This is a genomic window from Amycolatopsis sp. cmx-4-83, from assembly GCF_046548815.1.
GTDB lineage: Bacteria > Actinomycetota > Actinomycetes > Mycobacteriales > Pseudonocardiaceae > Amycolatopsis > Amycolatopsis pretoriensis_A.
The window spans coordinates 1-110,310 of sequence record NZ_JAEBEF010000012.1; the positions used below are offsets into that span (position 1 = coordinate 1).

Annotated in this window: 107 protein-coding genes, 2 tRNA genes and 1 pseudogene (1 of these 110 only partly in view); 42 read left to right on the forward strand and 68 right to left on the reverse strand. The window is 71.2% G+C overall.

What is annotated here, in order from left to right; genetic code table 11:
* A pseudogene (locus ACLJQM_RS34205) lies at positions 1-124 on the forward strand (IS481 family transposase); the annotation flags it as partial.
* Here the strand turns inward: ACLJQM_RS34205 and ACLJQM_RS34210 are convergent.
* Both ACLJQM_RS34210 and ACLJQM_RS34215 read right to left on the reverse strand, forming a co-directional pair.
* Positions 121-762, reverse strand: coding sequence for an IclR family transcriptional regulator (locus tag ACLJQM_RS34210; protein WP_410634507.1), 642 nt, complete (start codon positions 760-762; stop codon positions 121-123). The pseudogene ACLJQM_RS34205 and the gene ACLJQM_RS34210 sit on opposite strands and share 4 nt — an antisense overlap.
* Entirely contained in the window at positions 759-1,613 is an 855-nt protein-coding gene (locus ACLJQM_RS34215; RefSeq protein ID WP_281506343.1) for a hypothetical protein, read from the reverse strand. The genes ACLJQM_RS34210 and ACLJQM_RS34215 overlap by 4 nt, the downstream gene beginning before the upstream one ends.
* Before the next feature lie 85 nt (positions 1,614-1,698).
* On the opposite strand from ACLJQM_RS34215, the gene ACLJQM_RS34220 reads away from it, so the two are divergent.
* The 3 genes from ACLJQM_RS34220 (at position 1,699) to ACLJQM_RS34230 (ending at position 5,511) form a co-directional block, all read left to right on the forward strand.
* Positions 1,699-2,871, forward strand: coding sequence for a homogentisate 1,2-dioxygenase (locus tag ACLJQM_RS34220; RefSeq protein WP_410634508.1), 1,173 nt, complete (start codon positions 1,699-1,701; stop codon positions 2,869-2,871).
* 80 nt (positions 2,872-2,951) lie between these two features.
* Positions 2,952-4,760 carry a substrate-binding and VWA domain-containing protein gene (locus tag ACLJQM_RS34225; RefSeq protein ID WP_410634509.1) on the forward strand — a complete coding sequence of 603 codons (1,809 nt, stop codon included), beginning with the start codon at positions 2,952-2,954 and terminating at the stop codon, positions 4,758-4,760.
* 13 nt (positions 4,761-4,773) lie between these two features.
* Entirely contained in the window at positions 4,774-5,511 is a 738-nt protein-coding gene (locus ACLJQM_RS34230) for a hypothetical protein (protein ID WP_247015974.1), read from the forward strand.
* Here the strand turns inward: ACLJQM_RS34230 and ACLJQM_RS34235 are convergent.
* Positions 5,508-6,719 (reverse strand): MFS transporter, encoded by a 1,212-nt coding sequence (locus ACLJQM_RS34235; protein ID WP_410634510.1) that lies wholly within the window; start codon positions 6,717-6,719, stop codon positions 5,508-5,510. The two genes, ACLJQM_RS34230 and ACLJQM_RS34235, sit on opposite strands and share 4 nt — an antisense overlap.
* A gap of 92 nt (positions 6,720-6,811) precedes the next feature.
* Between ACLJQM_RS34235 and ACLJQM_RS34240 the strand changes: the two genes are divergently transcribed.
* Positions 6,812-7,729 (forward strand): LysR family transcriptional regulator, encoded by a 918-nt coding sequence (locus tag ACLJQM_RS34240; RefSeq protein WP_410634512.1) that lies wholly within the window; start codon positions 6,812-6,814, stop codon positions 7,727-7,729.
* Here the strand turns inward: ACLJQM_RS34240 and ACLJQM_RS34245 are convergent.
* Complete coding sequence (locus ACLJQM_RS34245) at positions 7,696-8,724, reverse strand: hypothetical protein (protein ID WP_410634513.1); 1,029 nt, start codon at positions 8,722-8,724, stop codon at positions 7,696-7,698. The two genes, ACLJQM_RS34240 and ACLJQM_RS34245, sit on opposite strands and share 34 nt — an antisense overlap.
* Positions 8,725-8,880: 156 nt before the next feature.
* Here ACLJQM_RS34245 and ACLJQM_RS34250 point away from each other — a divergent pair, with 156 nt between their 5' ends.
* Positions 8,881-9,741 (forward strand): DUF2470 domain-containing protein, encoded by an 861-nt coding sequence (locus ACLJQM_RS34250; RefSeq protein ID WP_410634514.1) that lies wholly within the window; start codon positions 8,881-8,883, stop codon positions 9,739-9,741.
* Here ACLJQM_RS34250 and ACLJQM_RS34255 read toward each other — a convergent pair.
* Complete coding sequence (locus tag ACLJQM_RS34255) at positions 9,733-10,194, reverse strand: PPOX class F420-dependent oxidoreductase (RefSeq protein ID WP_410634516.1); 462 nt, start codon at positions 10,192-10,194, stop codon at positions 9,733-9,735. The two genes, ACLJQM_RS34250 and ACLJQM_RS34255, sit on opposite strands and share 9 nt — an antisense overlap.
* Before the next feature lie 22 nt (positions 10,195-10,216).
* On the opposite strand from ACLJQM_RS34255, the gene ACLJQM_RS34260 reads away from it, so the two are divergent.
* The 3 genes from ACLJQM_RS34260 (at position 10,217) to ACLJQM_RS34270 (ending at position 12,961) form a co-directional block, all read left to right on the forward strand.
* The gene (locus ACLJQM_RS34260) at positions 10,217-11,029 is read left to right on the forward strand and encodes a CPBP family intramembrane glutamic endopeptidase (protein ID WP_410634518.1); all 813 of its coding nucleotides are present in this window, start codon (positions 10,217-10,219) and stop codon (positions 11,027-11,029) included.
* A gap of 40 nt (positions 11,030-11,069) precedes the next feature.
* Positions 11,070-12,257, forward strand: coding sequence for an arginine deiminase (locus tag ACLJQM_RS34265; protein ID WP_247025419.1), 1,188 nt, complete (start codon positions 11,070-11,072; stop codon positions 12,255-12,257).
* 149 nt (positions 12,258-12,406) lie between these two features.
* Positions 12,407-12,961, forward strand: a complete 555-nt coding sequence (locus ACLJQM_RS34270; protein WP_247015986.1) for a ferritin — start codon at positions 12,407-12,409, stop codon at positions 12,959-12,961.
* 134 nt (positions 12,962-13,095) lie between these two features.
* Here the strand turns inward: ACLJQM_RS34270 and ACLJQM_RS34275 are convergent, their stop codons facing one another.
* The 4 genes from ACLJQM_RS34275 to ACLJQM_RS34290 all read right to left on the reverse strand — a co-directional run bounded on the left by ACLJQM_RS34275 (position 13,096) and on the right by ACLJQM_RS34290 (position 15,966).
* On the reverse strand, positions 13,096-13,920 hold the full coding sequence (locus ACLJQM_RS34275; RefSeq protein ID WP_410634519.1) for a hypothetical protein: 825 nt from the start codon (positions 13,918-13,920) through the stop codon (positions 13,096-13,098).
* The gene (locus tag ACLJQM_RS34280; protein ID WP_360775467.1) at positions 13,917-14,429 is read right to left on the reverse strand and encodes a SigE family RNA polymerase sigma factor; all 513 of its coding nucleotides are present in this window, start codon (positions 14,427-14,429) and stop codon (positions 13,917-13,919) included. The genes ACLJQM_RS34275 and ACLJQM_RS34280 overlap by 4 nt, the downstream gene beginning before the upstream one ends.
* Positions 14,430-14,627: 198 nt before the next feature.
* Positions 14,628-14,981, reverse strand: a complete 354-nt coding sequence (locus ACLJQM_RS34285) for a DUF952 domain-containing protein (protein ID WP_410634521.1) — start codon at positions 14,979-14,981, stop codon at positions 14,628-14,630.
* A 103-nt stretch (positions 14,982-15,084) separates the two neighbouring features.
* Positions 15,085-15,966, reverse strand: a complete 882-nt coding sequence (locus ACLJQM_RS34290) for a DUF5926 family protein (protein ID WP_360775090.1) — start codon at positions 15,964-15,966, stop codon at positions 15,085-15,087.
* A gap of 53 nt (positions 15,967-16,019) precedes the next feature.
* On the opposite strand from ACLJQM_RS34290, the gene ACLJQM_RS34295 reads away from it, so the two are divergent.
* Complete coding sequence (locus ACLJQM_RS34295; protein ID WP_410634523.1) at positions 16,020-17,186, forward strand: cytochrome P450; 1,167 nt, start codon at positions 16,020-16,022, stop codon at positions 17,184-17,186.
* A gap of 851 nt (positions 17,187-18,037) precedes the next feature.
* Here the strand turns inward: ACLJQM_RS34295 and mca are convergent.
* Together mca and ACLJQM_RS34305 are read right to left on the reverse strand one after the other, a co-directional pair.
* On the reverse strand, positions 18,038-18,883 hold the full coding sequence (gene mca / locus ACLJQM_RS34300; protein ID WP_410634525.1) for a mycothiol conjugate amidase Mca: 846 nt from the start codon (positions 18,881-18,883) through the stop codon (positions 18,038-18,040).
* Positions 18,880-20,226, reverse strand: a complete 1,347-nt coding sequence (locus ACLJQM_RS34305) for a DHA2 family efflux MFS transporter permease subunit (protein WP_410634526.1) — start codon at positions 20,224-20,226, stop codon at positions 18,880-18,882. The genes mca and ACLJQM_RS34305 overlap by 4 nt, the downstream gene beginning before the upstream one ends.
* A 97-nt stretch (positions 20,227-20,323) precedes the next feature.
* Here ACLJQM_RS34305 and ACLJQM_RS34310 point away from each other — a divergent pair, with 97 nt between their 5' ends.
* Positions 20,324-20,914 (forward strand): TetR/AcrR family transcriptional regulator, encoded by a 591-nt coding sequence (locus tag ACLJQM_RS34310; protein ID WP_360775104.1) that lies wholly within the window; start codon positions 20,324-20,326, stop codon positions 20,912-20,914.
* Here ACLJQM_RS34310 and ACLJQM_RS34315 read toward each other — a convergent pair.
* The 14 genes from ACLJQM_RS34315 to ACLJQM_RS34380 all read right to left on the reverse strand — a co-directional run bounded on the left by ACLJQM_RS34315 (position 20,911) and on the right by ACLJQM_RS34380 (position 35,060).
* Positions 20,911-21,933 carry a DUF4328 domain-containing protein gene (locus ACLJQM_RS34315; protein ID WP_410634528.1) on the reverse strand — a complete coding sequence of 341 codons (1,023 nt, stop codon included), beginning with the start codon at positions 21,931-21,933 and terminating at the stop codon, positions 20,911-20,913. The two genes, ACLJQM_RS34310 and ACLJQM_RS34315, sit on opposite strands and share 4 nt — an antisense overlap.
* 2 nt (positions 21,934-21,935) lie before the next feature.
* Positions 21,936-22,295, reverse strand: coding sequence for a rhodanese-like domain-containing protein (locus ACLJQM_RS34320; protein ID WP_286000623.1), 360 nt, complete (start codon positions 22,293-22,295; stop codon positions 21,936-21,938).
* Between the two features lie 52 nt (positions 22,296-22,347).
* Positions 22,348-23,976 (reverse strand): cation acetate symporter, encoded by a 1,629-nt coding sequence (locus ACLJQM_RS34325; RefSeq protein WP_410634530.1) that lies wholly within the window; start codon positions 23,974-23,976, stop codon positions 22,348-22,350.
* The gene (locus ACLJQM_RS34330; RefSeq protein ID WP_410634532.1) at positions 23,973-24,323 is read right to left on the reverse strand and encodes a DUF485 domain-containing protein; all 351 of its coding nucleotides are present in this window, start codon (positions 24,321-24,323) and stop codon (positions 23,973-23,975) included. The genes ACLJQM_RS34325 and ACLJQM_RS34330 overlap by 4 nt, the downstream gene beginning before the upstream one ends.
* Positions 24,324-24,439: 116 nt before the next feature.
* The gene (locus tag ACLJQM_RS34335; protein WP_360775117.1) at positions 24,440-26,230 is read right to left on the reverse strand and encodes a cation acetate symporter; all 1,791 of its coding nucleotides are present in this window, start codon (positions 26,228-26,230) and stop codon (positions 24,440-24,442) included.
* Positions 26,231-26,260: 30 nt separating this feature from the next.
* Positions 26,261-26,791 carry a hypothetical protein gene (locus ACLJQM_RS34340; protein WP_410634534.1) on the reverse strand — a complete coding sequence of 177 codons (531 nt, stop codon included), beginning with the start codon at positions 26,789-26,791 and terminating at the stop codon, positions 26,261-26,263.
* A 13-nt stretch (positions 26,792-26,804) separates the two neighbouring features.
* Entirely contained in the window at positions 26,805-27,638 is an 834-nt protein-coding gene (locus ACLJQM_RS34345; protein WP_033261013.1) for a LytR/AlgR family response regulator transcription factor, read from the reverse strand.
* A gap of 94 nt (positions 27,639-27,732) precedes the next feature.
* Entirely contained in the window at positions 27,733-29,124 is a 1,392-nt protein-coding gene (locus tag ACLJQM_RS34350) for a carbohydrate-binding protein (RefSeq protein WP_360775123.1), read from the reverse strand.
* A 139-nt stretch (positions 29,125-29,263) separates the two neighbouring features.
* A complete protein-coding gene (locus tag ACLJQM_RS34355) occupies positions 29,264-29,566 on the reverse strand; it encodes a hypothetical protein (protein WP_410634535.1) in 303 nt (100 codons plus the stop codon).
* Positions 29,567-29,647: 81 nt separating this feature from the next.
* Positions 29,648-30,493 carry a S49 family peptidase gene (locus ACLJQM_RS34360; RefSeq protein WP_360775126.1) on the reverse strand — a complete coding sequence of 282 codons (846 nt, stop codon included), beginning with the start codon at positions 30,491-30,493 and terminating at the stop codon, positions 29,648-29,650.
* Between the two features lie 20 nt (positions 30,494-30,513).
* A complete protein-coding gene (locus ACLJQM_RS34365; protein WP_360775129.1) occupies positions 30,514-31,839 on the reverse strand; it encodes a histidine kinase in 1,326 nt (441 codons plus the stop codon).
* 247 nt (positions 31,840-32,086) lie between these two features.
* Entirely contained in the window at positions 32,087-32,947 is an 861-nt protein-coding gene (locus ACLJQM_RS34370) for an Fpg/Nei family DNA glycosylase (RefSeq protein ID WP_086858117.1), read from the reverse strand.
* A gap of 39 nt (positions 32,948-32,986) precedes the next feature.
* Positions 32,987-33,427: a DUF983 domain-containing protein gene (locus ACLJQM_RS34375; protein WP_086858118.1), complete on the reverse strand. Its 441-nt coding sequence runs from the start codon at positions 33,425-33,427 to the stop codon at positions 32,987-32,989.
* Positions 33,428-33,530: 103 nt separating this feature from the next.
* A complete protein-coding gene (locus tag ACLJQM_RS34380) occupies positions 33,531-35,060 on the reverse strand; it encodes a sigma-70 family RNA polymerase sigma factor (protein ID WP_247016024.1) in 1,530 nt (509 codons plus the stop codon).
* Between the two features lie 187 nt (positions 35,061-35,247).
* On the opposite strand from ACLJQM_RS34380, the gene ACLJQM_RS34385 reads away from it, so the two are divergent.
* A tRNA-Gly gene (locus ACLJQM_RS34385) sits at positions 35,248-35,320 on the forward strand.
* Between the two features lie 94 nt (positions 35,321-35,414).
* On the opposite strand, the gene ACLJQM_RS34390 is transcribed toward ACLJQM_RS34385, so the two are convergent.
* The 3 genes from ACLJQM_RS34390 to ACLJQM_RS34400 form a co-directional block, all read right to left on the reverse strand.
* Positions 35,415-35,708 carry a YiaA/YiaB family inner membrane protein gene (locus ACLJQM_RS34390; protein WP_247016026.1) on the reverse strand — a complete coding sequence of 98 codons (294 nt, stop codon included), beginning with the start codon at positions 35,706-35,708 and terminating at the stop codon, positions 35,415-35,417.
* Between the two features lie 69 nt (positions 35,709-35,777).
* Positions 35,778-36,179 (reverse strand): immunity 7 family protein, encoded by a 402-nt coding sequence (locus ACLJQM_RS34395; protein ID WP_360775133.1) that lies wholly within the window; start codon positions 36,177-36,179, stop codon positions 35,778-35,780.
* Positions 36,180-36,212: 33 nt separating this feature from the next.
* Positions 36,213-36,752, reverse strand: coding sequence for a DUF2716 domain-containing protein (locus tag ACLJQM_RS34400; protein ID WP_410634538.1), 540 nt, complete (start codon positions 36,750-36,752; stop codon positions 36,213-36,215).
* A 134-nt stretch (positions 36,753-36,886) separates the two neighbouring features.
* On the opposite strand from ACLJQM_RS34400, the gene ACLJQM_RS34405 reads away from it, so the two are divergent.
* The gene (locus tag ACLJQM_RS34405; protein ID WP_410634539.1) at positions 36,887-37,558 is read left to right on the forward strand and encodes an alpha/beta fold hydrolase; all 672 of its coding nucleotides are present in this window, start codon (positions 36,887-36,889) and stop codon (positions 37,556-37,558) included.
* Here the strand turns inward: ACLJQM_RS34405 and ACLJQM_RS34410 are convergent.
* The gene (locus ACLJQM_RS34410; RefSeq protein WP_410634541.1) at positions 37,543-39,057 is read right to left on the reverse strand and encodes a serine/threonine-protein kinase; all 1,515 of its coding nucleotides are present in this window, start codon (positions 39,055-39,057) and stop codon (positions 37,543-37,545) included. The genes ACLJQM_RS34405 and ACLJQM_RS34410 overlap by 16 nt on opposite strands.
* A 70-nt stretch (positions 39,058-39,127) precedes the next feature.
* Positions 39,128-39,733, reverse strand: a complete 606-nt coding sequence (locus ACLJQM_RS34415; protein ID WP_360775469.1) for a hypothetical protein — start codon at positions 39,731-39,733, stop codon at positions 39,128-39,130.
* Between the two features lie 232 nt (positions 39,734-39,965).
* On the opposite strand from ACLJQM_RS34415, the gene ACLJQM_RS34420 reads away from it, so the two are divergent.
* On the forward strand, positions 39,966-41,102 hold the full coding sequence (locus tag ACLJQM_RS34420; protein ID WP_410634543.1) for a hypothetical protein: 1,137 nt from the start codon (positions 39,966-39,968) through the stop codon (positions 41,100-41,102).
* On the opposite strand, the gene ACLJQM_RS34425 is transcribed toward ACLJQM_RS34420, so the two are convergent.
* Together ACLJQM_RS34425 and ACLJQM_RS34430 are read right to left on the reverse strand one after the other, a co-directional pair.
* Positions 41,103-44,282: a glycosyltransferase gene (locus ACLJQM_RS34425; protein WP_410634545.1), complete on the reverse strand. Its 3,180-nt coding sequence runs from the start codon at positions 44,280-44,282 to the stop codon at positions 41,103-41,105.
* A 10-nt stretch (positions 44,283-44,292) separates the two neighbouring features.
* Positions 44,293-45,699 (reverse strand): SAM-dependent methyltransferase, encoded by a 1,407-nt coding sequence (locus tag ACLJQM_RS34430; protein WP_410634547.1) that lies wholly within the window; start codon positions 45,697-45,699, stop codon positions 44,293-44,295.
* A gap of 66 nt (positions 45,700-45,765) precedes the next feature.
* Here ACLJQM_RS34430 and ACLJQM_RS34435 point away from each other — a divergent pair, with 66 nt between their 5' ends.
* Together ACLJQM_RS34435 and ACLJQM_RS34440 are read left to right on the forward strand one after the other, a co-directional pair.
* The gene (locus tag ACLJQM_RS34435; protein WP_410634549.1) at positions 45,766-47,082 is read left to right on the forward strand and encodes an alginate O-acetyltransferase AlgX-related protein; all 1,317 of its coding nucleotides are present in this window, start codon (positions 45,766-45,768) and stop codon (positions 47,080-47,082) included.
* Between the two features lie 124 nt (positions 47,083-47,206).
* Complete coding sequence (locus tag ACLJQM_RS34440) at positions 47,207-48,445, forward strand: DUF1707 domain-containing protein (protein ID WP_410634551.1); 1,239 nt, start codon at positions 47,207-47,209, stop codon at positions 48,443-48,445.
* A gap of 155 nt (positions 48,446-48,600) precedes the next feature.
* Here the strand turns inward: ACLJQM_RS34440 and ACLJQM_RS34445 are convergent, their stop codons facing one another.
* The 3 genes from ACLJQM_RS34445 to ACLJQM_RS34455 all read right to left on the reverse strand — a co-directional run bounded on the left by ACLJQM_RS34445 (position 48,601) and on the right by ACLJQM_RS34455 (position 51,282).
* Positions 48,601-49,269: a response regulator gene (locus ACLJQM_RS34445; protein WP_247016046.1), complete on the reverse strand. Its 669-nt coding sequence runs from the start codon at positions 49,267-49,269 to the stop codon at positions 48,601-48,603.
* Positions 49,266-50,372, reverse strand: a complete 1,107-nt coding sequence (locus ACLJQM_RS34450) for a sensor histidine kinase (protein WP_410634553.1) — start codon at positions 50,370-50,372, stop codon at positions 49,266-49,268. The genes ACLJQM_RS34445 and ACLJQM_RS34450 overlap by 4 nt, the downstream gene beginning before the upstream one ends.
* A gap of 76 nt (positions 50,373-50,448) precedes the next feature.
* Positions 50,449-51,282 carry a helix-turn-helix transcriptional regulator gene (locus tag ACLJQM_RS34455; RefSeq protein ID WP_360775160.1) on the reverse strand — a complete coding sequence of 278 codons (834 nt, stop codon included), beginning with the start codon at positions 51,280-51,282 and terminating at the stop codon, positions 50,449-50,451.
* A gap of 101 nt (positions 51,283-51,383) precedes the next feature.
* Here ACLJQM_RS34455 and ACLJQM_RS34460 point away from each other — a divergent pair, with 101 nt between their 5' ends.
* Genes ACLJQM_RS34460 through ACLJQM_RS34470 form a run of 3 tightly spaced genes read left to right on the forward strand, consistent with a single transcriptional unit; the run spans position 51,384 to position 54,253 of the window.
* Positions 51,384-52,808 carry an MFS transporter gene (locus ACLJQM_RS34460; RefSeq protein ID WP_410634554.1) on the forward strand — a complete coding sequence of 475 codons (1,425 nt, stop codon included), beginning with the start codon at positions 51,384-51,386 and terminating at the stop codon, positions 52,806-52,808.
* A 52-nt stretch (positions 52,809-52,860) separates the two neighbouring features.
* Positions 52,861-53,385 (forward strand): RNA polymerase sigma factor, encoded by a 525-nt coding sequence (locus ACLJQM_RS34465; RefSeq protein ID WP_247016054.1) that lies wholly within the window; start codon positions 52,861-52,863, stop codon positions 53,383-53,385.
* Entirely contained in the window at positions 53,378-54,253 is an 876-nt protein-coding gene (locus ACLJQM_RS34470; RefSeq protein ID WP_360775165.1) for a VOC family protein, read from the forward strand. The genes ACLJQM_RS34465 and ACLJQM_RS34470 overlap by 8 nt, the downstream gene beginning before the upstream one ends.
* 200 nt (positions 54,254-54,453) lie before the next feature.
* On the opposite strand, the gene ACLJQM_RS34475 is transcribed toward ACLJQM_RS34470, so the two are convergent.
* The 3 genes from ACLJQM_RS34475 to ACLJQM_RS34485 all read right to left on the reverse strand — a co-directional run bounded on the left by ACLJQM_RS34475 (position 54,454) and on the right by ACLJQM_RS34485 (position 58,064).
* Positions 54,454-56,220: a gamma-glutamyltransferase family protein gene (locus ACLJQM_RS34475; protein ID WP_410634556.1), complete on the reverse strand. Its 1,767-nt coding sequence runs from the start codon at positions 56,218-56,220 to the stop codon at positions 54,454-54,456.
* A gap of 28 nt (positions 56,221-56,248) precedes the next feature.
* Positions 56,249-56,641, reverse strand: a complete 393-nt coding sequence (locus tag ACLJQM_RS34480; RefSeq protein WP_315863237.1) for a VOC family protein — start codon at positions 56,639-56,641, stop codon at positions 56,249-56,251.
* Positions 56,642-56,759: 118 nt separating this feature from the next.
* Positions 56,760-58,064 carry a UDP-glucose dehydrogenase family protein gene (locus ACLJQM_RS34485; protein WP_410634558.1) on the reverse strand — a complete coding sequence of 435 codons (1,305 nt, stop codon included), beginning with the start codon at positions 58,062-58,064 and terminating at the stop codon, positions 56,760-56,762.
* A gap of 145 nt (positions 58,065-58,209) precedes the next feature.
* Here ACLJQM_RS34485 and ACLJQM_RS34490 point away from each other — a divergent pair, with 145 nt between their 5' ends.
* The gene (locus tag ACLJQM_RS34490; protein ID WP_247016064.1) at positions 58,210-58,968 is read left to right on the forward strand and encodes an SDR family NAD(P)-dependent oxidoreductase; all 759 of its coding nucleotides are present in this window, start codon (positions 58,210-58,212) and stop codon (positions 58,966-58,968) included.
* A gap of 62 nt (positions 58,969-59,030) precedes the next feature.
* On the opposite strand, the gene ACLJQM_RS34495 is transcribed toward ACLJQM_RS34490, so the two are convergent.
* From ACLJQM_RS34495 to ACLJQM_RS34505, 3 genes are all read right to left on the reverse strand, one after another.
* Entirely contained in the window at positions 59,031-59,687 is a 657-nt protein-coding gene (locus ACLJQM_RS34495; RefSeq protein WP_410634560.1) for a class I SAM-dependent methyltransferase, read from the reverse strand.
* Positions 59,688-59,816: 129 nt separating this feature from the next.
* Complete coding sequence (locus ACLJQM_RS34500) at positions 59,817-60,449, reverse strand: helix-turn-helix transcriptional regulator (RefSeq protein WP_410634562.1); 633 nt, start codon at positions 60,447-60,449, stop codon at positions 59,817-59,819.
* A gap of 82 nt (positions 60,450-60,531) precedes the next feature.
* Positions 60,532-62,172, reverse strand: a complete 1,641-nt coding sequence (locus ACLJQM_RS34505; protein ID WP_410634563.1) for a TM0106 family RecB-like putative nuclease — start codon at positions 62,170-62,172, stop codon at positions 60,532-60,534.
* Positions 62,173-62,263: 91 nt separating this feature from the next.
* Here ACLJQM_RS34505 and ACLJQM_RS34510 point away from each other — a divergent pair, with 91 nt between their 5' ends.
* Complete coding sequence (locus tag ACLJQM_RS34510; protein WP_410634564.1) at positions 62,264-62,725, forward strand: DUF6474 family protein; 462 nt, start codon at positions 62,264-62,266, stop codon at positions 62,723-62,725.
* 74 nt (positions 62,726-62,799) lie between these two features.
* Here ACLJQM_RS34510 and ACLJQM_RS34515 read toward each other — a convergent pair whose 3' ends face one another.
* From ACLJQM_RS34515 to ACLJQM_RS34530, 4 genes are read right to left on the reverse strand one after another with little or no spacing between them, the layout of a single operon-like run.
* Positions 62,800-63,768 (reverse strand): glycine betaine ABC transporter substrate-binding protein, encoded by a 969-nt coding sequence (locus ACLJQM_RS34515; RefSeq protein ID WP_410634565.1) that lies wholly within the window; start codon positions 63,766-63,768, stop codon positions 62,800-62,802.
* Positions 63,765-64,544 (reverse strand): ABC transporter permease, encoded by a 780-nt coding sequence (locus ACLJQM_RS34520; RefSeq protein WP_360775191.1) that lies wholly within the window; start codon positions 64,542-64,544, stop codon positions 63,765-63,767. Before ACLJQM_RS34520 ends, ACLJQM_RS34515 begins: the two co-directional genes overlap by 4 nt.
* The gene (locus ACLJQM_RS34525; RefSeq protein ID WP_410634566.1) at positions 64,541-65,713 is read right to left on the reverse strand and encodes an ABC transporter ATP-binding protein; all 1,173 of its coding nucleotides are present in this window, start codon (positions 65,711-65,713) and stop codon (positions 64,541-64,543) included. Before ACLJQM_RS34525 ends, ACLJQM_RS34520 begins: the two co-directional genes overlap by 4 nt.
* Entirely contained in the window at positions 65,700-66,347 is a 648-nt protein-coding gene (locus ACLJQM_RS34530; protein ID WP_247016080.1) for an ABC transporter permease, read from the reverse strand. The genes ACLJQM_RS34525 and ACLJQM_RS34530 overlap by 14 nt, the downstream gene beginning before the upstream one ends.
* 304 nt (positions 66,348-66,651) lie before the next feature.
* Between ACLJQM_RS34530 and ACLJQM_RS34535 the strand changes: the two genes are divergently transcribed.
* The 4 genes from ACLJQM_RS34535 to ACLJQM_RS34550 all read left to right on the forward strand — a co-directional run bounded on the left by ACLJQM_RS34535 (position 66,652) and on the right by ACLJQM_RS34550 (position 69,556).
* Positions 66,652-67,146, forward strand: a complete 495-nt coding sequence (locus tag ACLJQM_RS34535) for a hypothetical protein (protein WP_410634822.1) — start codon at positions 66,652-66,654, stop codon at positions 67,144-67,146.
* Between the two features lie 71 nt (positions 67,147-67,217).
* The gene (locus ACLJQM_RS34540) at positions 67,218-67,976 is read left to right on the forward strand and encodes a YcnI family protein (RefSeq protein WP_360775197.1); all 759 of its coding nucleotides are present in this window, start codon (positions 67,218-67,220) and stop codon (positions 67,974-67,976) included.
* Positions 67,977-68,528, forward strand: coding sequence for a copper resistance protein CopC (locus tag ACLJQM_RS34545; protein ID WP_360775200.1), 552 nt, complete (start codon positions 67,977-67,979; stop codon positions 68,526-68,528).
* Positions 68,528-69,556 (forward strand): copper resistance D family protein, encoded by a 1,029-nt coding sequence (locus ACLJQM_RS34550; RefSeq protein ID WP_410634569.1) that lies wholly within the window; start codon positions 68,528-68,530, stop codon positions 69,554-69,556. The genes ACLJQM_RS34545 and ACLJQM_RS34550 overlap by 1 nt, the downstream gene beginning before the upstream one ends.
* 211 nt (positions 69,557-69,767) lie before the next feature.
* On the opposite strand, the gene ACLJQM_RS34555 is transcribed toward ACLJQM_RS34550, so the two are convergent.
* Complete coding sequence (locus ACLJQM_RS34555) at positions 69,768-70,655, reverse strand: phosphotransferase family protein (RefSeq protein ID WP_360775475.1); 888 nt, start codon at positions 70,653-70,655, stop codon at positions 69,768-69,770.
* Between the two features lie 31 nt (positions 70,656-70,686).
* Entirely contained in the window at positions 70,687-72,072 is a 1,386-nt protein-coding gene (locus ACLJQM_RS34560) for a helix-turn-helix transcriptional regulator (RefSeq protein ID WP_247016091.1), read from the reverse strand.
* A 306-nt stretch (positions 72,073-72,378) separates the two neighbouring features.
* On the opposite strand from ACLJQM_RS34560, the gene ACLJQM_RS34565 reads away from it, so the two are divergent.
* Both ACLJQM_RS34565 and ACLJQM_RS34570 read left to right on the forward strand, forming a co-directional pair.
* Positions 72,379-72,723: a hypothetical protein gene (locus ACLJQM_RS34565; protein ID WP_247016093.1), complete on the forward strand. Its 345-nt coding sequence runs from the start codon at positions 72,379-72,381 to the stop codon at positions 72,721-72,723.
* A 12-nt stretch (positions 72,724-72,735) separates the two neighbouring features.
* The gene (locus ACLJQM_RS34570; protein ID WP_247016095.1) at positions 72,736-73,140 is read left to right on the forward strand and encodes a hypothetical protein; all 405 of its coding nucleotides are present in this window, start codon (positions 72,736-72,738) and stop codon (positions 73,138-73,140) included.
* A 412-nt stretch (positions 73,141-73,552) separates the two neighbouring features.
* Here ACLJQM_RS34570 and ACLJQM_RS34575 read toward each other — a convergent pair whose 3' ends face one another.
* Complete coding sequence (locus ACLJQM_RS34575) at positions 73,553-74,812, reverse strand: MFS transporter (RefSeq protein ID WP_410634571.1); 1,260 nt, start codon at positions 74,810-74,812, stop codon at positions 73,553-73,555.
* Positions 74,805-76,130 (reverse strand): GH1 family beta-glucosidase, encoded by a 1,326-nt coding sequence (locus ACLJQM_RS34580; protein WP_410634573.1) that lies wholly within the window; start codon positions 76,128-76,130, stop codon positions 74,805-74,807. The genes ACLJQM_RS34575 and ACLJQM_RS34580 overlap by 8 nt, the downstream gene beginning before the upstream one ends.
* 129 nt (positions 76,131-76,259) lie before the next feature.
* Between ACLJQM_RS34580 and ACLJQM_RS34585 the strand changes: the two genes are divergently transcribed.
* Positions 76,260-76,907 (forward strand): TetR/AcrR family transcriptional regulator, encoded by a 648-nt coding sequence (locus ACLJQM_RS34585; RefSeq protein ID WP_247016100.1) that lies wholly within the window; start codon positions 76,260-76,262, stop codon positions 76,905-76,907.
* Positions 76,908-77,278: 371 nt separating this feature from the next.
* Here ACLJQM_RS34585 and ACLJQM_RS34590 read toward each other — a convergent pair whose 3' ends face one another.
* Positions 77,279-78,463: an amino acid deaminase/aldolase gene (locus ACLJQM_RS34590; protein ID WP_410634574.1), complete on the reverse strand. Its 1,185-nt coding sequence runs from the start codon at positions 78,461-78,463 to the stop codon at positions 77,279-77,281.
* A gap of 85 nt (positions 78,464-78,548) precedes the next feature.
* Here ACLJQM_RS34590 and ACLJQM_RS34595 point away from each other — a divergent pair, with 85 nt between their 5' ends.
* The gene (locus ACLJQM_RS34595) at positions 78,549-79,844 is read left to right on the forward strand and encodes a D-arabinono-1,4-lactone oxidase (protein WP_410634576.1); all 1,296 of its coding nucleotides are present in this window, start codon (positions 78,549-78,551) and stop codon (positions 79,842-79,844) included.
* Here the strand turns inward: ACLJQM_RS34595 and ACLJQM_RS34600 are convergent.
* Genes ACLJQM_RS34600 through ACLJQM_RS34610 form a run of 3 tightly spaced genes read right to left on the reverse strand, consistent with a single transcriptional unit; the run spans position 79,841 to position 82,099 of the window.
* Positions 79,841-80,791 carry a ribose-phosphate diphosphokinase gene (locus tag ACLJQM_RS34600; protein WP_247016106.1) on the reverse strand — a complete coding sequence of 317 codons (951 nt, stop codon included), beginning with the start codon at positions 80,789-80,791 and terminating at the stop codon, positions 79,841-79,843. The genes ACLJQM_RS34595 and ACLJQM_RS34600 overlap by 4 nt on opposite strands.
* Positions 80,788-81,438, reverse strand: coding sequence for an NAD(P)H-binding protein (locus ACLJQM_RS34605; RefSeq protein WP_410634577.1), 651 nt, complete (start codon positions 81,436-81,438; stop codon positions 80,788-80,790). Before ACLJQM_RS34605 ends, ACLJQM_RS34600 begins: the two co-directional genes overlap by 4 nt.
* A 10-nt stretch (positions 81,439-81,448) precedes the next feature.
* Entirely contained in the window at positions 81,449-82,099 is a 651-nt protein-coding gene (locus ACLJQM_RS34610; protein ID WP_360775224.1) for a hypothetical protein, read from the reverse strand.
* A 399-nt stretch (positions 82,100-82,498) separates the two neighbouring features.
* Here ACLJQM_RS34610 and ACLJQM_RS34615 point away from each other — a divergent pair, with 399 nt between their 5' ends.
* A complete protein-coding gene (locus ACLJQM_RS34615) occupies positions 82,499-83,569 on the forward strand; it encodes an HpcH/HpaI aldolase/citrate lyase family protein (RefSeq protein WP_410634579.1) in 1,071 nt (356 codons plus the stop codon).
* Positions 83,566-84,417, forward strand: a complete 852-nt coding sequence (locus ACLJQM_RS34620; protein WP_410634580.1) for an HpcH/HpaI aldolase/citrate lyase family protein — start codon at positions 83,566-83,568, stop codon at positions 84,415-84,417. The genes ACLJQM_RS34615 and ACLJQM_RS34620 overlap by 4 nt, the downstream gene beginning before the upstream one ends.
* An 18-nt stretch (positions 84,418-84,435) precedes the next feature.
* On the opposite strand, the gene ACLJQM_RS34625 is transcribed toward ACLJQM_RS34620, so the two are convergent.
* The 10 genes from ACLJQM_RS34625 to ACLJQM_RS34670 form a co-directional block, all read right to left on the reverse strand.
* Positions 84,436-85,269: a hypothetical protein gene (locus ACLJQM_RS34625; protein WP_410634582.1), complete on the reverse strand. Its 834-nt coding sequence runs from the start codon at positions 85,267-85,269 to the stop codon at positions 84,436-84,438.
* Positions 85,262-85,777, reverse strand: coding sequence for an RNA polymerase sigma factor (locus ACLJQM_RS34630; RefSeq protein ID WP_410634583.1), 516 nt, complete (start codon positions 85,775-85,777; stop codon positions 85,262-85,264). Before ACLJQM_RS34630 ends, ACLJQM_RS34625 begins: the two co-directional genes overlap by 8 nt.
* Before the next feature lie 62 nt (positions 85,778-85,839).
* Positions 85,840-87,225, reverse strand: a complete 1,386-nt coding sequence (locus ACLJQM_RS34635; RefSeq protein WP_410634584.1) for an amidase — start codon at positions 87,223-87,225, stop codon at positions 85,840-85,842.
* 9 nt (positions 87,226-87,234) lie between these two features.
* Complete coding sequence (locus ACLJQM_RS34640) at positions 87,235-87,990, reverse strand: SDR family NAD(P)-dependent oxidoreductase (RefSeq protein ID WP_360775246.1); 756 nt, start codon at positions 87,988-87,990, stop codon at positions 87,235-87,237.
* Entirely contained in the window at positions 87,987-89,399 is a 1,413-nt protein-coding gene (locus ACLJQM_RS34645) for an aldehyde dehydrogenase family protein (protein ID WP_410634585.1), read from the reverse strand. Before ACLJQM_RS34645 ends, ACLJQM_RS34640 begins: the two co-directional genes overlap by 4 nt.
* Positions 89,392-90,165: an ABC transporter ATP-binding protein gene (locus ACLJQM_RS34650; RefSeq protein WP_410634586.1), complete on the reverse strand. Its 774-nt coding sequence runs from the start codon at positions 90,163-90,165 to the stop codon at positions 89,392-89,394. Before ACLJQM_RS34650 ends, ACLJQM_RS34645 begins: the two co-directional genes overlap by 8 nt.
* Positions 90,162-90,893 (reverse strand): ABC transporter ATP-binding protein, encoded by a 732-nt coding sequence (locus ACLJQM_RS34655; RefSeq protein ID WP_360775255.1) that lies wholly within the window; start codon positions 90,891-90,893, stop codon positions 90,162-90,164. Before ACLJQM_RS34655 ends, ACLJQM_RS34650 begins: the two co-directional genes overlap by 4 nt.
* A complete protein-coding gene (locus tag ACLJQM_RS34660; protein ID WP_360775258.1) occupies positions 90,890-91,696 on the reverse strand; it encodes an ABC transporter permease in 807 nt (268 codons plus the stop codon). Before ACLJQM_RS34660 ends, ACLJQM_RS34655 begins: the two co-directional genes overlap by 4 nt.
* Complete coding sequence (locus ACLJQM_RS34665) at positions 91,696-92,640, reverse strand: ABC transporter permease (protein WP_360775261.1); 945 nt, start codon at positions 92,638-92,640, stop codon at positions 91,696-91,698. Before ACLJQM_RS34665 ends, ACLJQM_RS34660 begins: the two co-directional genes overlap by 1 nt.
* A complete protein-coding gene (locus ACLJQM_RS34670; RefSeq protein WP_410634588.1) occupies positions 92,637-94,127 on the reverse strand; it encodes an ABC transporter substrate-binding protein in 1,491 nt (496 codons plus the stop codon). The genes ACLJQM_RS34665 and ACLJQM_RS34670 overlap by 4 nt, the downstream gene beginning before the upstream one ends.
* Positions 94,128-94,257: 130 nt before the next feature.
* Here ACLJQM_RS34670 and ACLJQM_RS34675 point away from each other — a divergent pair, with 130 nt between their 5' ends.
* Together ACLJQM_RS34675 and ACLJQM_RS34680 are read left to right on the forward strand one after the other, a co-directional pair.
* Positions 94,258-95,004, forward strand: coding sequence for a FadR/GntR family transcriptional regulator (locus ACLJQM_RS34675; protein ID WP_410634590.1), 747 nt, complete (start codon positions 94,258-94,260; stop codon positions 95,002-95,004).
* 10 nt (positions 95,005-95,014) lie between these two features.
* On the forward strand, positions 95,015-96,055 hold the full coding sequence (locus ACLJQM_RS34680) for a patatin-like phospholipase family protein (protein WP_410634591.1): 1,041 nt from the start codon (positions 95,015-95,017) through the stop codon (positions 96,053-96,055).
* Here the strand turns inward: ACLJQM_RS34680 and ACLJQM_RS34685 are convergent.
* From ACLJQM_RS34685 to ACLJQM_RS34700, 4 genes are all read right to left on the reverse strand, one after another.
* Positions 96,041-96,619 (reverse strand): class F sortase, encoded by a 579-nt coding sequence (locus ACLJQM_RS34685; RefSeq protein ID WP_360775271.1) that lies wholly within the window; start codon positions 96,617-96,619, stop codon positions 96,041-96,043. The genes ACLJQM_RS34680 and ACLJQM_RS34685 overlap by 15 nt on opposite strands.
* Entirely contained in the window at positions 96,616-97,362 is a 747-nt protein-coding gene (locus ACLJQM_RS34690) for a hypothetical protein (RefSeq protein ID WP_410634592.1), read from the reverse strand. Before ACLJQM_RS34690 ends, ACLJQM_RS34685 begins: the two co-directional genes overlap by 4 nt.
* 59 nt (positions 97,363-97,421) lie before the next feature.
* Positions 97,422-98,462 carry a trans-sulfuration enzyme family protein gene (locus ACLJQM_RS34695; protein WP_410634593.1) on the reverse strand — a complete coding sequence of 347 codons (1,041 nt, stop codon included), beginning with the start codon at positions 98,460-98,462 and terminating at the stop codon, positions 97,422-97,424.
* A gap of 73 nt (positions 98,463-98,535) precedes the next feature.
* Positions 98,536-101,754 (reverse strand): penicillin acylase family protein, encoded by a 3,219-nt coding sequence (locus tag ACLJQM_RS34700; protein ID WP_410634594.1) that lies wholly within the window; start codon positions 101,752-101,754, stop codon positions 98,536-98,538.
* 140 nt (positions 101,755-101,894) lie between these two features.
* Here ACLJQM_RS34700 and ACLJQM_RS34705 point away from each other — a divergent pair, with 140 nt between their 5' ends.
* The 4 genes from ACLJQM_RS34705 to ACLJQM_RS34720 all read left to right on the forward strand — a co-directional run bounded on the left by ACLJQM_RS34705 (position 101,895) and on the right by ACLJQM_RS34720 (position 104,770).
* Positions 101,895-102,269, forward strand: a complete 375-nt coding sequence (locus ACLJQM_RS34705; protein WP_360775282.1) for an FKBP-type peptidyl-prolyl cis-trans isomerase — start codon at positions 101,895-101,897, stop codon at positions 102,267-102,269.
* 56 nt (positions 102,270-102,325) lie between these two features.
* The gene (locus tag ACLJQM_RS34710; protein ID WP_410634597.1) at positions 102,326-103,081 is read left to right on the forward strand and encodes a S1 family peptidase; all 756 of its coding nucleotides are present in this window, start codon (positions 102,326-102,328) and stop codon (positions 103,079-103,081) included.
* Positions 103,082-103,170: 89 nt separating this feature from the next.
* Positions 103,171-103,923, forward strand: a complete 753-nt coding sequence (locus ACLJQM_RS34715; RefSeq protein ID WP_360775288.1) for a S1 family peptidase — start codon at positions 103,171-103,173, stop codon at positions 103,921-103,923.
* A 115-nt stretch (positions 103,924-104,038) separates the two neighbouring features.
* Positions 104,039-104,770: a S1 family peptidase gene (locus ACLJQM_RS34720; RefSeq protein ID WP_410634600.1), complete on the forward strand. Its 732-nt coding sequence runs from the start codon at positions 104,039-104,041 to the stop codon at positions 104,768-104,770.
* 166 nt (positions 104,771-104,936) lie between these two features.
* Here ACLJQM_RS34720 and ACLJQM_RS34725 read toward each other — a convergent pair.
* Positions 104,937-105,019: transfer RNA gene (locus ACLJQM_RS34725), tRNA-Leu, on the reverse strand.
* Positions 105,020-105,148: 129 nt separating this feature from the next.
* On the opposite strand from ACLJQM_RS34725, the gene ACLJQM_RS34730 reads away from it, so the two are divergent.
* The 5 genes from ACLJQM_RS34730 to ACLJQM_RS34750 all read left to right on the forward strand — a co-directional run.
* Complete coding sequence (locus ACLJQM_RS34730; protein ID WP_360775292.1) at positions 105,149-106,387, forward strand: DUF3662 and FHA domain-containing protein; 1,239 nt, start codon at positions 105,149-105,151, stop codon at positions 106,385-106,387.
* Positions 106,388-106,487: 100 nt separating this feature from the next.
* Complete coding sequence (locus tag ACLJQM_RS34735) at positions 106,488-106,949, forward strand: FHA domain-containing protein FhaB (RefSeq protein ID WP_003079002.1); 462 nt, start codon at positions 106,488-106,490, stop codon at positions 106,947-106,949.
* Positions 106,946-108,343, forward strand: coding sequence for a PP2C family protein-serine/threonine phosphatase (locus ACLJQM_RS34740; protein ID WP_247016158.1), 1,398 nt, complete (start codon positions 106,946-106,948; stop codon positions 108,341-108,343). Before ACLJQM_RS34735 ends, ACLJQM_RS34740 begins: the two co-directional genes overlap by 4 nt.
* Entirely contained in the window at positions 108,343-109,830 is a 1,488-nt protein-coding gene (locus ACLJQM_RS34745; protein WP_247016160.1) for an FtsW/RodA/SpoVE family cell cycle protein, read from the forward strand. Before ACLJQM_RS34740 ends, ACLJQM_RS34745 begins: the two co-directional genes overlap by 1 nt.
* Positions 109,827-110,310, forward strand: partial view of a peptidoglycan D,D-transpeptidase FtsI family protein gene (locus ACLJQM_RS34750; RefSeq protein WP_360775296.1) — the 5' end (the start) only. 986 nt of this gene lie beyond the right edge of the window; the window shows 484 of its 1,470 coding nt (coding positions 1-484); it begins with the start codon at positions 109,827-109,829; its stop codon lies off the right edge, out of view. Before ACLJQM_RS34745 ends, ACLJQM_RS34750 begins: the two co-directional genes overlap by 4 nt.

Genomic DNA, 110,310 nt, shown 5'->3' on the forward strand with positions numbered 1-110,310 from the left:
AACCCAGCGCCGCGAAGCCCTCCCAGGCTGGCTACACACCTACAATCACCACCGCGGCCACACCGCACTCGCCGGCAAACCCCCCGCCAGCCGCGTCCCCAACCTCACAGGGCAATACAGCTAGCCGTCGGTCTTCAGGATGTCGGCCAGCCGGAGGGCGGCCGCGACGACCTGCGGGCCCACCTCGGCGGCCTTCAACGGCTCCATCGAGACGACGCCGACGCTCGCCTTCAGCCCCGGCACCCCGCGGACCGGGGCCGCTACCCCGGACGCCCCTGCTTCGAGCTCACCCGCCGACGTCACCCAGCCGTCGCCGCCCGGCCGCAGCGACATCGCCTTGCCCGCCGCGCCGGCGGTCAGCGAGTGCCGGCTCCCGACGCGGTAGGCGACGTGGAAGTTCGTCCACGACGGCTCGACGACGGCCACCGCAAGCGCTTGCGTCCCCTGCGCGACCGACAGGTGGGCGGTCGCGCCGACCTTTTCGGCCAGCTCGCGCAGCACCGGCCCGGCCGCGTCCCGCAGCTGCGGGAGGACCTGGCCGGCCAGCCGGAGCAGGCCGACGCCGAGCCGGACCTTGGTGCCGTCGCGCCAGACCAGCCCGCGCTCCGACAGCGGCACGAGCAGCCGGTAGACGGCCGCGCGGCTGGCCCCGATGGTGACCGCCAGCTCGGAGATGGTCGCCGCGTCGCCGCCGGCGTCGGCCACTGCCTGCAGCAGCGCCAACCCCCGGTCGAGCGTCAGCGACCCCTCCCGGCTGGTCACAGCAAGCCGAGTTCGCCCAGGTCGGCGACCGGCTCATCGAACGACGCGGCCGCGTACGACGCGAAGAGCGCCCGCACGGCCTTCGCGGCCGGCTCGGACAGCGCCCGGGCCTCGTCGGCCAGCGCCTGGGCGTCGGTCGACTCCAGCGCCGCCCGGACGTCGCCGCCGGCGAGGCTGCGCGCGGAGGCCACGAGCAGGTTGAGGAAGCCGTGGTGCACGAAGCCGGTGTCCGGGTCCGTGTGCCGCACCGCGCGGTGCAGGCTGTTCGTCGCCTTGAACGACGCCCCGCTCGATCCGGAGACCACGGCGAGGAAGTCCGCGACCTCGTCGACGTTGGGGAAGTTCTCCCCCGCCTTGCCGCCGCAGCGGATCTTCGGCCAGCTGCCGTGCTCGATCACCTTGCGCACGCCGTCCAGCCAGCCGACGCCGCGCCGCGGCTCGACCACCCGGATGACGTCCTCGGGGACGAACTCCGAGACGCGCTCCAGCCACACCTCGTCGACGTCCGACGGCGCGGGCATCTCGACCATCCGCAGCGCCAGCAGCTCACTGCGCGACTCGACGATCGAGATGGCCTTCGGGACGCCGCCGAGGCCGGTGTCGATGATCAGTGAAAGCGGCAGGGGCTGCTTCGGCTTGATCTTGATCAGCTCGGTGATCAGCTCCGGCAACCGCGAGGCCTGGCAGAGAAAAACCCCCAGGACACCGGCGTGTTCGGACTCCCGGCTCGCGAAATGCGCGCGCAGGGCTTCGGGCATGGCCGCATCGCCCGGAGGGAACAGCGCCGAGTCGTCGACGAGCCTCGCGAACAGGGGAGGAATCCCACGGGGGCCGGGGGGCGTGAGTTCCACAGCGCTTGACACGACTGACACGCTAGTAGCGTACGGCATGAGGACAAAATCGTCCGCACAGCGGACACGTCTGGAGGGCACGGCGATGCCTTACTACCGGCAAGTAGGCGAGATCTCGCACAAGCGGCACACCGCGTTCCGCAAGCCGGACGGCGGCCTCTACGCCGAGGAGCTGATGGGCGTCGAGGGCTTCTCGGCCGACTCCGCCCTGCTCTACCACCGCGGCCTGCCGACGGCGATCGTCGACGCCGTTGCGGTCGAGGAGGACCGCGGCTCGCTGACGCCGAACCTGCCGCTCAAGCCGCGGGCCTTCAAGACGCAGGAGCTCAAGTTCGGCGGCGAGACCGACGCCGTGACCGACCGGCGCCGGCTGTTCGGCAACAACGACGTCACCATCGGCTTCGTCACCGCGACCGCGCCGAGCCCGCTGTACCGCAACGCGGCCGGCGACGAGCTCTTCTACGTCCACGGCGGCTCCGCGACGGTCGAGACGATCTACGGCAGCATCGACATCGGCGACGGCGACTACCTCGTGCTCCCGACGTCGTGCACCTACCGCGTCGTCCCCCACGGCGAGGTCAACCTCTTCACGCTCGAGGCGCGCGGCCACATCGGGCCGCCGAAGCGGTACCTGTCGGCGAAGGGCCAGTTCCTGGAGCACGCGCCGTACTGCGAGCGCGACATCCGCGGGCCGTCGTCGCCGCTCGTGGTGGACGGCGAGGACGTCGAGGTGCTCGTGCGGCACCGCGCGGGCCTCACGCGCTACACGTACGCGACGCACCCCTTCGACGTCGTCGGCTGGGACGGCTGCCTCTACCCGTGGGCGTTCAACATCGACGACTTCGAGCCGATCACCGGCCGCGTGCACCAGCCGCCGCCCGTGCACCAGACGTTCGAGGGCCCGAACTTCGTCGTCTGCTCGTTCTGCCCGCGGAAGGTCGACTACCACAAGGACTCGATCCCGGTGCCGTACAACCACGCGAACGTCGACTCCGACGAGCTGATGTTCTACGTGCGCGGCAACTACGAGGCCCGCAAGGGCTCGGGCATCGGCGTCGGCTCGCTGTCGCTGCACCCCTCCGGGTTCACGCACGGCCCGCAGCCGGGCGCGGCGGAGGCGTCGATCGGCGCGGAGTTCTTCGACGAGACCGCGGTCATGGTCGACACGTTCGCGCCGCTGGACCTCGGCGAGGCCGCCGACGCGTCCGAGGATCCCGGGTACGCGTGGACGTGGTCGCGCCGCGGACCCAAGGGATAGTCAAGTTTCCCGAATTACCGTCCCGTTCCCGTTCCGCTGCCGGATAATGAGATTTCCGGTGGCGGAACGGGGAGGGTTCGATGATCAATTCCCAACCAGCACGGCGAAAGAGAAAGATTCTCCCGTTCCTGGCCGCGATCGTGGTCGCCGCCGGGCTGATCATCGGGATCCGCGCCTGGACCAGCGACTCGGGTGACGAGGCCGAGGCGCCGAAGTGCACCGGTTCGGACGCCGTCGCGCTGAACGTCGCTTCGTCACCGGAAAAGGCCGGCATCGTCCAGGAAGCCGCGAAGGCCTACTCCGGCCGGACCGTGGCCGGCCATTGCGTCGACGTCGTCGTGAAATCGAAGTCGTCGGGCATCGCGATGCAGGCACTGGCGAACGGCTGGAACGAGGCCACCGACGGCCCGCGCCCGGACGTCTGGACGCCGGCCGCGAGCGGCTGGGTCAACCTGCTGCGCGTCAACGCCAAGGGCGACACCGGGTCGATCGTGCCGGACGGCGACCCGCAGTCGGTCGCGAACTCGCCGCTGACCGTCGCCATGCCGAAGCCGATGGCCGAGGCACTGGGCTGGCCGGCCAAGCCGATCGGCTGGAAGGACCTCGCCACGCTCGCCACCGACCCGGCGGGCTGGGCGAAGTACGGCCACCCGGAGTGGGGCAGGTTCCGGCTCGGCAAGACGAACCCGAACATCTCGACCGCGGGCCTGAACGCCACCATCGGCGCGTACTACGCGGCCACCGGCACGTCGTCCGACCTCACCGCGGCCGCGCTCGAGAAGCCCGAGGCCCGGCAGTTCGTCACGAACATCGAGCAGGCGATCGTGCACTACGGCGACAACACGCTCACCTTCCTGACGAACCTGCAGAAGGCCGACGACCGCGGCGCGGCGCTGTCCTACATCTCGGCGGTGACCGTCGAGGAGAACTCGCTGATCGGCTACAACCTGGGCAACCCGACCAACGACCCGGCCAAGGTCGGCCAGCACGCGCCGCCGAAGGTGCCGCTGGTCGCGCTGTACCCGGCCGACGGCACGCTCAACTCCGACCACCCGTTCGTCACGCTGAACTGGGCCGACCCGACGCGCAAGCAGATCGCCGCCGACTTCCTCGGCTACCTGCGCGGCCCGGAGACGCAGCAGCGCTTCGCCGCGCTCGGCTTCCGGTCGTTCGAGGGCAAGCCGGGGCCGCAGGTGACGACCCAGAACGGTGTCCAGCCGGATGCGAAGATCAACTTCATCCGGCCACCGTCCCCGACGGTGCTGTCGAAGCTGCTGGCGTCGTGGACCGAGCTGCGCAAGAAGGCGAACGTGCTGCTGGTCGTGGACGTCTCGGGCTCGATGGGTGACGAGGTGAAGGGCACCGGCAAGAGCAAGATCGACCTGGCCAAGCAGGCCGCGATCGACGCGCTCGGCCAGTTCGTGCCGCGGGACCAGGTCGGGCTCTGGCAGTTCTCCACCCATCTCGACGGCGACAAGGACTACCAGGAGCTGGTCCCGCTGCAGGCGCTGGGAAACAGCGGCAAGGAGACGCTCGCGATGCGGCTGAGCGGGCTGACGCCGCAGGCGGGCACCGGGCTCTACGACTCGTCGCAGGCCGCGTACGAGTACCTGAAGGCGCACCTCGACCCGGCGGCGATCAACGCGGTCGTGGTGCTGACCGACGGCCGCAACGAGGATCCCGGCGGCGTCGACCTCGACCACCTGCTGCCGCAGCTGCGGCCGGAGGGCAACGCGGAGACGGTCCGGCTGTTCACCATCGCCTACGGCTCGGACGCCGACCAGGACGTGCTGAAGCGGATCGCGGAAGCGACCGAAGGATCGGAGTACGACTCGTCCAAACCGGACTCGATCAACCAGGTCTTCACCTCCGTGATCTCGAACTTCTGAGATCCTGCCGGTCATGAAGTTCGCCCGTGAGCTCGCCGAACCGTGGGGGCTGCTGTTCGCCGTCACGTCGGCCGGGGTGGCCTGGGCCGTGCAGCTGCCGGTCGTCGCCGCCGTCGGGGTCGGGGTGGCGGTGCTCGCCGCGCGGGCGGGCGTCGCCGTCGCGACCCGCGAGAAGGAGCCGGAACAGCGTGCGGCGCGCGTGCTCGACGTCGCGCCCGGGTCGGCCGAGGAGAACTGGCTGCGCCGGGCCGAAAGCGCGGCTGAAGGCTTCGGCTCGCTCAGCGACTCGCTCGATTCGGGTCCGCTCGCCGACCGCGTCGCGGACATGGAACCGGTGGTCCAGGAGACGCTGGTGACGCTGCGGCGGCTGGCCGGCCGCGCGTCGGCGACCGGGAAGGCGCTGTCCCGGGTGGACCTCGACGCCGTCGGGAAGGAGCGGCGCCGGCTGGACCGCGAACTGCGCTCGGCGAGCGCGGAAGTGCGCGGCGACCTCGAACAGGCGCTGGCGGCGGTGCAGGCCCAGGCCGACGTGCACGCGCGGCTCTCCGGCGCGCGCGACAAGCTGCTGGCGCAGCTGCAGTCCGGCGCGCTCGGCCTGGACAGCCTGGTGGCGCGGGTCGCCGAGCTGACGGCCGCGACGACGGACTTCGCCGTGGACACCGGCGCCGTGCGGGAGCTGAGCGACCAGCTGGAAGGCATCCGCCAAGGCGTGCTGGAGACCGAGCAGGCGACGCGGAAGTCGCTGGGTTAGACGGCGACCGGCGTCCGGTCGCGCCGCGGCAGCAGCACCGGCGTCGCGAGGATGACGACGCCGGCGATCCCGATCGCGACCCGCGGACCCGTGACGCCGGCGAGCACGCCCCACACCGCGGTCAGCGCGGCGATGGCCGCCTTCGTGCTGACCGACCACGCCGAGAGCGTGCGGCCGGCGCGGTCCGGCGGCAGCTGTTCGAGCCGGTAGGTGGCCAGCACGGGGTTGAACACGCTGCAGCTGACGATCAGGCCCAGTTCGACGACCATGATGAAGACCAGCCCGCCCGTGCCGTGGGGCAGGAAGGCGAGCGCGAGGAGCCAGCAGGCCCGGACCGCGCCCGACGTCAGCAGCACGGGGTGCCGGCCGAAGCGCGCGACGAGCCGCGGGGTCAGCCGCGAGCCGGCGAGGCCGCCGAGGCACGGCACCGCGAACGCGAGCCCGTACTGCCACGGCGTGAGCCCGAGTTCCCCCAGCATCAGCACGGCGAGCAGCGGCTCGGTCGCCATGACCAGGCCGTTGAAGACCATCGTGTTGAAGAGCAGGGGACGCAGGCCGGGGTGGGCCAGCAGGAAGCGCCACCCGTCGGCCAGATCCCGCGCGCGCGGGCGCTCGGTGGTGCGCGGGCGCGGCTCGTCCCCGCCGATCGCGCGGAGCCCGAGCGCGGAGAGCAGGAAGCTGGCGGCGTTGGCCGCCACCGATGTCACCGGCCCGAGCACCGCGAACGCGGCCCCGCCGAGCGGCGGCCCGAGCGCGGTGGCCGTCCAGTTCGTCGACTCGAACCGGCCGTTGGCGACGAGCAGGTCTTCGGGCGGGACGAGCCCCTTCAGGAAGGCGCCGCTCGCCGAGGTGAAGGTGATGTCCGCCGCGGCGACGACCACCGAGACGGCGAGCAGCTGGCCGAAGCTCAGCACGCCGAGCGCGTAGCAGGCGGGCACGCTGAGCAGCGCGCCGAACCGGACCAGGTCCATGGCCACCATGACCGGGCGCTTGCGGCGCCGGTCGACCCACGGCCCGAGCGGGACGGCCACGAGTGCCCCGACGGCGGGCCCGATCGCGGCGAGCGCCGACACCGCCGCCGGACCGGCGTGCAGCACGAGGATGGCGAGCATCGGGAAGGCGCCGAACCCGAGCCAGGTGCCGAACGCGCTCACGGCGTAAGCCGTCCACAACCACCGGAACCGCCGCCCGAGCCGCCTGCGCATCACCGGGAGATCAAAGCGAGGAGTGGGTGGGCGGCGCAAACAACCGACGCGTCGGCGAGCCACAACGCGGCGTTGTGAACCTAGAGTCGGTCGCCGTGGACCTCGACGCAGTGCGCACCTTCGTGGCCGCCGTGGCGGCGGGCCGCTTCCAGGACGCCGCGGTGGATTTGTCGATCACGCAGCAGGCGGTCTCGAAGCGCATCGCGGCGCTGGAGAAGACGCTCGGGGCGAGGCTGTTCACCCGCACCGCCCGCGGCGCGAGGCTGACGGCGGCGGGCGAGGCATTCCTGCCGCACGCGCGCGAGCTGCTTTCGGCGGAGGCGCGAGCGCTCGCTTCGGTGCGGACCGGACCGTTGCGCGTCGACGTCATCGGCAGGCGCCTGTGCCCGGCGACGTTGCTGCGGGAGTTCCACGAGGCCCATCCGGAGATCGCGCTGGAGGTCGTGACCCTCTTCGACACCGCGGTCGCCGCGCTCCGGAACGCTTCGATCGACGCGACCTTCCGCGCGCTCGTGGAGGTGCCGCCGGACCTCGACGCGCAGTGGGTGTTCGACGAGCCCATCGAGCTGCTGTGCGGCCCGGGTCATCCGCTGGCCGGGTCGGCTTCGGTGACGCCGGCCGAGCTGGCCGGGCACCGGCTTTGGCTGCCGGGCATGGTGCCCGGGACCGAGTGGGGTGCCTACTACGCGGCGTTCGCGACGGCGTTCGGGCTGTCGATCGACGCGGCCGGGCCGAACTTCGGTACCGAGGTCGTGCTCGACACGATCGCGAAGTCGGCGGAGGTGGCCACGCTGCTGCCCACGGGCGCCCGGCTGCGGTGGCCCGCGGAGTACGACTTGCGGCGGGTGAAGCTCGAACGGCCGGTGCCGGTCTACCCGCATTCGCTGATCTGGCGCCGGGACGACGCGCACCCCGCGCTGAAGGCGCTGCGGACCCACTTGGGCAGGGGAACGCGGGCAGCCGAGGCGTGGTGGCCGGGTCAGCCGAGCCAGACCGTGCCCAGCACCGGGTAGCCCGGCAGGCCCGTCCGGGCCGCGCCCGGGCGGGGGACTCCCGCGATCCACAGGCGGCCCGTCGCCGCGATGTTCGCCGCCATCGACGGGTCCGCCTTCGGCAGGCGGAAGGCGACCACCGTGCCGTCGGCCAGCATCGTCAGGCCGCTCAACCGCGCCGAACCGCGGCGGCCCATGCGGACCGGGCCGTCCAGGACCGCGCGCAGTTCCGTCCAGTGGTCGGCCGGCAGCGGACGGCGGTGGGCGAGCGAACGCAGGCCCGTCGCGAGCGCGCCCAGCAGCGCCCCCGCCGCGAACGCCCACGCGATCCAGCCCATGACCGGGAAGTCGAGCCGGACCCACAGTGCGAAACCGGCCAGTACCAGCAGGAACGCGGCCGTCGTGCGCAGCTCGCGGGCGAGCTGGCGGCGGTGCGCGGTGAGCACCGGGTCGAGGCGCGGCGAGCCCGAGCCGGCCGGGGCCGGTACCGCAACCGCACCCGGCGGCGGCGTCTCGTGCACCCGGGCGCGGCGAACGCGGACCAGCCCGGAGAAGCCGACGAACACCTTCGGGCCGCGGCCCAGCAGCCAGACGCGGCGGTGGCCGGCCAGCAGCAGCCGGTGGGCCTCGTCGAGGCGGACGCGCAGCCAGCGGCCGTCCGGCAGCCGGACGCCGACCGTCCGGCCGGCCACGACCAGGCCGTCGGCGGTGACGTCCACCTGCCGGAACGCTTCCCGCTTCAGCCGCTTTTCCGGTACGTAGACGTACGCGCGGTGGAGCCACCACGCCTCGACCGTGCCGGCCAGCGCGAGCGTGCCCACCGGCAGCGCGACGCCGGCGCCGGTGAAGAACTGGGCGACCCCGAACACCAGGAAGAGCCAGGACAGCAGCCGCTGGTCCGCGGTGCTCCGGCCGATCCGGTCGAGGTATTCGCCGAAGATCGGCAGCGCGCCGGACGGCATCGCGGGATCGAGTTCGAACGCGGGCACGCGTTCGGGAACCGGGACGATCTGCACGCTGGGCCCCCACCGTGTCGGCTTTGGTCAACGGCTTTTCGGTGAATCGGTCACCGGCGTTACCGGATACTCCGTTCAGCGGCACGCCGCCAGTGACCCGGGTGACTACCCAGACCGAGGGATTCAGGTTAGGCTCACCTAAGTAGGAGGTGAGCCGTGATCGAGGCACCGACATCCATCCGCCGCCCGCCGGCACCGAACCCCGCCGAGCGCGCGAAGACGATCGCCACTCGCAACGGGCCGGCGGCCCTGCGCACCCTGGGGTCGAACCCCAGGCCCCAGCCGGGGGCGAGCCCCCTGGACCCCCAAGAGCAATGGGTGCCCACCTGCGAACGCGCCGGCCTCGACGGCGAGCGCGTCGTCCCGGTCCTGCACCACGTGCACCACAGCGGCAGCGTGAGCGTGCTGCTGCCCGACGACCACCCGATGGTCGGCGCGGCGAAGCAGACCCAGCGCGGCGAGCTGGCCGTGCTGGTCGAGCTCGCCGACCAGGCGCCGGTCGCCCTGCGCGAGCCGATCCGCGGGCTGCTGTGGATCACCGGCTGGTTGCGGCCGCTCTCGCCGGTGTCCGCCCGCGCGCGGGCGATCGCGATCGCCGAATCGCGCCCGGACGAGCGCCTGCTCGACGTCGGCCACGGCGTCACGCTGCTGCGGCTCACCCCGGCGTCGCTCGTGCTCGCCGACGCCGAGGGCACGCACTCGCTGCGCCCGCACATGTTCAGCGCCGCGCCGCCGGACCCGTTCCACGACTACGAGGCCCAGTGGCTGCGGCACCTGGAAAGCGACCACTCCGACGTCGTCGGCCAGCTGGCGAAGCACCTGCCGGCGGACCTGCGGGCGGGGCGGATCCGCCCGCTCGGGCTCGACCGGTTCGGGCTGCGGCTGCGCGTCGAGTCCGAGGCGGGCGACCACGACGTCCGGCTGGCGTTTTCGAAGTCCGTCGACAGCCCGCCGCAGCTCGCGATGGAGCTGCGGCGGCTGGTCGGCTGCCCGTTCCTGCGGGGCGCGTCAGGCTAGTTCGGCGGGGAAGCCGCCCTTGGCGAGCGGGCCCCAGCTCTCGATGGTGACCCGGATGATGCTCTTGCCCTGCTTGACCATGGCTTCGCGGTATTCGTCCCAGTCCGGGTGTTCGCCGGAAATGGCGCGGAAGTAGTCCACGAGCGGCTCGATCGAATCCGGGATGTCCAGCACTTCCGCGGTGCCGTTGAGCTGCACCCACTGGTCGTTCCACTCGTCGGACAGGATGCACGCGGAGACCTGGGGGTTCCGCTTGATGTTCACGATCTTGGCGCGCTTCGGGTAGGTCGAGATGACCAGCCTGCCCTCGGCGTCGACCCCGCAGGTGACCGGCGAGAGCTGCGGCCCGCCGTCGGCCTTCGTGGTCAGCAGGATCGCGCGGTGGCGGGTGGACAGGAACTCGACGAGCGCGGCGCGGTCGACGGTTTCGTTGGTGGCGATGCTCCTCGGCATACCCCGAAGGTAGCGTGCGCGCATGACGTTCACCGCGCGATCGTGGCTGGCCCCGGCCCGCCCCGAGTTCCCCGGGACGATCGAGGACCCGGCGGAGCGCCGCGCGATCAAGATCGAGCTGGTGATCGTCTTCGGGATCACGCTCGGCCTCTCCGGCGTGCGCAGCCTGCTGTCCCTTGTGGACTCGCTGCTGCAGCCTGCGCCACTGGCCCAGCAGCAGGTCCAGCTCAACGTGCCCCAGGCCGCGGCGAGCCTGATCGACCTGCTCAAGCAGCTGCTCTCGGCCGCCCAGCTGGTCGGCTGGGGCGCGCTCGGGCTGTACTTCCTGTGGCGCGCCGGGATCAAGATCGCGCAGGTCGGGCTGGACCGCCGCACCCCCGGCCGCGACGCGCTGCTCACGCTCGGGCTCGCCGCGGTGATCGGGCTCCCTGGCCTGGCGCTCTACTTCATCTCCTACCACCTCGGCTTCAGCCTGGCGGTGCAACCGTCCACATTGAACGACACGTGGTGGCGGCCGGTCACGCTGACGCTGTCGGCGTTCGGCAACGCCTTCGCCGAGGAGGTTCTGGTCGTCGGCTACCTGCTGACCCGGCTGCGGCAGCTCGGCGTCCGCGAGAACAACGCGGCGTTCGGCGCCGCCGTGCTGCGCGGGTCGTACCACCTGTACCAGGGCTTCGGCGGGTTCGTCGGCAACTTGGTGATGGGGCTGGTGTTCGGGCGGCTGTGGCAGAAGACGAACCGGCTGTGGCCGCTCGTGGCCGCGCACACGCTGTTCGACTTCGTCTCGTTCGTCGGGTATTCGCTGCTCAAAGGTCACGTTTCCTGGCTGCCGTGAATAGGATCGGGTGGTGAACGACGAAACGACACCTCCCCGGGTGGACAGCGAAGTCGGACCCCTGCGCGCGGTGCTGCTGCACCGGCCCGGCAACGAGCTCAAAAGGCTGACGCCCCGCAACAACGACCAGCTCCTGTTCGACTCGATCCCGTGGGTCGACCGGGCCCAGGCCGAGCACGACGCGTTCGCCGAGGTGCTGCGCAGCCGCGGCGTCGAGGTGCTGCTGCTGGCCGACGCGCTCCGCACCGCGCTGGAGGACGACCGCGCCCACGCGGCGGGCGTCCACGCGGCCGTCGACGACCGGCGGCTCGGCGGCGACCTGGCCGACTCGCTGCGGTCGCACCTGTCCGGCGTCAGCGCGCCCGGCCTCGCCGAGGTGCTGATGGCCGGGATGACGTTCGAGGAGCTGCCGTCCGCCGAGGGCGCGTCGCTGGTGCGGATGATGAACCACCCGCACGACTTCGCCGTCGACCCGCTGCCGAACCTGCTGTTCACGCGCGACTCGTCGGCGTGGATCGCCGACCGGGTCGCCGTTTCGTCGCTGACCATGCCCGCGCGCCGCCGGGAAACCGCGGTGCTCGACCTGATCTACGCCTACCACCCGCGGTTCCGGCACGCGGCGCGCGCGTACGGCGCGCACTCCGCGCCGATCGAAGGCGGCGACGTCATGCTGCTGGCCCCGGGCGTGCTGGCGATCGGCGTCGGCGAGCGCACGACGGCGGCCGGCGCCGAGTCCCTCGCCCGCTCGGTGTTCGCCGACGGCATCGCGCACACCGTGCTGGCGGTGCCGATCGAGCAGTCCCGCGCGACCATGCACCTGGACACGGTGTGCACGATGGTCGACGCCGACGCGGTCGTGATGTACCCGCTGGCGCGCGACTCCCTCACGGCGTTCACGCTGCGCCCGACCGGCGACGGCGGCGTGAAGGTGGCCGGGCCGGCGCCGTTCCTGGTGGCCGCGGCCGAAGCGATGGAGATCGACCGGCTGCGCGTCATCGACACCGGCCTCGACCCGGTCACCGCCGAACGCGAGCAGTGGGACGACGGCAACAACACGCTCGCACTGGCCCCGGGCGTCGTCGTCGGCTACGAGCGGAACGTCGAGACGAACGAGCGGCTCGAGGCGGCCGGCATCGAGGTGCTGCCGATCGCGGGCTCCGAGCTGGGTTCCGGCCGCGGCGGGCCGCGCTGCATGTCGTGCCCGATCCACCGCGAACCGTTGCGATAAATGAAGTAAGCCTTCCCTAAATGCGCGCGACAATTTAGGGAAGGCTTACTTAAATAAGGTCTGTCTACTTTAGGAATGGTAACCCTAATAGGGGGTAGATCACCAGTACCGAGTGGTCTTTTCGCCAATCTTGACCTATTCTGATCCACATGGCCCTCACCAAGAAGAAAGAACCGCGCTCGAAGTTCTACGAACTGCTGCAGGCGCAGATCCACAACGAGTTCAACGCGTCCCAGCAGTACATCGCGCTCGCGGTGTGGTTCGACGCCGAGGACCTGCCGCAGCTGGCGAAGCACTTCTACAAGCAGTCCGTCGAAGAGCGCAACCACGCGATGGCGCTCGTGCAGTACATGCTCGACCGCGACCACCACGTCGAGATCCCGGGCACCGGCGAGGTGCGCAACGAATTCTCGGGCGTCACCGAGCTCATCGAGCTGGCGCTGGCGCAGGAGAAGGAGGTCGCCGTCGACATCTCCGCGATGGCGAAGGCGGCGCGGGCCGAAGAAGACTACATCAGCGAGCAGTTCACGCAGTGGTTCCTCAAGGAGCAGGTCGAGGAGATCTCCCAGATGAGCACCCTGCTGAACCTCGTCAAGCGCGCGAACGGCAACCTGTTCGAGGTCGAAAACCACCTCCACCGCGAGTCGGTCGGTGACGGCGGCACCGACTCGCAGATGCCGCCCGTGGCCGGCGGCGCGCTCTAGGGCTAGGTCGGCACAGCGGCGCGAAGCGCCTCCGTTGAGGGTGGCGGCGGGGGCATGGATGGACCCACCACGGTAAACCGGAAGCCCGGGCCCTCCCCCTGTGGATGGCCCGGGCTTCCGCGTGCGCCGGCCGATCAGCCGGCGCAGTCCTGGTTGACGCTCATCAGGCTCGTCTGCGCGACCCCGGCGTCCCCGAGCAGGAAGTGGTAGTCGGCGGCCGCGCTCGCCGGCGCGACGACACCGCCGGTCTCGTCCTTGGCCGTGGGGTAGGCGGCGAGCACCTGCTCCTTGGTGGCTCCGGCGCCGACCCCTTCGGCAGTGTGCGCGACGACGTCCGGGGTGACGACCACGAGCCCGACCACCTTCGAAATGACGACGCTCGCGGTGGCGGGCACCCCGCTGCCGTCCGCCTTGTAGACGGTGCAGCTCGCCCCGGTCTGCGCCTCGCTGAGCGTGACGCTCTGCGCGGTGACCTCGGCCTCGGACATGCCGAGCTTGAGCCGCCCGAAGCCGTCGGCCGCGAGCAGCGGCCCGGTCGAGACGCTCGGCAGCGCCGTCGGCTGGTGCGAAGACACCGGCCGCGACGGCTTCGGCGTCGTCGTCCCCGGCGGCGCGGCAACCTCGATGCTCTGGGTACCGGTCGGCCCCGGCGTCGACGGCTGCGGCGGCCGCCCCTGCGTCAGGTTCTCCGGCGGTTTGACGCTGATGTCGGTCCCGTCGGCGGACATCACCGCGGTGCCGTCCTCGGTGTGGATCCGGACCATCGTCAGCCCGGCCGCCACGACGACCACGGCCGCGGCGACCCCGGTGACGGCCTGCAGGTTCCGGCGCCGACGACGACGTCGTCCGGCACCGGCGACGATGGCCGCGCTCGCGTCCCCGGGCGGCGGCAGGTCCAGCCGCTCGTCGGCGAACATCGCGCGCAGGCGCTGCTCCAGCTCGTCCTCGGAGATGTTCAACCCGCGTCACTCCCTTCGCCCTCGTTGTCGGTCGCCTTGAGTTTCATCCGCAGCGACGTGATGGCCTTGCTGGCCTGGCTCTTGACGGTGCCTTGCGTGACGCCGAGAGCCCCGGCGATCTCCGCTTCGGAGAGCCCCTCGTAGTAACGCAGCACCATGACCGCGCGTTGCCTCGGCGGCAGCGTCCGCAACGCACGCCACAGCGGCTCGTGCTCGAACGGGTCGGCCGGCACGTGCGGGCTGGTGTCCGGCAGGTCGGCCACCAGGTTCTCGCGCCGCGTCCGACGCCAGCGGCTGACGTGCGCGTTCGCCATCGACCGGCGGACGTAGGCCAGCGGGTCGCCGGTCTTCTCGTGCACGTGGTGCCAGCGCGAGCCGATCTTCTCCAGCACGGTCTGCACCAGGTCGGCGGCGTCGTGCGGGTTGCCGGTGAGCGCGTGGCCGTACCGCAGCAGCCCCGGCAGGGTGGCCTGCACGAAGTCGCCGAAGTCGGTGAGCTCGCCGGGCAACGTCGCGGCCCTCCCTCGGCCTGCGCTGGCCACCCATGTATCTCCCCCGGTGAAGACGGGTGCCGCAGCCGTCACCGTATCGCCTCCCATCGGGGTCGGACAGCCAGAAGCCGACTCGCTTTCTCCCCCAACACGCATCACAGCCCCCTCAGGTTGCCTGCGTTCCCGCCCGAATCCGGACGGTTCGATCTGCCCACGTCAGCGGTGCGCGAGCGCGGACGGCAGCCGGAATCCCCCGCCGTCCACCTCGCCGAACTCGTGCACGCCGACGACCGCGGAGTGCGGCAGCGGCCCGTACACGTGCGGGAACCGGACCCCGGCCGGGTGCGGCGGCTCGCCGTCCTCCCAGCGGACCGGGACGCCGACCTTCCCCGGATCGATCTCGAGCAGCACCAGATCGGTGCGGCCCCGGTAGAGCGCGTCGGCCGGCAGGTGCGCCGTGCCGAAGTCGGAGCAGTGGATGAACCCGACGTCGTCCAGCGACAGCGGCCGGTACTCCCCGCCCTCGCCCACCTCGGCCCAGTCGGCCGCCCCGCAGATGTGGAGTATCACGCCGAGAATCGTCCCACCGGCGCGTTCGGTCGGCGGTGTCTCGTGCGCCACAAAAGCCCTGGTTGAACGCTCACCGAGTGTCGGACCACCCGGTGAGCGCCGATCAGCGCAGCGTGAGCTGACGGCCGATGAGCCCGTCCCGCGCGCGACGCTCGGTGGCGTTCAGCGGCTCGTCGTCGAGCGACTTGAGCGCCGTCTCGAGCCGGGCGCCGAGGGCGTCCTTCGCCTCGGCCCACTCGCGGGCGTGGGCTTCGGGGTCGAGGTCCCACACCGGGACCAACAGGCCGTGCGCCCGGAACGAGCCCGCGTACCGCGTGCCCTCGCCGAGGCCGAGCTCGCCGGCCGCGGACAGCCGCGCCAGCGCCTGGAGCAGCAGGTTCTCCGGCTCCGGCCGCACCCAGCGCAGGTGCGCCTTCTCGCCGGCGAGGACCCAGTAGGCACCCGCGCCGAGCCGTTCGGTGGGCATGATGGCGGCGTTCGCGCGCTCGAGCGACACCGCGACGTCCCCGCTGGCGTCGGCGTCTTCGGGCAGCCACCACGCGAAGTCGGTGTGCAGCGTGACGTCGAGTTCGGCACCCGGCGTCAGCAGGTCCTGCAGCCGCGCGTGCTCGTCGGCGGAGGGCGGCGTGGTGGTGTCCGGTACGCCGAGGACGTCGCCCTCCTTGGCGTCGAGCAGCCACTTCAGCGACCGGCCGAGGTCCCGGCTGATGTCGGAGGAGCGGGTCTGGACCTGCAGGCCGAGGTAGCGCTCCCCGTCCGACCGCACGAACGCGGCGGCCGCCATCGGCAGCACGGTGCCGAGCGTGACGTCCCCGCCGTCGGCGAGGGTCAGCTTGGCCGTCGCGGACGGCACGAACTCGCGCAGCGCGATCAGCTCGGGCTCCGCCGCCAGTCCCTCGAAGGGCTGACCGACGAAAACGTCGCGCACCTTCGGCTTGCGGTCCGCCGCCTGCTTGGGACCCTTCTTGCGCGCGCCCTTGCCCACTGCTGCCTCCTCTGGCTCGGCCTGGAACGCTATCGAAGGGTTAGTCTCGCGACGTGTTCGACCCCCGCGATCCCGAGTTCCTCGAAGACCCGTACCCGGCCTTCGCCGCCCTCCGTGCCCAAGGCGACGTCCATTTCCACGAAGGCCTGGGCATGGCCATCGCGGTATCGCACGCGGCCTCGTCGGCCGTCCTCCGCCACCGCGGCCTGGGCCGCATCTGGCAGGACGCCCAGCCGCTGGAGCGGTTCGCCTCGTTCAACCTCCTGCACCGCAATTCCCTGCTGGAGAACGAGCCGCCCGCCCACACCCGCCTCCGCCGCCTGATCGCGGGCGCGTTCGGCCGCGGCCACGTCCAGCGCCTGCGGCCGATGGTCGCCTCACTGGCCGCCGACATGGTCGACGACCTCGCCGCCGCCATCGCCACCGACGGCAGCGCGGACCTGCTGGAGCACCTGGCCCAGCCCCTGCCGGTCGCGGTGATCGCCGAGCTGCTCGGCGTGCCGGGCTCGGACGGGCCGCGGATGGTCGAGCTGTCCAACGCCATCGTGAAGATGTACGAGTTCGGCCGCCCGGAGTCGGACCGCGACGCCGCCGAGCAGGCTTCCGCCGAGTTCGTGTCGTACGTCCGCTCGGTGGCTTCGGCCCGCGCAACGGCCCCGGGCGACGACATCATCAGCGACCTCCTGCGCAGCGAGCTGACGCCCGACGAGCTGGTGGCCACCGCGGTGTTGTTGCTGATGGCGGGCCACGAAGCGACGGTGAACGTGCTCGGCAACGGGATCACGGCGCTGCTGACGCACCGGGACCAGTGGGAGCGTCTGCTGGCTTCACCTGCCCTTCTGGATTCGTGTGTGGAGGAGCTGATCCGGTTCGACGCCCCTCTGCAGCTGTTCGAGCGGACGGCCACCGAGGACGTGTCGATTCGCGGGTATGTCGTTTCGCGGGGCGAGAAGATCGGGGCGCTGCTGGGTGCGGCGGCGCGGGATCCGGAGGTGTTCGACTCGCCGGACCGATTGGACATCGGGCGGACGCCGAACGCGCATCTCGGGTTCGGGATGGGGATTCACTATTGCGTGGGTGCTCCTTTGGCTCGGGTGGAGATCGGGGCCGCGTTGAGCGCGTTGGCGGAGAAGCTGCCGGGGTTGAGGTTGGCGGAGACGCCGGCGCGGCGGCCGGAGTTCGTGATCCGCGGGTTGAAGGAGCTGCGGGTCACGGTGTGAGGCCGGACCGGTCGGCGGTGCGAAGCCGGGCTGCCCGTGCCGGGGCGCGGCCCGGGCAGCGGTCGGTGGGGCGAACGCGGCAGGCATTGAGCCGCCGGCCGGGCGGGGCAGCATTCGGCAGCGCGAGCGCCTGGCCTGGGCTGGCGGCGGTGCGAAGGCTGCCGGCCTGCGCCTGGCCGAACCGGTCGCGGCGGGCCGAGGCGGAGGTGAACCGGGCGGCCTGTGCCGGGGCGCGGCCCGGGCAGCGGTCGGCGGGGCCAACGGCGGCAGGCATCGGGCCGCTGGCCGGACGGGGCCAGCATTCGGCAGCGCGAGCGCCCGGCCTGGGCGATCGGCGGCGCGAAGCCGGGCTGCCCGTGCCGGGGCGCGGCTCGGGCAGCGGCCGGCGGAGCGAACGCGGCAGACATCGGGCCGCCAGCCGGACAAGGCCAGCATTCAGCAGCGCGGACGCCCGGGCTGGGCGGCCGGCGGCGCGAAGCCGGGCTGCCCGTGCCGGGGCGCGGCTCGGGCAGCGGCCGGCGGAGCGAACGCGGCAGACATCGGGCCGCCGGCCGGACAGGGCCAGCATTCGGCAGCGCGAGCGCCCGGGCTGGGCGACCGGCGGCGCGAAGCCGGGCTGCCCGTGCCGGGGCGCGGCCCGGGCAGCGGCCGGTGGGGCGAACGCGGCAGGCATTGAGCCGCCGGCCGGGCGGGGCAGCATTCGGCAGCGCGAGCGCCTGGCCTGGGCGGGCGGCGGCGCGAAGCCGGGCGGCCCGGTGCCGGGGCGCGGGCCGGGCCGGTCGAGGCGGAGTGAGCCGGGCGGCCCTGCGCCGGGACGGGGGCCGTGGCGGTGCGGGCGCGGGGCTTGCCGGTCATGGGGTCACTCCTGCGAAAAGGTCGTCCTCCTGCGCGGGGCCTGGGGCCGGGTGGGCCAGGTGGTAGTCCTCGTAGGGCCAGGCCTCGCGCTCGATCTCGCGCGAGTGAGCGAAGAACGGGTGCGCCGGGTCCACTTGGGTCGTGTGGGACAGGAGGGCCTTGTCGCGGGTGGCAAAGTGGTCGGCGCAGCGGATTCGGGTGGTCACCTTGAGGTTGTCTTCGGGCGGGAGCTCGGCGAGGACCTCGGCCATCGCTGACTCGAGGCCGGCGGCCAGGGTGGCTTCGTGGAGGGCGACGAACCACGCTCGGCTCAGGGTTGCCTGGTAGTACAGCTTCTGCGGTTGCCACGGGTCGCCCGTGCCCGGGTAGCGGGTGGGGTCGGCGGCCGCCGAGAAGGCTTCGACCGTTGCCTCGTGGGTGCGGATGTGGTCCGGGTGGGGATAGCCGCCCGTTTCGTCGTACGTGATCACTACGTGGGGGCGGAACTCGCGGATCAGGGCGACCAGCGGGGCGGCCGCCGCCGAGAGCGGGAGGGCGGCGAAACAGCCTTCGGGCAACGGCTCGCCGTCGGCCGGGAGACCGGAGTCGGTCAGGCCGAGGAAGCGGTGGCGGACGCCGAGGATCTCCGCGGCCGCCGCCATTTCGCGACGGCGGATCGCCGGGAGGTTCGCGCGGTTCTCCTCCGTGTCGACGGCCGGGTTCAGGATGTCGCCGCGCTCGCCGCCGGTGCAGGTGGATACCAGGACCTCGACGCCTTCGGCGGCGTAGCGGGCCAGGGTGGCCGCTCCTTTGCTGGACTCGTCGTCGGGGTGGGCGTGGACGGCCAGGAGACGCAGGCTCATCGGGGACTCCTCCGGGGAAAGAACGCGGCGGGGATCAGGGTCAGGGCCGACAGCGCCAGCGCCCACGTGAACGTCGTGCCGAACGCCGTCGGGGATGCCGACGCGGTCAGCTCGCGGTGCAGGATCGCGACCAGCAAGGCCGTGCCGAGGGAGCCGCCGATGCGGTTGACCACGTTGAACGCGCTCGCCGCGCGCGGGATGCGGGACCGCTCCAGGGAGCCGTACAGCGTTGTCATGCCCGGGGTGGTGGCCGCGCCGAGGCCGGCGCCGCGGACCAAGAGGGACAGGGTCAGGAGGAGACCGCTCGGGTGCGAGCCGAGCTGGGTGCACGCGATCGTGCCCAGCACCGACAGCCCGATGCCGGCCAGCATCAGCCGACGGGGGCCGAAGCGGTCCAGGAGACGGCCGCCGGCGAGCAGCACCGCCGCCGAGCCCAGGGCCTGGGGTGCCAGCAGCAGGCCCGCGCGCAACGCGCTCGCCTGCTCGACCTGCTGGTAGTACAGCGGCAGGAGCAGCATCGAGCTGTACAGCGACGCCCCGAGCAGGAACGTGCTCGCGCTCGCCACCGCGAACCCCCGGTTCCGGAACAGCGTCAGGTCCAGCACCGGCGACGCCGTCCGCGACGCGCGGACGCCGTACGCGAGCAGCAGCACCGCACCCGCCGCCGTGGCCACGAGGACGCCCTCGGACAGGCCGTAGACCAGCGCGCCGAGCCCCGGCGAAAGCAGCGCGATGCCGACGACGTCGAGCGGAGCGCGGACGCCGCCGGGCTCCGGGGCCGGGAGGAGGCGGCGGGCGAACAGGAACGTCGCCACGCCCAGCGGGACGATGCCGAAGAACATCCAGCGCCAGCCGAAGTCCGCCACCAGCGCGCCGCCGAGCATCGGGCCCAGTACCGGGGCGACCGTCGCCGGCAGGGTGATCACGCCGATCATCCGGCCCAGCGCCGGACCCGCCGCCTGCGCGAACACCGCCTGGCCGACCGGCTGCATGAGCCCGCCGCCCAGCCCGTGGAGCACCCGGAACGCGATCCGCGCCGGCGCCGACCACGCGAAGCCGCACAGCAGCGTGCCTGCCGTGAACAGCGCGACCGCGGTCAGCCACACCGCGCGGCCACCGAAGCGGTCGGTCAGCCAGCCCGACAGCGGGATCGCCACCGAGGCCGCCAGCAGGTACGCGCTCGCCACCCACTGCACCGTCGTCAGCGGGCTCCCCAGGTCACGGGCGATCGAGTCGATCCCGACGGTCACGATCGTCGCGTCCAGGATCGACAGCACCGCGCCCGTGATCAGGACCCCACCCAGCCGCCACAGCGCCGCGTCAGGACGAACTGCCGTCGTCATTCCCACCCCCCACTTCATTAGGTCGAACCTCAGATTAGGTCCGACCCACAGGCTGGGTCAAGCACAATCTTGGGTCCGACCCAGTAGAGTGACGGGCATGAGCGAGGGACTCCGTGCCCAGAAGAAGCACGAGACCAGGAAGACCATCTCGGACGTGGCCACGAAGCTGTTCATCCGCGAGGGCTTCGAGGACGTGACGATCGCCGAGATCGCCGCCGCCGCGCGGGTCGCCAAGATGACCGTCACGAACCACTTCCCGCGCAAGGAAGACCTGGTCTTCGACATCCGCGCGGACTTCGCGTCCTGGCCGGCGAACCTGGTCCGCGACAGCGTCTTCCACGACACCCGCGAGCTCTACTTCGAAGCACTGGGCGCGGAGCACGCGCTGGTCGGCTTCTCGGGCCCCGGCTTCGTGCGGATGATCAAAGAGAGCCAGGTCCTGACGAACGCCCTGCACGAGATGCACCGCGAGCGCGAGGCCGCCCTCACGCACCTGCTGATCCGGCGCCACCCCGAGCAGGGGCTCGAGCCGGTGCTCGCCGCCGCCCACCTCGCCACCGTGCTGCGGGTGCTCTTCCAGGAGGTCTTCGACCGGACCCTGGAAGACGAAAAAGGGATCGCCGACGCGGTGTGGCCCGCCGCCGAACAGGCCTTCGACCAGCTCGAACCGACGTTCGGCCGGTACTAGCGCGCGGCTCCGGCGGGTCGCGCGGTGCGCAGTTCGGGCTCCGGCGCGCCGGACACCTTGAGCACGCGCATCGAGCGCACGGCCCGCGCGTCCGACGGCGCCAGCAGGGCCGAGAACCGGCGGACCACCAGCGCGGTCACCACCGCGAGCGCGGCCGCGGCCAGGTCGGTGAACGCGACCAGCACGACGCTGTCGGCCATCGACTGCACGTCGTCGCGGAAGCGCCAGACGATCGACACGGCGAGCAGCACCCAGTTCAGCAGCCAGCCGCCCCACCACACCAGGACCTGGCGGGACGGCTTCGGGCGGACGTCACGCGGGCGGCTCAGCACCGCGTGCTCCAGCTCGCCGACGACCGACAGCGCCATCGGCAGGTTCACCACCGGCACGAGGACGCCGACCAGCACCTGCCACACCGGGCGTGGCGGGTCGTCGCCCGAGACGTCGGCCGCCGCCTGGCGCGCGACCAGCAGCCACCACAGCGAAAGGCCGGCGGGCAGCAGCGCGAGGATCGAGGCCAGCAGGCCCGCGGTGAGCACGAACCCGTCGGAGAACGCCACGACCGAGCGGGACAGCGCGGAATCGCGGCCCAGCACGAGCAGCACGTACCGCCAGATCTCCGCGCCGGCGGCGACCACGGCGAGCGCCGCGAAGCCGAAGAGGACGGCGATGAGGCTGCGGCTGAGCACCGGCACGCGGTCGATCGGGCGGATCTCGTCGGACGCCGTGCCGGGCACCGACGTCGGACGCCGCCAGACGAGGTTCGGGAAGCCCCAGCGGGGCGGGACCGGGTACGACGGCGGCCCGAGGTACCGCTCGGGCACGACCACCCGGCGCCGCGGCCACGCGCCGGGTGGCGGGGTGGCCACCCAGCGCAGCTTCGGCCGGTGAGCCGGGCGGTGGTGGTACGGGTACGGCTCCGACCGGGCGGCCAGCGTCCGGCCCTGCAGCTGCTGGGCGTTCGGCGGCGGGGCCTGGCGCGGCCAGTACCCCGGTGGAGGCGGCGGACCCGGGTGCAAGGCTAGATCACTTCGGGTTCGATGCCGGGGTGCTCGCCGACCATCGACCGGCCTTCGCGCTGCCAGGCGCCCATGCCGCCGGCGACGTTCACCGCGTCCCAGCCGCTCTGGTTGAGCCACGCGGTCGCGCGGGCGGACCGGCCACCGCTACGGCAGATCACGTGGATCGGCTGGTCGTCGGGCAGGTCGGTCAGCTCGCCGACGCGGGCGGGCAGCTCCCCCATCGGGATGTGCACGGCACCGGGCGCGTGCCCCGCGGCCCACTCGTCGTCTTCGCGGACGTCGAGCAGCACGAGGCCGTCCTTGGGCAGGTCGCGGACCTCGGCGGTCGGCAGTTCAGCAGGGCTCACCACGATCTCCATGCTGCCATGCGGGGGCGTTGCCCGCGCGTGAGGTCACGCCCCCGCAAGGTGGTCAGTGCGAGACGGCCTTCTCCGCGCCCGCACCGGTCAGCGCGCGCACCTCCATCTCGGCGTACTTCTTCGGGTTCCGCTCCTTCGACAGCACCGTGCCCAGCCAGCCGAGCAGGAACGCGGCCGGGATCGAGACCAGGCCCGGGTTGTCGAGCGGGAACCAGTGGAAGTCGACGCCCTGGATCATCGACGCGCTCTTGCCCGTCTTGGCGTCCACCGGCTTGCCCGACACCGCGGGCGAGAAGACGATCAGCACGATCGTGACCAGCAGGCCGCCGTAGATCGACCAGAGCGCGCCCTGGGTGTTGAACCGCTTCCAGAACAGCGAGTACAGGATCGTCGGCAGGTTCGCCGACGCCGCCACCGCGAAGGCGAGCGCCACGAGGAACGCCACGTTCTGGCTCTTCGCCAGGATGCCGCCGGCGATGGCCAGCGCGCCGATCACCAGCGCGGTGAGCCGGGCGACCTTCACCTCGCCGCCGGTGGAGACCTGGCCCTTCTTGATCACGTTGGCGTAGACGTCGTGCGCGAACGACGCCGACGCCGTGATCGTCAGGCCCGCGACCACCGCGAGGATCGTCGCGAACGCGACCGCGGAGATGAACCCGAGCAGCACCGGGCCGCCCAGTTCCAGAGCGAGCAGCGGCGCCGCCGAGTTCGTCGTACCGGGTGCCTTCGCGATCTTTTCCGGCCCGACGAGCGCACCCGCGCCGTAGCCGAGCACCAGCGTGAACAGGTAGAACACGCCGATCAGCACGATCGCCCAGACCACCGAGCGGCGCGCGTCCTTCGCGGTCGGCACGGTGTAGAAGCGCATCAGGACGTGCGGCAGACCCGCCGTGCCGAGCACCAGCGCGATGCCCAGCGACAGGAAGTCGAGCTTGGTCGTGCCGGTCTTGCCGTACTGCTTGCCCGGGTCGAGCAGCGCCGCGCCGCCCTTGCCGCCCTTGTCGACGGCGGCCTGGAACAGGTCGGACAGGTTGAAGCCGTACTTGCCGAGCACCCACAGCGTCATCGCGAACGCGCCGACGATCAGCAGCGCGGCCTTGATGATCTGCACCCAGGTGGTGCCCTTCATCCCGCCGATCAGCACGTACAGGATCATGATCACGCCGACGACGGCGATCACGACGTCCTGCCCCGCCTCACCGGAAATGCCGAGCAGCAGGTTGACCAGACCACCGGCCCCGGCCATCTGCGCCAGCAGGTAGAAGAACGAAACCGCGAGCGTCGAAACGGCGGCCGCCGCGCGCACCGGCGTCTGCTTCATGCGGAACGCGAGCACGTCACCCATCGTGAACTTGCCGGTGTTGCGCAGCAGTTCCGCGACCAGCAGCAGCGCGACGAGCCACGCGACCAGGAAGCCGATCGAATAGAGGAAGCCGTCGTACCCGTTGATCGCGATGGCGCCCGCGATGCCGAGGAACGACGCCGCCGAAAGGTAGTCGCCGGATATCGCGATGCCGTTCTGCGGGCCGGTGAACGCGCGCCCGGCGGCGTAGTAGTCCGACGCCGTCTTCGTGTTCCGGCTGGCCCGGAACACGATCACCAGCGTGATCGCGACGAAGACCAGGAAGATGATGATGTTGAGGGTGGAGTTGCTGCCCTCCACGCCCGCCGCGAGGTTCATCGGCGCGGTTCCCCTTCGATTTCGGCGCGGATCGAGTCGGCGACCGGGTCGAGCTTCCGGTTGGCGTAGCGCACGTACAAGCCCGTGATGACGAACGTCGAGACGAACTGCAACAGGCCGAAGACCAGGCCGACGGTGATGTTCCCGAAGAGCTTGGTGCCCATGAAACCGTGCGCGTAGTCCGCGAGGAGCACGTACAGCAGGTACCAGACCAGGAACAGCGCGGTCATCGGGAACACGAACACCCGCAACCGGCGGCGCAGGTCCGTGAATTCGGGACTTCCCTGGATCTGCTCCCAGTCGGTCTGCGGCTCAGCGCCACCGACGTCTTGTTCGGTGCTGCCCACGGTGGATCTCCACCTTCCCATATTTCTTGCTGGTAGAAACCAACGGAACGTATGGGTCGATCGTGTAGTTCGTAATCCCTCGATCGGGTATCAATTTCTTACTGACTGTCAGCGCATTACTTGCGGTGCCGGCCTCGACCGGCGATTCGCGTCTTTTCTTCGGCTTGTCCGAATCGCGCGACCGCCCTGTCCCGCATGAAGCCGAGCGGGTCGGGCGCGTGCAGCCGCAGCATGATGTCGTGGACGTGCTCCGGGCGGCCGTACCCGGTCGCACGGCTGACGAAGTACGTCGTGACGAACGCGGCCGGCACCGTGATCAGCGCCGGCTGGTTGACGAACCAGGGCGCCCAGTCGCCGCTGTAGCCGCTCACGACGTTGACGATCAGCGCGGCCAGCACCAGGCCGCCGCCGACGAACATCCCGGCCAGCGCACCGGGCCAGGACAGCTTGCGCCACCAGATGCCCAGCACCAGCAGGGGGCTGAACGTCGACGCGGCGAGCGCGAACGTCAGTCCGATCGACAGCGAGATGTCCTCCGGCCGCAGCGCGACCGCCAGCGCGATCGGAAACAGCGCGACCAGCCCGGTCGCCACGCGGAAGTCGCGCACCCGGCCGGGCAGCAGGTCGGTCGACACCACTCCGGCGACGCTCACCAGCAGCCCGGACGTGCTGGAGAGGAACGCGGCGAACGCGCCGGCCGCGGTGACCGCGCCGAGGATCTGCCCGCCGATGCCCGGCAGGATCGCCGAAGGCAGCCGCAGGATCGCCGCGTCCGTCTTGCCGGTGACCAGCAGCTCCGGGACGTACATCCGGGACAGCGCGCCCAGCAGCGTCGGGAACAGGTAGAACAGGCCCAGCAGCAGCAGGACGTGCACGGTGGTGCGGCGCGCGGCCTTGCCGTCGGGGTTGGTGTAGAAGCGGACCAGCACGTGCGGCAGGCCCATCGTGCCGAGGAACGTCGCGAACATCAGCGAGTACGTCTGGAGCAGGTCGGTGAGGCTGCCCGAGCCCGGGTGCAGCCAGTTCGAGTTGTCCGCGACCGAGTCGCTGACCACCGGCACCGGCGTGCCGGCCAGGAACTTCAGCGTCGTGCCCTCGGAAACGGTGTGCGGGGCCAGCGGGGTCCAGCGCGTCGGCCCGGCGGCCGGGCCGTTGTCGGTGCGGCCGTAGGCGTACAGGAAGGTGTCCGAGGTGACGTGCAGCGTGACGTCGGTCTGCACGTCCACCGTGGTGTCGCCGGTGAACACCGGCGGCGCGGCCGCGCCGAGCGGGCGGAAGCCGTCCGGGCCGCCGCCGGCGAAGAAGACCATGCACAGCACGAACGCGGGCACCGCGATGGCGAACAGCTTGAGCCAGTACTGGAAGGCCTGGACGACGGTGATCGCGCGCATGCCGCCGGCGATCACGTTGACCGCCACCACGACCATCACCGCGATCGCGCCCGTCCAGACCGGCACCGGGAGGATCGTCGCCAGCGTCAGGCCGGCGCCCTGCAGCTGCGGGACCATGTAGAGGATCCCGATGAACACGACGAACGCCGTCGAGAACCGGCGCAGGCCCTTCGAGCCGAGGCGCATTTCGACGAAGTCGGGCAGCGTGTACGCGCCGGAGCGCCGCAGCGGCGCCGCGACGAACAGCATCAGGGCGAGGTAGCCCGCGGTGAAGCCGATCGGGAACCACAGCGCGTCGGCGCCGTCCTTGAGCACGATTCCGGCGATACCGAGGAACGACGCCGCCGAAAGGTATTCCCCGGAGATCGCGGCGGCGTTGCGGCGGGACCGCACGGTGCGGCGGGCGACCAGGAAATCGTGCGTGCTCGTGGCGGAACGCGCGGAGCGGTGACCGATGAAGAACGTCACCACGGCGACCAGCACGATGCCGGTCAAGGCCCACGGGTTCAGCTGCACGGGGGAATCCTCGCACGACTCGGCGCGGAACTAATTCTCGATCATGTCCACGAACGCGCGTTCGTTGCGTTCGGCCAGCCGGTTGTACCAGATCCCGACGCCGAACAAGAACGGGAACGGCAGCACGCCGAGGATCAGCCAGGCCACCGGGATACCGCCCAGGCTCGACCGGGAGAACCCGGGAACCAGGTAGAACAGCACCGGCAGGGAACCGAACACGACGACGACCAGCAGCGCCAGGAGCACCGCCGTCCGCAGCTGCACCTTCACCAGGTGGTCGCGGACGAGCAGCTTTCCCCAGCTGGTCTGCTCTTCCAGCTCGACGCGGGCGCGCAGGGTGCCGCCGGCGCGACGCGGGTCGGCCAGGATCACCCGCTCGCGCTTGGGTTTCGCGTGGTGCTCCGGCTTCGGCTGCTTCTCCGGTTCCGGCGCGGGCGGCAGCGATTCGACGACGGCCCGGTCGGTCGGCTGCGGCAGCGGCCGCTGGCGGGCCCGCCTGCCGAGCGTCGGATCCGGTTCGCGCACGCCGTTCGCGCGGCGCTCGTAGAAGTCGTCGGTCATGACCGGGCCCAGGTCAGCCGTTCCGGCCCGAACCGACCAGCCGGTCCTTCAGCGCACGGGTGTGCCGTCGGCTCACCGGCAGCACCTTCTCCTCGTTGCCGATCACGACCTGGTAGCCGCCCTGGCCCATCCGCAGTTCGGTGATCAGCGGCAACGCGACCAGGAACGACCGGTGGATCCGGACGAAACCGGCCTTTTCCCAGCGTTCCTCGAGCTGCGCCAGCGGGATCCGGACCAGGTGGCTGCCTTCGGTGGTGAACAGCCGCGCGTAGTCGCCCTGCGCCTCGACCCAGCGGACCGAAGAGCGCGGGATGAGCTTGGTGGTGCCGGCCAGTTCGACCGGGATCACCTCGTCGTCGTTCTTCACCGGCTCGCCGCCCAGCGCGCCCGGCGGGGGCGCGGCAGCGGCGGCCAGCTTGTCGATCACACGCGTGATCGCGCGGTCGAGGCGGTCCTGCTGGTACGGCTTCAGGACGTAGTCGAGCGCACCGAGGTCGAAGGCGTTGACCGCTTCTTCGGCGTGCCCGGTGACGAAGACCAGCGCGGGCGACGGCCGGAGGGCGGCGAAGACGCGGGACATCTCCATCCCGGACAGCCCGGGCATGTCGATGTCCGCGAAGACGGCGTCGACGATCGGCAGGCCGCGGTCCTTGCGCTCGCGCAACCGCGGGTCGTCGGTGGACAGCAACCGAAGCGCCTCGGAGGCGTCGATCGCCGGGAACACCTTCGCCACGTGCGGGCTGTTGCGCAGGCAGTGGACGAGTTCGTCAAGACCGTTCGGCTCGTCGTCCACAGCCAGGACCACGAGTTTCCGGGTGTCATCGTGAGCACTCACAGTGAAACGCATCCTGCCCATTGCCGAGTGCAATGTCCAGCCCCCGTCTGCCTGAAGTGAGAGGCCGACCCGCGGACGGCACCGCCGCCCGCGGGTCCTTCCTGTCTCAGTGCACGAACGTGAACCAGTTGAGGTTCACGAAGTCGGCGGGCTGGCCGCTCGTGAACGTCACGTACACGTTGTGCACGCCGGTGACCGCGCTGATGTTCGCGGGTACCGTCCGCCAGCTCTGCCAACCGCCGGTATTGCCGACAGCGAAGCTGCCGATGGGGGCGTTGGACAAGCTGTCCAGCCGGACTTCGACCAATCCGCTGACGCCGTTCGCGGCGCCGGACGCCACCCGCGCCTGGAAGTTCGTCGCGGCGGAGCTGCCGAAGTCGACGTTCGGGTAGAGCGCCCAGTCGCCGTTGCCGGCCGGCCCGATGTTCTGGCCGCCGCCGGTGTCGCTGGTCGTCTGCTTCGCGAGGCCGTTCTGCTGGCTGTACGACTCGGCCTGGATGGTGCTGTAGGCGCTGCCGCCGTTCCCCGGTGGTGTCGTCGTGGTCGGCGGGGTCGTGGTGCCGCCGCCCGTCCCGCCGCGCGTGCTGACGGTGACGTAGTCGACGACCATCGGGTGCCCCGGCACGATCCCCGGCCCCGGCGTCGTGGTGCCGGAGTTGTTGTTGGGGAACGCGCCGCCGATGGCGACGTTCAGCAGCACGAAGTAACCCTGGTGGGTGGTCATGTTCGCCCAGGTCGTGGCGTCGACCTGGTTCTGGCTCACGGAGTGGAACTGCTGGCCGTCGACGAACCAGCGGAACACCTGCGGGCTGGTGCTCGCGTCCCATTCGAATCGGTAGGTGTGGAAGGCCGACTGGCAGCTGCTGCCGGGGCAGGCGCGGTTGGCGACGATGCCGGTGGTCTCGTTGCACGGGCCGCCGGGGTTGACGCCGCAGTGCAGGACGCCCCAGACGGAGTTGATCCCGTTGACGTTTTCCATGATGTCGAACTCGCCGACGGCGGGCCAGTTCCACCAGTTCCCGCGGTACGGGCCGCCGAGCGCCCAGAAGGCGGGCCAGTACCCGAGGGCAGCGGCGCCGGTGACGTTCGGCATCTGGATCCGGCTTTCGATCCGCATGACCCCGCCGGCCGGCGGCTTGAAGTTCGTCCGCTGGGTTTCGATCCGCGCCGACGTCCAGTTGCCCGCCCCGTCGCGCAACGGCGTGATGCGGAGGTTGCCGGCGCCGTCCTGCGAGAGGTTGCCGGTGCTCGAGGTGTAGTTCTGGATCTCGCCGGTGCCCCAGTTGCCGGGGCCGCCGGGGTAGCTGTGGCCGGTGTCGACGATCCAGTTCGAGCTCGAGGGGAGCGAGCCGGAGCTGCCCGTGAAGTCGTCGGCGAAGACGGTGGTCCAGCCCGATTCGGGCGGCGGGATCGACGCCGCGGCGGGCATGGTCAGAGGAACCGCGATGAGCGCTGCGCCGAGCACGGCGGCGAGTGCGAATCTTCGGGAGTGGGGCATCGGGTACGACCTCCTCGTCGTCCGGATTTGTTGCCGATCGCAACAAAGCCCGTCGATTAGGAGACCTGACGTCTTGCCTCGGAGCCAGGGGCGTTACGAGGGAAGGGTGATGTAGGTCACAAAGTCTGCCCGGAAGTGCTCAAACCGGACACGGAAGTCGCGAAGCGGTCGCCACGTTTTGCGGGCATCGTTCAGGCGTCCGTGGGCCCGGTACCGGACCGAAGTCCTCGTCGATCGGACCGCTGAGCTTGCCGGCGAGTGCCGGGTCAGCGTGGATGGCGGCGGTGCTGCGCCATTCCGTGATCGTTTGGGCGAGCACCGACCACTGCCCCAGCTCCGCGGAAGCCTGGAACGCACGCGCGAAGTCGTGGACGAACTGCGCCTGCTCCGCGGCCGGCAGAACGTCCACCCAGGGGAACTCGTCGAGCAGCGCCGCCGCCACATCCCGCGGGAGGTGAGCCAGTACATTGCGCAGCGCACGGGCCGCGGCCACACTTTTTCAGAAGTCTGCGCAAGTCACTCGTCAGAGGCCGAAGCGGGACCACGCTGCCTTCTGCGTCACCGCGTCCAAGACCGCTGACGCCGCCGCTGGGGCGCCGATGCCGAGGCGGGCCAGGAGGGGGCGCTTCGGCTCGGCCACCGAGATCTCCGCGTCCGGGAAGCGCTCCGTGATGATCTGGCGGAGGCTGCCCAGGCCGTCGATCAGGCCCAGCTCCGCCGCCTTCGCGCCGAGCCAGACGTCGCCGGTGAAGAGGTCCTCCGTGGTCGTCAGGCGGTCGCCGCGGCGTTCCTTGACCCAGCTGACGAACAGGTCGTGGAGCTGGGTGTGCATCTTCTTGAGCCACTCGACGTCTTCCGGCTTCTCCGGCGAGAACGGGTCGAGGCGGGACTTGTTCGCGCCCGCCGTGTGCAGGCGGCGCTCGATTCCGAAGCGCTCCAGAAGCCCCGTGAAGCCGAAGCCGCCGCTGATCACGCCGATCGAACCGACCATGGAGGTGCGGTGGGCGTAGATCTCGTCGGCCGCGCACGCCAGCCAATAACCACCGGATGCCGCCACGTCCTCGCAGAACGCCAGGACGGGGACCTTCTTCTCGTCGGCCAGCTGGCGGATGCGCTCGGCGACCAGCCCGGACTGCGTCGGCGCGCCGCCCGGGGAGTTCACCAGCAGGGCGACCGCCTTCAGCCGCTCGTGGCCGAAAGCCCTGGTCAGGGCCGATTCGACGGCGCTCAGGTTGATCGCGCCCCTGGCCAGCGGGGACGGCGACGGCGTGATCACGCCGTGCAGCTTCACCACGGCCACGACGTCTTTGCGCTCCACGCGGTCGGCGAGCACCGGGATCCGCGAAGCCAGCTTCTCCGTAACGCTCATGAAGCCAGGCTAGCCGGGACTCAGCCCATGGGGAGGATGCCCGAGCGCGTGCCGTTGACTCCGCTCACGTCGGCGCCGTTGAGCTGGGCCGGGCCGCTCTGCGTGGGGACGTCGGCCGGCGCGGTGTCGTTGTCGGAGCTGTAGTCCGGCATGTTCGGGCGGACGCCCGGGACGAACTTGGGCACCCGCAGCGTCACCTTCATGCCGGCGCCCGGCGCGGTCTCGACCATCACCGCGTAGTCGTTGCCGAAGACCTGCTGCATGCGCTGGCTGATGTTGCCGAGCCCGACGTGCGCGCCGGTGCTGTGCGCGTTCTTGACGTCGTTGAGCCGCCGCGGGTCCATGCCGATGCCGTCGTCCTCGACGCTGATCAGCGCCTCGGTGCCGTGGTCCTGCGCGATCACCGTGACGCAGCCGCCGCTGGGCTTGCTGGCCAGCCCGTGCTTGACCGCGTTCTCCACCAGCGGCTGGATGATCAGGAACGGCACGACGACGCTGAGCACCTCGGGCGCGATCTTCATCCGCACCTCGAGCCGGCCGCCGAAGCGGGCGTTCTCGATGGTCAGGTAGCGGTCGATGTTGCGCAGTTCCTCGGCGAGCGAGGTGAACATGCCCGACGAGCGGAACGAGTAGCGCGTGAAGTCGGCGAAGTCCTGAAGCAGCTCTCGCGCCTCTTCGGGGTCCGTGCGGATCAACGCGGAGATCGTGTTCAGCGCGTTGTAGACGAAGTGCGGCGAGATCTGCGCGCGCAGCGCCTTGATCTCGGCCTGCTGGAGCTGCTGCTTCGACTCGTCGAGCCGGGACAGCTCGAACTGCGTGCAGACGAACTGCGCGACCGCGTCGGCCATCTGCACCAGGCGCCCGCGGGTGCGGCCGACGACGATCAGCGCCGCCTCGGTCTCGCCCTCGACAAGCAGCGGCACGATGACCGCGGTCTTCATCCGGCAGGTGCCGCGGTGGTTGCAGGGCATCCGGTCGTGCGCGACGACCTCGCGGCGGTGCTTGCGGATGGCCGCGCCGATGGCCTCGACGAGGTCGACGTAGTGCTCGTTCGCCTCGCCGTCCCAGGACAGCAGCGTGCCTTCGCTGTCGGTGATGCCGACGGCGACGCAGTCGAGCATCTGCAGCAGCTGCGTGGTGATCTTGTCGGCGGCGTCCTCGTCCAGCCCGGACCGCAGGTTGGGCGCGGCCTTCGACATCCGGTGGACGGCCTCCAGCATGGCCTCTTCCTTCAAGCTGGCCGGCTTGCGCTGTTTCACGAGCAGCACGATCACCAGGACGAGGAGCAGGACCGCGACACCCCACGGGATGATCTGCGCAAGCGGAAACCCGGACACGGCGTCCATGCTCTGCGCTCGACCAACCGGGTGCAAGGCCTGTTCCCACTTTCTGTCCAACTGTGATGACCGAGGGTTGAAGGGACCCTACCGAGAGTCGGAACCGGGCCCGCGTGGTCACTGTCCGCAACACGCGGGAGGCGTCGCCTGTTCCACCCCTTCCGGCGAAAGCCGCAGGAAGGCGTGGGTTTCGCCGGAAGCGGACCCGCCGTCGGAGACGCCCGGCGCAGCACGTGCGGCCGAACGGGCGAATCTGCTACTTCAGGAGCCGCGACATCCGGCGGTCGGCGAGCGGCTTGCCGCCCGTCTGGCAGGTCGGGCAGTACTGGAACGACTTGTCGGCGAACGAGATCTCGCGGATCGTGTCGCCGCAGACCGGGCACGGCAGGCCGGTCCGCGCGTGGACCCGCAGGCCCGAGCGCTTCTCGCCCTTCAGGCGCGCGGCCTTCTGGCCGACCGAGCGCTTGACGGCGTCGGACTCGATTTCGACGATCGCCTCGGCGAGGGTTTCCAGCGCGCCGTCGTCGAGCTTGCCGATCGTCGCGTACGGCGAGAGCTTCGCGCGGTGCATGATCTCGTCGGAGTAGGCGTTGCCGATCCCGGCGATGAGCGACTGGTCGGTGAGCGCCCACTTCAAGCGGGTGTTCTTGCCGGCGAACAGTTCACGCAGCTGGGTCGCGTCCAGGGAGAGGGCGTCCGGGCCGAGGCGCGCCACGCTCGCGATCTCCTGGGGGTCCTTGACGATCCACACGGCGAGGCCCTTCTTCGTGCCCGCTTCGGTGAGGTCGAAGCCCGGCCCGGTCGCGGACTCGAGGTGCACGCGCAGCGAGATCGGGCCCTTGCCCGGCTTCAGCGGCGCCGCGGCGAGGCCGTCGGACCAGCGCAGCCAGCCCGCGCGCGCCAGGTGGACGACCAGGTGCAGGTCACCCGCGACGACGTCGAGGTGCTTGCCGTGCCGGGTCGCGCCGGTGATCTCGCGGCCGTGCATGTCGGTCCACGGCGGGGTCGCCGTCTTCAGCACGCTCAGCGATGCGACATCGATGCGGAAGATCGTCTGGCCGACCGCGTTCTCACGCAGGTGGTGGGCCAGCGCTTCGACCTCGGGTAGCTCGGGCATGTCCCCAGTTTCACCCCTTCGGCCGAATTCCGGTACCGGCTATTCGACCGGGTGCAGCGGCCCGTCGAAGTCCGGCAGCGAGTGCCGCTGGATGGTCTTGGAAATCTTCTTGACCTCGCCCTGCACGGTGAACATGCCGCGGATGGTGCCGACCCAGCGCTCGGACGGCCGGTCGCCGGTCACGTCGCCCTCGGTCTCCGCGACGACCGTCCAGGGGCGGCGCAGGATCCACCGCAGGGGGAAGAACAGGATGACGAGCAGCAGCGCCAGCAGCACCCACGCGGGGATGTTGACCTGGTCCGGCGTCCACACGACGAGGATGACGGCCAAGAGCGCGGTCACCACGATCATCGCGATGCCGGGGCCGTAGCTGCCCGCGACGTCGTGCTCGAAGTCGTCGGCCGTCGCCGGCGCACGCCATTCCATCTGGGCACGGACCACCCAGTCGCGGCCGTCTTCGCCGCGCACCAGCCGGTTCATTCAGTTGCCTCCAGGGCCGCCCGCAGGGTGAGCAGCACAACGGTACCGTGCCCGGCCGCGACCGCGCGAGGGAGGAATCGGACATCCCACCCGGCGAAGTGGATCACCGCTGTTCGGAGCCGGTCGCGGTCGATTCCGAAGGTTCGCTCGAACCAGTGACTTCCGACGTGCTGCTCGGGCACGGTTTTCCGGACGTCGGCGTCACCGTCGTCGTCGGCTCGGTCGTGCCGCTCTCGTCGTCCTTCGGCTTCGTGCCGTCGGACGGCGGCGTGGAGGCTTCGGGGCGGCCCGTCGGCGACAGCTCGGGCACCTCGGCGCTCTCCGGCGAGTCGCTCGACTCGGTGGTCATCGTCAGGTCCGGGGTCGTCGTCGTGTCGAGCCGCGGCGACGTCGCCGGGTGGTCGGGTGCGCTCAAGGTCGACGACGTGAGGTCTTCGCGGGGCGTGAGTCCGTCGCCGCCGCCGACTTCGCCGGCCGGGACGTCGCCGGCGGGCACGTACGGCACCTCGTTCGCGCCGAGCTGCCCGGCGCCGGCCCGCGGCCGGACCGGGAGGGCGATGCCGGTACCGCGGCCGTTGAGCACGCCGATGCCGATCTGGGCGTCGGGCTGCTGCGGTGGCGGCTGGTGGTGCGTCTCGGTCGGCGGCACCACGACGAGCTCGGGCGCCCCGCCGGTCAGCCCGACGTCCTGGACCGACGCCGACCCGAAGACCACCGGCCCGGCGGCCACCCCGACCGCGCCCACGGCGGCGGTCGACGCCAGCGCGAGCCCGATCTTGACCTTCGACCCGACCAGGACGCCCTTGATCGTCGTGCCGAGCCCGGCCAGCACGCCGCTGCCGCCGACGGACGCGGCGGCGGGCACCAGCAGCACCAGCACGCCGGCGTGCGCGCGCAGCGACGAACAGACGTCGCGGAGCTCGTCCTGGGTGGCGCGGCACGACGCGCAGCCGTGCAGGTGCGCCTTGATGCGCTCGGCCTCGGCGCCGGTGACGCTGCCCGCGGTGAACCCGCCGAGCTTCTCGACGACCGAGCGGCACGAGTCCGGCCCGCGGTTCACCGAAAGGTGTGCCTGCAGGTACGCCGCGCGCAGCCCCTGGCGCGCCCGGCGGGCCAGCGCCGCGGTGGCGTTCGCGCTCAACCCGAAGTGGGGCGCGACCATGGCGGGCTGCTCGCCCTCGACCTCGGTCTGCCACAGCACGGTCCGCCAGCGCTCCGGCAGGCTGGTGAACGCGGTGGTGATCAGCGTGTGCTCCGCGGTGCGGGCGTGCGTGTCGGCACCCGCCCCGGCGCGGAAGGTCAGTTCGTCGTCGGACACCGGGACGTCCCGGCGGGCACCGTGCCACTCCCACGAGACGCGGCGGGCGACGGTGAGCAGGTAGGCGCGGACGTAGTCGCGAGGGCCGGCCCCGCGGCGAAGGGCCTGCAGCACGCGGAAGAAGGTCTCCGCGGTGATGTCCTCGGCCTCGGACCGGTCGGCGGCCAGGCTCTGCGCGAGCCGGCGGACGGCGGCGGCGTGCAGCTCGAACAGCTCCCCGAACGCGGCGTCTTCGCCGTTGCGGAGCCGTTGCAGCAGTGCCTGCTCGTCGGATTCCGAGGCCGCTGGTGGCGGCACCGTGCCCAGCTCGGTCATCCGGCCCGGCACCTCCTCCCCGAAGGTCTCCCCGTTCGGTCGAATGGGGACACCATACGGAGGGAATCAGCCGTCGTCACCCCTTGTACGCCAGCTGTGACGCCGAAGCACCGGGTCAGGGCACCGGGGGACCCGGCGTTCGGCCCAGTAGGGGCAGGGTATAGAGTCTTCACATCAGCAAGGCAGTGCGGATGTAGCGCAGCTGGTAGCGCATCACCTTGCCAAGGTGAGGGTCGCGGGTTCGAATCCCGTCATCCGCTCAAAACTGAAGGCCGTTTCCCGGTTCGCCCGGGAGGCGGCCTTCAGTCTTTCGGGTGATCCCCGGCGATCGTCACCGCGGTCGGCCGTCCCCGGTCACACCGCGGTGGTCTTGTACGGGTCGTGCTCGGCGAGGAGCTTGTCGAGGCGGGCCTGGTCGACGCGGGAGACCACCGAGGTCTCGTCCTGTCTGTCGCGGACGCACTTGGCGAGCGTGAACGTCGAGGTCACCAGGTAGAGCATGCCGAGCGCGAGGAAGCCGCGGACCCAGCCGTTCACCGGGAGGTACGCGATGCCGCCGGTGATCGCCGCCATTGCCAGGGCGAAGGAGAGGGCCGCCTGGATGTAGAAGGCCGTCGTGGTGGGGGACGTCGTTCCGGTTTTGGTCATGTGACCACGGTCTCGTCCGGCGGTCGCGGGTGTCTTGAGCAGTACTACTCAGCCGCGGTTGCGATGTGGCTACAGCTCGTAGACGTCGAGGACCGTGGGGGCGACCGGGGTCAGGTGGGGGTCTTCGCGCTCGGTGACCTGGCCGCGGGCCATGCGGTAGACGCGGAACTCGTTGTCGTGCTCGGTGTCCTGGTCGTCCCACGTGTACAGCAGGCCGTACGAACCCGCGGCCAGCTCGCCCACCCGCGTGAACAGGTCCAGGAGCTCCGGGCCGAGGCGGCCGCCGTGCTTGTCGAAGCCGGCGAAGTGGAGCATCGGCATGCCCGCGCTCCAGCGGAGGTCGACCAGGTCGAAGTCACCGGCGTCGCGGACCGCCCGGTGGACGCGGTCGACCAGGCGCTCCAGGAGCGCCGCGTCGTCGTCGCCGCTCGCGGTCGCCTGGATCGTCAGCCAGCCGTGGTACTCGAACACCAGCAGAACGGTAGCAAGAGATCAACGCCGGGCTCAGCGGGCCAGCGCGGACGGCTTCCCGTCGCGGCGCAGGACGTTGGTCAGCACGCCTTCGCCGTGGCGCTCGAACGCCGGCACCAGCTTCTCACCGAAGACGCACAGCGTGCGCTCCCACGGGTGGCCGAGCGTGCCGAACGAGAAGTCGGAGGCCAGGAACAGGTGGTAGTCCGCGCGCGGGAACGCCGGCACCGGCCAGCGGGCGCCTTCGGTCATCAGGTGCGGGCGGACGCGGTAGGTCTGGTGCTGCCAGTGCAGCGCCCACAGCCAGTCGTCCGGGCCGCAGACCTCGCGGAACGCGGCCAGCGCGATGGCGGCCACCTGGTGCTCGTCGACCGCGTACGGGCCGAGGCGGAACTCGGCGGAGGCGCGGTCCAGGTCGCCGGGCGAGAGGTCCCAGGTGCGCGACGGCGCCGGCTCGCGGAAGCCCGGCCACGCGTGGGCGTAGGTGCTCGGCCAGAACCCCAGCTTGTCGTACACCCAGTACCAGGCGGGCTCGTCCACGACGCGGGAGACGGCTTCCCAGGCAGCATTCACTTTTAGGACCTCGAGTCTGGCCAGGCACAGAAGAACACGCGAAAGCTTCGTGTTCGACCCTCGGTTTGTCCAGTCCCCGTCCGCTCGCCGCGAACCGTGTCACTCGACCGGGTGGAGTCTGTCAGGTTGTCACCATGCGGATCGTCTTCGTCCACGGTGCCTTCGTCCGGGACGGCGCCTGGTGGTGGCAGCCGACGGCGGACCTCCTCGCGCGGCGGGGTTTGCGCAGCTCAGCGGCCGTGCTGCCGAGCTGCGAAGCCGAGCCGCGCGGGGATCTCCACGACGACGTCGCGGCCGTTCGCGCGCTGCTCGACGCCTCCGACGAGCCCGCGCTGCTGGTCGGGCATTCCTACGGCGGGATGGTGATCACACAGGCCGGCCACCACCCCGCGGTCCGCCGGCTGGTCTACGTGACGTCGTTCCTGCCGGACGTCGGTCAGGCGCTCGCGGACTTCGGCGGCGGCGAGCCGCGGCACGTCAGCCACGGTGACGGCACCGCGAGCGTCCGGGCAGAGCTCGTGCGGCCGCTCTTCGCCCAGGACTTCGACGACGTCACCTACGCGGCGGCCGCGGCGAGGCTCGCCGCCCAGAACGAGGTCGTGTTCGGCCAGCGGACGACCGAAGCCGCGTGGCGTGTGAAGCCGTCGACCTACGTCGTCTGCGGGGACGATCTCGCGACGCCGCCGGAGAAGCAGCGGGAGCACGCCGCGCGGGCGACCGACGTCGTCGAGCTGCCGGTGGCGCACCACCCGTTCGTCACGCGGCCCGAGCTCGTCGCCGAGGTGCTGCTTCAGAGGACGAGGTAGCCCATCAGGAACTCCTTCTTCTTGCCCTCGCAGCCGGCGTCGAGGGAGTCGAAGTGGCTCGCGCCCGCGTTGCAGCGGTACAGCGCCCGCGCGCTCGCGCCGGACGGCGGGTCGGCGTAGATGTTCCCCAGCAGGCCGAGCGCCTGCTGGCCCTCGCACTTCCCGCTCTGGTCGGGCGAGGTGAACCAGTCCTTCTGGTCCTTCACCTTGCACGCGAACAACTTCCGCGTCCCCGGCTCGGCCGTCGCGACGAGCGAACCGAAGATGCCTTCCTTGGTGAAGCCGCCCGGCGGGCCGACCTTCTTCGTGCCGCTGAAGTGGCCGCCGTCCTTCTGGTGGAAGCGGATCAGCGGCACCTTCGCCGGGTCGGGCTTCGCCGCGGTGCTCGTCGTCGGCGAGGTCGAAGCGGACGCGCTCGGGGCCGGGGGCTTCTTGTGGCTGGGCGACGCGGTCTTCGACGGCGCCGGCGGCTGCTCCGAGGTCGCGCCCGCAGCCGCCACCGGGGGCGGCGCCGACGGCTTGAGCAGGAAGATCGCGCCGAGCGCGACGACCACCGCCGCCGCGACCCCGGCCAGCACCAGCGGGAGCCGCTTCTTGGGCGGCCGGTCCCAGTCCACTGTGGTCGGTGACGGCGCGGCCACCTTCGCCGTCACCGGCTCGAAGACGATCGTCGGCAGCGACGCCGGGTCGACCGCCTGCGTCGGCGAGCCGGTGATCGCCGTGCGCGCGGTTTCCAGCAGCTCCCGCACCCCGGACGCGGTCAGCCGGTCCGAAGTGGACTGCGTGAGCAGGCCGCGGACGGCGTCGGCGAGCGGCCCGCGGCAGCGCTCCAGCACCGGCTGGTCGTACATGATCGCGTGCAGGGTCGCGGCCGTGGTGGTGCGCTGGAAGGGCGCGCGGCCTTCGGCGGCGTGGAACAGCGTCGCGCCGAGCGACCAGAGGTCCGCCGCGGGCGACGGGCCGGCGCCGGCGAACAGCTCGGGCGCCATGTAGCCGGGTGAGCCCATGACGCCGCCGGTCTGCGTCAGCCCCGGGTCGTCCATGGCCCGCGCGATGCCGAAGTCGGCGAGCTTCACGCGGTCGCCGGGCAGCACCATGATGTTGCTGGGCTTGACGTCCCGGTGCACGATCCCGGCCCGGTGCGCGCTTTCGAGCGCGCCGAGCACCTGCAGGCCGAGCGCGGCGACGCGGTCGTTCGCCAGCGCGCCTTCGCGGCCCACGACGTCCGCGAGGGTGGGCGCGGCGACGAGTTCCATGACGATGAACGTGGCGCCCTGCTCGCTGACGACGTCGTACACCGTGACGACGCCGGGGTCGCTGAGCCGGCCCGCGGTCCGGGCTTCGCGCATGACGCGTTCGAGGTTGGTGCCCGGCGGGGTGGCCAGTTCCTTCAGCGCGACCGGGCGCCCGAGCACCTGGTCTTCGGCGCGCCAGACCACGCCCATCCCGCCGCGGCCGAGCTCGGCCGAGATCGCGTACCGCCCCGCGACCAGTCTCATCGTCGCCCCCTGAAAGCTCGGGGGCCGATGCTAGGGGAGGCGCCGGGCGCTCCCGGCGCCTCCCCCGGGCTCAGGCGGCGTCCCAGAGGGTCAAGAACGCGGACGCTTCACTGCGCGCCCACGGCTTCAGCCGCTCGCGGTCACGCGTCGAGAGCTGGTACTCCTTCGCGCGGCGGACGTCGATCACCAGTGCCTCGCCGCCGGGCAGGAGGTCGGGCATCGCCTGCTCCAGCACCCACAGCGCGAGCTGCGCCGAGGACTTCGCCAACGGCTCCTCCTTGAAGTAGAGCCAGGTGGCGTACCGGCGGCCGTCGCTCTTGCGGAGCCCCATCTGCGGGCTGACGCCGATCTCCAGCTCGCCGATCCGGCAGCGGCCGCGGCCGACCTCGACCAGCCCCGGCGACCTGCGGCCGAGGTAGCGCAGCCAGCCGTCGGCGATTGCCGCGTAGTGCGGCTTCGTCCGGTCGTCGGCGGCGTTGACGAGGGCGCGCAAGGCGACTTCGTCCTGGTTCGCCGCCCGGCCGGACCGCACCGCGTTGGCCGCCCGCCGGTAGTAGTTGAACGCCGCTCGCGCCGGGTCTTCGTACTGCCTCCGCTGCCGCCGGACGAACGACGACCGCGACGGACCGGAACTCGCGCTGTAGCCCACGAACGTGGACAGGGTGATGTAGGCCATGGCCCTGCCTTCCTCCATCACGCCACCCGCGGACGCGGGCGGCATCTCCCCTGGACAACGCCAATTTTAGAACATATGTACGACAGTTTTCGGCCGCTCGACGGGTGACCCGGGAGGGGACTCCCGAAACCGGCCGACTTGCGCTACGTTGCCGATCAACCTCAAACCGCAACCTCGCAGGTCGGCAGCGCGTGCCAGACTGATGCCCCGAACGGTGGATGGGGGTCCTTGGATGAGCTGGCAGGAAGAGCTTCGCCGTCTCGACGCGGAGCTTGCCGAGGGTCGCATCGAGCCCGCTGACCACCGCAAACAGCGGGATGAGCTGCTCGCGCAGGCCTCCGGTTCGACCGTGCCGTCACCGGTGCCGTCGCCGCTACGCCGTCCGGGTGAAACCTGGCGAAGCGCGAACCCCGCGAGCCACCCCACGCCGGTCCACCCCGTCGCGCCCGTGCAGCGCATGGAGTCGCCCCGGCCCGCGGTGCCGCTGCCGCCCCCGCCGTGGCAGCGGACCGGCCTGCCGAAGACGGTCTCGACGAGCCACGTGCCCGCCATCCCCGACCACATGACGACCGCGCCGAGCCCGGCCGACATCACGCCGACCCGCTACCTGCGCGTCGACGGGCCGGCCGAGCAGGGGCCGGGCAGCCGGTTCCCGCCGATCACGCCGCCGGGCGGCGAGCCGCGGCCGCCGCAGCTCGAACCGGACGGCCCGTCGGGCAAGCACCGGTGGGACACCGAAGGCGGATCGCCGGGCCGGCCGACCTGGCCGTTCATCGCGCTCGGCGTGCTGGTCGTGCTCGGCATGGTCGTCGGGGCGACGATGTGGCTCGGCAACGAGGACCCGGCGCCCAGCGCCCTCTCGTCGTTCACGCCCTCCGTCACGCAGCCGCCCGCCGCCGCGACCCAGCCGCAGCTGGAGGACCAGGTGCCGCCGCTGCCCGGGTTGCAGCACCCGGAGAGCTCGACGATGTCGCTGGCCCGCGGGCTCGACCTGAAGCTGTACCCCAAGGAAGCCGCGCAGGTCTTCTCGCAGCACGGCGTCACGCAGCTCGTCTACCGCGCTTCGTCGGCCGGGGACACCGGGTTCCTCGGCTACGCGATCCCCGCCGAGAACGCCGAGGGTGCGAAGGCGATCGTCGACTACCTGCGCGACGCCGCCGCGGCCGGCGGGTTCGCCCCGATCGCCGCCGACCCGGCGTCGGTCACCGGCCGCAACGACGACCAGCGGCTGGACGGCACCTGGTACACCTCGGGCAAGGTCGCCATCGTGCTCTGGGCGTCGCAGCCGTTCGACAAGGACAAGAACGAGCTGAAGACCAGCCTCGACAACGCCGTCGCCGTGTTCAAGAAAGCGCTGCCGCCCAGCTGATCAGCCGCGCCGCTCGAGCACCCCGGTGAGCGTGCGGCGGGCGACGTCGGCGCCGAACAGGCGGTCCACCACCGTCTTGCCCTCTTCGGACAGCCGCTGCCACAGCTTGTCGTCCTCGAGCAGCGTGACGATCTCGTCGGCGAGCTCCTGTGCCGAAGCGCCGACGAGGACGTCCTGGCCGTGCGTCAGGTGCATGCCCTCGGCGGCCAGCGGGGTGGCGACCACGGGGACGCCGTAGCCGAGGCTCTCGCCCAGCTTCCCCTTCACGCCCGCCCCGAAGCGCAGCGGCGCGACGACGACCCTGGCCTCGCCGTACGCGCTGTCGAGGTTCGGGACCCAGCCGCGGACGACGACGCCGTCGCGCTCGAGCTCGAACATCTCCTTCGGCGGGTTGCTGCCGACTATCTGCGCGACCGCGTCCGGACGGCGGCGGCGCACGAGCGGCATGATCTCCTCCGCCAGCCAGCGCGCCGCGTCCCGGTTGGGCAGGTGGTCGAAGCTGCCGACGAACAGCACGCCGGAGCGGCCTTCGGGAACCGCGACCGAGCCGTCGGCGTGGTGCACGTTGGACAGCACCTCGACGCGCGCCGACGGCACCAGCTCCCGCAGCAGCGCGCGCTCCACATCGGACACGACGAAGGTGACGTCGGTGGCGCGGGTGAGCCCGAGTTCCGACTCCCGCAGCACTTCGGCGCGCCGCCGCAGCGTGAGCTCTTCGCGGGTTTCGCCGAGTTGCGCGGCCAGGTCGGCCTGCCGGTTGAGGCGGACGAAGTGCAGGTCGACCGTGTCGTAGGCGATGACGCAGTCGGGCGCGTGCTCGCGGACCTGCTCCAGCAGCTGCCAGGCGACGTGCGGCCGGGACAGCACGGCCAGGCTCAGGTCGGCGCCGGCGCCGCGCAGGAACTCCAGCTGCTCGCCGAGGCCGGTCACCACCGTCACGCCCGCGCGGTACAGCGCCTCGGCGTACGGCTCCGGGAGCGCGTTGTTGAGCGGCATGAAGACGACGCGCTGCCCGAGGCCGACGAGCAGTTCGAGGATGCGGAACATCCGCACCGAGCCGGAGTCCTTGTCCGGCATCGGCACCTGGTGGTCGGCGACCAGCACGGTGCCGCCGCGGTGGCCGTCCGCCGTGCGCTGCCGCCCGGCCCAGACCGCCCGCGGGCTCGCCTCGGGGAAGTGGTCGCGCAGCTGGACGCTCCACTTGTCGACGAAGACGCCGCGGTTGAGCTCCTGGTGGCGCTTCACGCCGGAGGAGACGTCGGTGCCGTTGGTGATGCCCTCGTGGTGCACGACGACCGACGCGGGCTGGACCATCGTCCGGTACCCGGCCGCGCGCACGGCGAAGGCGAGATCGGTGTCCTCGTAGTACGCGGGGGCGAAGCGCTGGTCGAAACCGCCGATGCGCTCGAAGAGCTCACGGCGGACGAGCAGGGCCGCGCCGGAGCAGTAGTCGACGTCGCGCAGGGCCTGGTACCAGGGCGCGTCCGGGTTCTGCAGCCTGCCGTAGTTCCAGCCGGTGCCGTCGGCCCAGATGATGCCGCCGCACTCCTGGAGGCGGCCGTCCGGGTAGACCAGCTTGGACCCGACGAGCCCGACGTCCGGCCGCGTCTCGACGACGGCGACCAGCTCGTCCAGCCAGCCGGGCCGGACCTCGGTGTCGTTGTTGAGGAAGAAGACGAACTCGCCGCGCGCGTTCTCCGCGCCCAGGTTGCAGGCGCCGACGAAGCCCAGGTTCTTCGGGGCACGGATCAGCCGGACCCCGGCGCAGCCGGCCACGCGGTCGGCGGAGTCGTCCGGCGACTTGTCGTCGACGACGATCACCTCGAACGGCGTCGCGGGCAGGTGCCGCTGGATCGAGTCGAGGCAGCCGCGGGTGTAGGTCCAGTTGCCGTACACCGGGATGACGACGCTGACGATCGGCTGGTCGCTGGTGGTCACCGCGACCGGACCCGGGACGCCGGCGGGCTCGCCGGGCAGCACGCCGGCCGGGCGCCCGAGCGCCGTCTCGTAGAAGTCGCGGCGGCGGGTGCCGCGGGGCGCGTACTTCTCGATCGAGCCGCGGTACTTCCCGATCACGCGCTGGACGAGCGCGGACGTCTCGGCGCGCAGCTTCTCGTTCTCGGCGGCGAGCCTGCCGATGGTCTCGCTGAGGCCGGTGTTGTTGCCGGCCAGCCACTCCAGGCGTTCGCGGTCGTAGCCGGCCTTGCGCTGCAGGCGGTTCAGCTCGTCGGCCGCGCGCTTGCGGTCCTCACGGGCACGCTCGGCCTGCCGGAGTGCTTCGTCCCGCTCCGACGCGGCCCGCTGTTCGGCCGCGGTGACCTGGGCGAGTTCGCCGGTGAGCCGCGTGACCGACGCCGTCGCCCGGTCGCGCTCGGCTTCCGCGCGGCCCAGCCCGTCGCGCAGGCGGCCCGCCTCGGCGGCGGCGCGGGCGACGAGCGTCAGCTTCGGGTCGATCATCGCGGACGTCGAGGGCACGTCGAGCGGCTCGTCCGACGCGACGGAGACGAAGTAGGTGTGGGGCGCGCCGGATTCGATGACCCAGCCGTCGGCGTCGTCGGGCCGCACGGTGAGGACCTCGGCGCCGGTGCCCGCGCCGTTGTCGTGGATCAGCGAGCCGACGGCGACGTTCTGCCGCAGCACGGCGACGTGCGCGAAGCTGCCGGCCAGCAGCGAGCGGAACGCCGATTCGGTCAGCTCGTGCACGTGGTAGGGGTTTTCGTTGCCGTGGTCGTGCGTGTAGACCTCGATGTCCGGGGTGCTGCAGAGGAACACCCCGCCCGGCGCGAGCCGGTTGCGGACCAGCGCCATCAGCCGGTCCTGCTCGTCGACGTGCTCGATCGCCTCGAAGCACGTGATGACGTCGAAGACCTCGCCCTCGAGCGCGGCCGGGTCGGTGATCGAGCCGACCTCGAACCGGACGTGCGGGTAGCGGGCGCGGGCGTGCTCGACGGTCCGCGGGTCGATCTCGAGCCCGACGACCTCGGCGGCGGACGTGGCGACCAGCGCGGCGCCGTAGCCCTCGCCGCTGGCCAGGTCGAGGACGCGCTTGCCGGCGGTGAAGCGGCCCGCGAACGCGTAGCGGTGGTAGTGCTCGTAGATCACCTGGAGGTCTTCGGTCCACGGCACGCACCGCTCGCCGGTCCACTCGATCAGGCGCTCACCGCTCGTCCCCTTGCCCATGGCGGGCAGATTAGCGGAGGCTCAGTCCGACCAGGACGTACGCCAGTGTGCGGCGGTCCCCGCCCAGCCCGGCCGTGATCGACCAGTCCGCGTCGAGCGAGAGCCGCACCTGCCGGTGGGCGTCGAGCCGGACCGGCAGCACCTGCTCGGTCAGCCCCGCGCCGACGTCGGCCTTGGCGACCGGGACGCCGTCCACGGACACCGTGACGCTGCCGTGCTCGGTGGCGTCGTCCGGGAGGTACGTCTTGAGCTCGAGCGCCTCGACCCCGGCCGTGGTCAGCACCGGGAACTCGATCGACGGCGCCGCCCAGTCGTCGTGGGCGACGCCGTTCATCCGCCCGGTCACGACGCCTGCGCCGCTCACCAGCCGTTCGCCGTTGGTGCCGCCGGGCCGGAACGAGACGCGGCCCGCCGGGTCGACCACGCGGGTGTCGCGCACCGACCGCTCCGGCGTCCGGTTGCCGTGCACGCGCAGGGGCTGCGGCGTCGGGTGGAACAGCGCGGTCAGCCGCGTGCCGGTGACGAGCCCGAGGTCGAGCAGGCTGTCGTCGAGCACGCCGATCTCGTCGATCAGGGCCACGTGCGCGGGGTCGTCCATGTCGAAGTTGTGACCGTAGATGCGGTCGACGAACGGGTCGATCACGTTGCCGTAGGGCAGGAACAGGCTCGGGTGCAGGTGGTCGAGCAGCACCGGCAGGACGTCCTGGGCGCGGATGCCCTCGAACCCGTCGGCGGCGCAGTCGACGTCCTCGAACCGCTCGTCGGTCCGCCCGGTCAGCGAGTTGTGGCGCAGCTCGGGCGGCAGCGTCGCCCAGATCCGGTCGACGACCTCGTGTGCTTCGGGCCACCGGCGGTGCCCGTTGCGGCCGATCATGTCGTGCACGACCAGGACGCCGTCCGCGGTCAGGCTGCGCTTGATCTGGCCGTAGAGGTGTTCGAGGTCCAGCACGTGGTGCAGCGCCTGGAACCCGACGACGACGTCGTGCTCGGCGTCGGCGCGCCAGGTGTTGAAGTCGGCGGTGATCAGCTCGACGCGGTCGGCCACGCCCTGCTCGCGGGCCGAGGCCTCGGCCCGCGCCTGCATCTCGGGGTTCAGCTCCAGCAGCCGCAGCCGGACGTTGTCCAGGCCTTCGGCGGCGAGGCCGCGCAGCCAGCCGAGCTCCTGGTCGCCGTTGCCGCTGCCCAGCGACAGCACGACCGCGTCCCGCGAGAGCTGCCGCGCGCGCTCGGCGATCTGCCCGACGATCAGCTCGTCGAGGCCCGGTACGCCGAGCGCTTCGAGCTTCGGGCGCACGTGCCGGTTGGACCACCGGTGCGCCGACGGCGGCAGGTTGCCGTGGATCTCCTCCTGGCCGGCGAAGGTCTCACGTTCCCTGGCCAGCCGCGCCTCGTAGCCCGGCCCTCGGCCACCGTTCATCGCACGTCCCTCCGAGATCACCGATTCCGGAACCGCCCGGTACCGGCCCGGCGCTAGGATACGGCCGTGTCGTCCCGTCCTCCGTCGCAGTTGCCCACCCAGCCGGCGCTGCCGAGGACCCCGGAGTCGTTCCTCCCCAAGGAGCACAACCTCTACCGGCCCCGGCACAGCAAGCGCCAGCGCACCGCACTGGCCTGCGCGGCCTTCTTCTTCGTCACGCCGCTGTTCCTGTCCGCGGTCGGCGTGCGGCCGTCCGCGTTCGAGAACCGGCCGCTGCGCGACTTCCCGAGCCTGTCCGACGGCTTCGGGTTCTTCACCGGCCTGTCCGGCTGGGCGACCGACCACCTGCCGCTGCGGCAGGCCGGGGTGCAGGCCGCCGACGCGATCGGCACCGGCGTCTTCGGCGACCCGCCCGGGTCCGGCCAGGGCACCAGCCACGACGGCGGCACCGTCGGCGTCGACCAGGGGCAGCCGAACACCGGCGACGTCCCGGGGTACGTCTACCCGACCGTGCTCCCGGGCAAGGACGGCTGGCTCTACCTCGGCGAGGACGTCAACGCGCGGTGCCGCCCGGTGATGGACACCGACCACGTCGTCGCGGCCCTGCGGAAGCTGCGCGGCGTCGTCGAGCGGTCGGGGCGGAAGTTCGAGCTGGTCATCGCGCCGGACAAGTACAGCGAAGAGCCGTCGCACCTACCCGACACCTACGTCGGCAAGCCGTGCGCGCAGGCGCGGACCGCCGAGTTCTGGAACCGCGTGCCGCGCGAGGCCGGCGCGATCGACCTGCGGCCGGCGCTCGCCGACGCCGAAAAGCGCGTCGGGCACTCGCTGTACGACCGCAACGACACGCACTGGTCGTTCGACGGCGGCCTGGTGATGACGTACGCGCTGGGCTCGGCCCTCCAGCCCGGCAGCACGGCGAACTGGCAGGCGGCGCCGACCGGCGTCCGGCCGTGGCCCGCCGACCTGGCCCGGGTGCTCGGCAAGAACGAACAGCGCTCGCTGACGACGTACAGCCTGTCCACCGACGGCGGCGCCGACCGGACCCGCTACATCGCCAGCGACTTCAAGTCCCCGCTGCACCTGAGCCAGCCGGACGGCGCCAAGCCGAAGGGTTCGATAGCTCCGAACACGGCGGTGGTCGCCGACTCGTTCACCCAGTTCGCCAGCCCGTTCCTGGCCGCGACCTGCCAGGACGTCACCATCGTGCACGCCGAGACGGTGGCGCAGAGCACGGCGCAGGAGATGGCGGGCCTGTTCGCCGATCGCGACATCGTGACCTTCGAACTGGTCGAGCGGAGCGTCATCGGCGGGTCGTCGGCGCTGCTGCGCGACCAGACGATCGACCTGCTCGGGCAGGTGCTCGCGGCGCACCCGCGCTGACCTCCGCCACGCCGAGGTAACGACGGGGTGGTGGGCGACGAACAGGTGAGCACACCCGTGCACAATGACTCCGTGCGAACCCTCAGTTCGCACTCGCAGGCGACATACCCAAGGGGGTACCGGGGTGACCTGGCAGGAAGAGCTGCGCAGGCTTGACGAGGAGCTCGCGGCGGGCAACCTGACGGCCGACGAATACCGGGCGCGGCGGGACCGGGTCCTGTCCATGGCCGTGTCGACCGGCGAGAGCCAGTCGGCGGCCTCCGCGCAGCCCGTCCAGCCCGCGCAGGCGCAACCGGCCGGCAACGCCGCCGAGACCCAGATCATCCCGCCGGTGTCCCCGCCCCAGCCGCAGTCGCAGGAGAACTCCGCCGAAGCGACGCAGGTCGTCTCCGCGGCCGACGCCGGCGGTGGCGAGCGGACCCAGGTCGTCCCGCAGTGGCAGCAACAGCAGCACCCGCACTCGCCCTCGGGCGGGTTCCCGCAGCAGCAGCCGCCCCCGCAGTACGGCCAGCCCTCCCCCGCCGGCGGGTTCGCCCAGCCGATGCAGCAGCAGAACCCGTGGGGCGCGCAGCAGCAGGACGTCAGCCCGCCGTGGGGCGGTTCGGAGTTCCCGCCGCTGGCGCCGTCCACCAACGCCGACTGGATCAGCCAGGGCCCGGAGAGCTTCCAGACCCAGCCGTCGTCCGGCAAGGGCAAGAAGATCGCGTTCGCCGTGCTCGCGGTGCTCGTGGTGGCCGGGCTCGGCTTCGGCGTCTGGGCGCTGTTCATCAAGGACGGCGGCGGCCAGAACCCGCCGGTCGCGCAGAGCTCGAGCCAGCAGCAGCCGCCGCCCGCGCCGACCGTGAAGCCGCTCCCGGAGCCGCCCGCGGCCAAGCCGGAGCCGGCCGACAACTCCGCCTCCCTGGTCACCCCGGCGGGCACGACCCGCGCCGGCGGTGGCGAGTTCGACCTCGACAAGCTGCAGTCGGCCAAGTACCTGCCGACGACGGTCATCGAGAAGCTCAAGCAGAGCGGCATGACCGAAGGCCTGCTCAAGACGACCAAGGACGGGGACGTCACGCTGGGCCTGTTCGCGCTGGAGCTGCCGAACGCGCAGGCCGCCTCCGCGGTGGCGGCCGAGTACGGCAACGCGGAGCAGGAAGGCGGCCTGACCGTCAACCGCAACCTGTCGCTGCACGGCGTCCAGGTGTACTCGGCGGCGGACACGAACCAGCAGGTCTACCGCGCGGTCTACGTGCTGTACAACCGCGTGATCATCATCGACTCGTTCGGCCCGTCCAAGGACGCGACGCTCAGCTCGTTCAAGACGCTGCTGACCGCGCAGGTCCAGAAGGCGCCGCCGACGGAGCGCACCAACAACTGACCCGAACGGGTGAGTTCGGCCGTGTCGGTGAACGCCGTCCCCCTCCCGGACGCCTCTTGAGCAGAGAGTCGGCCGGGAGAGGAGGCGCCGCATGATCTGGATCTGCTTGGTCGCGGTCCTCGCCGTGGTGTTCCTGGTGCGGACCGTGCGGGCGGTCAGGCGGGGCGACGCGGGCTGACCAGCCCGGATTCGTAGGCCAGCACCACCAGCTGGGCCCGGTCGCGCGCGCCGATCTTCGTCATGATGCGGCTGACGTGGGTGCGCGCCGTGGCCGTCGAGATCACCAGGTGGGCGGCGATTTCGTCGTTCGACATGCCGCCCGCGACGAGTGCGAGGACCTCGCGTTCGCGGTCGGTGATCTCGCGGACGGCGCTGGTGTCGATGCGCCGGTTCTCGGGGCGCCCGACGAACTCCTGGATCAGCCGGCGCGTGACGGTCGGCGCCAGCAGCGCCTCCCCGCTCACGACGACCCGCAGCGCGCGCAGCAGCTCGACCGGCTCGGTGTCTTTCAGCAGGAACCCGCTCGCGCCCGCCCGCAGCGCTTCGTAGACGTACTCGTCGACGTCGAACGTGGTCAGGACCAGCACCTTCGTCCCGGCGAGCTCGGGGTTCGCGGTGATCCGGCGGGTCGCTTCGAGACCGTCGACGCCGGGCATCCGGACGTCCATCACGACGATGTCCGGCTTGTGCTCGAGCGCGCCGGCCACCGCCTGCTCGCCGTCGCCCGCCTCGCCGCACACCTCGAAGCCGTCCTCGGTCTCCAGCAGCACGCGGAACCCGGCGCGGACCAGGACCTGGTCGTCGGCCAGCAGGACGCGGATCATGCTTCCCCCTCGATCGGCAGCTCGACGCACACTTCGAAACCGCCGTCGACCGGCCCGGCGGTGCACCGGCCACCGAGCGCGGCGGCGCGTTCGCTCATCCCCCGCAGGCCGTGGCCCGGCGTCGGCCGGGCGGTGCCGCGACCGTCGTCGCGCACCCCCAGCGTGAAGGTCCCCGGCTGCCGTTCGAACCGGACGGCCACGCGTTCCGGCCGGTCGGCGTGCCGGACGACGTTGGTCAGCGACTCCTGGAGGATCCGGTACGCGGCCGCGTCCACCGGCGCCGGGAGGTCGCCGGGCTCGCCGTGGACCTCGACCGCCAGCCCGGCGTCGCGGGCGTGTTCGAGCAGTTCGCCGGCCTGAGCGAGGCTCGGGGCGGGCGCCTTGTCCTCGCCGGAGCGCAGCACGGCCAGGGTGGCCCGCAGGTCCTTGAGCGCGGACGCGCTGGCGGCCTTGATGTTCAGCAGCGCCTCCTTCGCCTGCTCGGGGCGCCGGTCGGCGACGTGCGCGGCGACGCCCGCCTGGACGTTGATCATGGCGAGGCTGTGCGCGACGACGTCGTGGACCTCGCGGGCGATGCGCAGCCGCTCCTGCTCGGCGAGCCGGTGGCGGTGCTCGTCGGCCTGCGCGCGGCGGGCGGCGAGCGCGTCGAACTGGTACCGCACGGCGGTGCCGACGCCGATCACCGCGACCAGCCAGACGACGAGGAACCCGGCGCCGAACGCCGGCGCGAACGACCCCGACGTCATGACGTGGACCAGATAGAGCACGGTCAGCGCGGCGGACCCGGTGATCCCGGCGGTCAGCGGCCCGCGCTGCCGGGTGAGCAGGAAGAGCGCGACGGTCGGGACGAGGATGACCGGCCCGCCGGGCAGCCCGGAGGCGTAGTAGCCGAACGCCGACGCCGTGGTGACCAGGAAGATCGTCAGCGGGAAGCGGTGGACGAGCAGCAGCGTCAGCCCGGTGGCGGCGAGCCACGCGGCCGCGAGCGGGGTCATCGGCGGCGAGCCGGGCTGCCAGCGCGACGCACCGCTGGTCGCCCCGAGCACGAACCCGGTGACGACGACGGTGCGCACCACGCGCCCCACCCACGGCTGCCATCTCATGCCGCGAAAGCTACCGGTCGCGCGGCCGCGGCGCGTCCGTCCCGGAGCGGCTCCCGGCGTACGCCGTACGCCGTAGTCAGCCGAGCATGAGCGGCAGCTTGGCCGCGGTCTCCTCGTCGGCCGGGGTGTAGGTCGACACCGTGATCTCCGAGCGACGGCCGTAGTGGAGGTAGGTGAAGTTGAACCGCAGCAGCCCGACGTCCGGGTGCAGGTACCGCTTCGTGCGGATCGGCTCCGAGTTGACGTCGTGGTGCGGCCAGAGCTCGGCGAACAGCGGCGACTCCGCCTTGAGCCGCTTGACCAGCTGCTTCCACGCGGGCTCGGCGACGTGGTCGGCCATCGCCGCGCGGAAGGAGGCGATCACGCGCGGGATGTTCGTCTCCCAGTCCAGCATCCGGGCCCGCCACTCGGGGTTGAGCAGGCACTGCACCAGGGTGTTGCGGTCGGCGAACGGGATCGCGTCGACGTCGCCCATCAGCCAGGTGTAGCCGCGGTTGTAGGCGAGCAGGTCGCAGCGCGCGTTGCGGACGGCGACCGGGTACGGCTCGAGCTTTTCGAGCATCAGCTCCATGGCGGGCGTGATGACCTGGCAGTCCTTCTCGCCTTCGGGCTCGGGCGCGCCGGCCAGGCGGAAGAGGTGGGTGTGCTCGTGCGGGTCGAGCCGCAGCGTGCGGGCGATCGCCTGCAGCACCTGCTCGGACGCGTTGATGTCGCGGCCCTGCTCCAGCCACGTGTACCAGGTGACCCCGACGCCGGCGAGCTGCGCGACCTCTTCGCGGCGCAGCCCCGGCGTCCGGCGGCGGCCCAGAAGCGGGAGGCCGACCTGTTCGGGCGTGATGCGCTCGCGCCGGCTGCGCAGGAACCTCGCCAGCTCCTGGCGGCGCAGTTCGGATTCGACGGCGGTGGTCATGGTGCCAGGATGACACGCCTTCGAAACTGGTACCAGGTAGTGGCGGTACCCGGATAAACAACAACTGGTACCAGTTTAAATCGGGGCCGATCGTAGTACCCATGACCACGACTGAACTCGCGCCGAGTACCACCGGCGCTCCCGCCCGGCCTGGGTTGACCCCCGCCGGCCTGGTCACGGTGCTGCTGGGGGCGGCACTGCCGATCATCGACTTCTTCATCGTCAACGTCGCGCTGCCGACGATCGATGCCGACCTGCACGCGTCCACCGCGACCCTGGAACTGGTGGTCGCCGCCTACGGCATCGCCTACGCGGTGCTGCTGGTGGTCGGCGGGCGCCTCGGCGACTCGTTCGGCAGGCGGCGGCTGTTCTTCTGGGGCCTCTGGCTGTTCACCCTGACGTCCCTGGCCTGCGGAATCGCCCCGACGGCGACCACGCTGGTGATCGCCCGCTCCGCGCAGGGGGCGGCGTCGGCGTTGCTGCTGCCGCAGGTGCTCTCGATCATCCAGGCGACGACGTCCGGCGAAGAGCGTTCGCGCGCGCTGGGTCTGTACGGCGCCACCGGCGGTCTCTCGACGGTCGTCGGCCAGCTGCTCGGCGGCGGCCTGGTGGCCGCGGACCTGTTCGGCACCGGCTGGCGGCCGATCTTCCTGGTGAACGTGCCCATCGGCCTGCTGGTGCTGGTGCTGGCCCGCCGCCTGCCGGAGAGCCGCGCGCACAACCCGCTGGGCGTCGACCGGGCCGGCACGCTGCTGCTGGCCGCGACGCTGCTGTCGTTGCTGGTCCCGCTGATGGAAGGCCGGGCGCTGGGCTGGCCGGTGTGGACGATCGTGCTGCTGGCCCTGTTCCCGTTCTCGGCCGCGGCGCTGGTCCACGTGGAACGACGCCTGGAGCGCACCGGCGGCACCCCGCTGCTCCCGCCGTCGGTGCTGCGCCTGCCGAGCGTCCGGCGCGGGCTGATGGTGGCGATCCCGTTCTTCGGCGCGTTCGGCTCGTTCATGTTCGTCTACGCGATGACGCTGCAGGAGGGCCTGCACTTCGGCCCGCTGGGCGCGGGTCTCGCGCTGACGCCGCTGGCGGTCGCGTACTTCACGGTGTCGATGCTGAGCAGCCGGCTGGTGGCCCGCTACGGGCCGCGGGTCGTCCCGATCGGCGGCGCGATCACGGCGGTCGGCATGGTGACGCTGCTGTGCACGACGCTGGCGCAGTGGCCGCACCTGACCGTGCTCGACCTGGCGCCGTCGATGGTGGCGATCGGGGTCGGCAACGCCCTCGCCATGACGACGTTGTTCCGGATCGTCCTGTCGCACGTGCCGACCGACCTGGCCGGCGTGGGCAGCGGCGTGATGACGACGAACCAGCAGACGTCGCTGGCGCTGGGGGTGGCGACGCTGGGCAGTTTGTACGCGGCCCTCGCCGGCTCGCTGGGCAGCCGTGACGCGTTCGCGCTGGTCATCGGCCTGATCGCGGTGCTGGCGGCGATCGTCGCGATCACCGGGCGCCGGCTGCCGGACCCGCGCGCGTAGAAATCCCGGATTCACCCGTCGGAAAAGCGGCCCGCCGGACGACTATGGGGGTGTGACGGAACCTCGGGTACGACCGGACCCGGCCTTCGCGCTGCTCGGCCTCTACGAGACCGCGCTGCCGGAGGTCTACGGGTACCTGCTGTCCCGCTGCGGCGACCGCACGCTCGCCGAGGAACTGACGTCCGAGACGTTCCTCGGGGCGGTCGCCGCCTGTCGCAAGGAGTACGCACCGCCAGTGAGCACCGGGTGGCTGATCGGCGTCGCCCGGCACAAGCTCGCCGACCACTGGCGGCGCCGGGAACGCGAGGAACGCGGCTTGCGGCTCGTGCACGACAGCGAGCCGGCCGTCGAAGACCCGTGGGACGAGCAGCTCGACGCCCTGCGCGCGAGACAGGTGCTCGACTCGCTCGGCCCGCACCACCGGGCCGCGCTGACCCTCCGGTACGTCGACGGCCTCGGGGTGCCCGAGGTCGCCGGCCACCTGGGCCGGAGCGTGCACGCCACCGAGGCGTTGCTCGTGCGCGCCCGCGCCGCGTTCCGGCGTGCCTACGAAGAGAAGGAGGGTCGCGATGCCTGAGCCGTTCGACGCGCTCCGCCGTCCCTCCGCACGGGTCGAACCCGACCCGGACTTCGCCGCCGAGCTGCGCGACAACCTGCGCCGCTCGATCTTGAACGGAGCCGATGTGACCACCACTTCCGAAGCGCCGGCCACCACCGCCGCACTGCGCTCACTCACGCCGTACCTGGCCGTTTCCGACGCGCGCGCCGCCCTCGACTTCTACGTCGAGGTGTTCGGCGCGGTCCGCCGCGGCGAGCCGATCCTGATGGACGACGGCCGCATCGGCCACGCCGAGCTGGCCATCGGCGACGCGGTGCTGATGCTGGCCGAGGAGTACCCCGAGATCGGGCACGTCGCGCCGCGGGAGGGGGGCGCGTCGGTGCGGGTCGAGGTGCCGGACCCGGACGTGTCGGTGGCGCGGGCGCTGGAGCGCGGGGCGACGCTGATCCGCGCGGTGAGCGACTCGCCGTACGGGCGGGGTGGCTCGTTCCGCGACCCGTTCGGCCAGCGCTGGCTGGTCTCGCAGGCGGTTGCTTCGGCTTCGCCCGCGCCGGGCTCGGCCATGTACTTCACGTTCCAGGTGCCGGAAGCCGAGCCCGCGAAGTCGTTCTACGGCGCGGTGCTGGGCTGGCAGTTCACGCCGGGCTCGGTCTCGGACGCTTGGGGCTTCTCGGGGCCGGGCCTCGAGGGCGGGTTGTGGGCCGGCGACCGGCAGGTGGGGTGGAAGCTGATGTACGCGGTGGACGACCTCGCGGCGGCTCTCACGCGGGTGCGCGAGAGCGGCGGTCAGGCGGGCGAGGTGGAGAACCACCCGTACGGGACGACGGCGGACTGCACCGACAACCAGGGCATCGAGTTCTGGCTGTGGGAGAAGCCCGGGAAGTGAGCGACCTCGCCGGGCACAAGATCATCGCGACGGCCGGCGGGACCGAAGTGGCCGGGTCCGTGCGGCCGATGCACCTGGCCGCGAGCTGGATCTGCGAGCTGTGGCAGGGCGCCACCACGCCGTTGGAGTCCGCACGCTGCTCGCGGAAGGCGGGGGCTGGGCCTCGCTCACCCTTTGAGCGGTGCCGGGGTCGTGACCACCTACCGGCCTGCGGCGTAGCCCTGCATGCCGCGGGCGTTGGCCGCCGCGCGGAGGAGGCCGTCGGTGCGGGAGACCGCCGAGAGGCGGCCGAGGGCCCAGGCGCCCGCGTCCAGCACCTCGTGGCCGCGGTCGCGCAATCCGTCCAAAGTGGACGTGCCCAGGCGGGACTCCACCACCAGCTCGCGGGGGTTCCAGGAGCGGGGGTAGAACGAGCTCGGGAACGCCGTCGTGTGCCAGGCCGGTGCGTCGATCGACTCCTGGAGGTTCAGGCCGCCGTAGACGTGGGCCAGCCAGAAGCACAGCTGCCACTGGTCCTGCTGGTCGCCGCCCGGGGTGCCGAAGGCCAGGTTCGGGACGCCGTCGCGGAGGGCCAGGGACGGCGAAAGCGTGATGCGGGGGCGTTTGCGCGGGGCCAGCGAGTTCGGCAAGCCCTGTTCCAGCCAGAACATCTGGCCGCGGGAGTCCAGGCAGAAGCCCAGTGACGGGATCGCCGGGCTCGACTGCAGCCAGCCGCCCGACGGGGTCAGCGAGACCAGGTTGCCCGCCGCGTCGACGACGTCGAGGTGGACCGTGTCGCCGCGAGTCCGGCCCTGGGGACCGACCGTCGGCTCGCCCGTCGCGCCGCCTTCGGACTGCACACCCCGCAGCGAGTCGAGGATCGCCGGGAGCCGGGCCGGGCCGCGGGCGTCTCCCGGGCGAAGCGAGGCGGACGCCGTGTCGGTGATCAACGCGCGCCGGGCATCGGTGTACGACGCCGAAAGCAGCACGTCGAGGGGGACGTCCGTGTCGCCGTACCACGCCTCGCGGTCGGCGAAGGCCAGCTTCGCAGCTTCGGTCGCCAGGTGGACCGTGCGCTCCGACGCGATTCCGTCCACAAAGGACAGCTCGTCGCGGAAGCCGTGCAGCAGCAGCGCTTGCTGGAGCAGCGCCGGACCCTGTGTCCAGCCGCCCATCTTGACCAGGCGCCGGTCGCCGATGTCCACGAACGCCGGGTCCTCGTACGTCGCCGACCACGAAGCCAGGTCGTCGACGGTCAGCAGGCCCGCGTGGTCGCGGCCGGAGTCGTCGCGGAATGCTCGGCGGCTGAACGCGTCGATCGCTTCGGCGACGAAACCCTGCGACCAGGCACGGCGTCCCGCGTCGATCTGCGCTTCGCGGCCCGAGACGGCTTCCGCTTCCCGCAGCAGCCGCTCCCAGGTGTCCGCCAGTGCCGGGTTCCGGTGCAGGCCCGCGGCCGGCTTGCCGTCCCGCAGCCACAGCTCCGCCGACGTCGGCCAGTGCTCGATGAACAGGCGGGACACCGCGCCGATCGTGTCGGTGACCCGCGAAACCAGCGGGACGCCGTTGCGGGCGTAGCCGATCGCGTACGACAGCACCGCGCGAAGCGGCTTCGTGCCGTAGTCGCGCAGGAGCAGGAGCCAGCCGTCCCAGGCGCCCGGGACGGTCGCCGGGAGCAGGCCGCTGCCCGGGATCAGGTCCAGTCCGAGCGACGCGAAATGCTCGGGCGTGGCCCCCGCGGGCGACGGGCCTTGGCCGGCCAGCGCCCGCGGGGTCGGGTCGTCCGCTGTCACGAAGAGGCCGGGCACCTGGCCCGCCGGGCCGCACAGGTGCGGCTCGGCGACCTGCAGGACGAACCCGGCCGCGACCGCCGCGTCGAACGCGTTGCCGCCGTCTTCCAGCACCGCCATCCCGGTGGCCGAAGCCAGCCAGTGCGTCGATGCCACCATCCCGAAGGTGCCGGCCAGCTCCGGCCGCGTCGTGAACATGCTCCCGATAGTACGCAACGCTAACGAATTACCAAGCCGACGGACGCTTCCGCTCCGGCTCGTACGGCTGCGTGATGATCTCCATCCCGTTGCCGCCGGGATCGAGGAAGTACACGCCACGGCCGCCGTGGTTGTGGTTGATTTCGCCGACCTGCTTCCCCATCGGGTCGGCGTGGTAGGTCACGCCGGTCTCGACGAGCCGCGCGAAGACGGCGTCGAAGTCGTCCTCCGGGATCAGGAAGCAGTAGTGCTGCAGGCGAAGGTCTTCTTCGGGGATGCTCGCGAAGTCCAGACGGACCCCGTTGCGGGTCTCGACCGGGACGAACGGACCCCATTCCTCCCCGACTTCGAGGCCGAGCAGATTCGCCAGGAATTCGGCGGATTCCCGGTTGTTCCGGGACGGGACGATCAAATGGTTCAACTCAACGGAAACTGACACGGTGAAATGCCTCCACGGGCACTCCCGCCACCTCCATGCCTCACCCAGCCGGTGACCGACACGCGATGCCGTGTCGATCACCCTAGCCAAGAGCGGGCGGTCAGGAAACCTTGATTCGCGCGGCGGCCCGCGGCCGCCCGACGCCCTGCCAGGCCAGCCCGGCGGCCACGAGCACCCGCGGGTCGAGCAGGTTGCGCGTGTCGACGACGTCGATGCCGTCCATGAGCTCGGCCATCGCGGCCCAGTCGAGGTGCTTGAACTCGGCCCACTCGGTCAGCACGACGACGACGTCCGCGTCCTTCGCGACCTGGTAGGCGTCGTCGACGACGGTCACCCCGTCGATCCCGCCGTCGATCGCCGGGTCGTAGGCGATCAGCTCCGCGCCGAGCGCGCCCAGCACCGACGCCACGGCGAGCGCGGGCGAGTCGCGCAGGTCGTTGGTCCCCGCCTTGAACGCCAGGCCGAGCACGCCGATCCGGGCGCCGGCCAGCGTGCCGCCGACCGCGCCGGCGATCTTCGCGACGATCCGGTCGCGCTGGGCGATGTTCTCGTCGATGGCCGAGGTCAGCATCTTGAAGTCGTAGTTCACCGACTCGGCCACCTTGACCAGCGCGCTGGTGTCCTTCGGCAGGCACGAGCCACCCCAGCCCGGGCCCGGCTTGAGGAACGTGCGGCCGATCCGCCGGTCGTAGCCCATGCCCTCGGTGACCAGCGTGATGTCCGCGCCCAGGCGTTCGCACAGCTCGGCGATCGAGTTGACGTAGGACAGCTTCAGCGCGAGGTAGCAGTTCGCGGCGTACTTCACGAGCTCCGCGCTCGCCGCGTCGGCGACGACGAGCGGCGCGTCCAGGTCGGCGTACAGCTCGCCGACCCAGCGGGCGGCCGCGAGGTCGGCGGACCCGACGACGATCCGGTCCGGGCCGAGGAAGTCCGCGACCGCGGTGCCCTCGCGGAGGAACTCGGGGTTCGACACCACCGGGACGTCGGCGCGGCCGAGCATCGCCTGGATCCGCTCCGACGTGCCGACCGGGACGGTCGACTTGGTGACCAGCGCGCACCCGGCGGGCAGGACGTCGCCGATCTCGGTGGTCACCGCCTCGACCGCGCGCAGGTCCGCGGAGCCGCCGGCCCCCATCGGCGTCGGCACGCAGAGGAACACCGCCTCCGCGGTGCGGACCGCTTCCCGCGCGCCGACGACGAACTGGAGCCGCCCGGCGGCGATGCCGCGGGTGACCAGGTCGGTGAGCCCGGGTTCGAGGATGTCGACGCGGCCCGCGCTCAGCCGGGACACCTTCGCGCGATCGACGTCCACGCAGGTGACGGAATGCCCCAGACTGGCCAGGCACGCCCCCGTGGTCAAGCCGACGTAACCGGTACCTACCACCACGATCCGAGCTGGCGTCATGGTGCTGAAGGTGACAGCCGGAGTTGACCACGACGCTAACGGAAACAGTCGGCCCCGAGAGCGGTGAGCGAAGACACGAACCACGTCGATGCGAACGAGCGTTAACCTGGGTCCGCGAACCGGAGCAGCGAAGGGAACGGCACAGATGCAGATCACGGACACCGCGGCGCTCGTCACGGGTGGTGCGTCGGGCCTCGGCGGAGCCACGGCGAAGGCCCTCGCGGCCAAGGGCGCGAAGGTGTTCGCGCTCGACCTGGCGCAGTCGATCGAGAAGGCCGAGCAGGTCGACGGCATCACCTACGTCGAGGCCGACGTCACCGACGTCGAGCAGGTCGAGGCGGCCGTCGCGACGGCTTCGGGGGCCGGCGTGCCGCTGCGGACCGTGGTGAACTGCGCCGGCATCGGGCCGTCCGCGCGGATCCTGTCCAAGAAGGGCCGCCACGACCTCGCGCTGTACGCGAAGGTCATCCAGATCAACCTGATCGGGACGTTCAACGTCCTGACGGTCGCTTCCGAAGCCATCGCGAAGACCGAGCCGCTCGCGGACGACGCCCGCGGCGTCATCATCAACACCGCGTCCATCGCCGCGTTCGACGGCCAGATCGGGCAGGTCGCCTACTCGTCGTCCAAGGGCGGCGTCGTCGGGATGACCCTGCCGGCCGCGCGCGACCTGGCCTCGCACGGCATCCGCGTGCTGACCATCGCGCCGGGCATCGTCGACACCCCGATGCTGGCCACGGTCAGCGACGAGTTCCGCGCGGCACTCGCGTCCGGCATCCCGTTCCCGAAGCGCCTCGCGCGGCCGGACGAGTACGCGCAGCTCGCGCTGTCGCTGATCGACCACGACTACCTGAACGGCGAGGTGGTCCGCATGGACGGCTCACTGCGCATGGCCCCCCGCTAACCCCCGAGGGCGTAGCTTTCACGTGAAAGCTACGCCCCCAGGTGGGAGCTTTCACGTGAAAGCTACGGCTTGATGAGGCGGACCTCCAGGCCGATGCCGTCCGCGGTGACCGAGCAGCCGCCGAAAGCGCTCTCCGCGGCCAGTGCCTCGAACTGCTCCCGGGTGAACGCCCGGCGCCGCAGCCACCCGAGCGTCTGCCGGACGGTGAAGCCGCTGACCACGCCGACGTTCATCGACGCGACCTCGCGGCCGATGTCCGCGCCGGTGGCCTCGTGGTTGAGGTCCTGGATCACCGCGTGCCCGCCCGGGCGCAGCACCCGGTGCATCTCGTTCAACGCCGCCACCGGCTGCCGGAAGTTCTTGAACGCGGCCTGGCAGACCACGAAGTCGAACGACCCCGCGTCGAACGGGGCGTGCGTGATGTCGCCCTGACGGAAGTCGATCTCCAGGCCCGCGCCGTTTTCCCGGGCGATCTCGACCATCGTGTGGCTGATGTCGAGCCCGGTGACGCGAAAGCCGCGCTTCGCCACTTCGATGGCGAAGAAGCCCGGCCCGGGCGCCACCTCCAGGACCTCGGCACCTTCCGGCAGCCCGGACGTGACCTCGGCTGCCTGCTTCCGGTACTGCCTGAGCTGGGCTTCCGTGCCGCGGTTCTTGGCGTACCAGCGGGCCTGGAAGCCCTCCATTTCGGGCACTTTGTGCTTGCGGGTCGTTTCCATGTCATCCCCTTCGGTGAAGCCGAACCGAAGAGCCGCCCGGTTATCCTCTTGGTGCCACCTCGGGGCCGGGCGTGCTCGGTTCGGGGTCGAGGACCCCGGGCGGTGTGCCAGCACCTCCCGGGGTCCGTGCTATCTCTCTTCCACGAACTCCCCGAAGTCGCCGGGGAGTTCGCCGGTCTCGTACCAGCGTCGCCACGCGTCCGTGCCGGGCACGGCGCCGCTGGTCAGTTCGTCGAGGAAGCCGCGCACCCAGCGTGCTTCGGCTTCCGTCATCGCCAGGTCGTACTCGACTTCCACCAGGAACAGCCGCGGCATCAGCGCGCCCAGCTGCGCCAGGGACGTGCGCTGCGCCTCGGCGCGTTCCTCGAGGGCCTGTGCCCGCTGCCGCAGCAGCGCCGCGGTCTGGTCCGGGCCGAGCACGCCCAGCATCGACAGCCCGGCCTTGAACCGCGGCGGTTCCCGGTCGACGGTGCCGACGAGCTCGCGCACCCAGTCCTCGAACTCCTCGCGCCCGGCCGGGGTGATCCGGTAGACGGTCCGCTCGGGCCGTCCGCCGTCCTTCACGCTCTCGACGGCCTCGAGGAAGCCGTGCTTGTCCAGGTTCGCGACGACGGTGTAGAGCGAGCCCCACTTGATCGGCAGGTCGCTGTCCTTGCCGCGTTGCTTGAGCACGACGGCCATCTCGTACGGGTGCTTGGGCCCGTCGAGCAGCACGGACAGCACGGCCAGCCCGAGCAGGTTGCCGACCTTCCGCCGCTTCATCCCGGCTCCTCGTCTACGAGTACTCGTAGACGAGTATCCACGCGGACGCGTCAGCGGGCAAGTGTCTTGGTGAGTGAACCACTCAGAGGTCGAACATGTACGGGACTTCGGCCTGGGCCCGCTCGCTGATCCACTCGCGCAGCGCCCGCGTCGCCAGGACGTCGTCCTCGTTGTAGCGCAGCAGCCGCTCGCGCTGCTCGTCGTCCGGCTTCTCGCCGTCCATGCCCACGGCGTCGCGGTACCAGCGCATCGACGCCTCGCCGCCCGCCTCGGGGTCGCGCCACGAGAACCCGGCCACCGGCGCGATCACCTTGAGCCCCTTGCCGTGGGAGCACAGGAACTGGTCGGTGACGCTGCGGAAGAGGTCGACCCACTCCTCGGAATCCACAAAGGACTGAATGGTCTTCTTCGCCGGGATCCCGGGGTGGTCGCCGAAGCGCTCGACGGACCCGAAGAGCCAGCGGTTCTCGGCGAGCGCGTTGTAACAGTAGGCGCGGAAGGTCAGCCCGGCCGCTTCGGTGCGCTCGCGGACGTCGGTGAGCCACGCCCAGAACTCGGCGAACGAGCGGGCTTCGTCGCCGGTCGGCAGCGGGTCCCACGTCGCGAAGGCGCGGTAGCCCTGCGGCACGCCGATGTCGGCGCCGGTCAGCAGGCAGCCCCAGAGGTACGCGCCGGCGTCGCCGAAGCTCTCCATGTCGACGTCGACCTCGACGTCGCCGCGCGGCACGCCGACCGCCTCGACGCGGCGCACCAGCGTCAGGTCGGCCAGCCAGGCGCGCGCGAGCACGACCGCGTCCGGGAAGGTGACGCCCGTCCAGTTCACCGCCGGCGGCTCGCCGGCCGGGTCGAGCGCGGCCAGCTTGTCCACAGTGGACACACCGGCGCGGCGCAGCTCGACCGCGTCCTCGCCGCGGACGACGAGGCTGACGTCCCGGGTCTCGGTGAGCACCACCTCGCACGTCGGCCACCACGGGCAGCGGCGGCACTCCAGCACGCGCGACGGCTCGGCCAGCGGCTCCTCGCCGTTCGCGGCCGCGGTGGCGATGGCGAGCCGGTCGGCGAACCGGACCTGGTACTCGGTCAGCGCGCTGCGGCCGCCGGGCCAGGTGCCCGCGGTGAGGTCGTGCCAGACGACGACGTCGGCGTCGAGGCCGATCACGCCGCCGGTGGTGAGGCTCTCGTCGGCCTGCCCGAGCGTCTGCAGCATGCGGCGGATGTGCACCAGCCGGAGCTGGTCACGCGGCTGCGAACGGACCTTGCGGGCTTCGTCGGCCTTGCGGTGCGCGGGGTCGAGGTCGGTCAGCTCGGTGACGACCGCGCCGGCGCCGCGGTCGGTGATGCGGTGACGCACGACGAGCACGGGGACGTACCCGCGGCCGGTGCGCACGAGCAGGTCGATGCCGCCGCGGCGGTGCCCGGCCGGGTCGACCGGCAGCAGCGCGCCCCAGATGTAGGTGGCTTCGGCGGCGAAAGCCTGCTCGGTGCGCTCGACGCGCTCGTGGGCGGGCAGGTCGCGGTCGATCTTCACCCAGTGCCCGGGGTTCGCGGCCATCAGCCTGCTGACGATGTCTTCGCGGTGCGCGGTGGCGTCGTCGATCCGCTGCTGCGCCGTCGGGTCCGGCGGGGAAAGCGGTACCTCGCGCATCGCCGGATCGTGCTCGAGGTGCACGCGGCGACGGCAGCGGCTGACCGCGCCCGCGTCGAGTACCACCTCACCCTGCATGGAGATCACTCTAGTTTCCCACCGCCGAGCCGACATGCCCGCCACCCTGGCTACCAGTAAGTTCGACCTCGACACGTCGCAGGGAGGTGCCATGGCGCGCAAAGCCAAGGTCGAGGGTGAAGCCAGGTTCACCCCCAAGAAGGCGAAGAACGCGATCGCGGTGGCGAAGGTGCTCGGCCCCGTGGTGATCCCGGTGGTCGCACCGTTCGCGGTGCGCGCGGCGGGCTCCGCCCGGGAGCTGTACGACCGCTACCAGGCACGCAAGCTCGGCGTCTCGGTCGACAAGCTGGGCGAGTACACCGGCCGCGGCGCGGCGCTGCACGCCCGCATCGCGGGCATCGCCGACGGCTGCCGAGATCTGCAGAAGTCCGAGAAGGCGTCGAAGGCGGACCAGGAGTTCGCGAAGGACGCGCTGAGCACGCTGGAGCAGCTGTCGGCCTCGATCCGCGCGGCGGAACGGATGCCGGCGGCACGCCGCAAGTCCGTGCACCGCGCGGTGGCGGGCGAGCTGGAGCGGCTGGAAGGCCAGCTGCTGCACCGGCTGGGCCTCTGACCACGAACACCGGGGCCGCACTTTCACGTGAAAGTGCGGCCCCGGTTCGTAGCTTTCCCGTGAAAGCTACGGCGCTACTTGACGAAGCCCTTCTTGACCATCCAGTCGTGGGCGACCTTGCCCGCGTCCTGGCCGTCGACGTCGACCTGCTTGCACAGCTCGACCATCTGCTCGTTGGTCAGGGCCGCGCCGACCTTCTCCAGCGGGCCGCGGACCTCCGGGTGCTGCTTCAGCCACTCCGTGCGCAGCGTCGGGACCGCGTTGTACTGCGGGAACGCCTTCTTGTCGTCCTCGAGCACACGCAGGTTCAGCCCCGAGATGCGGCCGTCGGTGGTGAACACCTCGCCGACCGGGCAGGTGCCGCTCGCGACCGCCGAGTAGATCGTGCCGATGCCGAAGTTCTCGATCTTCGAGTTCTGGAAGCCGTAGGCCTTCACCGCGGCCGGGAACCCGTCCTGGCGGCTGGTGAACTCGGTCTCCAGGCAGAACCGGTTCTGGTCCGGGTTCTGCTTGAGGAACGCCGCCAGGTCCGACGTCGTCTTCAGGTTGTTCTTCGCGCCGTACTCCTCGGTGACGGCGAACGCGTACTGGTCGTTGAGCGGCGAGTAGTTCAGCCACGTGACGCCGAACTTCTCTTCGTCCGCCTTGGCCGTCGCCTCGTACTGGGCCTTTTCGCCGCCGGGTACCGGGAGCTCGTTGCCCTGGTAGTTGATCCAGCCGGTGCCGGTGTACTCCCAGGTGACGTCGGTCTGCCCGGACAGCAGCGCCTGCCGCGACGAGTTGGAGCCCTTGATGTCCGACAGGTCGACGACCTCCGCGCCCGCCGCGGACAACGCCATCTCCGACATGTACGCCAGGATGATGTTCTCGGTGAAGTCCTTGGACCCCACCGTCACCTTCAGCCCCTGCAGCGACGGGATCGGCTGGATCGTGCCCGGCTGGATGTCGTAGGGCACCGCCTGGTTGACCGTCAGCCCGCACGCCGAGAGCGTCGCCCCCAGCACCGCGACGCCGAAGAGGGCTTTCACACGCTGGAACCTCATCGCAGCCCCTTCGGTCCGAAGAACTGTTCGGCGACCGCGCCCAGCCAGTCCACCAGCAGCGCCAGCGCGACGGCGAGCACCGAACCGGTGACCAGCACCGACGTCAGGTTCAGCTTGTAGCCGGTGTCGATCAGGAGCCCGAACCCGCCGGCGTTGACGAACATGCCGAACGTCGCCGTGCCGACCGCCAGGACGAGCGCGGTGCGCAGGCCCGCCAGGATCAGCGGGACGGCCAGCGGCAGTTCGACCCGCCACAGCACCGCGGTCGCCGACATCCCGATGCCGCGCCCGGCGTCGATCAGCGCCGGGTCGACCTGCTGGATGCCGACCATCGTGTTCCGCAGCACCGGCAGCAGCGAGTAGAAGGCCAGCGGCAGCGCCGCCACCCACAGCCCGCCGACCGCGCCGGTGACGATGAACCACAGCACCAGCACGCCGAGCGCGGGCGCGGCCTGCCCGATGTTCGCGATGGCCAGGAAGACCGGCGCGAGGAAGCGAGCCCACGGCCGCGTCACGATCACGCCGAGCGGCACCGCGACCAGCACGACGATCGCGGTCACCACGATCGTCATCAGCAGGTGGTCCCACAACGCCGTGAACAGCGAAGACGCGTTGAGCGTCTCCTTCTCGGTCGCCGTCAGCCCGCTGGAGAACACCGAGACCAGCGTGACGGCGACGATCACCAGCACCGCGACGGGCTGGGCGAACAGCCGGACGCGTTCCGCGCGTTTCGATCCGGACTCGGTGCTGAAACCGGTGTCGACGGCAGCCGTCATGCGGACACCTCTTCACCGTTCGTGTGCTCGTCCCGCAGCTGCTGGATGGTCGCGATCACGGTGTCCAGCTGGATGGTGCCCGCGTACTCGCCGCGCGCACCGGTCACCGGCACCGAACCGCCTTCGGCGAGCATCGCCTCCAGCGCGTCCTGCAGCGTCGACTGCAGGCTCACGATGTCGCGCAGCGGCTTGCCGGCGTTGGCCAGCGACGCGCCCGCGGTCAGGTCGCGGACGTGCACCCAGCGCGTCGGGCGGCGGCGCGCGTCCAGGACCAGCGCGAAGTGCTTGCGCTGGTCTTCGAGCTTCTTGCGGAGCTCGCTCGGGTCTTCGTCGACGCCGGCGGTCAGCGCGTCCTGCGCCAGCTCGACGTCCCGGACCCGCAGCAGCGTCAGCTGCTTCAGCGAGGCGCCCGCGCCGACGAAGCCGGCGACCGTGTCGTTCGCCGGGTTGGCCAGGATCGCCTCGGGGGTGTCGTACTGCATGATCGACGACTGGTTGCCGAGCACCGCGATCTTGTCGCCGAGCTTCACGGCCTCGTCGAAGTCGTGCGTGACGAACACGATCGTCTTCTTCAGCTCGCTCTGCAGCCGCAGCAGCTCGTCCTGCAGGTTGCCGCGGGTGATCGGGTCGACCGCGCCGAACGGCTCGTCCATCAGCAGCACCGGCGGGTCCGCGGCGAGCGCCCGCGCGACGCCGACGCGCTGCTGCTGCCCGCCGGAGAGCTGGCGCGGGAAGCGGTCGCGGAAGTCGGCCGGGTCGAGCCCGACCAGGTCCATCATCTCTTCGACCCGGTCGTTGACCTTCTTCTTGTCCCAGCCGAGCAGGCCGGGCACCACGCCGATGTTCTGCGAGACGGTGAAGTGCGGGAACAGGCCGGCCTGCTGGATCGCGTAGCCGATCCGGCGGCGCAGGGTGTCGACGTCGAGGCCGAGCGCGTCCTCGCCGCCGATGGTGATCTTGCCCGACGTCGGCTGGACGAGCCGGTTGATCATCCGCATCGTCGTCGTCTTGCCGCAGCCGGACGGGCCGACGAAGACCACGATCTTGCCGGCGGGCACGACCATCGAGAAGTCGTCGACCGCCGCTTCGCGGGTGCCGGGGTACCGCTTCGTCACGTGCTCCAGCTCGATCTCGACGCCGGAGACTTCCTCGTTCTCAGCCACGGACACCCCTAGAAATGGTGAAGCGCTTGATCAGGACGTAGACGCCGTCGAGCAGCAGGGCGAGGATGACCACGCCGACCGTGCCCGTGACGGCTTGGTTCAGGGAGTTGGTGCTCCCCGCGTTCGTGAGCCCGGAGAAGACCTCGGCGCCGAAGCCGGGGCCCTTCGCGTAGGCGGCGATCACCGCGATGCCCATCAGCATCTGCGTCGCCACCCGCATGCCCGTGAGGATCGCCGGCCACGCCAGCCGCAGCTCGACCCGGGTGAGCACACCGAAGCGGCTCATCCCGATCCCGCGCGCGGCGTCGGTGATGGCCGGGTCGACACCGTCGAGCCCGACGATGGTGTTCCGGACGATCGGCAGGAGGCCGTAGAGCACCAGCGCGATCACGGCCGTCGTCGGACCGAGCCCGGAAATCGGGATCAGCAGGCCCAGGAGGGCGAACGACGGGACCGTCAAGATCGTGCTCGCCAGCGCCGTGGCCACCGCCGAACCGATCGGGCTGCGGTAGACCGCGATCCCGATCAGCACGCCGAGGACCGCGGCGAGGATCGTGCACTGCACGACCATGCTCGTGTGCAGGTAGGCCTCCAGCCAGAGCTTGCTCGCCCGGTCGGAGATGTAGTCGAAGAGGTTCATCCGTGTCCGCTCTCCCGCCCTTCACGCCGGCCTTCACCCGAACGGGCTAGTTGCTGACCGACGGCTCAGTACCCAGCGCACAGCCGGTCCAAACCCCAGTCATCGGTCACCGGTTCCGCCCACCGTGGCCCAACCGGGGCAGATCGGCAAGAAATGGCCTGAACCACGGCGTGGCGTGGGACGTGAACTCGGTGTGTGCTCACTTCACGGGATCACACGCTCACCCCGGGGCAGGTCCCTTAGGCTGCTGCTCATGAGCGTTCCGGCACGGCGTCCCGCCGTGCTCGGCGCTACCCGGGGTGCGTTGCTCGCCGTGAGCGCGGCGGTGCTTTCCGTCACCGCGCACCGGCTCGCCGACGGCGGCCTGCCCGATCCGGCGATGCTCCTGCTGCTCACCGGCCTGTTCGGCTGGACCGCCACCGCGCTCACCCGCAAGGCCCGCGGCCCGCTCGCCACGATCACCCTGCTCGGGTCCGCCCAGCTGGTGATGCACCTGCTGCTCACCACGCTCGCCGGGCACCAAGACATGTACGCGGTGCCGGACCGGACCGGGGCCGGCATGATCGCCGCGCACGCGGTCGCGACCCTGCTCACCGCGCTCCTGCTCGCCCGCGCGGACGCGACGCTGCTCACGGTGCTGGCCGTGCTGCGCGCGATCCTGCCGCGGCTGCTCACCCCGCTGACGGTCCCGGCCGCGGCTCCCGCGCTCGTCCCCGCCCGCGTGGGCGGTCCGGACCACCTCGTCGGCGTCGACCTGCGCCGGATCCACGGGCGGCGCGGCCCGCCGAGTCACTCCTGATTCCAGCTCGTCCCCGACACAGCGGACCCCCGAGTCCGCTGCCCTTTGTTGAGTTCATCAGGAGTGAACCCATGTCCCAGCACGTCTTCAAGCGCGCCGGTTTCCTCGCCGCCACCGTCGGTGTCGCCGGTTTCCTCGGCGCCGGCATCGCCTCCGCGCACGTCACCGCCAACGTCTACGGCCCGCAGCCCACGAAGGGCGGCTACGCGGCGATCGTGTTCCGCGTGCCGAGCGAGGAGAAGGCGCCCGTCACCACCACGAAGGTCGTCGTCGACTTCAAGGCGGACTACGGCATCGGCTCGGTGCGGACGAAGCCGCTGCCCGGCTGGACCGCCGAGGTCACCAAGTCGAAGCTGCCGGCGCCGATCACCAAGGACAACGGCACGCAGATCACCGAGGCCGTCACCGCGGTGACGTGGACCGCCCAGCCCGGCAACGAGCTGAAGGCCACCGACTACCAGGAGTTCTCCGTCAGCTTCGGCCCGCTGCCCACCAACGTGGACCAGGTCGAGTTCCCGGCGCACCAGTCCTACAGCGACGGCAAGGTCGTCGACTGGAACCAGCCGACCCCGGCGGGCGGCGAGGAGCCGGAGCACCCGGCCCCGGCCGTCAAGCTGGCCGCGAAGGCCGAAGAGGGCGACGCGCACGGCACCATGGCGAACACGGCGGCGACGACCGGCGACCAGACCCAGGCCGCCGCGACGTCGGACAGCACGGCCCGCTGGCTCGGCGGTGCCGGCCTGCTCGTCGGTGCCGTCGGCCTCGGCGTCGGGGCCGGTGCGACCATCCGGGCGCGCAAGGCCACGGCCAAGTCGGGAGGCAACAGCTAAATGCGGAAGGCGCTCGTCGCGCTGGCGCTGACGGTGGTGGCCGTGCTCGGCACGGCCACCCCGGCGCTCGCGCACAACGTGCTGATCTCCTCGGACCCGGCGAACGGCTCGTCCGTCGCCGCCGGCCCGCAGAAGATCAGCCTGACGTTCGACCAGTACGTGCAGGGCGCGGACGTCAACCAGATCGCGGTGACCGGACCCGGCGGCGGCCAGTGGGCCGAAGGACCGATCAGCGTGGTGAACAACGTCATCAGCGCGCCGCTGCGGCCGCTCGGCCCGGCGGGGAAGTACACCGTCGGCTACCGGGTGCTCTCCGCGGACGGCCACCCGGTGACCGGTGAACTCACCTTCACCCTGACCGCGGCGGGCACCGGCACGCCGGCGACCGTCGACGCGGCCCGCTCGCCGGGCAGCACGTCGTCGGCGTCCCCGCAGCAGTCCTCGTCCACCGGGGTGCCGATCTGGGTCTGGATCGCCGGTGCCGTCGTGCTGCTGGCCATCGGGCTGACCGTGGCGCTCCGCTCGGGCGGCAAAGTCGAAGAGAAGAACTGATGACGCAGGCCGAGACCACCACGAACGTCCGCTATGCGACGCTGCTGTGCGTCGTCACGGCGGGACTGCTGGGCGCCCTCATCGGCGTCGCGCTCACCGCCACCGCGCCGGTCCCCGGCGTGGTGCAGCCCGGCGCGGTGGTCTCGGCCGGCATCCCGGTCGTGCGGGTCCTGCTCGACCTGGCCGCGGTCACGACCATCGGGCTCGCCCTGCTGTCCGTGCTCGTCGGCTACGACCGGCCGAAGCTCACCGAGCCGATCCTGCGGCTGGCCCGCCCGGCCGGGGTCGCGGCGGCGCTGGTCTGGGCCACCACCGCGGTCGTCGCGCTGATCCTGCAGACCGCGGAGTACAAGCCGGGTTCGTCGACGCTCTCGCCGTCGGACATCGGGCAGTACATCGCCGCCGTCGGCGCCGGGAAGGCGCTCGTCATCGTCGCGGTGCTCGCGCTCGCCCACGCCGGGATCGGCGCGCTGGCGCTGCGGTTCGGCGAGAAGGTGCCCGCGGAGGTGCGCGTCGGGCTCGGCCTGTTCGCGCTGCTGCCGCTGCCGGTCACCGGGCACGCGTCGAACTGGAACTACCACGACTACACGATGATCTCGATGGAGCTGCACGTCATGAGCGCCGTCGCCTGGACCGGCGGCCTCGGCGCGATGGCCGTGCTATTGGTGGCGAACCGGACGCTGCTGGCGCACGCGCTGCCGCGGTTCTCGAAGCTCGCGACGCTCTGCCTGGTCCTCTCCGCGGCGACCGGCCTGTTCAACGGCCTGGTCGAGATCTCGCTCAACCCGACCATCGGGTTCTGGGCGGCGATCTTCACTACGCCGTACGGGCAGCTGCTCATCCTGAAGACGGCGTGCACCGGCGTCGTCGCGCTGCTGGGCGCGCACGTCCGCTGGCGGCTGATGCCGCAGATCGTCCGGCACCAGCGGACCGCGCTCGCCGCGTGGGCGACGCTGGAGCTGACCGTGATGGGACTGGCCTTCGGGTTCGCCGTCGTGCTCACGCGGGCGCCGGTCGTCGCGTCCTGAAAGCCCTTCCCCGCTGGTGAGACCGGTGCGGAGTCACGGCGAGTAGCTGCAACTTGCGCATTGGGATGACGGGTAGACCATTGGGGGCGACCTGTCGGACCGAACTTTCTACCCTGAGCGGGCCGCATTTCCGAAGCGACGAACGGTCATTTGCAGTCGGCGAATGCACGTGCAAGCTGTGGTGCCGGTCACATCATGTGACAGTCTTCGCTCAGCGGTAACGCGTCCACCGCACGTCCGTCCGGCCGCTGCGGAGGTCGGCCAACCGGCGGAACAGCTCGGGCCGCACCTGCGGCCGGCTGCGCAGGATAGGCAGCACGCTGGTCGTCAGCTTCAGCTCGCGGATGCCGCGGAGCACCGCGAACCCGGACCAGGACGTCACGTCGAAGCCGTACGCCGCGGCGAACCCGCGGTAGTGCACCGGCGGGTCACCGAACCGCTCGCGGCCGACGGCCAGCGGCGTCAGGTCCCACTCCGGCGGGCCGACGCACGACGAATCGAAGTCGCAGAGCACCGGGCCGTCCGGGCCGGGGATGACGTTGCCGGGGTACGCGTCGCCGTGGACCAGGCCCCTGGGCAGCGGGAACTCCAGCCCGGACAGCCGGTCTTCGAGCTCGGCGCAGCGCTCCAGCAGGAACTCGCGGTCGGCGTCGCCGAGCTCTTCGGCGTCGGACACCCGGGCCCGCACCGCGGCGAACGGCGCCCACTCGGCGAGGCCGTCGGGCGCGGGCAGCGCGTGCACCCGGCGCAGCAGCCGGGCCAGGTCGGTCGCCGTCGCCGGGCGGCCGATGCTCGGCACCTGGTGCCACACGGTCACGAGGTGCTCGCCGACCTCCAGGGGCTGGTCGACGCCGTCGAGGAGCCGGATCGCGGGGACGCCGTGGCGTTCGAAGTGCCGGGCGACGCGGACGACCGTCCCGACGCGGTGCCGCAGCTGCGTCGAACCGACGATCCGGATCACGAGCGGGGCCGTGACCAGCGCGTACACCGCGTTGTTGGTGAACCGGAGCAGCCGCGCGCCCGCCGGGTCGACGCCCAGCAGCGCGCACGTCTCCGCCAGCACGCCGCGCAGCTTCCCGGCTGTGAACCGGCCGGCCAAGACGGCCTCGGTGTCCCCGCCGCCGCCGGCGTTATGCGGCGTAGAAAGCGTGGAGGCGATCGGCGAGGTCACGCGCGTCGGCGTTGTTGCGGCGGCGCTCCGCCTCTTCCTGGAGCGGCCGCATCCGGTCCTTGACCCGCTCGGACTTGATGCCCTCGGCGCAGTCGATGGCCTTGCCGCCGACCTTGGCCCCGTGGTCGAGGTCGCCGTCGAGCAGGTGGTTGGTGGCCAGCGCGCTCAGCATGAACGTCTTGGACCGGGCCATCTCGTCGTCGTAGGAGTCGACCGCCCGGCTCAGCGCCGGGATCGCGTACTTGGTGTGCTCGGCGTTCTTCTGCGCGAGGACCGTGTGGACGGTGCCGACCATGGCGTAGACGTCGGTCTCGGTGAAGAACTTCACCCAGGACTCGGCCTCGGCCAGGTTGGCGCGCTCGAACTCGTCCTTGCTCCGGCCGAGCAGCTTCACCGCCTGCTCTTCGTTGCCCATCATCGCGTAGGCCCAGGCCTCGTTCGCGCACAGCACGGAGACCGCCAGCTCGGAACCGCTTTCCTGAGCCGCGATCTGGCCCAGCTGGAACAGCTTCAGCGCGTCGTTCGGGGCGTCCTGGTGCAGGTAGACGCGGCCCATCCGGTAGAGGACGTTGGCCACCAGCGGGTGGTTCTCGCCCTGCTTGGCCAGGTCCAGCGCGTTCGCGAAGTGGCCGCGGGCGGAGTCCATGAGGCCGGTGTCGAACGACGTCCAGCCGGCCAGCGAGTGCAGGTCGGCGAGGGCCACGTAGAGCCGGTTCTTCACCAGGTCGGTGCCGTGGGACTCGAGCATCTGCTGTCCCCAGGACAGCTGCGCCACGACGGCGTCGCGGCAGAACCCGCCGCCGTACTGGTAGTCCAGCGCCCGGAGCGCGCGCGTCGCGGCCTCCACCTGGCGCACGTCGGTCATGCCGATCCGGCCGGGTGCCGGCGTGCGCGCCGGACCCGCCGACCAGGTGCCCGATTCCGGACCGAACACCGCCGCACCCATCGTGACCTGGGCGGCGTGCGCGAGGAACCTCCGTCGCTTCACGGACTCGTCCTCCTCAGCCTGCTGGCCGTCGGCGGAGCCGACGACGCGTGTCGCCGTGACCTCGTCATAGGCGAGGCCCATGTACCCCCGGGGGACGCCCAGGCCGTCGGCGATCCTCGTGAGGACGTCGTAAGCCATGACCTGGCGACCCTTGAGGATCTCCGACACCTCGGACTGGGACTGTCCGGTCATCGCGGCGATCTGGCGCTGCGAGACACCGTGCTTGCGCAAGAGGCGGTAGACGCCGCTGATCTCTCGCGACGCGAGAGCAGCTCTCATCTCGGGCTGCTCCCACGCGTCAGCGGGAACCGCGTGGCTCTGCCGGGCTTCGGCACTGCCACCGTTACTGGCGTCCATCGCGCCCCCTCCACTGTCCGGTCGGGCGTCTGTGAAACAGCGTAGGCAAACCTGGTGAACCGTGTGAACTGCCGGACTGGCGCCCTGATCGGCCCGGGCGAAGTCCGTTGACCGCTTACCGTGGAACCGAGTCCGGTCACCGCTATGACGCCATTTCGACCTTCTATCGCAGCCGGTTGCACCTCACTGTAGTTGTCAGATCTCCGTCACCGCCCGGACACCGGCAGCGATCACGGAGAGCTACGAAAACCGCAGGGATGTTGCAGAAGGCATCTTCGAAGGACTTTCGACAGAGCGGAGAAAGGCGTGGAGTTCGTGGACTCGTTCGCAGGAGGACATGCCGGCACGGCCACCCGCGCCGTGCGGCCGGCGATCGCGACGGTCTCTCCCGTCTCCGCCGTCCGCCCCGTCACCCCGGCCGCCGCGGTGGACCCCCGCACCGCGAGCGTCCGCCACTACGAGGGCGGCCAGCTCGTCTGGCGGGTGCAGTGCGGAGACCTGATCGAGCGCGAGCGCGCCGTGACGGTCTTCGTAGAGGACAACCAGGTGGTACTGGTCTCGCCCCCCGGCGAGACCGCGCGGTTGACGTCCGGCCAGCTCGGACAGCTGCGCGCCGCGCTCAACGAAGCCGCCAAGATGGCGGAAAGGTAACGGTGAGCTGACATGGATCAGGTACTCGGGCAGGTCCTCCGCAATGCGGTCTGGGAGCGCCTCGACATGCTGACCGACCTGGCGAACCGCGCCGACGCCCAGTCGCTCGTCTCGGTGGCGCGCAGCGAACTCCCCCGCTTGACCGAAGCGTGGCGCGCGATGCTGAAGATGCACGAGCCCGACGAGCGCGGCGACTGCCCGACCTGCTCGACCCGGTGGCACCGCTGCAAGGCGCCGTGCTCGGTCTGGCAGGTCGCGCACGAACACCTGGTAGCCGGCGGCCTCGCCCCGCAGCAGCAGTCTTCCCCGGACAGCCGCCTGCAGAGCCGCCGCATGAGCCCGGTCCCAGCCCCCACCGCGGCGGAGACCACCGGTCGCCACGCGTTGGTGAACCCGCGCCGAGCGGTCACCGCCTGACCCACCCGGGCCGTCGCCACGTGAAACCCATGTGAAGAAGCGGCACTTTCATAGGGAAAGTGACGCGTCGGCGGCCCCCACGAACCGGCGAGCGCGACCGGCCGATCGCCCCATCGGCTCCGCGTCGGCACTCGCCCCGGCCGAGGGCTGTTTCGCCCGCACCCCCGAGCAGCGCGAACCAGCCCTCGGCCATCACCTCAGACCGCTCCGCGATTAATCGAAAAAAATACGCGTTAGCCCTAGCCGGGGCCGTAATCCCCCGCTAGATTGATCATCAAGCCCCCGGTGTGGACCATGGGTCCCACCGCGGCGATCCGCTCCTCGAGCGGTCCCCGAATTCCGCGGGCCGGTGCCGTTGCACTCCCCTCCCCCGACCGGCACCGGCCCGCGGTTCCACTTCGTTGTACGGCGTTCAGCGGACCGCCTTCACGCGCAGCACGAGCACCGCGGCCAGCAGCGTCGCGACGGCCGAAGCCGCGAACAGGCCGGAGTAGCCACCCAGGTAGGCCAGCACCAGCGGTGTCAGCAGCGGGGCCACCACCTGCGGCAGCGAGTTCGCGATGTTGATGACGCCCAGGTCCTTCGCGCGGTCCTGCGCCGTCGGCAGCACCTGCGTCAGCATCGCCAAGGCGACCGCCATGTACGCGCCGAACCCGACGCCGAGCAGCGGGGACGCGGCGAGCGCGACCGGCCAGCTCTGCCACACCACGAGGAGCAAGGCGGCCAGCGCCATCACGCCGGAGGCCGCCAGGACGTACGGCTTGCGCCGTCCGGACCTGTCGGAGAAGTGGCCGGCGAGCACGGCGCCGATGACGAGCGCGACGCCGTACAGCCCCATCATGATGAGCAGCCCGGTGTCCGGGTCGGGGTAGTGCACCGCGTCCTTGAGGAAGAACAGCAGGTAGAGCGTCCCGAACGCGTTACCGAGGTTGATCATGAAGTGGCACGACCACGCCCACGCGAAGTCCGGGTGCCGCCGAGGCGAGACCCAGAGGTTGCGGAGGACCTCGCGGGTGTCGGACGAGGGCCGGTACTCGATAGGCAGCCGCGCGTCCGGCGTCCGGAGCACGAAGAACGCGGCGCCCACCAGGACGATGCCCGCGCAGGCCGCGTAGGCCAACGGCAGCCCGGCGATGCCGAGCATGACGACGACCACGACCGCGCCCAGCACGGTGCCGAGCATCTGCGCGATGCCGACGAGCCCGCCGACCTGCGCGCGCTGGCCGACCGGGACGCGGTCGGCGATGGCCGACATCAGGGTGGCGAGCATGCCGTTGAGGCCGGCCTGCACCAGGCACCAGCCGGTGATCAGCAGGGCGACGTCGGGCGCGAACGCCAGCACCAGCAGCCCGACGGCCGCGACCGCGGCCCCGATCACCGTCCACGGGTGGCGGCGGCCGAACCGCGAGCACGTCCGGTCCGACAGCAGCCCGACCGCCGGGTTGACGACCAGCGCCACGATCGCGCCGACGCCCATCACCAGGCCGAGCACGAACTCCTTGTTCACCTGGTCGAGCAGTTCGGCCTGCTGCGGCAGCAGCACCTGGATCGGCGCGTAGATCCCCAGCCAGAGCGCGATGTTCGCGAAGAACAGCAGGCTCATCCAGCCGGGCCGCACCCGCGCGGTGGGTTCGGCGAGCGCTTCGGGCAGCGCCTGGGTCGTTTCACTCATCCCGCACCAGCTTCCGGTACCAGTGGAAGGAGTCCTTCGGCGTCCGCCGCAGGGTCTCGTAATCGACGTGCACCAGGCCGAAGCGCGGCGCGTAGCCCTTGGACCACTCGAAATTGTCCATCAGGGACCAGCAGAAGTAGCCGCGGACGTCGACGCCGGTGTCCATCGCCTCGCGCACCGCGACCAGGTGGCTGTGCAGGAAGTCGATCCGTTCGGGGTCGTGCACCCCGCCGTCCTCGGCGACTTCGTCGGCGAAACTGCACCCGTTCTCGGTGATGTGGATCGGCGGCAGTTTGTCGCGGTAGCGGGCGTGGAAGTCGAGCAGCAGCTCGCGCAGGGCGTGCGGGACGATCGGCGAGTCGTTCGTCGTCATCGGGTAGCCCTCGATCGGGCGGAGGTCGAACGGCAGCGGGTTGCCCGGACTGGGCTTCGCGACGCCTTGCGGCTCGTAGTAGTTGACGCCGTAGAAGTCGAGCGGCTGCGCGATCGCCGGCAGGTCGTCGGCGAACCCGGCGGGGAGGTGCGGGTGGAGCTGTTCGGGGTAGCTGCCGAGCAGTACGGGATCGGCGTAGAGCCGGTTGATCAGCGCGTCGAGCCACTCGGCGGCGGCCCGGTCGCGGTCGTCGCTGTCTTCGCCGGGCCAGATCGGCGAGTGGTTGTTGGCGGTGCCGATGGTGGTCGCCCCGGCCGCGCGCAGCGCCTGGACGGCGAGGCCGTGGGCGAGGAGCTGGTGGTGCGCGGTCGGGACGGCGTCGAGCAGGAGCGTCTTGCCGGGCGCGTACTCGCCGATCGCGTAGCCGTAGATCGACATGACCATGGGCTCGTTGAGCGGAATCCACAGCTTCACCCGGTCGGCGAAGCGTTCTCCGAGGATGTGGGCGTACTCGGCGAAGCGCTCAGCGGTACCGCGGGAGAGCCAGCCGCCGTCGTCTTCGATCGCCTGCGGGGTGTCCCAGTGGTAAAGCGTGACGGCGGGGGCGATCCCCGCCTCGCAGACGGCGTCGAGGAGCTTGTCGTAGAAGCCGAGGCCTTCGGGGTTGGGCGCGCCCTTGCCGTCGGGCTGGATGCGGGGCCACGCGACGGACATCCGGTAGGCACCGACCCCGAGCTCCGCCATGAGCGCGATGTCTTCGGGGTAGCGGTGGTAGTGGTCGGCGGCTACGTTGGCGGTCTCATCGCGGGCGATCTTGCCCTCGGTCGCGGTGAACGTGTCCCAGATGGACGGTCCGCGCCCACCTTCGCTGGTGGCGCCCTCGATCTGGAACGCCGAGGTCGAAACACCCCAGAGGAAGTCGGGCGGGAAGTTCGGGTTCTGCACCGGCTGCTGACCCCTTCGTCAGACACCCCTTCGGGTGAACATGAAAAGTTCTCATATACTAGGTCTTCACTCGTCCGTGGGGAAGCCCGTCGGCACGATAAAGTCCCAGATCAGACGAGGAGGAGCGCCGTGTCCGACATCCAGGCCGCGAAGGTGCCGGCAGAAGCCACCCCCTTGCGCCGCCAGCCGGTTCAGCAACGCAGCGCCAAACGCGTCGAGCAGATGCTCGACGCGAGCGCGGCGTTGATCGACGAGCTCGGTTACGACGCGCTGACGACCACCCTGATCGCCAAGCGCGCCGGGGTGGCCGTGGGGTCGCTGTACCAGTTCTTCCCGGACAAGCGCGCCGTGGTACAAGCGCTTACCGCCCGCAACCTGGAGAGGTTCGTGGGCGCGGTGAACGAGCGCCTGAAGCAGCTCGGGCCGGAGCACTGGTGGGACGTCGTGGACTCGATCCTCGACATCTACCTCGAGATGCACCGCTCGGTCCCGGGCTTTTCGAAGGTCCACTTCGGCGACATCATCGACCGCCAGCTGCTCGACGAAACGCGCGACAACAACGCGGTGATCGTGGATTCCCTGACGGACCTGGTGTCCACGCAGGTCGATCGGCCGGTGGAGGACCTGCGGTTCGCGATCGGCATCGCCAACGAGGTGGCGGATGCGTTGCTGAAGCTGGCGTTCCGCAAGGACCCGCGCGGGGACGAGAAGATCGTCGCTGAAGCGAAGTACGTGGTGAAGGGGTACCTGGCGGCCCGGTTCGGGGAACGGTCGTAGTTGTCCACAGAAGTTGTCCACAGGCATGCACAGCTGTGGACAACCCGGTGGTTTCGGGCCGGCTTGTCGGTGGGCGCCGATAGACTGGAAGCGGGGGTTCCCCCGGGGAAGGGCGGGCCGCGCGCGGGGGTTGGCGGCGAGGGGTTGCCGGCGTGGACGGCGGTTCTGCGGACCAGGCCGGCCCGCATCCCGCTGACGCCGACGTTGTGAACGACTCTTTCCTGTCGTCGGACGAGGTGAACGAGTCGTTCATGACGTTCTTGCCGTGCCGGGGTGAGCGGGGATTCGCCCGTCCGGGAGCTGGGACAAACCACGTCCGCGCGGCGAGGCGGAGCGTTCTGCCGCACGGACGCGGGACACACGGGCCGCCGTCAGCCGAAGTTCTGGTGCTCGCCTCGGTACGTCGGGACCGTGCGCTCGACCCGGTCGCCCAGGACCAAGTGGTAGTGCGTGAACCGCTCCGCCAGCTCGCCCGCCTTCGCGTGCCGCAGCCACACCCGGTCGCCCAGCTTCAAGCTTCGGGCGGCTCGGCCCGTCACCGGGGTCTGGACCTCGCCCGCGCCTTCGAAGCCCAGCAGCTTCAAGCCCGTCGGCAGGTACGGCTGCGGGACGCGCGAAGCGCCCGTCGGGCCGGAAGCGATGTAGCCGCCCGAAAACAGGGTCGCGATGGAGCGGGTCGGACGGCGGACCACCGGCAGCGCGAACAACGCTGCCGGGCGGGGGCTGAAGCGGGAGTAGCCGTCGAACAGCGTCGGGCCGATCAGGCCCGAGCCCGCCGCGATCTCCGTGACCACCGCGTCCGCGCCCGTGGACTCGATGCTTCCCGTGCCGCCGCCGTTCACGAACTCCAGCGACGTCACCGCCTGGACCGCGCGGACCGCTTCGCCGCGGCGGCGGTTCAGCTCGGCCGCCGAACGACGTTGCATCCAGCCGATCACCAGCCGGTTCGCCCGGCCGCCCGCCGCGTCGCCGAGGCCCGCGATCTGGCCTTCGTACGCCATCACGCCCACCAGGCGGAACCCCGGGCGGGCGACGATCTGGCGGGCCAGCGTCGCAGCCTGCTTCGGGGTGAACACCGGCGAGCGGCGCGTGCCGACGTGGACGCCCGGCAGCGGGCGCCAGGACGCGTCCAGCTCCAGGCACACGCGGATTTCCGGGTGGCCGTGGCCGAGGGCCGCGTCCACCAGGTCCAGGTGTTCCGGCGAGTCGACCATGATCGCGATCGCCGCGCGCGCGGAATCCGACGCGGCCAGGCGGCGGAGGGCTTCGTGGTCGGCCGTCGGGTAGGCGACGACGATGTCCTCGGTCGTGCCCTGCTCGACGTGCCAGACGGCTTCGGCGAGCGAGTAGCACATCAGGCCTTCGAAGCCCGGCATCGCGAGCACGCGCTCCAGCAGCGCCCGGCAGCGGACCGACTTGCTGACCACGCGGATCGGCTTGCCCGCCGCGCGGCGACGGAGGTCGTCGGCGTTCGCGTCGAACGCCGCCAAGTCGACCACGGCCAAGGGCGGGTCGAGGTCCTTGGTCGCCAAGTCGTACACCGTCGCACTGGTCACGAGGTCTAAAGTACGACACGAAGGCTTGAAACGCGAATAGTATTCACTTACTGTTTCGAGCACTCGACCGATGGAGGGCGCGCGGATGACCCGGTGGACCAACTGGGCGGGCACGGCGTCCGCCTCGCCGCGGCACGTTCACCAGCCGCGCAGCGCGGCCGAGATCGCCGCGGCCGTCGAAAGTGTCGCCACGGCGGGCCGGACCGTGCGGCCCTGGGGCAGCGGGCACTCCTTCACCGCGATCGCCGTCGCCGACTCCGATGCCCTCGACCTGCGGCACTGGACCGGGATCGAGCGCGTCGACGTCGAGACCGGGCACGTCACCGTCCGCTCCGGCACCACGATCAAGCAGCTCAACGCCGCCCTCGACACGCTCGGGCTGGCCATGACCAACCTCGGCGACATCGACGCGCAGACCATCGCCGGCGCGATCTCCACCGGCACCCACGGCACCGGCGCCAAGCTCGGCGGGATCGCCACCCAGATCGCCGCGCTCGAACTCGTCCTCGCGGACGGCTCGGTCGTCACCTGCTCGGCCGACGAAAAGCCCGACCTCTTCGCCGCCGCCCGCGTCGGCCTCGGCGCGCTCGGCGTGATCACCACCGTGACCCTGCGCTGTGAAAAGTCCTTCTACCTGCGCGCACAGGAGCGGCCGGAGCCGCTGGAGCAGGTGCTCGAGGGCTTCCACGACTTCGCCGAGGACAACGAGCACTTCGAGTTCTACTGGTTCCCCTACGGCAAGAACGCGCTGGTCAAGCGCAACAACCGCTGTGAGACGGCCGAACCGCTGAGCAAGGTCCGCGAGTTCGTCGACTACCAGATCATGGAGAACGTCGCTTTCGGCGGACTCTGCCGGACCGGACGGCTGATGCCGCGGCTCGTGCGCCCGCTGAACAACTTCGCGTCGAACATGCTTTCCGCGCGCGAGTACAGCGACACCTCGCACCGCGTCTTCGTCACCGCGCGCAACGTCCGGTTCACCGAAACGGAATACGCTGTTCCGCGTGAATCAGTGCTGGACGTGCTCGCTGAACTACGGGCAGTGGTGCCGAAGCTGAAGGACCCGGTGATGTTCCCGGTCGAGGTGCGGGTCGCCGCGGCCGACGACATCTGGCTGTCGACCGCGCAGGGCCGCGACTCCGCCTACATCGCGATCCACCAGTTCGCCGGCATGCCGTACCGCGAGTACTTCAGCGCGTTCGAGAAGATCGCCGGCGCGGTCGGCGGCCGCCCGCACTGGGGCAAGATGCACGACCTCGACGCCGGCGTCCTCCGCTCGCGCTACCCGCACTTCGACGACTTCCTGCGCGTGCGCAAGGAAACCGACCCGAACGGCGTGTTCACCAACACCTACCTGGACCGGGTGCTGGGCAAGGTCTAGAAGAGCGCCGACACCGATTCGCCGTTGTGGATCCGGCGGATCGCCTCGGCCATGGCCGGGGCGATCGACAGGATCTTCAGCTTCTCGGTGCGCTCCTCCTCGGGCACCGGAACCGTGTTGGTGCAGACGATCTCCAGCACCTCCGGCCGGCCGCCGATGCGCTCGATGGCCTTCGCCGCGAACAGCCCGTGCGTGCACGCCACCCGGATCGACCGCGGCTCCAGCTCGGCCAGCTTGTCCAGCAGCTCGATCACCGTGCTGCCCTTGGCGATCTCGTCGTCGAGCACGATGACGTCGCGGCCGGTGATCTCGCCGATGACCGAGCTGATCTGGACGCGGTCGTCCGGGAAGCGCTCCTTCGCGCCGGCCGCGACCTGGACGCCGAGGAGCCGCGCGAAGTGCGACGCCTCCTTCGCGTTCCCCAGGTCGGGCGAGACGACGGTGGTGCGCGAGAGGTCGTACTGCCGGAAGTGCTTCGCCAGCTCCTGCAGCGCGTGCAGGTGGTCGACCGGGACGCTGAAGAAGCCGTGCACCTGCGGCGAGTGCAGGGTCATCGCGAGCACGCGGCTCGCGCCCGCGGTCACCAGCAGGTCGGCGACCAGGCGGCCGCCGATGGAGATGCGCGGTGCGTCCTTCTTGTCCGAGCGCGCGTAGGAGTAGTGCGGCATCACGGCGGTGATCCGCGACGCCGACGCACCGCGCGCCGCGTCGAGCATCAGCAGCAGCTCGACCAGGTGCTCCTGCACCGGCTTGACCAGCGGCTGGATGATGAAGACGTCCCGCTCGCGGCAGTTGGCCTGCAGCTGCACCTCGAGGCAGTCGTTCGCGAACCGCCGGACCTCCGCCGGTCGCAACGGCACGCCCAGGTGCGCACAGATCTCTTCGGCCAGCTCGGGGTGCGCACTACCGCTGAAGACGGCGATCTCTCTCGACGCTTCAGAGATCACAGCGCGGAGACCGCTTCGCCGATGGCGTCCTCGCCCGAGATCAGCGTCAGGGTGCGACCGACGGACGACGGCGTGTCGAGCAGGGCCACGAGCACCGCGGCGACGTCGTCACGCGGGATCGGGCCACGGCCCGTCTGCTCGGCCAGCAGCACCAGGCCGGTACCGGGGTCGTCGGTGAGCGATCCCGGCCGCAGGATCGTCCAGTCGAGGTCGCGGGCCTTGAGGTCGTCTTCCGCCGCGCGCTTGGCGCGCAGGTAGTGCCGGAACTCCTCGGTGACGTCGGGGTTGTCCGGGTTGTCGGCGCCGATCGAGCCCACCTGGATGTGCCGCCGGACCCCGGCCCGCTCGGCCGCTTCGGCGAACAGCGCCGCGGCGCCCCTGTCCACAGTGTCCTTGCGGGCGGTACCGCTGCCCGGGCCGGCCCCGGCGGCGAACACCGCGGCGTCGGCACCTTTCAGCACTTCGGCGACGGCGTCCACATCGGAGTTCTCGAGATCCAGCACCACGCCTCGGGCGCCGGCGGCCTCGAGGTCCGCCGCGTGGGCGGGGTTCCGGATGATGCCGACCGCTTCGTCCCCGCGCGCGGCGAGCAGCCGCTCCAGCCGCAGCGCGATCTGACCGTGTCCACCTGCAATGACGACTCGCATGGAGCCGACCCTAGTGCGAAGCGGGCGCCTCTGCGGTCCGGAGCAGGTGGTCGTAGACCAGCTCGTTCACCAGCCGCGAGACCGGGTCCTCGGCCAGCAGCACGCGCTCGGTGCGGCCCTCGAGGTCGAGGTCGACGACCGCGTTCGGGTCGGCGGTCACGACGGCGAGGCCGTACGCGCGGGCGCGCGGCAGGCAGTTGCCGACGTAGTCCTCGGTGAGGATGGCCGGCGAGGGGAGCACCATCGCGGCCTCGCCGTAGCGGGCGAACGGAACCGCGGAGGCCATCGCGGTGCGCCAGTGGCGCGCGACGGCCAGGACGCCGACGATCTCGGCGGCCGGGGCGGGGGCGGTTCCGGCCAGCTCCGGCCAGGTCCAGGTGTCGACGGTGGCGCGATCGGCCACCGGGCCGGCACCCATCGCGATGCGCTCGGCGTGCACGTCGGTGCGAAGCTTGGCGACCACGCAGACCTTGCGGCCCAGGATCGTGGTCTCGGGCAGGACGATGCCGTTCCAGCCCAGCTGGGCCGCGGCGGCGGTGGCGAGCTCGTCGACGCTCGCGGGGAGCTCGATCGGCGGCACCACGCGGCTCGGCATCGACCGGCTGCGCTTCGCGCCACCGGCGACCGTCGAGCGCTCGGTGTTCTGAGGTGTAGCCGCCACGAGTCCGCCTCCTTCTTACCTGCACCGCTTCGTGACCGGTGAAAACCGGCACCTCACTTGTCTAACAGCGCGGCGGCGCGGCGTCGCCGGGTAAGGCGCGTGGCTGCGATCGGCGGCGCTCAGCGATCGATGACCGGTCGGTAGGCGGTCATCCGACTTCGGTCGAACGGTGCGGCCAACCGAGTGATCGCGAGGTGAGTGGCATTACCGTCCGCCCGCGGCCGACTACCGGGGGCAGGATCGCCGACTAGCCCGTTCGGTGCAATCCACAGTGGACGCGGGCCGCTGAGCTGCGGTTGCCCGGCGTCGCTCCCCCGACGGTGACTTGCGCCGCAGCGGCCGGAGGCGCCCCGGACTAAAGTTACCGATCAGTCACTTAGTCGTCGCCGTGGAGGACCGATGCGCTCCCCGAAGGACTTCTTCGCCCCGCTCGCCCTGGGCGCGCCCGCCCCCGTGCGGGAGATCCCGGTGACGCCGTCCCGGATGATCCACTTCTTCGACCCCGGCAACGAGAAGATGGCCGCGAAGGTGCCGGACATCGCGAAGAAGGTCGACGTCCTGCTCGGCAACCTCGAGGACGCGGTCCGCGCGGACCGCAAAGAAGCCGCGCGCGCCGGGCTCGTCTCGATCGCCAAGGCGAACGACTTCGGCAGGACGCAGCTGTGGACCCGGGTGAACAGCCTGGACTCGCCGTGGGTGCTCGACGACCTGGTGACGCTCGTCACCGAGATCGGCGACAAGCTCGACGTGATCATGGTGCCGAAGGTCGAGGGCGCGCAGGACATCCACTACGTCGACCGGCTGCTGGCCCAGCTCGAAGCGCGGGCCGGCCTGACGAAGCCGTTGCTGGTGCACGCGATCCTCGAAACGGCGAGCGGCGTGGCCAATGTGGAGGAGATCGCCGGGGCGAGTCCGCGCATGCAGGGCATCTCGCTCGGCCCGGCCGACCTGGCCGCGAGCCGCCGGATGAAGACGACCCGCGTCGGCGGCGGCCACCCGGGCTACCTGGTGCGCACCGACCCGACCGGCGACGACCTGACCGAAGGCCGCACGACGTACCAGCAGGACCTGTGGCACTACACGGTCGCGCGGATGGTGGACGCCTGCGCGATGCACGGGATCCTGCCGTACTACGGGCCGTTCGGGGACATCCGCGACGTCGTCGCGTGCGAGGACCAGTTCCGCAACGCGTTCCTGCTCGGCTGCGTCGGCGCGTGGAGCCTGCACCCGGTGCAGATCGACATCGCGAAGAAGGTGTTCTCGCCTTCGCCGTCCGATGTGGCCTGGGCGCGGCGCGTCATCGCCGAGATGGGCGACGGCACGGGCGCGGTGATGATCGACGGGAAGATGCAGGACGACGCGTCGGTGAAGCAGTGCCGCGTGGTCGCCGAACTGGCCGACGCCCTCGCGGCGGACGACCCCGAACTCGCCGCGGCCTACGACGCCGCCACCAAGGAGACCCTCGGATGACCACGCCCCGCCGCTCCGTCCTCTACATGCCCGGCGCGAACGAAAGAGCGCTGGAGAAGGCCAAGACGATCCCGGCCGACGCGCTGATCCTCGACCTCGAGGACGCCGTCTCCCCCGACGCCAAGGAAGCCGCACGCGAGCGGGTCTGCGCGGCGGTCGGTTCCTACGGCGACCGCGAAGTGACGATCCGGGTCAACGGCCTGGACACCGAGTGGCACGACGCCGACCTGCGCGCGGCCGCGTCCGCCGGCCCGGCCGCGGTGGTCGTGCCGAAGGTGAACTCGGCGGCCGAGGTGCACAACATCGAGCGCGCGCTGGAACTCGGCGGCGCCCCGGACCGCACGAAGATCTGGGCGATGCTCGAGACGCCGGTCGCGGTGCTGCACGCGGAGGAGATCGCGGCGGCGTCCGAGCGGCTGACCGTGCTGGTGCTGGGCACGAACGACCTGGCCAAGGAACTGCACGCGGAGTTCGTCCCGGGCCGCGGCCCGCTGCTGGGCGGGCTTTCGCTGTGCCTGCTGGCCGCGCGCGCGACCGGCAAGGTGATCCTCGACGGCGTCTACAACGACGTGAAGGACCTCGAGGGTTTCGAAGCGGAGTGCGAGCAGGGCCGGCAGTACGGCTTCGACGGGAAGACGCTGATCCACCCGGCGCAGGTGGAGCCGTGCAACCGGATCTTCGCCCCTTCGGAGGCGGAGATCGACCGCTCGCGGCGGATCATCGACGCCTTCGAGGAGGCGCGCGCCGCGGGCCGCGGCGTGGTCACTGTGGACGGTCGGATGATCGAGAACCTGCACGTCGACAACGCGCGGCGGGTGCTGGCGCTGGCCGAGGCCGTCAAGAGCTGACGGCCCCGGCCACCGGGGTCACTTCGGCAGGTCGTCCGTCCACTCGCCACTGACCGTGTAGCCGTCGCCGTCCACGCTCTTGACCGGGGCGCCCTTGGCGTCCAGGTACATCGACGCGCCGGTCACGGTGCCGGTCGACGGGTCGATGGTGAGGTGGCCGCCGCCCGGGAGCTGGACCGTGCGGCCGTCCGGGGCCGCGCTGACGCCGGGGTACGCGGCGATCGCGCGGAACGCCGCCGCCTGGACCGCCGGGGGTGCGGGCACTGCCGTGACCAGAGAAATCAGGGCCTGGAGCACCGTCAGGTCCAGGCCGCCGGGGTAGCTGCCGCTGCGTTTGATCGAGTCCGTGAGCCAGGCCCGCAGGGCCGCCGGTTCGGTGGGCAGGGCTTGGATCTGCCCGAGCGTGAGCTCGGCGCCGAACATCCGGAACGGCCGCACCTGCGGCTGGAGAACGGCCTTGCCGTGGGTCTTCGCGCCGCGGTACCACTCGTGCCCGTCGGCCTTGGTCCAGTACTCCCAGGCTTCGCCGCCCACCTTCGTCGTCACGTGCCAGTAGGTGCGGCCGCCGGTCTGGGCGCGCTCGGCGGCGGCCAGCAGGATCGCCTGGCCGGTGCTGACCGGGACCACCGCCTGCGGAGGTACCGGTTCCGGAACCGGGGTGGCGGGCAGGGTCGCGACCACGACGGCGGCCGCGGCGGCGACCACGCCGACGCCGATGACGAGCGGGCGGACGCGCCGGGGCCGGGGCGCGGCGAGCATCCGGTTCCGCAGCCGGTGGCGGCTGCGGTCGACGACGTCCGGGGTGGGTTCGGCGGGCAGCAGTGCGGCCCGCAGCGTCTGCAGGTCATCCATCGGAGGCCTCCGGGGCGAGAACAGGGGCGAGCTTCTTGCGGGCACGCGTCAGCCGGGAGCCGACCGTGCCGGGAGAGATGCCGAGCGCTTCGCCGACTTCGGCGTAACCGAGGTCGGCGAGGGCCACGAGCAGCAGGACGTCGCGTTCGCCCGCGGTCAGCCGCGCCAGCGCTTTCGCCAGCTGACCGCTCAGGACGACGCGGTTTTCGTGGCCCTCGACCGGTCGCGGCACCTCGATCCGGGCGAGGGCGCGGTAGTGGCGGGCTTCCTTGCGGCGGTGGCGCGAAACGAGGTTCGTCGCGATGCCGAACAGCCAGGCCCGCAGGTCACCGCGGGCCGGGTCGAACGTCGACCGGCGGTCGTAGGCGACGAGGAACGTCTCCGCGGCGACGTCCTCCGCGGCCTGGGCGCCGAGGCGGCCGGCGACGTAGCGGTAGATCCCGGCGAAGTGGCGGTCGTGCACCTCGGTGAACTGGTCGGCGCCGGTCACCGGGGCTGCCTCTGTCATGGGGTTCCTTCCCGTCGGCGACAGCTTCACCACCACTTCGCCGCGGGACCGGAACTTCTTCCCTACCCGATCGGCCAGGCGCGCTGCGGGCCGCGAAGGCCTTCGTACGCCGCGGCCGCGCGCAGGACGCCGATGTCGTCGAAGCGGCGGCCGCTGAGCTGCAGGCCGATCGGGCGGCCGTCGTCGGTGTAGCCGCAGTTCACCGACACCGCCGGCTGGCCGGACATGTTGTACGGGACGGTGAACGCGATGTGCTCGAACGGCCGCGCCGGGTCGTTCGTCGGCGACGCCCACTCCGCCGGCGGGGCCGCGACCGGGCACGTCGGCGAGAGAACGACGTCGTAAGCGGAAGTCGCGCGCAACGCCGCCACGCTGATCACGTCGATCTGGGCGAAACCGCGGTACACGGCCACTCCGGACAGCTCCGCGCCGCCCGTGGCCCAGTCCGCGATGTACGGGAGGACCTTCGCGCGCCGCTCCGCCGGCAGCCCCTGCATGTCGGACCAGGCGCGCGTGCGCCAGAAGACGTCCAGGCCGTCGAGCATTTCGCGGGTCAGGAAGGGACCGACCGGCTCGACGATCGCGCCCGCGGCCTCGAAGGCGCGGCCCGCCGCGGTGACGGCGTCGAGCGTCGCCGGATCCACCGGGAGGCCGACGCCGGGGTCGAGGTGCAGGCCGACGCGCAGACCGGCCAGGGAACCCGCGGGGGAAGTCCACGGCAGATCCGCCGGCGGCAGGCTCAGGTGGTCACGCTCGTCGGGCGCCGACAGGACGCTCATCAGCAACGCCGTGTCGGCGACCGTCCGCGTCATCGGGCCCGCCACCCGGCCGAGGAACGGCGGGTCGACCGGGACGCGGCCGAAGCTCGGCTTCAGGCCGGTCAGGCCGCACCAGCCCGCCGGTAGCCGGATCGAGCCACCGATGTCGGTGCCGACGTGCAGGGGCCCGTAGCCCGCCGCGGCCGCCGCGCCGGCCCCCGCGCTCGAACCACCGGGCGACGCCGAGGTCAGCCACGGGTTCCGGGCCGTTTCGTGGAAGCTCGAGAGCCCGGACGTCAGCATCCCGTAGTCCGGCATGGTCGTCTTGGCCAGCAGAACGCCGCCGGACTCGCGGACGCGCGCCGCCGCCGGTGCGTCCTCGGCGGCCGGGGTCAGCGCGGTCGCCGCGGTGCCGAGCGGGACCGGCGTGCCGCGGGTCGCGATGTTCTCCTTGAGCGTCAGCGGGACGCCGTCGATCGGGCCGAGCGGCTCGTCGGCCGCCCAGCGCGCTTCGGACGCCTTCGCGTCGTCGAGAGCGCCTGAAGGGTCGTACGCGTACAACGCGTGCAGCTCCGGCTCTCGCGCCTCGATGCGGTGCAACACCGCCTCGGTCACCTCGACCGGCGAGAGCGTCTTCGCGCGGTAGTGCGCGACGAGCTCGACGGCGGTCAGGTCGGGCAACTCGGTCATGCGCGCTCCTTAAGAGGCAGGCGGTTCGAAGCGGCCGTCGACGGCGGTCCAGCCGCCGTCCACCGCGAGCACGGAGCCGGTGACGAACGACGAAGCGTCCGAAGCGAGGTACACGACCGCGCCGGCGAGCTCGTCCGGCCGCGCCCAGCGCCCCAACGCGCCCTTCGCCGCGTACGCGTCGTACCACTCGGGGTTCGCCTTGATCTGCGCGGTCAACGGCGTCTCGACGACGCCGGGCGCGATGGCGTTGACCCGCACGCCGGCCGGGCCGAACTCCGCCGCCGCCGTCCGGAACAGCTGGACCAGCCCGGCTTTCGTGGCCGCGTACGGACCTTGGCCGGGCTCGACGGTCGTGCCGCGGATCGACGAGAAGCCGATGATGCTGCCCCGCCCGCGCGCGACCATGTCGGCACCGAAGACGCGCACGACCTCGAACGACACACCGAGGTTCAGCGCGATGACGCGGTCGAACTCCTCGCGCGTGTAGTCCAGCAGCCGCTTGCGGACGTTCGTCGCGGCGGTCAGCACGACGACGTCGAGCGGGCCGAGCTCGCTCGCCGCCTTGTCCACGGCACGGGGCGCGAGCAGGTCGATTTCGTACGCCTCGCCGACGCCCGCCTCGCGCGCGGCTTGGAGGTCGCGGTCCGCGCACACCACGTCGGCGCCGTGCGCGGCCAGCGCGCGAGCGGCTTCGCGGCCGATGCCACCGGCGCCGAGCACGAGCGCGCGGCGGCCGTCCAAGCGGAACAACGTCGAGTAGTTCACGGGCGCAGCACCGCCATCCTCGTCACGGTCAGCTCTTCGACGGCGAACCGCGGCCCTTCGCGGCCGATGCCGGAGTCCTTCACCCCGCCGTAGGGCATGGTGTCCGAGCGGAACCCGGGCACCTCGTTGACGACGACGCCGCCGACCTCCAGCTCGTCGAGCGCGCGGAACGCCGTGTTCAAGGACTTGCTGTAGACGCTGGCGTGGAGGCCGTAGCGGGACGCGTTGACCGCGGCGAAGGCTTCGTCCACATCGGACACCGTGCGCACGCAGACGACCGGGCCGAAGATCTCCTCGTCCCAGGCTTCGACGCCGTCCGGGACGTCGAGCAGGACCGCCGGCCGCAGCACTGTGCCGTCGACACCCCCGCCGAACCGGCGGCCGCCGGCCTTTTCGATCCAGGCGGCGACGCGGTCGGTGGACGCGGGGTCGATCAGCGCGGACACCCGCGTCCGCTCGTCCCGCGGATCGCCGACGACGACTTCGCCGAGCCGCGCCAGCAGCCGTTCGGTGAACTCCTCGGCGACCGGCGCGACGACGAGCACACGCTGCACCGAGATGCAGGCCTGGCCGGACGCGTAGAACCCGCCGCGCAGCACGGCGTCCACCGCGGCTTCGAGGTCCGCGTCCGCCGCGACGACGAGCGCCGCGTTCGAACCCAGCTCCAGCAGCGTTTTCGTCGGGGCCGCGTCGCGGGCGATGCGGTGGCCGACCGCGGCCGAGCCGGTGAACGAGACCGCGCCGATCCGGCGGTCGGTCGTCAGCGCGGCACCCACCCCGGCGTCGCCGGTGACCAGCTGGACCATGGCGGGAAGCGGCGCGAGCGTCCGGACCAGGTGCACCAGCCACAGGGTGGCCAACGGCGTCTGGGGCGCGGGCTTGACGATCACCGGGCAGCCCGCGGCGATCGCCGGGGCGATCTTGTGCGACGCCAGCAGCAGCGGGTAGTTGAAGCCCGCGATGCCGACGACGACGCCGATCGGCTTGCGCTTCCAGAACCCGACCAGTCCGTCGCCGGCGGGCAACAAGTCCAGCGGCACGGTCTCGCCGTGCAGCCGCGACACCTCTTCGGCGGCGGCTTCCCACGTGACGATCGTGCGCGCGACCTCGACGCGGCAGTCGACCAGCGGCTTCCCGGTCTCCAGCACGAGCAGGTCTTCGAACTCCGCGCGTCGCTCCCGCACCGCCGAAGCGACGTCGTTGAGCAGCGAACGCCGAACCCGCGAAGGCAGCGAAGCCACTTCGCGCGCGACGGCGACAGCTTCGTCGACTGCTTGTCGAGCCAGCTCGAGCGTGCCGACCGGCGCGGTGCCGACGACGCTCCCGTCGTAGGGGAATACGATTTCTTCAACGTCCACAGTGGATACCCAGCCCGCTCCGACCGGCAGGCCGCCGGGGTACTCAGCCATCGTCGCCTCCGCTCAGCCGGGCCAGCTCGGCGCGCAGGTTCGGCGCGGCGGCCAGCAGTTCCCGCGTGTACTCGTGCCGCGGCGCCTCGTAGACCTGGCCGACGTCGCCGAGTTCGACGATCTCGCCGCGGCGCATCACGGCCACGCGGTCGCAGACGTGCCGGACGACGCCGAGGTCGTGCGAGACGAAGATCAGCGTCAGCGCGAACTGCTCCACCAGCTGGGCCAGGAGGTCGAGGATCTGGCCGCGCACGGAGACGTCGAGCGCGCTGACCGGCTCGTCGGCGATCAGGACGCTCGGGTGGGGCGCGAGCGCGCGGGCGATGGAGATGCGCTGCCGCTGGCCGCCGGAGAACTGGTGCGGGTAGCGCTGGGCGGCGTCGACGGGCAGGCCGACGGCGGCGAGCAGCTCGGCGACGCGGTCGGGTTCGCGGCGGCCCAGCGGTTCGGAAATGATGTCCCGCACGCGCATGCGGGGGTCGAGCGAACCCATCGGGTCCTGGAAGACGATCTGCAGTTCCGACCGCAGGAAGCCGAGTTTGCGTTCGGGCAGGTCGTCGATCCGGCGGCCTTGGAACGTGACGGTGCCGGCCGTCGGCTTGTCGAGCGCGGCCAGCAGCCGGACCAGCGTGGACTTGCCGGAGCCGGACTCCCCGACGATGCCGAAGCGCTGTCCGGCCTCGACGTCGAAGCTGACGCCGCGCAGCGCGTGGACGTCCCGCCGCGCGTACCGGCGTTCGAGGTCGCGGACTTCGATGATGCTCATCGGCGGCCCTCCAGGTCCGAGGCGTCGAGGAGTTTCCGCGTGTAGGCATGCGAAGGCGAGGTCAGGACTTCGCGCGTCGAGCCCGCTTCGACGATCTCGCCGTCCAGCATCACGAGCACGCGCTCGCACACCGACGCCACCACCGCGAGGTCGTGGCTGATGAAGAGGAGCGCACTTTCACGTGAAAGTGCGGCTTTGATGAGCGAGAGGATCTGGGCCTGCACGGTGACGTCGAGCGCGGTCGTCGGCTCGTCGCAGATCAGCAGCGACGGCTCGTTGGCCAGCGCCATCGCCAGCACGACCCGCTGCCGCTGCCCGCCGGACAGCTGGTGCGGGTACGCGCGAGCGGTGCCCGCCAGCCCGACCGCATCGAGGAGTTCGTCCGCGGACCGGCGGCGGCCGTGGATCCGCCCGGGCTCGGTGACCTGGCGGCCGACGCGCATGGCCGGGTTCAACGCCGTCATCGGCTCCTGGAACACCATGGCCAGCTCGTCGCCGCGCAGCCGGGAGAGGTCCTTTTCGGACATTCCGAGCAGCTCGCGATCGCCCAGCCGGACCGAGCCCGACGCGCGCAGCTCTTCGGGCAGCAGGCCCATGATCGACAACGCCGTCAACGACTTCCCCGAGCCGGACTCGCCGATCAGCCCGACGCGCTCACCCGCGCCGATCTCGAAAGAGACGTCGCGAACGAGGTCGCCGACGCCGAGGCCCCGCACCGAAAGCGTCATACCCGCGCCGCCAATCGGGGGTCCAGGCGGTCGCGCAGGCCGTCGCCGAGGAGGTTGAACCCGAGCACGGCGACGGCGATCGCGATGCCAGGGACCAGCGCCAGCCGCGGGTGCACGGTCAGCAGTTCCTGAGACTCCTGCAGCATCCGGCCCCACGACGGCGTCGGCGGCCGCGTGCCGAAGCCCAGGAACGACAACGCCGCTTCGGCGAGCACGGCGATCGCGAACGACACCGACGCCTGCACGATCAGCAGGCCGGAGATGTTCGGCAGCACGTGCCGCACGGCGATGGTGAGCCGCGACCGGCCGCCGGCCCGCGCGGCGAGCACGAACTCGGTGCTCATCACCTGCAGCGTTCCGGAGCGCGCGATCCGCGCGAACGACGGGATCGTGGCGATGCCGATCGCGACCATCGCGGTCAGCGTGTCCGCCCCGAACACCGCGCCGAACATGATCGCCAGCAGCAGCGCGGGGAACGCGAGCACGAGGTCGTTGACCCGCATGACGAACTCGCCGAGCCACCGCGGGGACATCCCGGCGAGGATGCCCAGCGGCGTGCCGATCACCGCGGCGATGCCGACGGCGACGACACCGACGTACAGCGTGGTGCGGGCGCCGACCATGAGCTGGCTCAGCAGGTCGCGCCCGAACTTGTCGGTGCCGAACCAGTGGGCCGCGCTCGCGTCGAGCAGCCGGCTCGCCGCGTCCACCTTCACCGGGTCGAACGGCGTCCACACGAACGACAGCAGCGCGGCCAGCACGACCAGGCCGACGAGCACCCCGCCGAGGACGAGATTGCGCATCACGAACCCCGCAATCGCGGATCGAGCACGGTGTAGAGGAGGTCGACGACGAAGTTGACCAGCAGCACGCCGACCACCAGCACGAGCACGATCCCCTGCACGGTCAGCAGATCGCGGGAGGCGACGGCGTCGAGCAGCATCGAACCCAGGCCGGGCAGGACGAACACGCGCTCGACGACGACCGCACCGATCAGCAGCGTCGCCAGCTGCAGGCCGAGCACGGTCACCACGGGCACGGAGGCGTTGCGCAAGCCGTGCCGCACCAGCGCTTGCCCCGGCCGCAAGCCCTTGGACCGCGCGGTGCGCAGGTAGTCCTGGCCGAGCGTGTCGAGCACGGCCGAGCGCACATAGCGCGTGAGCACCGCGCCCTGCACCAGACCGAGCGACAACGCGGGGAGGATCAGCCCGCGGACGAACTCGCCCGCGTTCTGGTTGGGCGGTGTCCAGCCGCCCGACGGCAGCCAGCGCAGCTGCACGGCGAAGATCTGCACGAGGATGATCCCGGCGAGGAACGCGGGGATCGCGACGCCGATCTGCGACAGCCCGGAAACGCCCGCACCGGACGCTTTCCGGTGCTTCACCGCGGCGAACGTGCCCGCGGGGACCGCGATCACCAGCGCCACCAGCATGCCCGCGCCGACCAGCCAGAGCGTGACGCCGAGGCGGTCGAGCAGCTGCGGGCCGATGGAGTCGCGCGTGACGTACGAGCGGCCGAAGTCGCCGCGCAGCACACGGGAGATCCAGTCGAAGTACTGCGTGACCAGCGGCCGGTCGATGCCGAACTCCGCGCGGGTCTTGGCGAGCAGCTCCGGCGTCGCGTTGACGCCGAGCGCGACCTGCGCCGGATCGCCCGGCAGCACGGCCATGAACAGGAACACCACGATCGACGCGACCAGCACGCTGACCACGAAGATCGCCACCCGGCGCAGCACCTTGGCGGTCATCGCGGGGCCAGTCCGGTGAGGTCGAACGACTCGCTCACCTGGTTCCGGACGAACCCGCCGACCTTGGCCTTCGCCACGATGACGTTGGGGAACAGGAACAGCCAGTCCGCGGCGGCGTCGGTGTTCAGCTGCCGCGCCACCTGCTTCATGTCCGCGACCTGCTGCTCCGGCGTCCCGCTGTCGGCCTCGGCGAGCAGCTGCCGGACGCGCTTGCTGTCGTAACCCCAGTAGTACTTCGGTTTCCCGAACGTCGTGATGTCGCGGGCTTCGACGTGCTGGATGATCGACAGGTCGTAGTCGTGGTCGGTGAACACCTGCTTCAGCCACACCGCCGGGAAGTCGAGCGGCTCGATCGTGGTCCGGACGCCGACGTCGGCGAGCTGCGACTGGACGACCTGCGCGGCCGACACCGCGTAGGGCAGGTTCGGGATCCGCAGGCGCAGGTTCAGGTTCGTCGCACCGGCTTCGGTCAGCATCGCCTTCGCGCGCCCGGGATCGAACGGGTAGACCTTCGACAGGTCCTCGTACCAGGGATCGGTCGGCGGGACCATGCTGCCGATCAGCGTGCCGCGCCCGGCCCACGCCGTGTCGACCAGCGCCTTCCGGTCGATCGCGTACGTCAGAGCTTGGCGCACGCGGACGTCGTTCAGCGGCGGCCGCGCGCCGTTCATGGCCAGCGTGACCTCGGAGTTCGAGGTGCCCTGGACGACCTGGAACCGGTCGTCGGCCTGGAACTGCGGGATCGAATCGGGCGCGGTGATCGCCGAGATGACGTCGATGCCGTTGCTGGACAACGCGTTGTTCAGCGCGGTCGGGTCCTTGATGTACTTGAGGACGACGGTCGAGTACGCCGGTTTCCGGCCCCAGTACGCGGGGTTCGCCTTCAGCACCACGGAGTCGCCGCGCTTGCGCGCCGCCACGACGTACGGCCCGGTGCCGACCGGCTTGGTCGCCAGATCGGCGACGCCGGTCGGGCTGAACATCGCGCCGAGCCGGCTGGTGAGGCTGAACAGCCAGCCGTTGGACGGCTTCGAGAGCACGACCCGCGCGTGGTCCGGCGCCACGACGTCGACGTGGTCGACGACGTCCATCGTGGACTTGATCGAGATCGTCCAGTCGGTCTTCACGCGCAGCAGCGAGAACTTGACGTCTTCGGCGGTGAAGGGCGCGCCGTTGCTGAACTTGACGCCCGGCTGCAGCTGGAAGTCGTAGGTCTTCCGGTCCGGGCTGATCGTCCACGACTTCGCGAGCAACGGCACCACACGACCCTGCGAGTCGAGCTTCACCAGGCCTTCGTAGACGTTGTAGAGCAGCGCCTGCGGGATCGCGGCGCCGTCCGTGCGCGTGAAGTCGAAGTTCGCCGGCTCCGCCGTGAAGCCGACGGAAAGTGTGTTCGGACCAGCGGAAACGCTCGCCGACGAGCCGGCCGAGCAGCCGGACACCACGAGCAGCAGCGCCGCTGCCAGCACGTGAAGTCGGGCTTTCATTCGGCCTCCAGGGCTGGAACAACCGGGGCCTCGCCCCCGGGCCGGGGGCTCCGCCACCCGGACCCCCGAAAGAAGTTAGTACACTGGTCTGACCAGTAGCCTGACATTGCGGGGACGACGAGGTCAAGGGATGCGGTTCGAACCGGTGGCTCCGGTCCGCGCGTACGAGCGGGTCGTCGAGCAGATCGAGCAGGCCGTGATCAGCGGCGAGCTCAAACCGGGCGAACGGCTGCCGAGCGAGCGCGAGCTGATGACGCAGTTCGGCGTCGGCCGCTCGACGATCCGGGAAGCCCTGCGCGTGCTGCAGGCCGCGGAAATGATCCGCTCGCGGCCCGGTGACCCGCGCGGACCCGAGGTGCTGGCCGCCTCCCCCGCCGCGTTGCACCGCTCGATGCACCGGCTCGCGCGGGCGAACCACGTCGGGCTCGCGGAACTCCTGCAGTTCCGGATGATCCTCGACGGCTCGGCCCACCTGCTCGCGGCCGAGCTGCGCACGGAAGACGACCTGGCCGGCCTCGACACGGCGCTGGAGTCCATGCGCGAAGGCGTCTCGCGCGGGTATGCGGAGTTCAGCCGCGCGGACGTCGCTTTCCACGAGGTTATCGCGCGGATCTCGCGCAACCCCCTGCTGGTGGTCAGCGAAGAAGTCGTCCGCGGGGTCGTGCTGGAACTGATCGAGGACAAGCTCGAGCACGCCAGCAACCGGACGTCGCTGATGCGCACCTGGCTCGCGCACCACGCCGAGGTGCTCGACGCGATCCGGTCCGCCGACGGCGCCGGTGCGGCGCACCTGGCCAAGCAGGCGTTGTACGACAACTACGCCGAATACGTCCCCGCACCGCAACGCCCGCTGCTGGCGCCGTTGCTGCGGTCCTAGACTCGGCCGGGTGGACGCGGCGAAACGGGACGGTGTCGGGCTCGCGCTTTCCGGGGGTGGTTACCGGGCGATGCTCTTCCACGCCGGCGCGCTCTGGCGCCTCAACGAACTCGGCTGGCTGCCGAAGCTGACCACCGTTTCCAGCGTTTCCGGCGGGTCGATCGCGGCCGGGGTGCTGGCGCACGCGTGGCACAAGCTGTACTTCGGCGAAGACGGCGTCGCGGAGAACTTCGGCAAGGAAGTCGTGCAGCCGCTGCGGAAACTGGCCCGCACGAACCTCGACGTCCCCGTGACGCTGAAGGCCATGCTCATGCCGTGGCGCAGCGCGGGCGAAGAGCTCGCAAGCCGGTACGCGAAGCACCTCTTCGGCGACTGCCGCCTCGCGGACCTCGACCCGGCCGGCCCGAACTTCGTCTTCACCGCGACCAGCCTGCAGGACGGCTCGCTGTGGTGGTTCTTCCGCCAAGCCGGGCCGCACGGGCAGATCCCGCTCGCGACCGCGGTGGCCGCGTCGTCGGCCTTCCCGCCGCTGCTCTCGCCGGTCGTCATCCCGGATCCGCACCAGCCCGACCGCAGGATCGTGCTCAGCGACGCCGGCGTGTACGACAACCTCGGCTTGGACCCGATCGAGAACCAGCGCGCGACCGTGCTGGTCAGCGACGCGGGCAAGAAGATGAAGCACGAGGAAAAGCCGAGCCACAACTGGCCGATGCAGATGTTCCGCGTGCTGACCGTGATGGACAACCAGGTCCGCGAGCTGCGCACCGGCTCACTGCTGAAGTCCTACCAGGACGAGCGGTTCGCCGGGACGTACTGGGCGACCTACAGCGACATCTCGCACTTCGACCTGCCCGACGCGCTGCCGGCGCCGGTCGAGCAGACCCGCGCGCTGGCCGTGACGAAGACGCGGCTCACCAGGATGCCGGAGCAGACGCAGGACCACCTGATCAACTGGGGTTACGCGGTGTGCGACGCCGGCATGCGGCGCTGGGTCTGCCCGGGAACCACGCTGAAGCCGGAGTTCCCGTACCCGGGTTCAGGCGTCGGCTAGGTTCGCGTAGACGACGATGTTGTCCCGGTAGGAGTGTTCGGCGTGGTCGAACGCGCCACCGCACGTGATCAGCCGCAGCTCGGGCTTGTCGCTGTTGCCGTACACGGCTTCGCGGGGGAACGTGTCCTTCGGGACCTGCGTGACGCGGTCGACGACGAACTTCAGCTTCTTGCCGTCGCTGCGGTCGACGTCCACTTCGTCGCCCGGCACGAGATCCTTGAGCTTGAAGAAGATTCCGGGCTTCTTGTCGCCGTCGACGTGGCCGAGCACGATCGCCGGGCCGACGTCCCCGGGCACCGGCGAGAGCTTGTACCAGGCCGCCTGCATCGGCGTGTGCACCGACGGGACGGAGATCGCGCCGTCGGGCTTGACCGCCACCGCGAGCAGGCTGGACTCCGCGCCGATCTTGGGGATCTTCACCGACGTCGGCCGGAGTCCCTTGAACGGCACCGTCACCGGCGCCGAAGGGGGCACCGGGGCGGCGGCTTTCGGCTGCTCCGGGGTGCTGCAGGCGGCGAGCGCCAGCACGAGGGCGAGTGCGGCACCCGCCCGCCGGGCGCTCACCAGGCCGTGCCGCCGAAGCCCGTCTCGACCCCGCCCTTGGGCGCGACCTTGACCTGGGCCTTCGGGGCGCTGTTGCCCGGCGCGGCCGACGTCGACGTCGTCGTGGCGGACGTCGCCGTGGTGACCGGGGCGGTGCTGGACGGCACGGTGCTCGAAGACGAAGTGCTGGTGCCCGGCGGCTGCTCCTGCTCGAACTCGACCACGCCGTTGCCCTCGACGCCGGCGCAGGTCCAGCTGAACTTCGCGGTCGTGGTGCCGGCCGGGGCGTCGACCACGCGCACGGAGTAGTTCCAGTAGCGGCCGTCGGCCTCGTCCTGGTCCGGGCCGCCGGTGACGCTCAGGTACTGGGTCGCGACGTCGCCCGGGCGCCCGGCCGCGCAGGCGATGACCAGGACGCCTTCGCCGCCGAGGCCGACGAACCCGTGCCCGACGTTGTCCTGGTAGTCGTCCTTGGGCGGCTCGCTCGTCGCCGTCGTGCTGGTGGTCGGGTCGGGGGCGTCGGTCTTCACCGGGCCGGTCACCGACGGCGTCGTGGTCGTCCCGGTGGTCTCCGAGGTGGACGGTGCCGTCGTCGTGGTCCCGGTCGTGCTCGGCGCGGTGGTGGTCGTCGTTTCGGACGACGTCGTCGTGGTCGTCTCCGGCGTGGTGGTGTCCGTCTGGGCCAGTGCGGCCGGTGCGGTGGCGGCGGTGATCAGCGCACCCGCGGACACGATGCCCGCGACCCGGCTCAGCGTTCTACCCACGACGGACTCCCAACGGCGAGGACTGCGATGCCGGACTATCGAGGCATCACCCGTCCGCGTTACTCCGGGAGGGCGAACCGCAGATCCCGCCAAAGGTCCTCGGGGTCCTCCAAACCGACGCTGAACCTGATGAGCCCGGGCGGCACGCGTTCCTCGCCAGCGAGCCAGGCCCGCCGTTCGACCAGGCTTTCGACGCCGCCGAGGCTGGTCGCCGACCGGATCAGCCGGACGCCCGCGCAGAAGGCGTCGGCCGTCTCGGCGTCGGCCAGGTCGAACGCGACCATCATCCCGAAGCCCGGGTACCGCACGCGCCGGACGGCGGGGTGCCCGGCGAGGCGCCCGGCCAGCAGCGCGGCGGTGCGGGACTGCTCCGCCAGCCGGACCGGCATGGTCCGCAGGCCGCGCAGGGCGAGCCACGCCTCCAGCGCGCCCGGCGTCGACCCGACGCGGGTCCGCGCGCCCTTCAGCTCCTCGGCGACCGCCGGGTCCTTGGCCACGGTGATGCCGAGCAGCAGGTCGCTGTGCCCGCCGATGGCCTTGGTCGCGCTGTGCACGACGACGTCGGCGCCGAGTTCGAGCGGCCGCTGCAGCAACGGCGTCGCGAAGGTGTTGTCGACGACGACCCGCCCGCGCGCGGCGGCGGCGATGGTCTCGATCGCCATCACGTCGAGGGTGGGGTTGGTCGGCGACTCGAGCCAGACCAGGTCGGCGGTCGCGGCCTCGGCGACCCAGGCGTCGGTGTCGGTCGGCTCGAGCTCGGTGACGGCGAGCTTGCCGAGCTTCTGCGCGTGGGCCAGCACCCCGCGCGTCACGGCGTAGCTGAACGTCGGCACGACGACCCGCGACCCGACCGGCAGCAGGTCCAGCACGGCGGAGAGGGTGGCGACGCCGGACGCGAACGCCGTCGCGTACCCGCCTTCCAGCGCCCCGACGGCTTCTTCGAGGGCCAGCCAGGTCGGCGTGCCGTCCCCGCGCGCGTACACGAAATCGCCACCGGCCTGGTACGTGCTGGTGGCGACGAGCGGAGTGTTGAGGGGTTCGCCGGGGCCGTGCGGGCGGCCGGCCGCGATGGCCTTGGTGCGAGGCGTCCAGTCGTCCATGCGATCACGGTAACCCGCGACTCGGGTGGGGAGGCCGGGCCGCCCGCGCGTCCGCGAACGGCCCGGCCTGGTCTCAGTGGGCGTACACCTCGAACTCGTAGAGCGAGTAGCCGTACTTCGTGCCGCGCTGGACGCCCTGCAGCTTGACGAACCGGGCCTGCGTCGCGGCGAACGAGACGTTGTCCTGCCCGCCGTCGCCGTCGGTCACCGAAGCCGCGTCCGTCCAGTTCACCGCGTCCGGGGAGAGCTGGATCCGGTAGCTCTTCCCGTACGCCTTCTCCCAGCTCAGCAGCACCCGGCTGACCGGCTGGACCGACCCGAGGTCGACGGTGATCGCCTGGTCGTCGCTCCAGTCGCTGGCCCAGCGGGTCGAGGCGTTGCCGTCGATCGCGTTCGACACCGGCGAGTTGTAGAGGCCGGTCTCGGCGCTGGTGGCGCTGACCGTCTTCCCCGGCGCGAGGTTGGCGATGTTGTCGCCGCGGTGCGCGGAGTACTCGACGACCTGCTGGAACGTCGGGCGGTTCTGCCAGCTGATCTTGTCCTGCGTGATGCCGCCCAGCGGGTTGTGGACGATCGTGTCGGCGCACCACTGGTCACCGGCCGAGCAGGACGCGTCGCCGGGGTAGACGGTGCCGGCGGCCTGGCCGGCGGCGGTGGTCAGCGAGTCGACGAGCGCCTGGCGGCACGTCGTGACGTTGCCGGCGCCGCAGAACGTCTGGCCGAGCGGGCCGGCCACCGGCTGGCCGAGCACCTGCCGGATGTCCTTGCTGACGTAGCCCCACCAGCCGACCTGGAACGACGAGCCCTTGTGCGGCTGGCCGGTGTGCTGCCCGTTGCCGTTCTGCCAGCCGGACGGGCTTTCGTTGATGCCGATCACGCCGGTCATCGCGTTGTAGGCGTCGTCGCCCATGCCCGGCTTGAACTCGGCCTGGACGAGCAGCGGCCACCAGGCGTCGAAGATGCGGATCGCGTCGGCGTCCGCGTACGCCTTGCTGCCCGGCGAAGTCTCCGTGCGCTTGTGGCCGTTGACCAGCCACGCTTTGAGCTTCGCCTCGGCGTCGGCGGCCGCCCCGGTGGTCGGCGTCTTGTCGAGCACCTGCAGCAGCAGCGGCAGGACGCGCTCGGCGCGCAGGTCGGCCAGCGCGGCGTCCTCCATCGCCTGGGTCAGGTTGACCCGGGTGACCTTGGTGCCGGTGAGGATCATCGTCTTCACGCGCGTGTCGAGCAGGTCGACGCGGTGCACGGCGGACTTGTCCGCGCCGGCGGCCGCGTAGCCGTTGGCCTGCGCGTTGTTCCAGCTGACGTAGTAGTCCTGGTTGACCGACTGCGGGTGCTGCGACGCCGGCGTGTAGGTCGCGACGTTGCCCGCCGGGTTCCAGCCGTTCCAGTCGTGGCCCTGGTCGCCCCACACCGGCATGTTCGGGTCCACATCGGACTGCCGCGACGGGTTGCTCCCCGAGTTGAAGTACGCGATGTCCTTCGAGTCGGCGTAGAACCAGTTGAACGTGTAGTTGATGTCGGCCGCGGCCTTCTGGAAGTCCGCCGCGGACTTGACGAAGCCCGGGTCGTTCAGCTCCTGGAAGCCGATCAGCGAGTCGACCTCGTGGAAGTACGACGAGCGCAGCGCCGCGTAGGCCACCGGCTTGCCGCCGACGGTCGCCCGGCTCTGCACCGGCCCGTACTTCGTCCGGTAGCTGCGCAAGGTGTACGAACCCGCCGCGGTCCCGTCGGCCACCGTCGGCTTCCAGGCGTTCTTGACCTCGACGGTCTCCATCGGGATGCACTGGCCTTGCCAGGTGTAGTAGTTCGAGTCCTTCGTCGGCGCCTTGCCGCTCGGGTCGCACAGCGTCAGCGCGTAGGTGTCGATGATGTCCTGCGCCGACGTCGTCGCGCTCCACGAATAGTCCTGGCCGCGGCCGAGGAGCGTGTACATGCTCAGGCCGGCGAAGGCCGCGCCGCGCGAGCTGATGCCCGGGCCCTGCAGTTCCTGCAACAGCAGCAGCTGCGGGGCGAAGTACCCGGTCTGCGGGCCGAACACGGCGACCGGGTGGCCGCTGGCGGTCTTCGCGCCGGAGACGAGCAACGCGTTCGACATGCCGTGCTTCTCGCTGAGCATGTTGCCCGGCAGCACGCCGCCTTCGAACATGCCGCGGGCGGGCTCCTGGTCGGCGGGCGCGGCGACGTCCACAGTGGACGGTGTCGCGGTCGAGGCCGAGCCGGTCTTGTCGAACACGAGCTGCTGCCCGGTCACCGAACCCTTGTCCGGCATCGCCCGGCCGGCCGCGTTGGCCGGCGTCTTGCCGTACGGGAAGGTCTGGCCGTCGTGCAGTGTCTTGACGGCTTCGGGGTCGTCCTCCGAGCGGAGGCTCTGCCACACCTTCTCGCCCTGGACGACGCCGTACTTCTCCTGCATCGCGAGCTTCGCGATGGCGTTCTGCACCTCGCCGCCGCCGCCCGCGCCGAACTCGGCGCCGACCAGCGAGGCGAGCGCGACCAGGTCGGTCAGCTTGAACGGGTCGATCGACCCGGCGTTGGTGATCGCGTCGACGTGCCCGGTGAGCACGTACTCGCCCGGGAAGTACCGGCCGCTGTAGGAGTCGCTGATGTACTTGTTGATGCCGTCGACGTAAGCCTGCGCGTCGGCGAGGCCCTGCGCGCCGCGCGGGCCGTTGCTCGCGACGCGGTCGATCTGCTGCTGCAGCTCGGCTTCGGTGTACGGCGCGTTCGAGAAGAACTGCTGCTCCAGCTCGCGGTTGGCCTCCGCGCCGCCGGCGAACGGGGTGACCTGCCCGCGCGCGGCGTGGCGCAGGACGTCCATCAGCCACAGCCGGTCCTGCGCGGCGGCGTACCCGGCGCCGAACTCGGTGCCGGACCGGGTGGTGCCGGTGATGTGCGGGACGCCGAGGGCCTTGTCCCGCACGATCGTCACGTCGGAGCGCGGCTTGGTCGTGCTCGCGACCTGGTCGGCGGCGACGCCGAACGACGAGTCGTTGAAGTACTGGTTGATCGCGCCGGTGGTCAGCGTCTGGTAGCCGTTGGCCAGGGAGGAGTACTTCCCGAGCTGGTCGGCCGAGTGCGCCGGACGGGTACCGAGCACCTTGTGCGCCAGGATTTCCGCGAGGGTGGCGCTGCCCTGTTCGCCGGGCGGCAGGATGTCGCTGCACTGCCCGCCGCAGTAGTCGTCGGGCGACGCGGCCGCCTGCGCGGCCGGCGCGGTGACGGCGACTTGGGTCAGCCCGGCCACGAGGGCCCCCAGCGCCGTGAAGGTCAAGGCTCGGATGCCTCGTCGCATACCGGGCTCCCCTCAGCTCAGAAGAGTGACGAAGCGCACGCTACCGAGCAGTAGGACAAGTGTGAAGAGTTTTCGCGTTTTTCCCTCCTTGGGCGTAGGCCGATCGGCGCAGCCCCTCACGCGTGGGTACGGTGAGGCCCATGACCTTGGAAAAGCCCCAAATCGACCGCCCGGACGGCCCTGCGCCGGCCGACCTCGAGATCACCGACATCACCGTCGGTGACGGCGCCGAAGCCACGGCCGGCACCACCGTCACCGTGCACTACGTCGGTGTTTCGCACGCCACGGGCGCGCAGTTCGACGCCTCGTGGGACCGAGGCGAGCCGCTGCGCTTCGGCCTGGGCGCCGGCCAGGTCATCGCCGGCTGGGACCAGGGTGTCGCGGGCATGAAGATCGGCGGACGGCGCAAGCTCGTCATCCCGCCGCACCTGGCCTACGGCGACCGCGGCGCGGGCGGCGTCATCAAGCCCGGCGAGACCTTGATCTTCGTCGTCGACCTGGTCGGTGTGAACTAGGTTGTCCGGCGGTGGCGGGAAGTGCTCGCCACCGCCGACCCGCACAGGGGGATCCGATGCGCGCTCGCGCACTCCTTTCCGCAACCTTCTTCGCGCTCGCCGCGGCGGTCGTGACCGCGGCACCGGCTTCGGCCGTGGCCAACGGCGCCGACGTCCCGCAGGGGACGTTCAAGTTCGCCGCGAAGCTCACCATGACCGACATCCCGAAGCCCGACGGCAGCAAGTACAACAGCGCCTGCTCGGGTTCCCTGATCGCCAAGAAGTGGATCATCACCGCCGGCCACTGCTTCCACGACGCGGCCCGCAACCCGGTCTCCGGCCCGGTGCCGTACCCGACGTCCGTGCTGCTGGGCACCACCACCGTGGACAAGCCGGGCGTCACCCGCAACGTCGTGACGGTGTACCAGTCGCCGAGCAACGACATCGCGATCGCGGAGCTCGACAAGGCCGTGTCCGGCATCGAGCCGCTGACGATCAACCGCAGGACGCCGGTGGTGGACCAGAAGGTCGTGCTGGCGGGCTGGGGCAGCCTCACCGCCGTCGACCCGACTCCGGGCACGAAACTCCAGCAGGGCCTGATGAAGGTGGCCACGGTCGACCCGCAGTACGTCGGCGTGAAGGGTTTCGCCCCGACGTCGACGACGAGCGCCTGCACCTACGACTCCGGTGCGCCGTACTTCGTCCCGGCGGGCAAGAACGGCGGCCGTCTGGTGTCCGTCGAAAGCGACGGACCGGACTGCCCGCACGACCAGGCCGAAACCACCGCGCGCGTCGACGTCGTGGCGGACTGGATCGCTTCGCACTTGGGCTGAACGGCGTCTTTTCCCGCGCCTCGGCGTCACTACCCTCGAAAGTGATCACCGGCCTTCGACCGCCGGTGCGTGACAAGGGGGATCCACCGATGCGCGTACGCGCTGTGTTCTCTGCTGTCCTTTTGACGCTGGCCGCCGGCCTCGCCACGGCGGGGCCGGCTTCGGCCGTGGCGAACGGTTCCGACGTCCCCGCGGGGACGTTCAAGTTCGCCGCGAAGCTGACCATGACGAACATCCCGAAGCCCGACGGGACGAAGTACAACAGCGCGTGCTCCGGCGCGCTGATCGCGGCGAAGTGGATCATCACCGCCGGGCACTGCTTCCACGACGCCAACCGCAACCGCGTCTCCGGCCCGGTGCCGTACCCGACGTCGGTGCTGCTGGGCACGGTCAACCAGAGCACGCCGGGCGTGACGCGCAACGTCGTCACCGTGTACCAGGCGAGCGCCAACGACATCGCGATCGCGACCCTCGACGCGGACGTCACCGGCATCACGCCGCTGACGGTCAACCGCGTCACGCCGTCGGTCGGGCAGCTGCTGACGCTCGCCGGCTGGGGCAGCCTCACCGCCACCAACCCGGCGCCGTCGACGAAGCTGCAGCAGGGCACGGTGAAGGTCGGCCAGGTGGCCACCTCGACGCTCGGCGTGCAGGGCGTCGCCCCGACGACGACCACGAGCGCGTGCGTGTACGACTCGGGCGCGCCGTACTTCGTCGCGGGCGGCACCGGCGGGCAGCTGGTGTCCGTCGAGTCGACCGGCCCGGACTGCCCCCACAACCAGCTCGAGACGACCTCCCGGGTGGACGTCGTAGCGGACTGGATCGCTTCGCACCTCGGCTGACCACCGTCCGGGCGTCACCCGGGTACGACATCGGGTGACGCCCGGCCAGGGAATTCCCCGCGGGCCGCGGCGGCCCTAACGTCGAACGTCGATGTCGACTCGACGAAGGGGAAGAATGCGCCTGCGCGCCCTGCTCGCCGCTGCTGTCCTGACCATCACCACCGCACCGACGGCCTGGGCCGTCGCCCACGGCACCGACGTCCCACCGGGGCAGTTCGGGAACGTCGCGAAGCTTTCGATGACGAAGATCCCGCGCCCGGACGGCTCCACGTACAGCAGCTATTGCACCGGCGCGCTGATCGCACCGGCCTGGGTGCTGACGACCGGGCACTGCTTCCACGACGCCAACCGCAACCGCGTCGCGGGCAAGGTCCCGTACCCGACGACGGTGACGCTGGGCCTGGTCGACGAAGCGGTCGAATCGGGCGTGGCCCGCAAGGCGACCGAGGTCCTCCAGGCGAAGGAGAACGACGTCGCGCTGATCCGCCTGGACACCCCGGTGACGACGGTGCCCCCGCTGGCGGTGAGCCGCGCGGTCCCGAAGGTCGGCCAGCAGCTGACCCTGGCCGGCTGGGGCAGCCTGACGGGCACCGACCCCAAGCCGGCGACCCGCATGCAGCAGGGCACGGTGGCGGTGGCGAAGGTGGACCCGGCCACGCTGGGCGTCCGCGGCGCGGCCCCGGAGATCACGACGAGTGCGTGCACGTACGACTCGGGAGCCCCGTACTTCACGGGCGGCAAACTGGTCGCCCTGGAGGCAACGGGCCCGGGCTGCCCCCACGCAGGCATCGAAACAACAAGCCGAGCGGACGTGATAGCGGACTGGATAGCCACCCACACGGCTTAACTTCGCCCAGGGCGAACAAGCCCCCCCGGCCCCGTGACATTCCCCACCGGACCACGCTGGAAGCCGCACGCGAGGCACCGTGGGGGGTCCGGGGGGCTCGGCCCCCCGGGGGAGATAGGGCCAACGGGAAAGGGGCCCCGGCGTCAGCCGGGGCCCCTGAACAGCGTGGGCGAGGAGGGAGTTGAACCCTCACGTCCTTTCGGACACACGGACCTGAACCGTGCGCGTCTGCCATTCCGCCACTCGCCCGAGTGCTTCTCTGACAGCGAGGAGAAGACTAGCAGGTGGTTTGAACGGGTTTCACCGGGGGCCGTGTAGAGGCTCGCTCACCCGGATAGGATCGATGCGGAAGCACGAGCGTGAAGGAGGTTTTCCCCGGTGGGCCGCGCCGAGAGATTCGACAGGCGACTCGAGAACCTGGTGGGGAACACTTTCGCGCGCATGTTCGGTGGCAACGTCGTCACGCAGGAAGTGGCGATCGCCCTGGAGCGGGAGAGTGAGGAGAACGTTCGTGAGCTGGCAGGCGGTCGGCAGCTCGCCCCGAATCACTACATCGTGTCCTTGGGGACGGCTGACCACGAGCGCATGGCCGGTGACGAGCAGCGGGTCACCCAGGTGCTGGCCGAGGCGGTGGCGGAACACCTCGCCGCCGAAGGCCTGGACACCTATGGTGACGTCGTCGTATCACTCGAGCGCAACGAGGCGCTGCATACTGGACAGTTCAAGACCCGTTCGTCCGTCGATCCCGACGCCCGCCCCGCGGCCGCCGGTTCACCGCGGTCGGCACGACCCAGCAACGCAGGAGACCCAGCAATGAGCCAGCCCCCCGGCTACGGCCAATACGACCAGGGTGACCCGTACGGCCAGCAGGGCCAGTACGGCTACGGACAGCAGGGTGGCCAGCAGCCCGGGTACGACCAGGGTTATGGCCAGCAGCAGGGCGGCTACGACCAGTACGGCCAGCAGCAGCCGGGTGGTGGTTACGACCAGTACGGCCAGCAGCAGCAGGCCGGTTACGACCAGGGCGGCTACGCCCAGCCCCAGCAGGGTGGCTACGACCAGTACGGCGGCCAGCAGCAGCCGGGCTACGACCAGGGCGGCTACGCCCAGCCCCAGCAGGGCGGTTACGACCAGGGCGGCTACGCCCAGCCCCAGCAGGGTGGCTACGACCAGTACGGCGGCCAGCAGCAGGGCGGGTACGACCAGTACGGCGGCCAGCAGCAGGCCGGGTACGACCAGTACGGCCAGCAGCAGGCGTACGGCCAGCCGGCCGCCGACCCGTACGCGCAGCAGCAGGGCGGCTACGCCCCGCCCGCGGCGGGCCGTCAGCTCGCGGCGAGCCTGCAGCTGGACGACGGCTCGAACCGCACGTACTCGCTGAAGCAGGGCGGGAACGTCGTGGGCCGCGGCCAGGACGCGGACTTCCGCCTCCCGGACACCGGTGTCTCCCGCCGGCACCTGGAGATCACCTGGGACGGCCAGAGCGCGACGCTCGCCGACATCGGTTCGACCAACGGCACGACCGTGAACGGGACTCCGGTCCAGACCTGGCAGCTCGCCGACGGCGACGTCATCCGGGTGGGCCATTCGTCCCTCGTGTTCCGTACACAGGGCTGACTCGGGGCACGGAATACTGTTCCCGCAGAATTGACGTGCGGGGGGACCGCGGCGTACCCGCGCCGCGGCTGCACGGACGAGTCGGGAGCGGACACACCAAGTGCCAGAGCTGGTCGTACAACTCACCAGGGTGGGCTTCCTCGTGCTGCTCTGGCTCTTCGTGTTCGCCGCGCTCAGAGTCGTCCGCTCGGACCTCTACGCGGCATCGGGCATGCGCGTCCAGGTTCCGACCTTCGGGCGCAAGAAGGAGAAGAAGCCGCGCAACAGCAAGTCCCCGCAGCAGCTGCTGGTCACCCACGGCGCACTGGCGGGGACGCGCATCGCGCTGGACGGCCGGCCGATCCTGATCGGCCGGGCCGACGACTCCACGTTGGTGCTCGACGACGACTACGCGTCGACCCGGCACGCGCGGATCGCCCAGCGCGGTGAGGACTGGTACGTGGAAGATCTGGGCTCGACGAACGGGACGTATCTCGACCGGGCTAAGGTCACTGCACCCCTCCGGGTCCCGCTCGGAGTCCCCATCCGGATCGGCAAGACGGTGATCGAGCTTCGCCCATGACTCTCGTCCTCCGCTACGCAGCCCGCAGCGACCGGGGCCTGGTGCGTTCGAGCAACCAGGACTCCGTGTACGCCGGCCCTCGCCTGCTCGCGCTCGCCGACGGGATGGGTGGCCACGCGGCGGGTGAAGTGGCCAGCAAGGTCGTCATCGCCTCCCTCGCTCCCCTCGACGACGACGAACCGCGCGACGACCTCCTCGCCCAGCTCCGGGAGGCGGTGGCCAACGGCAACGCCGCCATCGCCGAACTCGTCTCGCAGGACCCCGATCTCGACGGCATGGGCACGACGCTCACCGCGGTGCTCTTCGCGGGCACGCGCCTGGGCCTGGTGCACGTCGGCGACTCGCGGGCGTACCTGCTCCGTGGCGGTCAGTTCGCGCAGATCACGCGCGACGACAGCTTCGTCAACGAACTCCTCGAACAGGGCCGCATCACGCCGGAAGAGGCGGCGGTGCACCCGCAGCGGTCGCTGCTGCTCAAGGCGCTCACCGGGCACGAGGTGGAACCGAGCCTGACCGTGCGCGAAGCCCGCGCCGGCGACCGGTACCTGATCTGCTCGGACGGCCTGTCCGGCATGGTCAGCGACGAGACGCTCACCGAAGCCGTGCAGATCCCGGACCCGCAGCAGTGCGCGGACCGGATGATCGAGCTGGCGCTCAAGGGCGGCGGCACGGACAACGTGACCGTGATCATCGCCGACGTGGTCGACGTCGACTTCGGCGAGGACGCGCCCATCGTGGGCGGCGCCGCCGGGGACGGCAGCGACGAGCTGCACCAGGGCGATTCGCCCGCGGCGCGGGCCAGGGCGCTGACCCAGCCGCCGCCACAGCAGCGCCCGGAGCTCCCGCAGCCGACCGAAGATCCGAAAGCCAAGCGCCGGAAGCGGTTCCGCTGGCTCGCCGGCGCACTGGTGGTCCTGGTGGTGCTCGCCGCGGCCGCCATCGCCACCCGGTACTTCGTGCTGAGTCAGTACTATGTCGGCGAAGGTGCGGACGAGGAAGTCGTGATCTACCGCGGCGTCCCCGGCAGCATCCTCGGCATCGACCTGCACACCTACGAGCAGGGCTCCTGCCCGCCCAACCAGGTGTGCACGGACAAGCTGCGCGTCGACCAGCTCCAGGAGGACGCGCGGCTGGCGGTGCAGAACGGCGTCAAGAAGGACAGCCTCGACGACGCCCGGAAGTACATCGACGACTTCCTGCAGCTGCACAAGCGCCTGAACAACTGCGCGCCGACGGGCGGTCAGACCTCGCCGACGCCGACCAACCCGGTCTCGCCGACGACGACTCCGACGGCACCGGCCGGTTCCACCGCTCCATCGTCGGCGAACCAGCCAGCGGGGAGGGACTGCTCGACGCCGAGTTCGACGGCACCGACGACGGGAGGCGGTAACTGATGGGCCAGCCCGTCGCGCGTTCCGCCGAGCCGCTCGCCGCGCAGTTCCAGACGAACCCGCCGCGCGAGGTCCCGACCCGGCGCAACACCGAGCTCGTCCTGCTGGGCTTCGCGGCGTTCATCGTCACGATCGCGCTGGTGCTCGTCGAGGCGAACCAGGAGCAGGAGCTCACCGCCTCGATCCTCTGGCTCGGGCTGGCCTACCTCGGCATCTTCGCCGCCGCGCACCTCGCCGTCCGCAAGTGGGCGCCGTACGCGGATCCGGTGCTGCTCCCCTGCGTCGCGCTGCTCAACGGCATCGGCCTGGTGATGATCCACCGGATCGACCTGGCGCTGGCCGAGCGGGCCCTGCAGAACGGCAAGGACTACACGCCCGCCGTCACCGCGCAGGTCCTGTTCACGGTGATCTCGCTGGTGTTCTTCGTCGCCGTGCTGGTCGTGGTCAACGACCACCGCACCCTGACCCGCTACGGCTACACCGCGGGCCTGGTCGGGATCGTCGCGCTGGCGCTGCCCGCGCTGCTGCCGTCGAGCCTCTCCGAGGTCAACGGCGCCAAGGTGTGGCTGAAGCTGCCGTTCTTCTCGATCCAGCCGGGCGAGTTCGCGAAGATCCTGCTGATGGTCTTCTTCGCTTCGTTCCTGGTGTCGAAGCGGGACCTGTTCATGGTGGCGGGAAAGCGGCTCGTCGGCGTCGAGCTGCCGCGCGCCCGCGACCTCGGCCCGATCCTCATCGCCGCGTTCGTCTGCATCGGCATCCTGGTGTTCGAGAAGGACCTCGGCACCTCGCTGCTGTTCTTCAGCGTCATCCTGGTGATGCTGTACGTCGCGACCGAGCGGGCCATCTGGGTCGTCCTCGGCCTGAGCTTCTTCGCGGTCGGCTGCGTCATCGCGTACAACCTCTTCGGGCACGTGCAGCAGCGCGTCGCGAACTGGCTGGACCCGCTGGCCACCTACGACGAGGCGGGCGGCGGTTACCAGCTCGCCCAAGGCCTGTTCGGGCTCGGCACCGGCGGCGTCGGCGGCACCGGGCTCGGCGCCGGCCGGCCGGACATGGTGCCCGAGGCCAACACCGACTTCATCACCGCGTCGATCGGCGAAGAGCTCGGCTTCATCGGGCTGGCCGCCGTCCTGATGCTGTACTTGCTGGTCGCGATGCGCGGCATGCGCAGCGCGCTCGCGGTGCGCGACACGTTCGGCAAGCTGCTCGGCGGCGGGCTCGCGTTCACCATGGTCATGCAGATCTTCGTCGTCGTCGGCGGGGTCACGAAACTCATCCCGGAGACCGGTATCACCGCGCCCTTCCTGTCCAAGGGCGGCTCGTCGCTGCTCGCGAACTACATCCTGGTCGCGCTGCTGCTCCGGATCTCCGACGCCGCCCGCAAGCCGGCCGCCCGCCCGAAGCCGCAGCAGCAGCCCCAGGCGCCGATCGCGGAAGCGCACACCGTGCTCGTGCAGCGCCCGCCGGCGGACGGGGGCGCGCAGGCATGAACACCCCGCTCCGCAAGGTCGGCATGGCGATGCTCGTCATGGTCGTCCTGCTGCTGGCCAACGCCACCTACATCCAGGTGGTGAAGGCCGACGACTACCGCACCGACTCGCGCAACGCGCGCGTGCTCTACGACGAGTTCGCCCGCCAGCGCGGCAAGATCGTGTCGCAGGCCAACGGCGAGGTGCTGGCCAGCGTCGACCCGTCCAACGACAAGTACAAGTACATCCGGACCTACGCCGACGGCCCGATGTACGCGCCGGTCACCGGCTACTACTCGATCAACTACGGCGCCGGCGGCCTCGAGCGCTCCGAGGACGACGTCCTGAACGGCTCCGACCCGCGGCTGTTCGTGCGGCGGCTCTCGGACATGGTCACCGGCCGCGACCCCAGCGGCGGCAACGTCCGGCTGACCATCGACCCGGCCGTGCAGAAGGCCGCGTACGACCTGATGACGCAAAAGGGCTACACCGGCTCCGTCG

What these genes read in the sequence shown, in the direction of transcription:
- ACLJQM_RS34220 (WP_410634508.1), top strand. Translation starts at nt 1,699, where the DNA reads ATGCCTTACTACCGGCAAGTAGGCGAGATCTCGCACAAGCGGCACACC.
- ACLJQM_RS34225 (WP_410634509.1), top strand. Translation starts at nt 2,952, where the DNA reads ATGATCAATTCCCAACCAGCACGGCGAAAGAGAAAGATTCTCCCGTTC.
- ACLJQM_RS34230 (WP_247015974.1), top strand. Translation starts at nt 4,774, where the DNA reads ATGAAGTTCGCCCGTGAGCTCGCCGAACCGTGGGGGCTGCTGTTCGCC.
- ACLJQM_RS34255 (WP_410634516.1), bottom strand. Translation starts at nt 10,194, where the DNA reads ATGCCGAGGAGCATCGCCACCAACGAAACCGTCGACCGCGCCGCGCTC.
- ACLJQM_RS34260 (WP_410634518.1), top strand. Translation starts at nt 10,217, where the DNA reads ATGACGTTCACCGCGCGATCGTGGCTGGCCCCGGCCCGCCCCGAGTTC.
- ACLJQM_RS34270 (WP_247015986.1), top strand. Translation starts at nt 12,407, where the DNA reads ATGGCCCTCACCAAGAAGAAAGAACCGCGCTCGAAGTTCTACGAACTG.
- mca (WP_410634525.1), bottom strand. Translation starts at nt 18,883, where the DNA reads ATGAGCCTGCGTCTCCTGGCCGTCCACGCCCACCCCGACGACGAGTCC.
- ACLJQM_RS34305 (WP_410634526.1), bottom strand. Translation starts at nt 20,226, where the DNA reads ATGACGACGGCAGTTCGTCCTGACGCGGCGCTGTGGCGGCTGGGTGGG.
- ACLJQM_RS34310 (WP_360775104.1), top strand. Translation starts at nt 20,324, where the DNA reads ATGAGCGAGGGACTCCGTGCCCAGAAGAAGCACGAGACCAGGAAGACC.
- ACLJQM_RS34320 (WP_286000623.1), bottom strand. Translation starts at nt 22,295, where the DNA reads ATGGAGATCGTGGTGAGCCCTGCTGAACTGCCGACCGCCGAGGTCCGC.
- ACLJQM_RS34325 (WP_410634530.1), bottom strand. Translation starts at nt 23,976, where the DNA reads ATGAACCTCGCGGCGGGCGTGGAGGGCAGCAACTCCACCCTCAACATC.
- ACLJQM_RS34340 (WP_410634534.1), bottom strand. Translation starts at nt 26,791, where the DNA reads ATGACCGACGACTTCTACGAGCGCCGCGCGAACGGCGTGCGCGAACCG.
- ACLJQM_RS34345 (WP_033261013.1), bottom strand. Translation starts at nt 27,638, where the DNA reads ATGCGTTTCACTGTGAGTGCTCACGATGACACCCGGAAACTCGTGGTC.
- ACLJQM_RS34350 (WP_360775123.1), bottom strand. Translation starts at nt 29,124, where the DNA reads ATGCCCCACTCCCGAAGATTCGCACTCGCCGCCGTGCTCGGCGCAGCG.
- ACLJQM_RS34360 (WP_360775126.1), bottom strand. Translation starts at nt 30,493, where the DNA reads ATGAGCGTTACGGAGAAGCTGGCTTCGCGGATCCCGGTGCTCGCCGAC.
- ACLJQM_RS34365 (WP_360775129.1), bottom strand. Translation starts at nt 31,839, where the DNA reads ATGGACGCCGTGTCCGGGTTTCCGCTTGCGCAGATCATCCCGTGGGGT.
- ACLJQM_RS34370 (WP_086858117.1), bottom strand. Translation starts at nt 32,947, where the DNA reads ATGCCCGAGCTACCCGAGGTCGAAGCGCTGGCCCACCACCTGCGTGAG.
- ACLJQM_RS34375 (WP_086858118.1), bottom strand. Translation starts at nt 33,427, where the DNA reads ATGAACCGGCTGGTGCGCGGCGAAGACGGCCGCGACTGGGTGGTCCGT.
- ACLJQM_RS34380 (WP_247016024.1), bottom strand. Translation starts at nt 35,060, where the DNA reads ATGACCGAGCTGGGCACGGTGCCGCCACCAGCGGCCTCGGAATCCGAC.
- ACLJQM_RS34390 (WP_247016026.1), bottom strand. Translation starts at nt 35,708, where the DNA reads ATGACCAAAACCGGAACGACGTCCCCCACCACGACGGCCTTCTACATC.
- ACLJQM_RS34405 (WP_410634539.1), top strand. Translation starts at nt 36,887, where the DNA reads ATGCGGATCGTCTTCGTCCACGGTGCCTTCGTCCGGGACGGCGCCTGG.
- ACLJQM_RS34410 (WP_410634541.1), bottom strand. Translation starts at nt 39,057, where the DNA reads ATGAGACTGGTCGCGGGGCGGTACGCGATCTCGGCCGAGCTCGGCCGC.
- ACLJQM_RS34415 (WP_360775469.1), bottom strand. Translation starts at nt 39,733, where the DNA reads ATGGCCTACATCACCCTGTCCACGTTCGTGGGCTACAGCGCGAGTTCC.
- ACLJQM_RS34420 (WP_410634543.1), top strand. Translation starts at nt 39,966, where the DNA reads ATGAGCTGGCAGGAAGAGCTTCGCCGTCTCGACGCGGAGCTTGCCGAG.
- ACLJQM_RS34425 (WP_410634545.1), bottom strand. Translation starts at nt 44,282, where the DNA reads ATGGGCAAGGGGACGAGCGGTGAGCGCCTGATCGAGTGGACCGGCGAG.
- ACLJQM_RS34430 (WP_410634547.1), bottom strand. Translation starts at nt 45,699, where the DNA reads ATGAACGGTGGCCGAGGGCCGGGCTACGAGGCGCGGCTGGCCAGGGAA.
- ACLJQM_RS34445 (WP_247016046.1), bottom strand. Translation starts at nt 49,269, where the DNA reads ATGATCCGCGTCCTGCTGGCCGACGACCAGGTCCTGGTCCGCGCCGGG.
- ACLJQM_RS34450 (WP_410634553.1), bottom strand. Translation starts at nt 50,372, where the DNA reads ATGAGATGGCAGCCGTGGGTGGGGCGCGTGGTGCGCACCGTCGTCGTC.
- ACLJQM_RS34455 (WP_360775160.1), bottom strand. Translation starts at nt 51,282, where the DNA reads ATGACCACCGCCGTCGAATCCGAACTGCGCCGCCAGGAGCTGGCGAGG.
- ACLJQM_RS34460 (WP_410634554.1), top strand. Translation starts at nt 51,384, where the DNA reads ATGACCACGACTGAACTCGCGCCGAGTACCACCGGCGCTCCCGCCCGG.
- ACLJQM_RS34470 (WP_360775165.1), top strand. Translation starts at nt 53,378, where the DNA reads ATGCCTGAGCCGTTCGACGCGCTCCGCCGTCCCTCCGCACGGGTCGAA.
- ACLJQM_RS34475 (WP_410634556.1), bottom strand. Translation starts at nt 56,220, where the DNA reads ATGTTCACGACGCGGCCGGAGCTGGCCGGCACCTTCGGGATGGTGGCA.
- ACLJQM_RS34485 (WP_410634558.1), bottom strand. Translation starts at nt 58,064, where the DNA reads ATGACGCCAGCTCGGATCGTGGTGGTAGGTACCGGTTACGTCGGCTTG.
- ACLJQM_RS34490 (WP_247016064.1), top strand. Translation starts at nt 58,210, where the DNA reads ATGCAGATCACGGACACCGCGGCGCTCGTCACGGGTGGTGCGTCGGGC.
- ACLJQM_RS34495 (WP_410634560.1), bottom strand. Translation starts at nt 59,687, where the DNA reads ATGGAAACGACCCGCAAGCACAAAGTGCCCGAAATGGAGGGCTTCCAG.
- ACLJQM_RS34500 (WP_410634562.1), bottom strand. Translation starts at nt 60,449, where the DNA reads ATGAAGCGGCGGAAGGTCGGCAACCTGCTCGGGCTGGCCGTGCTGTCC.
- ACLJQM_RS34505 (WP_410634563.1), bottom strand. Translation starts at nt 62,172, where the DNA reads ATGCAGGGTGAGGTGGTACTCGACGCGGGCGCGGTCAGCCGCTGCCGT.
- ACLJQM_RS34510 (WP_410634564.1), top strand. Translation starts at nt 62,264, where the DNA reads ATGGCGCGCAAAGCCAAGGTCGAGGGTGAAGCCAGGTTCACCCCCAAG.
- ACLJQM_RS34515 (WP_410634565.1), bottom strand. Translation starts at nt 63,768, where the DNA reads ATGAGGTTCCAGCGTGTGAAAGCCCTCTTCGGCGTCGCGGTGCTGGGG.
- ACLJQM_RS34520 (WP_360775191.1), bottom strand. Translation starts at nt 64,544, where the DNA reads ATGACGGCTGCCGTCGACACCGGTTTCAGCACCGAGTCCGGATCGAAA.
- ACLJQM_RS34530 (WP_247016080.1), bottom strand. Translation starts at nt 66,347, where the DNA reads ATGAACCTCTTCGACTACATCTCCGACCGGGCGAGCAAGCTCTGGCTG.
- ACLJQM_RS34540 (WP_360775197.1), top strand. Translation starts at nt 67,218, where the DNA reads ATGTCCCAGCACGTCTTCAAGCGCGCCGGTTTCCTCGCCGCCACCGTC.
- ACLJQM_RS34545 (WP_360775200.1), top strand. Translation starts at nt 67,977, where the DNA reads ATGCGGAAGGCGCTCGTCGCGCTGGCGCTGACGGTGGTGGCCGTGCTC.
- ACLJQM_RS34550 (WP_410634569.1), top strand. Translation starts at nt 68,528, where the DNA reads ATGACGCAGGCCGAGACCACCACGAACGTCCGCTATGCGACGCTGCTG.
- ACLJQM_RS34560 (WP_247016091.1), bottom strand. Translation starts at nt 72,072, where the DNA reads ATGGACGCCAGTAACGGTGGCAGTGCCGAAGCCCGGCAGAGCCACGCG.
- ACLJQM_RS34570 (WP_247016095.1), top strand. Translation starts at nt 72,736, where the DNA reads ATGGATCAGGTACTCGGGCAGGTCCTCCGCAATGCGGTCTGGGAGCGC.
- ACLJQM_RS34575 (WP_410634571.1), bottom strand. Translation starts at nt 74,812, where the DNA reads ATGAGTGAAACGACCCAGGCGCTGCCCGAAGCGCTCGCCGAACCCACC.
- ACLJQM_RS34595 (WP_410634576.1), top strand. Translation starts at nt 78,549, where the DNA reads ATGACCCGGTGGACCAACTGGGCGGGCACGGCGTCCGCCTCGCCGCGG.
- ACLJQM_RS34605 (WP_410634577.1), bottom strand. Translation starts at nt 81,438, where the DNA reads ATGCGAGTCGTCATTGCAGGTGGACACGGTCAGATCGCGCTGCGGCTG.
- ACLJQM_RS34615 (WP_410634579.1), top strand. Translation starts at nt 82,499, where the DNA reads ATGCGCTCCCCGAAGGACTTCTTCGCCCCGCTCGCCCTGGGCGCGCCC.
- ACLJQM_RS34620 (WP_410634580.1), top strand. Translation starts at nt 83,566, where the DNA reads ATGACCACGCCCCGCCGCTCCGTCCTCTACATGCCCGGCGCGAACGAA.
- ACLJQM_RS34625 (WP_410634582.1), bottom strand. Translation starts at nt 85,269, where the DNA reads ATGGATGACCTGCAGACGCTGCGGGCCGCACTGCTGCCCGCCGAACCC.
- ACLJQM_RS34630 (WP_410634583.1), bottom strand. Translation starts at nt 85,777, where the DNA reads ATGACAGAGGCAGCCCCGGTGACCGGCGCCGACCAGTTCACCGAGGTG.
- ACLJQM_RS34635 (WP_410634584.1), bottom strand. Translation starts at nt 87,225, where the DNA reads ATGACCGAGTTGCCCGACCTGACCGCCGTCGAGCTCGTCGCGCACTAC.
- ACLJQM_RS34645 (WP_410634585.1), bottom strand. Translation starts at nt 89,399, where the DNA reads ATGGCTGAGTACCCCGGCGGCCTGCCGGTCGGAGCGGGCTGGGTATCC.
- ACLJQM_RS34650 (WP_410634586.1), bottom strand. Translation starts at nt 90,165, where the DNA reads ATGAGCATCATCGAAGTCCGCGACCTCGAACGCCGGTACGCGCGGCGG.
- ACLJQM_RS34655 (WP_360775255.1), bottom strand. Translation starts at nt 90,893, where the DNA reads ATGACGCTTTCGGTGCGGGGCCTCGGCGTCGGCGACCTCGTTCGCGAC.
- ACLJQM_RS34660 (WP_360775258.1), bottom strand. Translation starts at nt 91,696, where the DNA reads ATGCGCAATCTCGTCCTCGGCGGGGTGCTCGTCGGCCTGGTCGTGCTG.
- ACLJQM_RS34665 (WP_360775261.1), bottom strand. Translation starts at nt 92,640, where the DNA reads ATGACCGCCAAGGTGCTGCGCCGGGTGGCGATCTTCGTGGTCAGCGTG.
- ACLJQM_RS34670 (WP_410634588.1), bottom strand. Translation starts at nt 94,127, where the DNA reads ATGAAAGCCCGACTTCACGTGCTGGCAGCGGCGCTGCTGCTCGTGGTG.
- ACLJQM_RS34675 (WP_410634590.1), top strand. Translation starts at nt 94,258, where the DNA reads ATGCGGTTCGAACCGGTGGCTCCGGTCCGCGCGTACGAGCGGGTCGTC.
- ACLJQM_RS34695 (WP_410634593.1), bottom strand. Translation starts at nt 98,462, where the DNA reads ATGGACGACTGGACGCCTCGCACCAAGGCCATCGCGGCCGGCCGCCCG.
- ACLJQM_RS34700 (WP_410634594.1), bottom strand. Translation starts at nt 101,754, where the DNA reads ATGCGACGAGGCATCCGAGCCTTGACCTTCACGGCGCTGGGGGCCCTC.
- ACLJQM_RS34705 (WP_360775282.1), top strand. Translation starts at nt 101,895, where the DNA reads ATGACCTTGGAAAAGCCCCAAATCGACCGCCCGGACGGCCCTGCGCCG.
- ACLJQM_RS34710 (WP_410634597.1), top strand. Translation starts at nt 102,326, where the DNA reads ATGCGCGCTCGCGCACTCCTTTCCGCAACCTTCTTCGCGCTCGCCGCG.
- ACLJQM_RS34715 (WP_360775288.1), top strand. Translation starts at nt 103,171, where the DNA reads ATGCGCGTACGCGCTGTGTTCTCTGCTGTCCTTTTGACGCTGGCCGCC.
- ACLJQM_RS34720 (WP_410634600.1), top strand. Translation starts at nt 104,039, where the DNA reads ATGCGCCTGCGCGCCCTGCTCGCCGCTGCTGTCCTGACCATCACCACC.
- ACLJQM_RS34740 (WP_247016158.1), top strand. Translation starts at nt 106,946, where the DNA reads ATGACTCTCGTCCTCCGCTACGCAGCCCGCAGCGACCGGGGCCTGGTG.
- ACLJQM_RS34745 (WP_247016160.1), top strand. Translation starts at nt 108,343, where the DNA reads ATGGGCCAGCCCGTCGCGCGTTCCGCCGAGCCGCTCGCCGCGCAGTTC.